The sequence below is a fragment of the Helicobacter ganmani genome, from assembly GCF_003364315.1.
Lineage (GTDB): Bacteria > Campylobacterota > Campylobacteria > Campylobacterales > Helicobacteraceae > Helicobacter_D > Helicobacter_D ganmani.
Genome location: NZ_NXLS01000005.1, coordinates 1 through 115,343 on the forward strand (window position 1 = coordinate 1; position 115,343 = coordinate 115,343).

General features: G+C 36.7%; 119 protein-coding genes, 2 tRNA genes and 3 pseudogenes (1 of these 124 running past the window's edge). 29 read left to right on the forward strand and 95 right to left on the reverse strand.

What is annotated here, in order from left to right; translation table 11 throughout:
• The 17 genes from CQA43_RS05550 to CQA43_RS05630 form a co-directional block, all read right to left on the reverse strand.
• Positions 1 to 493 (reverse strand): LbetaH domain-containing protein (locus tag CQA43_RS05550; protein ID WP_220271600.1); only part of this gene is annotated, 493 nt, incomplete at its 3' end.
• 2 nt (positions 494 to 495) lie between these two features.
• Positions 496 to 1,317, reverse strand: a complete 822-nt coding sequence (locus tag CQA43_RS05555) for a TIGR00282 family metallophosphoesterase (RefSeq protein ID WP_115551633.1) — start codon at positions 1,315 to 1,317, stop codon at positions 496 to 498.
• Between the two features lie 8 nt (positions 1,318 to 1,325).
• Positions 1,326 to 4,388: a transcription-repair coupling factor gene (gene mfd / locus CQA43_RS05560; protein ID WP_115551634.1), complete on the reverse strand. Its 3,063-nt coding sequence runs from the start codon at positions 4,386 to 4,388 to the stop codon at positions 1,326 to 1,328.
• Positions 4,369 to 4,833, reverse strand: coding sequence for a bactofilin family protein (locus CQA43_RS05565; RefSeq protein ID WP_115551635.1), 465 nt, complete (start codon positions 4,831 to 4,833; stop codon positions 4,369 to 4,371). The genes mfd and CQA43_RS05565 overlap by 20 nt, the downstream gene beginning before the upstream one ends.
• Entirely contained in the window at positions 4,752 to 5,687 is a 936-nt protein-coding gene (locus tag CQA43_RS05570) for a M23 family metallopeptidase (protein ID WP_115551636.1), read from the reverse strand. Before CQA43_RS05570 ends, CQA43_RS05565 begins: the two co-directional genes overlap by 82 nt.
• Before the next feature lie 8 nt (positions 5,688 to 5,695).
• Complete coding sequence (locus tag CQA43_RS05575) at positions 5,696 to 6,943, reverse strand: bifunctional folylpolyglutamate synthase/dihydrofolate synthase (RefSeq protein ID WP_115551637.1); 1,248 nt, start codon at positions 6,941 to 6,943, stop codon at positions 5,696 to 5,698.
• The gene (locus tag CQA43_RS05580; RefSeq protein WP_115551638.1) at positions 6,933 to 8,159 is read right to left on the reverse strand and encodes a diguanylate cyclase; all 1,227 of its coding nucleotides are present in this window, start codon (positions 8,157 to 8,159) and stop codon (positions 6,933 to 6,935) included. The genes CQA43_RS05575 and CQA43_RS05580 overlap by 11 nt, the downstream gene beginning before the upstream one ends.
• Positions 8,159 to 8,668 carry an LPS assembly lipoprotein LptE gene (gene lptE / locus CQA43_RS05585; RefSeq protein ID WP_115551639.1) on the reverse strand — a complete coding sequence of 170 codons (510 nt, stop codon included), beginning with the start codon at positions 8,666 to 8,668 and terminating at the stop codon, positions 8,159 to 8,161. The genes CQA43_RS05580 and lptE overlap by 1 nt, the downstream gene beginning before the upstream one ends.
• Positions 8,668 to 11,130, reverse strand: a complete 2,463-nt coding sequence (gene leuS / locus CQA43_RS05590) for a leucine--tRNA ligase (protein WP_115551640.1) — start codon at positions 11,128 to 11,130, stop codon at positions 8,668 to 8,670. Before leuS ends, lptE begins: the two co-directional genes overlap by 1 nt.
• An 8-nt stretch (positions 11,131 to 11,138) precedes the next feature.
• The gene (locus tag CQA43_RS05595; RefSeq protein WP_115551641.1) at positions 11,139 to 11,480 is read right to left on the reverse strand and encodes a DUF6394 family protein; all 342 of its coding nucleotides are present in this window, start codon (positions 11,478 to 11,480) and stop codon (positions 11,139 to 11,141) included.
• Positions 11,480 to 12,451 carry a protein translocase subunit SecF gene (gene secF / locus CQA43_RS05600; RefSeq protein ID WP_115551642.1) on the reverse strand — a complete coding sequence of 324 codons (972 nt, stop codon included), beginning with the start codon at positions 12,449 to 12,451 and terminating at the stop codon, positions 11,480 to 11,482. Before secF ends, CQA43_RS05595 begins: the two co-directional genes overlap by 1 nt.
• An 8-nt stretch (positions 12,452 to 12,459) precedes the next feature.
• Positions 12,460 to 14,037, reverse strand: a complete 1,578-nt coding sequence (gene secD / locus CQA43_RS05605) for a protein translocase subunit SecD (protein ID WP_115551643.1) — start codon at positions 14,035 to 14,037, stop codon at positions 12,460 to 12,462.
• Between the two features lie 7 nt (positions 14,038 to 14,044).
• Positions 14,045 to 14,317 (reverse strand): preprotein translocase subunit YajC, encoded by a 273-nt coding sequence (gene yajC / locus CQA43_RS05610; protein ID WP_115551644.1) that lies wholly within the window; start codon positions 14,315 to 14,317, stop codon positions 14,045 to 14,047.
• Positions 14,318 to 14,377: 60 nt separating this feature from the next.
• Positions 14,378 to 15,439: a glycosyltransferase family protein gene (locus tag CQA43_RS05615; protein ID WP_115551645.1), complete on the reverse strand. Its 1,062-nt coding sequence runs from the start codon at positions 15,437 to 15,439 to the stop codon at positions 14,378 to 14,380.
• Positions 15,439 to 16,449, reverse strand: a complete 1,011-nt coding sequence (locus tag CQA43_RS05620; protein ID WP_115551646.1) for a glycosyltransferase family 9 protein — start codon at positions 16,447 to 16,449, stop codon at positions 15,439 to 15,441. Before CQA43_RS05620 ends, CQA43_RS05615 begins: the two co-directional genes overlap by 1 nt.
• A 92-nt stretch (positions 16,450 to 16,541) precedes the next feature.
• Positions 16,542 to 17,873: a Na+/H+ antiporter NhaA gene (gene nhaA / locus CQA43_RS05625; protein WP_115551647.1), complete on the reverse strand. Its 1,332-nt coding sequence runs from the start codon at positions 17,871 to 17,873 to the stop codon at positions 16,542 to 16,544.
• A 9-nt stretch (positions 17,874 to 17,882) separates the two neighbouring features.
• The gene (locus CQA43_RS05630; RefSeq protein WP_115551648.1) at positions 17,883 to 20,717 is read right to left on the reverse strand and encodes a RecB-like helicase; all 2,835 of its coding nucleotides are present in this window, start codon (positions 20,715 to 20,717) and stop codon (positions 17,883 to 17,885) included.
• A gap of 131 nt (positions 20,718 to 20,848) precedes the next feature.
• On the opposite strand from CQA43_RS05630, the gene CQA43_RS05635 reads away from it, so the two are divergent.
• Both CQA43_RS05635 and CQA43_RS05640 read left to right on the forward strand, forming a co-directional pair.
• Complete coding sequence (locus CQA43_RS05635; protein ID WP_115551649.1) at positions 20,849 to 21,733, forward strand: DnaJ C-terminal domain-containing protein; 885 nt, start codon at positions 20,849 to 20,851, stop codon at positions 21,731 to 21,733.
• Between the two features lie 9 nt (positions 21,734 to 21,742).
• A complete protein-coding gene (locus tag CQA43_RS05640; protein WP_115551650.1) occupies positions 21,743 to 22,111 on the forward strand; it encodes a heat shock protein transcriptional repressor HspR in 369 nt (122 codons plus the stop codon).
• Between the two features lie 26 nt (positions 22,112 to 22,137).
• On the opposite strand, the gene thiE is transcribed toward CQA43_RS05640, so the two are convergent.
• A complete protein-coding gene (gene thiE, locus CQA43_RS05645) occupies positions 22,138 to 22,764 on the reverse strand; it encodes a thiamine phosphate synthase (RefSeq protein WP_115551651.1) in 627 nt (208 codons plus the stop codon).
• Positions 22,765 to 22,828: 64 nt separating this feature from the next.
• Here thiE and hypF point away from each other — a divergent pair, with 64 nt between their 5' ends.
• Positions 22,829 to 25,249 (forward strand): carbamoyltransferase HypF, encoded by a 2,421-nt coding sequence (hypF, locus tag CQA43_RS05650; RefSeq protein ID WP_115551652.1) that lies wholly within the window; start codon positions 22,829 to 22,831, stop codon positions 25,247 to 25,249.
• 150 nt (positions 25,250 to 25,399) lie between these two features.
• On the opposite strand, the gene CQA43_RS05655 is transcribed toward hypF, so the two are convergent.
• From CQA43_RS05655 to rpsT, 3 genes are all read right to left on the reverse strand, one after another.
• Positions 25,400 to 25,490, reverse strand: a tRNA-Ser gene (locus CQA43_RS05655).
• A 99-nt stretch (positions 25,491 to 25,589) separates the two neighbouring features.
• Positions 25,590 to 26,660, reverse strand: coding sequence for a peptide chain release factor 1 (gene prfA / locus CQA43_RS05660; RefSeq protein ID WP_115551653.1), 1,071 nt, complete (start codon positions 26,658 to 26,660; stop codon positions 25,590 to 25,592).
• A 75-nt stretch (positions 26,661 to 26,735) separates the two neighbouring features.
• On the reverse strand, positions 26,736 to 27,011 hold the full coding sequence (gene rpsT, locus CQA43_RS05665; RefSeq protein WP_115551654.1) for a 30S ribosomal protein S20: 276 nt from the start codon (positions 27,009 to 27,011) through the stop codon (positions 26,736 to 26,738).
• Between the two features lie 80 nt (positions 27,012 to 27,091).
• On the opposite strand from rpsT, the gene glmM reads away from it, so the two are divergent.
• From glmM to CQA43_RS05680, 3 genes are all read left to right on the forward strand, one after another.
• Positions 27,092 to 28,429, forward strand: coding sequence for a phosphoglucosamine mutase (glmM, locus tag CQA43_RS05670; protein ID WP_115551655.1), 1,338 nt, complete (start codon positions 27,092 to 27,094; stop codon positions 28,427 to 28,429).
• Positions 28,423 to 28,914, forward strand: coding sequence for a signal peptidase II (lspA, locus tag CQA43_RS05675; RefSeq protein WP_181881638.1), 492 nt, complete (start codon positions 28,423 to 28,425; stop codon positions 28,912 to 28,914). The genes glmM and lspA overlap by 7 nt, the downstream gene beginning before the upstream one ends.
• Before the next feature lie 24 nt (positions 28,915 to 28,938).
• A tRNA-Val gene (locus tag CQA43_RS05680) sits at positions 28,939 to 29,014 on the forward strand.
• Between the two features lie 40 nt (positions 29,015 to 29,054).
• Here the strand turns inward: CQA43_RS05680 and CQA43_RS05685 are convergent.
• Complete coding sequence (locus CQA43_RS05685) at positions 29,055 to 30,170, reverse strand: phospholipase A (RefSeq protein ID WP_115551656.1); 1,116 nt, start codon at positions 30,168 to 30,170, stop codon at positions 29,055 to 29,057.
• Positions 30,171 to 30,363: 193 nt separating this feature from the next.
• Here CQA43_RS05685 and kpsM point away from each other — a divergent pair, with 193 nt between their 5' ends.
• From kpsM to kpsS, 5 genes are read left to right on the forward strand one after another with little or no spacing between them, the layout of a single operon-like run.
• Positions 30,364 to 31,128, forward strand: a complete 765-nt coding sequence (gene kpsM / locus CQA43_RS05690; RefSeq protein WP_115551657.1) for a capsule polysaccharide transporter KpsM — start codon at positions 30,364 to 30,366, stop codon at positions 31,126 to 31,128.
• Positions 31,125 to 31,781 carry an ABC transporter ATP-binding protein gene (locus CQA43_RS05695; RefSeq protein WP_115551658.1) on the forward strand — a complete coding sequence of 219 codons (657 nt, stop codon included), beginning with the start codon at positions 31,125 to 31,127 and terminating at the stop codon, positions 31,779 to 31,781. The genes kpsM and CQA43_RS05695 overlap by 4 nt, the downstream gene beginning before the upstream one ends.
• The gene (locus CQA43_RS05700; protein WP_115551659.1) at positions 31,782 to 32,909 is read left to right on the forward strand and encodes a capsule biosynthesis protein; all 1,128 of its coding nucleotides are present in this window, start codon (positions 31,782 to 31,784) and stop codon (positions 32,907 to 32,909) included. It begins immediately after the preceding gene.
• Complete coding sequence (locus CQA43_RS05705; protein ID WP_115551660.1) at positions 32,909 to 34,636, forward strand: polysaccharide biosynthesis/export family protein; 1,728 nt, start codon at positions 32,909 to 32,911, stop codon at positions 34,634 to 34,636. Before CQA43_RS05700 ends, CQA43_RS05705 begins: the two co-directional genes overlap by 1 nt.
• A gap of 27 nt (positions 34,637 to 34,663) precedes the next feature.
• On the forward strand, positions 34,664 to 35,926 hold the full coding sequence (kpsS, locus tag CQA43_RS05710; protein ID WP_115551661.1) for a capsule polysaccharide modification protein KpsS: 1,263 nt from the start codon (positions 34,664 to 34,666) through the stop codon (positions 35,924 to 35,926).
• A gap of 82 nt (positions 35,927 to 36,008) precedes the next feature.
• Here kpsS and CQA43_RS05715 read toward each other — a convergent pair whose 3' ends face one another.
• The 5 genes from CQA43_RS05715 to CQA43_RS05735 form a co-directional block, all read right to left on the reverse strand.
• Entirely contained in the window at positions 36,009 to 36,362 is a 354-nt protein-coding gene (locus tag CQA43_RS05715) for a hypothetical protein (protein ID WP_115551662.1), read from the reverse strand.
• Positions 36,363 to 37,739: a cytochrome P450 gene (locus CQA43_RS05720; RefSeq protein ID WP_115551663.1), complete on the reverse strand. Its 1,377-nt coding sequence runs from the start codon at positions 37,737 to 37,739 to the stop codon at positions 36,363 to 36,365.
• Entirely contained in the window at positions 37,739 to 38,869 is a 1,131-nt protein-coding gene (locus CQA43_RS05725; RefSeq protein ID WP_115551664.1) for a hypothetical protein, read from the reverse strand. Before CQA43_RS05725 ends, CQA43_RS05720 begins: the two co-directional genes overlap by 1 nt.
• A 134-nt stretch (positions 38,870 to 39,003) precedes the next feature.
• Positions 39,004 to 39,681, reverse strand: a complete 678-nt coding sequence (locus CQA43_RS05730) for a response regulator (RefSeq protein WP_115551665.1) — start codon at positions 39,679 to 39,681, stop codon at positions 39,004 to 39,006.
• A 15-nt stretch (positions 39,682 to 39,696) separates the two neighbouring features.
• On the reverse strand, positions 39,697 to 41,283 hold the full coding sequence (locus CQA43_RS05735; RefSeq protein WP_115551666.1) for a sensor histidine kinase: 1,587 nt from the start codon (positions 41,281 to 41,283) through the stop codon (positions 39,697 to 39,699).
• Positions 41,284 to 41,481: 198 nt separating this feature from the next.
• Here CQA43_RS05735 and CQA43_RS05740 point away from each other — a divergent pair, with 198 nt between their 5' ends.
• Together CQA43_RS05740 and CQA43_RS05745 are read left to right on the forward strand one after the other, a co-directional pair.
• Positions 41,482 to 41,799, forward strand: a complete 318-nt coding sequence (locus CQA43_RS05740) for a c-type cytochrome (RefSeq protein ID WP_115551667.1) — start codon at positions 41,482 to 41,484, stop codon at positions 41,797 to 41,799.
• Positions 41,800 to 41,834: 35 nt separating this feature from the next.
• On the forward strand, positions 41,835 to 42,896 hold the full coding sequence (locus tag CQA43_RS05745; RefSeq protein ID WP_115551668.1) for an alanine racemase: 1,062 nt from the start codon (positions 41,835 to 41,837) through the stop codon (positions 42,894 to 42,896).
• A 30-nt stretch (positions 42,897 to 42,926) separates the two neighbouring features.
• On the opposite strand, the gene CQA43_RS05750 is transcribed toward CQA43_RS05745, so the two are convergent.
• Together CQA43_RS05750 and CQA43_RS05755 are read right to left on the reverse strand one after the other, a co-directional pair.
• Entirely contained in the window at positions 42,927 to 43,367 is a 441-nt protein-coding gene (locus CQA43_RS05750) for a thiamine-phosphate pyrophosphorylase (protein WP_245944238.1), read from the reverse strand.
• Positions 43,342 to 44,055, reverse strand: coding sequence for a Bax inhibitor-1/YccA family protein (locus tag CQA43_RS05755; protein WP_115551669.1), 714 nt, complete (start codon positions 44,053 to 44,055; stop codon positions 43,342 to 43,344). The genes CQA43_RS05750 and CQA43_RS05755 overlap by 26 nt, the downstream gene beginning before the upstream one ends.
• Before the next feature lie 109 nt (positions 44,056 to 44,164).
• Here CQA43_RS05755 and gap point away from each other — a divergent pair, with 109 nt between their 5' ends.
• Genes gap through hemH form a run of 3 tightly spaced genes read left to right on the forward strand, consistent with a single transcriptional unit; the run spans position 44,165 to position 47,504 of the window.
• Positions 44,165 to 45,169, forward strand: a complete 1,005-nt coding sequence (gene gap / locus CQA43_RS05760) for a type I glyceraldehyde-3-phosphate dehydrogenase (protein ID WP_115551670.1) — start codon at positions 44,165 to 44,167, stop codon at positions 45,167 to 45,169.
• Positions 45,166 to 46,515, forward strand: a complete 1,350-nt coding sequence (locus CQA43_RS05765; protein WP_245944239.1) for a M99 family carboxypeptidase catalytic domain-containing protein — start codon at positions 45,166 to 45,168, stop codon at positions 46,513 to 46,515. The genes gap and CQA43_RS05765 overlap by 4 nt, the downstream gene beginning before the upstream one ends.
• A gap of 2 nt (positions 46,516 to 46,517) precedes the next feature.
• Positions 46,518 to 47,504, forward strand: coding sequence for a ferrochelatase (gene hemH, locus CQA43_RS05770; protein WP_181881639.1), 987 nt, complete (start codon positions 46,518 to 46,520; stop codon positions 47,502 to 47,504).
• A gap of 221 nt (positions 47,505 to 47,725) precedes the next feature.
• Here the strand turns inward: hemH and CQA43_RS05775 are convergent, their stop codons facing one another.
• Together CQA43_RS05775 and CQA43_RS05780 are read right to left on the reverse strand one after the other, a co-directional pair.
• Complete coding sequence (locus CQA43_RS05775) at positions 47,726 to 48,232, reverse strand: WYL domain-containing protein (RefSeq protein WP_181881640.1); 507 nt, start codon at positions 48,230 to 48,232, stop codon at positions 47,726 to 47,728.
• 86 nt (positions 48,233 to 48,318) lie between these two features.
• Positions 48,319 to 48,678 (reverse strand): HTH domain-containing protein, encoded by a 360-nt coding sequence (locus CQA43_RS05780; protein WP_115551672.1) that lies wholly within the window; start codon positions 48,676 to 48,678, stop codon positions 48,319 to 48,321.
• Between the two features lie 206 nt (positions 48,679 to 48,884).
• Between CQA43_RS05780 and CQA43_RS05785 the strand changes: the two are divergent.
• From CQA43_RS05785 to CQA43_RS09400, 5 genes and pseudogenes are all read left to right on the forward strand, one after another.
• Positions 48,885 to 49,642, forward strand: a pseudogene (locus CQA43_RS05785) (DUF3944 domain-containing protein).
• 12 nt (positions 49,643 to 49,654) lie between these two features.
• Positions 49,655 to 50,542 carry a hypothetical protein gene (locus CQA43_RS05790; RefSeq protein ID WP_115551673.1) on the forward strand — a complete coding sequence of 296 codons (888 nt, stop codon included), beginning with the start codon at positions 49,655 to 49,657 and terminating at the stop codon, positions 50,540 to 50,542.
• Between the two features lie 42 nt (positions 50,543 to 50,584).
• The gene (locus CQA43_RS05795; RefSeq protein ID WP_147290087.1) at positions 50,585 to 51,568 is read left to right on the forward strand and encodes a hypothetical protein; all 984 of its coding nucleotides are present in this window, start codon (positions 50,585 to 50,587) and stop codon (positions 51,566 to 51,568) included.
• Positions 51,569 to 51,624: 56 nt separating this feature from the next.
• Entirely contained in the window at positions 51,625 to 51,810 is a 186-nt protein-coding gene (locus CQA43_RS05800) for a hypothetical protein (RefSeq protein ID WP_115551675.1), read from the forward strand.
• Positions 51,771 to 52,058 (forward strand): hypothetical protein, encoded by a 288-nt coding sequence (locus tag CQA43_RS09400; RefSeq protein WP_147290088.1) that lies wholly within the window; start codon positions 51,771 to 51,773, stop codon positions 52,056 to 52,058. Before CQA43_RS05800 ends, CQA43_RS09400 begins: the two co-directional genes overlap by 40 nt.
• Before the next feature lie 212 nt (positions 52,059 to 52,270).
• Here CQA43_RS09400 and CQA43_RS05805 read toward each other — a convergent pair whose 3' ends face one another.
• The 16 genes from CQA43_RS05805 to lysA all read right to left on the reverse strand — a co-directional run bounded on the left by CQA43_RS05805 (position 52,271) and on the right by lysA (position 64,136).
• Positions 52,271 to 52,462: a hypothetical protein gene (locus CQA43_RS05805; protein ID WP_115551676.1), complete on the reverse strand. Its 192-nt coding sequence runs from the start codon at positions 52,460 to 52,462 to the stop codon at positions 52,271 to 52,273.
• Positions 52,463 to 52,742: 280 nt separating this feature from the next.
• Complete coding sequence (locus CQA43_RS05810) at positions 52,743 to 53,687, reverse strand: thiamine pyrophosphate-dependent enzyme (RefSeq protein WP_115551677.1); 945 nt, start codon at positions 53,685 to 53,687, stop codon at positions 52,743 to 52,745.
• 10 nt (positions 53,688 to 53,697) lie between these two features.
• Positions 53,698 to 54,915 carry a 2-oxoacid:ferredoxin oxidoreductase subunit alpha gene (locus CQA43_RS05815; RefSeq protein WP_115551678.1) on the reverse strand — a complete coding sequence of 406 codons (1,218 nt, stop codon included), beginning with the start codon at positions 54,913 to 54,915 and terminating at the stop codon, positions 53,698 to 53,700.
• A 2-nt stretch (positions 54,916 to 54,917) separates the two neighbouring features.
• Positions 54,918 to 55,313 carry a 4Fe-4S dicluster-binding protein gene (locus tag CQA43_RS05820; RefSeq protein ID WP_115551679.1) on the reverse strand — a complete coding sequence of 132 codons (396 nt, stop codon included), beginning with the start codon at positions 55,311 to 55,313 and terminating at the stop codon, positions 54,918 to 54,920.
• Between the two features lie 9 nt (positions 55,314 to 55,322).
• Positions 55,323 to 55,883, reverse strand: coding sequence for a pyruvate flavodoxin oxidoreductase subunit gamma (locus tag CQA43_RS05825; protein WP_115551680.1), 561 nt, complete (start codon positions 55,881 to 55,883; stop codon positions 55,323 to 55,325).
• A gap of 243 nt (positions 55,884 to 56,126) precedes the next feature.
• Entirely contained in the window at positions 56,127 to 56,354 is a 228-nt protein-coding gene (locus CQA43_RS05830; RefSeq protein ID WP_115551681.1) for a YdcH family protein, read from the reverse strand.
• A gap of 97 nt (positions 56,355 to 56,451) precedes the next feature.
• Positions 56,452 to 57,642 (reverse strand): bifunctional glutamate N-acetyltransferase/amino-acid acetyltransferase ArgJ, encoded by a 1,191-nt coding sequence (argJ, locus tag CQA43_RS05835; protein WP_115551682.1) that lies wholly within the window; start codon positions 57,640 to 57,642, stop codon positions 56,452 to 56,454.
• Positions 57,635 to 58,765, reverse strand: coding sequence for a potassium channel family protein (locus CQA43_RS05840; protein ID WP_115551683.1), 1,131 nt, complete (start codon positions 58,763 to 58,765; stop codon positions 57,635 to 57,637). Before CQA43_RS05840 ends, argJ begins: the two co-directional genes overlap by 8 nt.
• A gap of 21 nt (positions 58,766 to 58,786) precedes the next feature.
• Positions 58,787 to 58,975, reverse strand: coding sequence for a 50S ribosomal protein L28 (gene rpmB, locus CQA43_RS05845; RefSeq protein WP_115551684.1), 189 nt, complete (start codon positions 58,973 to 58,975; stop codon positions 58,787 to 58,789).
• 91 nt (positions 58,976 to 59,066) lie between these two features.
• Entirely contained in the window at positions 59,067 to 60,026 is a 960-nt protein-coding gene (locus CQA43_RS05850) for an NAD(P)-binding domain-containing protein (protein ID WP_115551685.1), read from the reverse strand.
• Complete coding sequence (gene ccoS, locus CQA43_RS05855; RefSeq protein ID WP_115551686.1) at positions 60,026 to 60,226, reverse strand: cbb3-type cytochrome oxidase assembly protein CcoS; 201 nt, start codon at positions 60,224 to 60,226, stop codon at positions 60,026 to 60,028. The genes CQA43_RS05850 and ccoS overlap by 1 nt, the downstream gene beginning before the upstream one ends.
• Positions 60,223 to 60,777 carry a septum formation inhibitor Maf gene (gene maf / locus CQA43_RS05860; protein ID WP_115551687.1) on the reverse strand — a complete coding sequence of 185 codons (555 nt, stop codon included), beginning with the start codon at positions 60,775 to 60,777 and terminating at the stop codon, positions 60,223 to 60,225. Before maf ends, ccoS begins: the two co-directional genes overlap by 4 nt.
• Before the next feature lie 69 nt (positions 60,778 to 60,846).
• Positions 60,847 to 61,206 (reverse strand): holo-ACP synthase, encoded by a 360-nt coding sequence (gene acpS, locus CQA43_RS05865; protein WP_115551688.1) that lies wholly within the window; start codon positions 61,204 to 61,206, stop codon positions 60,847 to 60,849.
• Entirely contained in the window at positions 61,206 to 61,745 is a 540-nt protein-coding gene (fliL, locus tag CQA43_RS05870) for a flagellar basal body-associated protein FliL (RefSeq protein ID WP_115551689.1), read from the reverse strand. Before fliL ends, acpS begins: the two co-directional genes overlap by 1 nt.
• Before the next feature lie 57 nt (positions 61,746 to 61,802).
• On the reverse strand, positions 61,803 to 62,867 hold the full coding sequence (gene pheA / locus CQA43_RS05875) for a chorismate mutase (protein WP_115551690.1): 1,065 nt from the start codon (positions 62,865 to 62,867) through the stop codon (positions 61,803 to 61,805).
• 12 nt (positions 62,868 to 62,879) lie between these two features.
• A complete protein-coding gene (gene lysA / locus CQA43_RS05880; protein WP_115551748.1) occupies positions 62,880 to 64,136 on the reverse strand; it encodes a diaminopimelate decarboxylase in 1,257 nt (418 codons plus the stop codon).
• A gap of 121 nt (positions 64,137 to 64,257) precedes the next feature.
• Between lysA and CQA43_RS05885 the strand changes: the two genes are divergently transcribed.
• Positions 64,258 to 64,905, forward strand: coding sequence for an HAD family hydrolase (locus CQA43_RS05885; protein WP_115551691.1), 648 nt, complete (start codon positions 64,258 to 64,260; stop codon positions 64,903 to 64,905).
• A gap of 189 nt (positions 64,906 to 65,094) precedes the next feature.
• On the opposite strand, the gene CQA43_RS05890 is transcribed toward CQA43_RS05885, so the two are convergent.
• The 5 genes from CQA43_RS05890 to CQA43_RS05910 are packed head-to-tail and all read right to left on the reverse strand — an operon-like array spanning position 65,095 to position 68,789.
• On the reverse strand, positions 65,095 to 65,973 hold the full coding sequence (locus CQA43_RS05890) for a sulfate/molybdate ABC transporter ATP-binding protein (RefSeq protein ID WP_115551692.1): 879 nt from the start codon (positions 65,971 to 65,973) through the stop codon (positions 65,095 to 65,097).
• On the reverse strand, positions 65,970 to 66,614 hold the full coding sequence (modB, locus tag CQA43_RS05895) for a molybdate ABC transporter permease subunit (protein ID WP_115551749.1): 645 nt from the start codon (positions 66,612 to 66,614) through the stop codon (positions 65,970 to 65,972). Before modB ends, CQA43_RS05890 begins: the two co-directional genes overlap by 4 nt.
• Positions 66,615 to 66,673: 59 nt before the next feature.
• Complete coding sequence (locus CQA43_RS05900; RefSeq protein ID WP_115551693.1) at positions 66,674 to 67,153, reverse strand: hypothetical protein; 480 nt, start codon at positions 67,151 to 67,153, stop codon at positions 66,674 to 66,676.
• Positions 67,146 to 67,907 carry a molybdate ABC transporter substrate-binding protein gene (gene modA / locus CQA43_RS05905; RefSeq protein WP_115551694.1) on the reverse strand — a complete coding sequence of 254 codons (762 nt, stop codon included), beginning with the start codon at positions 67,905 to 67,907 and terminating at the stop codon, positions 67,146 to 67,148. The genes CQA43_RS05900 and modA overlap by 8 nt, the downstream gene beginning before the upstream one ends.
• A gap of 9 nt (positions 67,908 to 67,916) precedes the next feature.
• Positions 67,917 to 68,789, reverse strand: a complete 873-nt coding sequence (locus CQA43_RS05910; RefSeq protein WP_245944240.1) for a TOBE domain-containing protein — start codon at positions 68,787 to 68,789, stop codon at positions 67,917 to 67,919.
• A 93-nt stretch (positions 68,790 to 68,882) separates the two neighbouring features.
• Here CQA43_RS05910 and CQA43_RS05915 point away from each other — a divergent pair, with 93 nt between their 5' ends.
• Both CQA43_RS05915 and leuB read left to right on the forward strand, forming a co-directional pair.
• Positions 68,883 to 69,383: a 3-isopropylmalate dehydratase small subunit gene (locus CQA43_RS05915; RefSeq protein WP_115551695.1), complete on the forward strand. Its 501-nt coding sequence runs from the start codon at positions 68,883 to 68,885 to the stop codon at positions 69,381 to 69,383.
• A 19-nt stretch (positions 69,384 to 69,402) separates the two neighbouring features.
• Positions 69,403 to 70,464, forward strand: a complete 1,062-nt coding sequence (gene leuB, locus CQA43_RS05920; RefSeq protein WP_115551696.1) for a 3-isopropylmalate dehydrogenase — start codon at positions 69,403 to 69,405, stop codon at positions 70,462 to 70,464.
• A 53-nt stretch (positions 70,465 to 70,517) separates the two neighbouring features.
• Here leuB and CQA43_RS05925 read toward each other — a convergent pair whose 3' ends face one another.
• From CQA43_RS05925 to CQA43_RS09495, 24 genes are all read right to left on the reverse strand, one after another.
• Complete coding sequence (locus CQA43_RS05925; RefSeq protein ID WP_115551697.1) at positions 70,518 to 71,690, reverse strand: sugar transporter; 1,173 nt, start codon at positions 71,688 to 71,690, stop codon at positions 70,518 to 70,520.
• A gap of 63 nt (positions 71,691 to 71,753) precedes the next feature.
• The gene (locus CQA43_RS05930; RefSeq protein WP_115551698.1) at positions 71,754 to 72,248 is read right to left on the reverse strand and encodes a hypothetical protein; all 495 of its coding nucleotides are present in this window, start codon (positions 72,246 to 72,248) and stop codon (positions 71,754 to 71,756) included.
• Entirely contained in the window at positions 72,245 to 72,826 is a 582-nt protein-coding gene (locus tag CQA43_RS05935) for a TPM domain-containing protein (RefSeq protein ID WP_115551699.1), read from the reverse strand. The genes CQA43_RS05930 and CQA43_RS05935 overlap by 4 nt, the downstream gene beginning before the upstream one ends.
• 113 nt (positions 72,827 to 72,939) lie before the next feature.
• Positions 72,940 to 73,146 carry a DUF4006 family protein gene (locus tag CQA43_RS05940; RefSeq protein ID WP_115551700.1) on the reverse strand — a complete coding sequence of 69 codons (207 nt, stop codon included), beginning with the start codon at positions 73,144 to 73,146 and terminating at the stop codon, positions 72,940 to 72,942.
• Positions 73,147 to 73,158: 12 nt separating this feature from the next.
• Entirely contained in the window at positions 73,159 to 74,040 is an 882-nt protein-coding gene (locus CQA43_RS05945) for a c-type cytochrome (protein ID WP_115551701.1), read from the reverse strand.
• Positions 74,041 to 74,259 (reverse strand): cytochrome c oxidase, cbb3-type, CcoQ subunit, encoded by a 219-nt coding sequence (locus CQA43_RS05950; RefSeq protein WP_115551702.1) that lies wholly within the window; start codon positions 74,257 to 74,259, stop codon positions 74,041 to 74,043.
• Between the two features lie 2 nt (positions 74,260 to 74,261).
• Positions 74,262 to 74,945, reverse strand: coding sequence for a cytochrome-c oxidase, cbb3-type subunit II (ccoO, locus tag CQA43_RS05955; protein WP_115551703.1), 684 nt, complete (start codon positions 74,943 to 74,945; stop codon positions 74,262 to 74,264).
• A 12-nt stretch (positions 74,946 to 74,957) separates the two neighbouring features.
• The gene (gene ccoN / locus CQA43_RS05960; RefSeq protein ID WP_115551704.1) at positions 74,958 to 76,424 is read right to left on the reverse strand and encodes a cytochrome-c oxidase, cbb3-type subunit I; all 1,467 of its coding nucleotides are present in this window, start codon (positions 76,422 to 76,424) and stop codon (positions 74,958 to 74,960) included.
• Between the two features lie 228 nt (positions 76,425 to 76,652).
• Complete coding sequence (locus tag CQA43_RS05965; RefSeq protein ID WP_115551705.1) at positions 76,653 to 77,594, reverse strand: KpsF/GutQ family sugar-phosphate isomerase; 942 nt, start codon at positions 77,592 to 77,594, stop codon at positions 76,653 to 76,655.
• A gap of 9 nt (positions 77,595 to 77,603) precedes the next feature.
• Positions 77,604 to 78,905, reverse strand: a complete 1,302-nt coding sequence (locus CQA43_RS05970; protein WP_115551706.1) for a Na+/H+ antiporter family protein — start codon at positions 78,903 to 78,905, stop codon at positions 77,604 to 77,606.
• Between the two features lie 79 nt (positions 78,906 to 78,984).
• A complete protein-coding gene (locus tag CQA43_RS05975) occupies positions 78,985 to 80,142 on the reverse strand; it encodes a damage-control phosphatase ARMT1 family protein (RefSeq protein WP_115551707.1) in 1,158 nt (385 codons plus the stop codon).
• Positions 80,078 to 80,632 carry a DUF3972 domain-containing protein gene (locus CQA43_RS05980; protein WP_115551708.1) on the reverse strand — a complete coding sequence of 185 codons (555 nt, stop codon included), beginning with the start codon at positions 80,630 to 80,632 and terminating at the stop codon, positions 80,078 to 80,080. The genes CQA43_RS05975 and CQA43_RS05980 overlap by 65 nt, the downstream gene beginning before the upstream one ends.
• 8 nt (positions 80,633 to 80,640) lie before the next feature.
• Entirely contained in the window at positions 80,641 to 81,135 is a 495-nt protein-coding gene (gene purE / locus CQA43_RS05985; RefSeq protein WP_115551709.1) for a 5-(carboxyamino)imidazole ribonucleotide mutase, read from the reverse strand.
• 12 nt (positions 81,136 to 81,147) lie between these two features.
• Positions 81,148 to 81,336 (reverse strand): hypothetical protein, encoded by a 189-nt coding sequence (locus CQA43_RS05990; RefSeq protein ID WP_115551710.1) that lies wholly within the window; start codon positions 81,334 to 81,336, stop codon positions 81,148 to 81,150.
• 2 nt (positions 81,337 to 81,338) lie between these two features.
• Positions 81,339 to 82,667 (reverse strand): hemolysin family protein, encoded by a 1,329-nt coding sequence (locus tag CQA43_RS05995; protein ID WP_115551711.1) that lies wholly within the window; start codon positions 82,665 to 82,667, stop codon positions 81,339 to 81,341.
• 58 nt (positions 82,668 to 82,725) lie between these two features.
• A complete protein-coding gene (locus CQA43_RS09895) occupies positions 82,726 to 82,854 on the reverse strand; it encodes a hypothetical protein (protein ID WP_281270109.1) in 129 nt (42 codons plus the stop codon).
• A gap of 192 nt (positions 82,855 to 83,046) precedes the next feature.
• A complete protein-coding gene (locus CQA43_RS06000; protein ID WP_115551712.1) occupies positions 83,047 to 84,012 on the reverse strand; it encodes a YihY/virulence factor BrkB family protein in 966 nt (321 codons plus the stop codon).
• Positions 84,012 to 84,851, reverse strand: a complete 840-nt coding sequence (locus tag CQA43_RS06005; protein ID WP_115551713.1) for a biotin synthase — start codon at positions 84,849 to 84,851, stop codon at positions 84,012 to 84,014. The genes CQA43_RS06000 and CQA43_RS06005 overlap by 1 nt, the downstream gene beginning before the upstream one ends.
• A gap of 1 nt (position 84,852) precedes the next feature.
• Positions 84,853 to 85,254 carry a pyridoxamine 5'-phosphate oxidase family protein gene (locus tag CQA43_RS06010; protein ID WP_115551714.1) on the reverse strand — a complete coding sequence of 134 codons (402 nt, stop codon included), beginning with the start codon at positions 85,252 to 85,254 and terminating at the stop codon, positions 84,853 to 84,855.
• Positions 85,255 to 85,263: 9 nt separating this feature from the next.
• Positions 85,264 to 87,504, reverse strand: a complete 2,241-nt coding sequence (gene topA, locus CQA43_RS06015) for a type I DNA topoisomerase (RefSeq protein WP_115551715.1) — start codon at positions 87,502 to 87,504, stop codon at positions 85,264 to 85,266.
• A 246-nt stretch (positions 87,505 to 87,750) separates the two neighbouring features.
• Positions 87,751 to 88,593 carry a 3'(2'),5'-bisphosphate nucleotidase CysQ family protein gene (locus CQA43_RS06020; RefSeq protein ID WP_115551716.1) on the reverse strand — a complete coding sequence of 281 codons (843 nt, stop codon included), beginning with the start codon at positions 88,591 to 88,593 and terminating at the stop codon, positions 87,751 to 87,753.
• 213 nt (positions 88,594 to 88,806) lie between these two features.
• Positions 88,807 to 89,271: a hypothetical protein gene (locus tag CQA43_RS06025; protein ID WP_115551717.1), complete on the reverse strand. Its 465-nt coding sequence runs from the start codon at positions 89,269 to 89,271 to the stop codon at positions 88,807 to 88,809.
• Between the two features lie 8 nt (positions 89,272 to 89,279).
• Positions 89,280 to 89,678, reverse strand: coding sequence for a DUF4879 domain-containing protein (locus CQA43_RS06030; RefSeq protein WP_181881641.1), 399 nt, complete (start codon positions 89,676 to 89,678; stop codon positions 89,280 to 89,282).
• Between the two features lie 29 nt (positions 89,679 to 89,707).
• Positions 89,708 to 89,884: a hypothetical protein gene (locus tag CQA43_RS09495; RefSeq protein WP_181881642.1), complete on the reverse strand. Its 177-nt coding sequence runs from the start codon at positions 89,882 to 89,884 to the stop codon at positions 89,708 to 89,710.
• Positions 89,885 to 90,202: 318 nt separating this feature from the next.
• Here CQA43_RS09495 and CQA43_RS06035 point away from each other — a divergent pair.
• Positions 90,203 to 91,749 (forward strand): annotated as a pseudogene (locus tag CQA43_RS06035) (glycosyltransferase family 2 protein).
• The gene (locus tag CQA43_RS06040; protein WP_115551718.1) at positions 91,746 to 92,810 is read left to right on the forward strand and encodes a glycosyltransferase family 4 protein; all 1,065 of its coding nucleotides are present in this window, start codon (positions 91,746 to 91,748) and stop codon (positions 92,808 to 92,810) included. The pseudogene CQA43_RS06035 and the gene CQA43_RS06040 overlap by 4 nt, the downstream one beginning before the upstream one ends.
• Positions 92,811 to 92,889: 79 nt before the next feature.
• Here CQA43_RS06040 and CQA43_RS06045 read toward each other — a convergent pair whose 3' ends face one another.
• The 7 genes from CQA43_RS06045 to CQA43_RS06075 form a co-directional block, all read right to left on the reverse strand.
• Positions 92,890 to 94,173 (reverse strand): glycosyltransferase family 8 protein, encoded by a 1,284-nt coding sequence (locus tag CQA43_RS06045; protein WP_115551719.1) that lies wholly within the window; start codon positions 94,171 to 94,173, stop codon positions 92,890 to 92,892.
• Between the two features lie 11 nt (positions 94,174 to 94,184).
• A complete protein-coding gene (locus tag CQA43_RS06050) occupies positions 94,185 to 95,114 on the reverse strand; it encodes a glycosyltransferase family 2 protein (RefSeq protein WP_181881643.1) in 930 nt (309 codons plus the stop codon).
• Positions 95,111 to 95,869 carry a phosphocholine cytidylyltransferase family protein gene (locus tag CQA43_RS06055; protein WP_115551721.1) on the reverse strand — a complete coding sequence of 253 codons (759 nt, stop codon included), beginning with the start codon at positions 95,867 to 95,869 and terminating at the stop codon, positions 95,111 to 95,113. The genes CQA43_RS06050 and CQA43_RS06055 overlap by 4 nt, the downstream gene beginning before the upstream one ends.
• A gap of 145 nt (positions 95,870 to 96,014) precedes the next feature.
• Positions 96,015 to 96,980, reverse strand: a complete 966-nt coding sequence (locus tag CQA43_RS06060) for a CDP-glycerol glycerophosphotransferase family protein (RefSeq protein ID WP_245944241.1) — start codon at positions 96,978 to 96,980, stop codon at positions 96,015 to 96,017.
• Positions 96,977 to 97,450, reverse strand: coding sequence for a hypothetical protein (locus CQA43_RS06065; protein WP_115551722.1), 474 nt, complete (start codon positions 97,448 to 97,450; stop codon positions 96,977 to 96,979). Before CQA43_RS06065 ends, CQA43_RS06060 begins: the two co-directional genes overlap by 4 nt.
• Entirely contained in the window at positions 97,447 to 98,094 is a 648-nt protein-coding gene (locus CQA43_RS06070) for a gamma-glutamyl-CDP-amidate hydrolase (RefSeq protein WP_115551723.1), read from the reverse strand. Before CQA43_RS06070 ends, CQA43_RS06065 begins: the two co-directional genes overlap by 4 nt.
• Entirely contained in the window at positions 98,091 to 100,427 is a 2,337-nt protein-coding gene (locus tag CQA43_RS06075) for a PEP-utilizing enzyme (RefSeq protein WP_245944245.1), read from the reverse strand. The genes CQA43_RS06070 and CQA43_RS06075 overlap by 4 nt, the downstream gene beginning before the upstream one ends.
• A 206-nt stretch (positions 100,428 to 100,633) precedes the next feature.
• Between CQA43_RS06075 and CQA43_RS06080 the strand changes: the two genes are divergently transcribed.
• The 3 genes from CQA43_RS06080 to CQA43_RS06090 are packed head-to-tail and all read left to right on the forward strand — an operon-like array spanning position 100,634 to position 103,966.
• Positions 100,634 to 100,813 (forward strand): hypothetical protein, encoded by a 180-nt coding sequence (locus CQA43_RS06080; RefSeq protein WP_115551725.1) that lies wholly within the window; start codon positions 100,634 to 100,636, stop codon positions 100,811 to 100,813.
• Positions 100,806 to 102,809, forward strand: a complete 2,004-nt coding sequence (locus CQA43_RS06085) for a DNA methyltransferase (protein ID WP_115551726.1) — start codon at positions 100,806 to 100,808, stop codon at positions 102,807 to 102,809. Before CQA43_RS06080 ends, CQA43_RS06085 begins: the two co-directional genes overlap by 8 nt.
• Entirely contained in the window at positions 102,809 to 103,966 is a 1,158-nt protein-coding gene (locus CQA43_RS06090) for an HNH endonuclease (protein WP_115551727.1), read from the forward strand. The genes CQA43_RS06085 and CQA43_RS06090 overlap by 1 nt, the downstream gene beginning before the upstream one ends.
• Positions 103,967 to 104,167: 201 nt before the next feature.
• Here CQA43_RS06090 and CQA43_RS06095 read toward each other — a convergent pair whose 3' ends face one another.
• From CQA43_RS06095 to CQA43_RS06150, 12 genes and pseudogenes are all read right to left on the reverse strand, one after another.
• Complete coding sequence (locus tag CQA43_RS06095) at positions 104,168 to 105,745, reverse strand: DUF2972 domain-containing protein (RefSeq protein WP_115551728.1); 1,578 nt, start codon at positions 105,743 to 105,745, stop codon at positions 104,168 to 104,170.
• Positions 105,746 to 105,760: 15 nt separating this feature from the next.
• Positions 105,761 to 106,546: a class I SAM-dependent methyltransferase gene (locus CQA43_RS06100; protein ID WP_115551729.1), complete on the reverse strand. Its 786-nt coding sequence runs from the start codon at positions 106,544 to 106,546 to the stop codon at positions 105,761 to 105,763.
• A gap of 49 nt (positions 106,547 to 106,595) precedes the next feature.
• Positions 106,596 to 107,442 (reverse strand): annotated as a pseudogene (locus tag CQA43_RS06105) (class I SAM-dependent methyltransferase).
• The gene (locus tag CQA43_RS06110; RefSeq protein WP_115551730.1) at positions 107,439 to 107,972 is read right to left on the reverse strand and encodes an adenylyl-sulfate kinase; all 534 of its coding nucleotides are present in this window, start codon (positions 107,970 to 107,972) and stop codon (positions 107,439 to 107,441) included. The pseudogene CQA43_RS06105 and the gene CQA43_RS06110 overlap by 4 nt, the downstream one beginning before the upstream one ends.
• On the reverse strand, positions 107,963 to 109,072 hold the full coding sequence (locus tag CQA43_RS06115; protein WP_115551731.1) for a DegT/DnrJ/EryC1/StrS family aminotransferase: 1,110 nt from the start codon (positions 109,070 to 109,072) through the stop codon (positions 107,963 to 107,965). The genes CQA43_RS06110 and CQA43_RS06115 overlap by 10 nt, the downstream gene beginning before the upstream one ends.
• Entirely contained in the window at positions 109,063 to 109,731 is a 669-nt protein-coding gene (locus tag CQA43_RS06120; protein WP_115551732.1) for an O-methyltransferase, read from the reverse strand. The genes CQA43_RS06115 and CQA43_RS06120 overlap by 10 nt, the downstream gene beginning before the upstream one ends.
• Positions 109,732 to 109,743: 12 nt before the next feature.
• On the reverse strand, positions 109,744 to 110,163 hold the full coding sequence (locus CQA43_RS06125; RefSeq protein WP_115551733.1) for an acyltransferase: 420 nt from the start codon (positions 110,161 to 110,163) through the stop codon (positions 109,744 to 109,746).
• A gap of 104 nt (positions 110,164 to 110,267) precedes the next feature.
• Positions 110,268 to 110,909, reverse strand: a complete 642-nt coding sequence (locus CQA43_RS06130; RefSeq protein ID WP_245944242.1) for a formyltransferase family protein — start codon at positions 110,907 to 110,909, stop codon at positions 110,268 to 110,270.
• Positions 110,906 to 111,973, reverse strand: a complete 1,068-nt coding sequence (locus CQA43_RS06135) for a Gfo/Idh/MocA family protein (RefSeq protein WP_115551734.1) — start codon at positions 111,971 to 111,973, stop codon at positions 110,906 to 110,908. The genes CQA43_RS06130 and CQA43_RS06135 overlap by 4 nt, the downstream gene beginning before the upstream one ends.
• A complete protein-coding gene (locus CQA43_RS06140) occupies positions 111,967 to 113,058 on the reverse strand; it encodes a DUF354 domain-containing protein (protein ID WP_115551735.1) in 1,092 nt (363 codons plus the stop codon). The genes CQA43_RS06135 and CQA43_RS06140 overlap by 7 nt, the downstream gene beginning before the upstream one ends.
• A complete protein-coding gene (gene asnB / locus CQA43_RS06145; protein ID WP_115551736.1) occupies positions 113,055 to 114,764 on the reverse strand; it encodes an asparagine synthase (glutamine-hydrolyzing) in 1,710 nt (569 codons plus the stop codon). Before asnB ends, CQA43_RS06140 begins: the two co-directional genes overlap by 4 nt.
• A gap of 4 nt (positions 114,765 to 114,768) precedes the next feature.
• On the reverse strand, positions 114,769 to 115,343 hold the 3' portion of the coding sequence (locus CQA43_RS06150) for a DegT/DnrJ/EryC1/StrS family aminotransferase (protein WP_115551737.1). Its footprint extends 526 nt past the window's final position; 575 of the gene's 1,101 nt are visible here — the last part of the coding sequence; the start codon falls outside the window, past its right edge; the stop codon is at positions 114,769 to 114,771.

A 115,343-nucleotide genomic window follows, 5' to 3' on the forward strand; every position in this document is an offset into this window, starting at 1 on the left:
TGACAGAACCCGAAGCAATAAAGCAACCTTTTAAGAATCCCACTTCTTGCCCCACCCAAATATGGTCGCCTAGATAAATGCTTTTGCTAGGATTAAGGCGTAAATTAGAATCCTTATCATAAATCAAATGAGGGTCAGCCGTCCTAAACCAAATAGAATAAGAAATTAAACTATTGCTACCTACAATAATATTTTTACGCTCTGTTGCTGCAAAGCCCCTCCTTGAAGCGGGGTTAAAGTAATTATTACTCCCTATGAAGCATACACTCTCATGTTGCACATCAATAGAATCCGCAGTCATTGTAGAATCGCCAATAAATACCAAAGCATTCTTACCTCCAAAATTGATATTCGTATTTTTCAAACAACTTTTTGCACTTAAAAACAAAATATTCCCACTTCCGACAAAGTGAATTTTGGAATTTTGCAAAATGCTTTCTAGTGGCTTAAAATGATAGATTATATTATTTTTTGCGTTTATTGTTTTAAACATTTCTATTCCTTATCCGCGCTCAAGGTCTTTTGTAGTTTTCCACCATCTACCGCCTTAAGCTTAAAGGCTTGCACACATTGTCCCTGCGCAATCTCACATACAATCATCTGAAAAATACTCGGGATTCCATTCCCCTCTGGCACATTTAGACGATTGGGCAAACCACTCAAAAATCTCTCAATCGGTTCTTTTGCGTCCATTCCAATCACGCTTTCTCTTGCACCACACATTCCAACATCACTTACGCCAAATGTCCCGCTAAAAATCTCCAAATCATCTGTACCAATATGCGTATGTGTGCCGCAAATCGCGCTAATTTGCCCTTTTAACATCATAAACATTGCGCGTTTCTCACTTGTTGCTTCTGCGTGAAAATCCAAAAGAATATTAAAAATCCCCTCTTGGTGTAACGATTCCACCGCACCTCTAGCGCAAAGGAATGCATTATCACATTGTGGCATACCAAAATGTCCCATTAGATTAAGAATCGCAAAAGATTCATTTCTGATTTTCCCACGATAGATTCCGCTTCCCACCACATCTTGCGGATAGTTATGCGGGCGCAAGACATTAGAATTTTTCAATGCCAAAAGAGGAAAAATATCCTTTTTGTCCCAAATATGATTCCCTCCTGTAAAAACATTGACGCCTACTTCTTGAAGCTCCTGCACACAAGAAATGCTAAGTCCAAATCCGTGGCTTGCATTCTCCCCATTTGCCACAACAAAATCTAGTGCAAATTCCTCTTTTGCTTGAGGCAAATAATGCGCCACTTGTTTCCTGCCAATCTTACCAACAATATCTCCAATCATTCCAAATCGCATTGTGTTCCTTAAGATTCTTTACTTTTATTCTGTAATTGTTTTGACTTTAAACTTTCTAAATGAGTAAAAACTGCTGTTAATAAATCGTCTTCATCTTTGCTTGCGGCTTTAATCATCAATTTCTCACCCTTTAAATCCACAAAAGAAATGTTTTGTTGATAATTCAAAATACTTGAGATTCCACAATTCCGTGCAATAATTTTAATACGAATTAAGTCCAAAAATTGCCTTGTATAGACATCTAATCTCCCAAATCGCTCCTCAATCTCTCCTTCAATTAAAAACACAGCATTTTCGTCTTCACTCTTAGAAAGCCTCCGATAAATCTCCAAACGCAACCGCTCCGATTCTATCAATTCGGGATTTAAAAATGCCGTAACGCTAAGTTTCACATCAATGGGGTTTTGTTTTTGTTGCACATCTCCACTCAAAGTAAAAATCGCCTCCTCAAGCAAACGCAAATATAGAGAATAGCCTATATTTTTGATATGTCCGCTTTGTGCTTCGCCCACTAGATTGCCTCCCCCACGAATCTCCAAATCGTGATAGGCTAATGCCCCTCCACTGCCTAAAAATGAGTTTTTCTCTAATGCCAAAAGACGTTTTTTGGCATCTGCAGTAATGCTTTCAAAATCCTCTACCAAAAGATAACAAAATCCCCCTTTATTACTTCGCCCTACGCGTCCGCGTAATTGATGCAAATCTGCGATTCCAAAACAATCTGCACCATCTACTAAAATCGTATTCGCATTGGGCAGATGAATCCCTGATTCTACAATGCTTGTGCAAAGCAAAAGATGATACGCGCCTTTGGCAAAATCTAGCACAATGTCTTCTGCTTGCGAAGAGGGGATTTGCGAATGCAGAATCGCAAGCTTTAATTGCGGCAAAATACTTAAAAGTTCCTCTTTTTTTTGTGCCATTGTGGCAATATTGTTGTGAATATAAAAGATTTGCCCACCTCTGCGAATCTCACGCAAGATGACTTCTTTTAACAAAATCTCATCATAGGCTTTCACAAAAGTGCGTGTAGCCTGCCTCTCACTTGGGGGAGTTTTTAACTCACTCAAACCTTTAATGCGAGAAAGTGCCATATTAAGCGTTCTTGGAATCGGAGTGGCAGACATAGAAAGCAAATGAATATTTTGGCTTAGTTCTTTAATCTTTTCTTTTTGTTTCACTCCAAATTTATGCTCCTCATCTATGATAATCAAGGCTAGATTCTTAAACTCTACATTAAAAAGCGCATGTGTGCCAACGACTGCATTTAAATCGCCCTTTTTAAGACTAGCCAAAATATTCTTTTTGTCTTTTGCGCTAACATAGCGGTCTAGGCGGGCTAATTTCAACCCAAAAGGCGCAAAACGTTCTTGCAGAGTATTGAAATGTTGATATGTCAATAAAGTTGTTGGGGCAATGATGGCAGACTGATAACCACTCAAAAATGCTGCAAACATCGCATTCATTGCCACTTCTGTTTTGCCAAATCCCACATCTCCGCTTAGCAATCTATCCATTACACGTCCCGAGCTTAAATCCTTAAAAATCTCTGTAATTGCTTGCGTTTGGTCTTCTGTATAATGGAATCCGCTTTGATTTTGGAAAATTAAAATTTCCTCCTTTGCTGTATCAAAAACCACGCCATCAAGCAATTCGCGTTTTGCTGCTAGTGCGATGATTGCATTTGCGATGATAAAAAGTTTTTCTCTGACTTTTTCTTTGAGTTTTGCGAAAGAGCCTTTCCCTAAGCGGTCTAACAATGGAATCCCTCCACTATCTGCCACATAGCGGTCAATTCTTTCTAAATTTTCAACAGGCAAAAGTAGTTTGTCTTCACCTAAATAGCGCAACTCAATGAAATCACGCGTCGCTCCAAAGATATTTGCCTGCACGATTCCATTAAAAATTGCCACCCCATAATCGCAATGCACAACATAATCACCAATATTTAACTCATCTAAAAAGATTTTAGCCTTAAGGTGTTTTTTTTGTTTCTGAGGAGAATTAAGAGATAAAATAAGCTCATCTTTTCCCAAAATATTGACTGAAATATCCAAATTTAACAGAATCTTAAAATGTGTGTCCGCCAATGTAATTCCTGCTTGACGCACTTGAGATTCCGTCTTTGCAATAATAGTAATTTGTTTATTTTTGTGAAACTCCAAAAAGTTTTTTAAAGTATTGAAATGATAATCAAAATCCTGATATTCTTCACTTTTTGGGATTTCTTTGCTCTTTAAGATTCTTTGCACACTTTGTTCATTGTATTCTTGAAATTCTAAAATTTCTTTCGCAAATTCCTTAACATTTGGCAATACAATAAATGGGTAAGTTTGCAAAAAATCTTGCGCAGCGTTAATTTTATCCAAATACCAAAACCCAAAACTAGCTAAACTGCTACTTTTTTCAATATCCAAAAAAGAAGTTTGTTGTTCTAAGATGATATTTTGTAAAATTGTATGAGATTCGGCATTGAGGTTAAAAAATGCGGGTGGAATCGCGAGTGTTTCTAATTCTTCTTTGGAACAAAGTTGGCTTTGAACATCAAATGTGCGAATACTCTCTATCTCATCGCCAAAAAGTATTATGCGACAAGGTTGTGAGCTAAATACATCAATAATCTCTCCTCTAATAGAGACTTCACCACTAAGCTCTACCAAATCCACAAACTCATAGCCTAAGTAAAATAAAGTTTCTTTGAAATCCTTTAAAGAAAGAGTAGAACCGACTTTTAATTCAATGCTTTGGAGGGATTCCGTATTGGGTAACGGATACAATAAAGTAGAAAGAGGGCTAAAGAGAATCTTTGGGCTTTTGCAAGAATAAAACTCTCTTAACACAACAAAGATTTCACTTAACTCTTCTTGGAAACTGCGCAAATCTTCACCAAATTTAGCGCGAAAATCCGGTAACACAAAAGTGTTAATTCCTAAAAATCGTGCGACATCGCTAGCATTTAGCGCACTTTGCCTCTCTTCACTTATGATAATTAAACCATTTTTAAAATGGGAATCAAATTCTTTCTTAAAACCTTTCAGATACGCATAAACACTACTTTGACTCACCGCCATCCTCTGATTTTTTTAGACTAAAGGGAGCCACTTTTGATTTATCTAAACCCATTTTATTGATTTTATCAAACCCATTGGTGCATTCATTGTTTTTATACACAACGCTTTGTCCAACAAATTCACCTGTTTTTTCAATAATCAATTCTTTAGCGGTAATACTACCATCAATTCTGCCTTGTGGTAAAATCTCTACAATATTGCATTCGCAATTTCCCATTAATTTTCCACTCACCACCAAATGTTCGGAATTAATACTACCATTGACGCTACCATTTTTACCAATTGCAACATTTGTTTTAGCGATAATGTTACCTTCTAAAGTCCCATCAACATGTAAATTACACTCACTAATCACATCACCTTTTATTTTTGTTCCTTGTGCGATAATGCTGGTGTTGCCTGAATTTCCACTAATTTGTTTATCATTGTTAGCAAAGATTGCCATTTTATGTTTTTCTCCTTTTCAAAAATTTGCGTATAATCCCGCATCGTCCATTCTATAAATGGGCGCGGATTAAGGTCGCGACTTAAATAGCGAATTTCATAGTGCAAATGCGGTCCGGTGCTTCTACCACTATTCCCAGAATATGCGATGAGTTGCCCGCGTTGCACAAAATCTCCCTTATTCACAACAATTTTGCTCAAATGAGCATAAAATGTTTTGAATCCAAAAGAATGTTCTAATTTTACCATAATTCCATAACCACCATTATAACCATTATTGGTAAAATCTGCCACACCATCTGCGGGCGCATAAATCGGTGTCCCAACGGGAATTCCAAAGTCAATACCATTATGAGGTTGGGTGCGCTGTAAGACAGGATTCACGCGTGCTCCCCATTCAGAAGTGATACGATAACTTCCACGTAGAGGAACACCATTAGGGATTAATTGCATTACAAATGCCTTTTGTGCGCCTGTTATTCTTGCTAAATCCACGCGTTCAATCAAACTTAAATCTTGTGGTGCTTCAATAATCTGGTCACTTAAGCCTACGATTCCTTCTAAATCCTCAATTCTATCAGAAACTTTTACTAATTCTTCTGTTTTTTCATCTACCAAAGCGCGTAATTGCTCATTTTTTTCGTTGATTTTCAAATATTCTTGCTGCATTAAATCACGTTTTATTTCAATCTGTTCCACTTCTTTTAAAAGCAGGCGAATAGAGATAAAACTAAAGAAAAATATCACAACAACAAGCAAGATGATATACAACATAATTTGCTTCATATATTGGTGAATATTATATTGTTTAGAACCATTTACATCGGTAATAGTAACAACAAAGCGATTCTTCACATTTCCCCCTATCTTTTTGTTTTTGAAAAATGTGTCAAAAACTCTGCGACAACACTAAATGAACCGCATACTAAATAATTTTCTTCTGGATTAAGATTCATCATTTTAAAATCTTTAAATTCTATCTTTAATTCTTGTAAAATCTTTTCTAATTGAGCCTTTGCAATCATTCGCATATTGGCAATTTCTAATATCTCTACACGTTTAATTATCGGTGCTAACGCACTCAAAACTGCGCGAGGATTTTTATCAAAGTATGAATTATAAATTAAAACACATTTATTTTGGCTAAAATAATGATTTTTAAATTGCTTTACTAACGCTTGTGCCGCATTGACATTATGTGCAACATCTAAATAAAGATTGGGTGCAAGCCTTTGCAAACGCCCTTGCAAATCCAATGAAGGCAGAATCTTTAAGCACTCTAGCGAAAAATTTGCTAAAACATTTTGTGAAAATTCTTGCTTTTGTTCTAAGATTTCTTTCAAAGCCAATAAGCCATAATAAGCCAAAGTCAAATTTTGCGCTTGATAATAGGGGTAATCTTTCCTTGCAATCCATTGAGAAATCTCATCAGGAATTTCTTTAAGGATTTCTAATTTTGCATTTTTTTCTTTGGCGATTTCTTGTGCAATGCTTATAATTTCCTCTGCATTTTCGCTTTGGAATCCCAAAATTGCTCTTTTGGACATTGCTTTTAATTTGGTGGTTGCGATTTTTTCTAAAGTATCCCCCAAAAACTCTTGATGGTCTAAACCAATGCTCGTAAAAAGCGATAATTCTGCTTGCACACAAGTCGTTGTAGAATCAAATTCACCCCCAAGCCCTGCTTCAAGCACCAAAATATCGCAATTTTTGAAAACCTCCAAAGCCAAGAAAGTTAAAACTTCAAAATAGCTTGCTTTTTCTAATTGCAATTCTGCGGTGGAATCCAATGCCAAAAATGCTTCATTCAAAACCTCTCTTGAAAGATTTGCCCCATTTTTCCAAAATCTCTCCTCAAGAGACAACAAATGCGGGGAACTAAAATGCCCGACATTAAATCCAATTTTATGCAATATTAAACTCAAAAACCTTCCTGTGCTCCCCTTGCCATTTGTGCCAATTACTTGAATAATTGTTTGTGTAGGCAAAGACACAATGTTTAATTGTTGTAAAATTTTGGGAGCACGTGCGGGGTCAAAAGGAGCATATTCTAATCCCTTTTCATCTAAAAATCTTTCTAATTGCGTCTCATTGTGTGCGTTAAGATTCATAATTAATAATTCCTTTTGAGTCTTTGTGTTTGCTAAATTCCTCCAAACTTACTTTTAACATATTTTCTAAACTTTCAGATTCTACCCTATGCGAGACTTGTGCGCTTAGAGAAATATTAATGCGCGTTTGCTGAAACATAAAAATACTTTGGCTCACTATGGAATCTAAATTGCGGATAAATTCTATTGCCTCCTCTTTGGAACGTTCTAGCAAACAAGCCAAAAACTCTTCCTCACCATAATATGCTATCAAATCACTTTCATTGCTGTATCGTTTGAGTAATCTCCCCAAAGTTGCCATAACGCGTTTGGCGGCTTCTAATCCGAAATGTTCCTTAACCTTTTCATAAGCTGCAATCCCAAAAACAATCACAGAATAATTTTTTTGATTGTTTTGAAATTGCGATTCCGCAAAATCCAATACTTCTTGCATTCCCTCTTTGCTTACAAGTGTTGTCATTGAATCAATCGGCAAAGAATAAATGTCATTATATTTCAAAGGAACGGATTTGTGCTTTGGCTGATGTGTAGAAGTTGTGGTTTGATGATGTTTTGGTGATTTTTTTGCAACTTGATTTTGCTCTAACTTGGAAAATTGTTCTTTCAAAATTTTTTCTAATTTATGCAAGAGCTTTATCTTGGTTTCTTTATTTGTATTCTTTTTCAAACATTTGCGCGCTTCCTCTTGCCAATGACAAAACGAAGAATTTTGAATCTTAAACCCACTCAAAACTTCTAAACCTTTAGCCAAATCTATGAAATCCAATTCTACGATTCCTTTCATCTGTTCCGCCCAACGCTCACGCCATATTTGCATAGATTGTGCATTGAGTTTATCAATTTCCAATAATTGTCCTTTGGCAAGCATACTAATTTCCTTATGTGGATGCGTCGTGAGCAAACGCAAAAGCAACTTTAGAATCTCTAATTGAGTATAAAAATTTCTCTTATAAAAAAACAGATGATGGATAGATTGCACCAAAGAAGTAATTAATTCATTTTTATTTTTAAATTTCCGATTAAATAAACTCTCTCTTACTTCCTTATCTAACATTTCAAGGATTTTTTCTGTGCTAAAGTCTATTTCTCCTACATTGCTGCCTAATTTTTTTGCTTGAGCATAAAAGGCTTCTGCATAAAATTCTGGTGTAGGCTCTTTGCCCTCTTTCAACAATGCTTTCAATGCTTCTCTAGCAATTATTTGAGCATTTTGCATTATTGCACTTCAATTCCCACTTGAGAAACAAAACCATCAATTGCTTGCAAGAGTGCTTGATTGATTGCCTCAAGACGAATAGAATCTGTAATCACGGAAGTATCGTTCAGTGAAAAATTGTAATAACCCTTTTTTGAAAATTGACGCGTTGCTTGTGTTAAGGTATTGGTATATTTAAATTCCACCGTTACTTCGCAGCGATAAAAAGTAGAAAATCCCGTGCGATTTTCCGCAAGAGAACTAAACGCCACTCTTTGCAGCTGCACCTCAATGATAGCGGTAGAATCCTCCTTATTGGATACATTTGCGTGCAAACGTTCAAAAATTGCCTTTGAGATTTCATCTTTTAAGGCTACACTATTTTGTGGGTCGCGCGCATTGATTTTAACTTCTACATAAACTTTATCTCCCACTGCCTTTTGAGCCTTATGTGCAATGGGCTGATAACCGCACGCACTAAATAGTAGCAAAAATCCGATAGAAAAAGTAATTTTAAAGATTCCAAACATTATTGGACCACAAAATTTACTAATTTTTTAGGCACAACAATTTCTTTAAGAATTGTTTTGCCTTCTATCCACTTCGCAACTTCTGCTTTAGCAAGATTCAAAATCTCTCCATTACTACTTGTTAAATCCACTTTGATTTCTCCGCGTCTTTTCCCATTAATCGTGATTGCCATTACGATAGAATCCTCTTTTAAAGCTTCCTTATCTATTGGAATTTCTGTAAAATTTTGCAAGCAAAAGTATTCTTGACTTAATTCCCAACAAATATGAGGAATAATCGGCTCTAAAATATTTAAAAGAATAAAATATCCCTCACTCCAAATTTCTGCATTATCTTGTTCGTTTAAGGCATTTAAAGCCTCCATACACGCAGCAATTAGGGTATTAAAAGCATAACCATTGGCGTGACAGAAAGTTTCTTGATATTTTTTCAACGCTTCATAAACCTTTTTGCGCGCATATTTTTCTTTTTCATTTAAATTTTGCGATTGGATTTTGGGCAAATTTTGTATTTTTTGTATCTTTTCCACCTTAGCACAAAGTCGTTTAATGAAGCGATATGAACCTTCCAAGGCAAAATCATTCCATTCTAATTCGCGCACTGGAGGTGCTGCAAAAAGAATAAATAATCGTGCAGTATCTGCACCATATTGCGCAATAATTTCCTCTGGATCTACCACATTTCCTTTAGACTTGCTCATTTTTGCGCCTTCTTTGGTTACCATACCTTGCGTCAAAAGATGAGAAAAAGGCTCACTAGAATCCGTATAGCCCAAAGAGCGTAGGACTTTTGTAAAAAATCGTGAATAAAGTAAGTGCAAAATTGCGTGCTCAATTCCACCAATATATTCATCTACATCCATCCAATAACTCTCATCTGCGCGACTAAAGGCTTCTTCTTGACGCAATTGTGTCGGTGTCGTATAACGCAAAAAATACCAACTAGATTCTACAAAAGTGTCTAATGTGTCTGTCTCTCTCACAGCATTTTTGCCACATTGCGGACAAGCACAATGCTTCCAATAAGGGTGCTTATCTAGCGGATTTCCCTCTCCGTCAATCATAACATCTTCAGGTAATGTAACAGGCAAATTTGTCTCTGCTACGATTCCACAATCTTTACAATGCACTAATGGAATCGGAGTGCCCCAATATCTCTGTCTTGAAACACCCCAATCCCGCAATTTAAAATTCACAACAGCTTTACCTAATTGATTTTTCTCAAAATATTCAATAATTTTGATTTTTGCCTCTTCATTATCCAATCCATTAAATTCTTGCGAATGAATTAAGATTCCATTTCCGTCATAAAAGTTCTCTTTTGCTAGCTTTGCCTTAGAATCTTTTGCAATAATGACAGGGAGAATCGGTAAGTGGTATTTTTTGGCAAAATCATAATCCCTTTCATCGTGTGCAGGCACACTCATAACCGCACCGCTTCCATAGCTGATGAGGACAAAATTTGCGACCCATAGCGGAATTTTTGCGTGTGTTAGCGGGTGGATTACGGAAATACCAAGTGGCACCCCCTCTTTGTCTTGTTGTGCGCGCTCTTTTTCGCTTGTATTTTGAATCGCAAGGATTTGCTCTGTTTGTTTTTGTGTGATTCCATAAGATTCTGCATTTTCTAAAACCGCTTTTACAAGAGGGTGTTCTGGAGCCAAAGCGCAATAACTTACACCAAAAATTGTATCTGGACGCGTAGTGAAAACTTCTATATTCTCTATCGCACCTTTTGAATATTCTATTTTGTTTTCTAATTTAAAAGTGAATTTCAATCCCTCTGACCTGCCAATCCAATTTCTTTGCATTGTCAGCACTTGATTAGGCCATTTACCTTCTAATGTTTCTAAATCGTCCAATAATTCTTGTGCATAATCCGTAATTTTAATGTAATACTGATACATTTCCTTTTGCACCACAGGAGTATCACAGCGCCAACATTTCCCCTCAATCACTTGCTCGTTTGCAAGCACGGTTTGGTCTTTTGGACACCAATTCAAAAAACCTTTCTTGCGATAAATCAAGCCTTTTTCCCACATTGCAATAAATAAAGATTGTTCCCATTTAGAATAAATAGAATCACAAGTGGCAAATTCGCGTGTTTTAGAGAATGAGAATCCCAAACTATAAAGCTGACGTTTCATATTTTCAATATTAGAATAAGTCCAAACTTTTGGGTGAGTTTTATGTTTTATTGCAGCATTTTCTGCGGGCATTCCAAAGGCGTCCCAACCAATCGGGTGCAAGACATTGAATCCCTCCTTGCGAAATTTTCTAGCAATTGCATCACTAATACAATAATTGCGCACATGCCCCATATGAATATTACCGCTAGGGTAAGGAAACATACTTAAAATATATTTTTTGGGTAATGTTTTATCGGGTTTTGGTTCATATGCTTGATTCTCTTCCCAAAAATCTTGCCATTTCTTTTCAATTGCTTTTGCATTATACTCCACATTTACTCCTAATTGTAGTCATTATAGCTTTTAACGCTTTCAATTGCTACAAATACGATAGAAACGATATTTGCCACCACTGCTCCTAATGCCAAAGCCACTGCGACATTTGTATTATCAAATACCTGCATATAGATAAAAGAGGGAATTAAATGTAAATCCGCTACAAGCGAGGCTGCCATTAATTCTGCAGACATATAACTTCTTACACCAACTTTTAAAATCGTGGATAAAAGATTGACGCCACCGGCAATAAATAGCATTACAAGGCTTTGGTCATACAAAAATCCGACTGTAGAAGTTAAACTCATTAAAATAAAAAATATAAAGAGAACCTTACCCCAATCCATTATATCCTTCCTTTCTCATACATTTCGCGTAATTTCTTTTTCTCCAATGCTCTACGCTCGGCATCAGCAACTTTTTGATGATATTTTTTTAAATCAAACTTAAATAAAATCACTAATTTACTTGCAACAAAAATAGAACTATAACTTCCCACAATAGAACCTACCAACATCGGCAGACTAAAGCCTTTGATGATTTCTCCTCCAAAAAGATAAAGTGTAAAGACAGAAAAAAACATTGTCAAAGAAGTGAGTATTGTGCGTGAAAGCGTTGCAGAAAGTGCCTCATTGATAACCTTTTCTAAACCATCATTTACACGCAAGCCAATCGTTTCTCGGATTCTATCAAAAATAATAATCGTATCATTGATAGAATAACCAATCAAAGTCAAAAGTGCAGCAATCACTTCTAGGTTTAAGTCAATATCAAACAAAATCACAGCACCCGCAGAAATCACGACATCATGCACAAGTGCCAAAACCGCCGCTAGTGCAAATCTCCACTCATAACGATAAGAAACATACAGCATAATACTCACAAGTGCCAATACAAGGGCTAAAGTGCCTTTTTCTTGCAATTCGCTCCCCACTTTTGGACCGACAATATCTACACGTCTAATATTCAATGTACCAGTATCTTTCAAGACTTCTGCGACTTCCTCACCAATGTTTTGATTTACGCTTGAAGTCGCGGTAGGTAGCTTGATTAAAATCTCTTCAGGAGAACCAAACTCACTGACTTGCGCACCTTTATAGGAATCTACCAAATCCAACTTCGCCCGAATCTCTGCCAAAGGCGCAGGTGATTCGTATTGTAGTTGAATCAATGTCCCACCAGCAAAATCCACACCCAATGTGAAGCCCGGTTTCATAAACAAAACCAAGGACACAACAAACAAAATCAAAGAAAGCACGATTCCATAGCTTGACATCTTGACAAAATCATAAATTTTTTTGTGTTTGAAAAAATCCATTTTTTTCCTTAACTTGCTCTCTCTTTATAACCAAACCACAAGGCATAGTTTCCAGATTTCATAATATAATTCTGCAAAGCTCTAAAAACTCCGTGTGTGCCAACAATAGCAGTGATAATAGAAGCCAAGATTCCAATACTCATTGTGATTGCAAAGCCTTTAATTGCACCCGTTCCGCACATATAAAGTAAAATTGCAGCAATCAAAGAAGTAAGATTGGAATCAAAAATTGCCCTTGAAGCATTTGCGTAGCCATTTTCCATTGACTTGATAAAATTCTCTTTGGCGCGGAATCCCTCACGGATTCTTTCATTAATAATCACATTTGCATCTACTGCCATACCAACAGTTAGAATAATTCCCGCCATTCCGGGAAGCGTTAAAGTCGCACCAAAAAGTGCCATAACCGCAACCACTAGCAAGATATTTATCACCATTGCAAGATTTGCAATCATTCCTGCGATTCCATAATAAAATACCATAAAGCCCATAACAAGCACCGCACCTGTGATAAGTGCCACTAAAGAAGCTTGAATACTATCCGCTCCTAAAGAGGGACCCACACTACGTTTTTCTAGCAAAGTAATAGGAGCGGGTAATGCGCCACTTCTTAGCGCAATTGCTATATCACTTGCTTCTTGCACGCTAAATCCACCACTAATCTGTCCGCTTCCTCCTCCAATTCTCTCGCGAATCACAGGGGCGGAATAGACTTTGCCATCTAGCACGACTGCCATACGATTGCCAACATTTTTACCCGAGAAATCACCAAAAATCTTTCCACCTTGTGTATTTAAGGTAAAATTAATAATTGGTTGTCCATTCTGGTCATACGCCGCTCTTGCGTCTGTTAGCATTTCTCCATCTAAAACAGGAATTGCTTTGAGCAAAATCTTTTGCTCGGGATTATTAATGAAAGGCAAAATCACATCACCCAAAGATTCTGCCTCTAGTTCTGTCATACTAGAAACTCTTGCGTTGCGTGCTTCATCTACCGCCATCATTTGCAAATGCCCACCTTTTGAGATAAGTTCTAAAGCGCGTTGTTCCTCTTCTTGTGTTTTAATACCCGGCAACTGCACCAAAATCGCGTCATCGCCTTGCTTGGTTACGCTTGGCTCGGATAATCCAAATTGGTCTAAACGATTCCGAATATTGCTAATTGCCTGCTCAATCGCAAAATTCTCTATATTTACAATTTCATCTTCCGTAAGAGAAAGTGTATAGTTTAGATTTTGCTCCTCTATTTTTAAACCCGAAATTTCTTTTAAATATCCATCTATCTTGGATTTTTCGTTAGAATCCAATAACTCAAATTGGACACTATTATTTTGCGCACTTAGATTATCTAATAAAATCTGCTCCTCTAATGTATAGTAATTAATCTGTGAGGCGATAGAAGAATAACGCGTTTTTATAGCTTCTTGCGTTTTGACTCCCAAAAGTAAATTCAATCCCCCTTGTAAATCAAGCCCTAAAACGATTTTTGGTCCTTGTGTTTGAAAAAAGGAAGGAATAGAAAGTGCAATTCCAAAAAGAATTGCGAAAATAAAAAAAAATAGCTTGGAATTAAAAGGCTTTTTCATCATTCAACTATTGCTCAAACTTTTTAGCAACATAATCTTTAGCTAGTTTCACAATCGTATCATCATTTAAACGAACCATAAAGAATTCTTCTTCACGTTTCACAATCTCAACGATAAACCCACCGCTTGTTATAATCTTGTCTCCCTTATCCAATGCCGCAACCATTTCTCTATGCTTTTTTGCTTGTGTTTGCTGCGGACGAATGATTAAAAGATAAAAAATTGCAATCAAAACAATAAGTGGTAATAATTGCGCTAGTGTATTTCCAATATTTTCCATATAAAATCCTCATTAATGAAAATAAAAGCGGATTTTAGCAGAGCTTTACTAATTAAATCTTTAAGCTAAATTTTGGATTAAAAAATCCTTAGCTCTTTGCAAAAAAATTTCTGCAAATTCTTTTTCTCTCGTCTGCCAACTTGTAGGCACAATGACATCCTCATAGATTCCACCCCAACCGCCCCCTTGCCATCTATTTTGCGCACTTTCTCTAATGAGTTCTAAGGTTGGAATCTTAAGATTATCCGCAATATGCACATTGCCTGTATTTGAGCTTAAAAGACAATCTAATCTACTGATAAACTCTACTAAATTAAGTAAATCTTGGTTATTTTTAAAAATCTTGAGATTTTCTTGCTCCATTTTGGGAAATTGGACGCCACTTTTTGGATAATCCATAAAAATAAAAAGGAATTGTGGAAACTCTTTGGCTAGATTTTCTGCAATCCTAAACCAAGTGGAAAAGGAAAAATTTTTGCCAGCATTTTTTAGGGTAACACAAAAAGGATTGACTCCGATAATTTTCGCATATTTGCAAGCCTCAAGTTTTTCTAATATACTATCTACGAAAATAATGTTTTCTTCCTCTCTTTTTAATAAAGCTTTAGAATAATCAATCTTTGGAATCTCTTTATCAAAATGTTTTTTATTGATTGCACGCACGAGATTCAAACTCCCCTCCATAAATGCACGATTCTGCCTCCAATAAGGATTAATGACTTGCTCTACTTGAGGGATAAACAACATTCTTTTATGGAGCAAAAGATTCTTAGAAAAAGTAGTTAAAATTCGTTTGGTTGGAATCCTTTTAACTTCCCAAATTGCCTTTAAATTATCGTGTTGCAACAGAAGCAACACTACATCAAACTTCCTTGTTTTATCTTGCAAAACCTCATCAAAAGATACAATTTCATCAATCCATTCCATATTTCTAAACAAATTTTTACTTGTATTAAATTTTACAATTAGGCTTAAAGTCGCTTTTGGATAGAGAAACTTTGCCGCATAGAGACTTTTTAAAATTACCATTGCATCACCTATCCTAGCACAAAGTAGATAAAAAGCTATTTTAAGCGGAAAATCCCCCCCCCCCCCGCAGATAAAGTTATTCCAAAATCTCATTAAAACTCCTTGTGATTTTTGACAAAAAGAATCAAATCCCTTGCCTTTTGCAAAAAAGATTCTAAATATTTTTGCTCTTCCTCGCGCCAATGAAGCGGCATCGTAAGGGAAGAAAAATAACCTCCATAAAACCCCCCACTCCACTGCCTTGCAAGCCTTTGCACCATAACTTCCAAAGTCGGAATCTTAGCATTATCCGCTAGATGAATATGCCCACTATCCACACCCAAGATTCCATCGCAAGATTGCACAAAAGCAATCAAATCCTCCAAACCCTGTTCATTATAAAACACCTTGAGATTCTCTTGCGTAAAGGGTGCAAAATGATATTGTGTCCCACGATAATTTACAAAAACAAACAGAATTTCCGAAAATTCCTTACTTAAAGCCTGCGCTAGAATAATCCATTCTTTAATATTAAAATTAACTTTTCCTGTTAAACTTCTAGCAAAAGGAAAAATTCCAATTACTTGTTTATATCGTGTTCCCTTACCCAAAGCCCATAATAAAACTTTAATTCTCTGGGAGGAAGCCTCCAAAAGCGGTAATTTAGCTAATGAAAAATCCAAAGATTTTATTGTTTTGCCAAAAGTTTTGGGATTAATTTGCCGCACAAGGTTGAGATTTCTTTGAATCTCATTGTGTGTTTGTAGCCAATAAGGATTGACACAAACTTGAAACTTTCTTAAATACTTTAAATATAAAAAGGGCATATGAAGTAAAAGAGATTGACTTAATGTAACGATTTTGCGCTTTGCTTGAATAGACTCCGCTATTTCTAACACTTTAAGATTATGATGTTCAATCACCAAAAGAATATCAAACTTCTTTTCCGAATCATTCTTAATCTTTGCAACCTCTAAAACCTCATCAATATAAGGGAGTTTTTTTGACGACAAAAGACATTTTTGATTTTTAACAAATAAAGTTAAATAACTTTCAAAATAGAGAGATTTAAGCGCGTAGAGACAAGGAATACACACTATTTCATCGCCAATTCCTCCACGCATTATATTGCCCAAAACTGCGATTTTGAAATGACTTTGTTGATTGAACATAGAATCTTGTGCGAAAGACGAGCAAAAAGCCCATCTTGATGAGATTAGTGGTGCGAGAGTTTGCCACGAATGATAAAAAAGATACTTCCTAAAATACCTGCTGTCAAAGAAGCAACAAGAATCGTGATTTTAGCAACATCTGTTGCAACAAGACCGTGTGCGCTATTGACATCAAATGCAAGATTAGTAACAAAAATAGACATCGTAAATCCAATCCCTCCTAAAGCTCCCGCTCCAAAAATATCCATCCACGAAGCACCATTAGGACGCGCTGCGATTCCAAGCTTCTCTGCAACAAAAGTAAAGGTAAAGATTCCGATTGGTTTCCCAACCACAAGCCCTAAAAGAATTCCCAAAAAGACATGGTCAATGCTAAAATCAATATTGGAACCAATCGCAACTCCAGCATTTGCAAACGCAAAAATTGGCATAATGAGATAATTGCTATAAGGTGCAAGTGCGTGTTCTAAACGCAAGAGCGGATTTTGCACCGCATTTTTTTCTTTGCTTAAATGGTGTAAAGCTTCCACTTGTTCATTTTGAAGTAAGATTCCATCTTTTTTCGTTTCTGCCTCTTGAAAATGACTCACGATTGTTTTAAGTTTGTCCATAAAGGAAAGTGTGTCAATCTTAGGCGCAACAGGAATCGTAAAAGCAAGCATAACCGCTGCAATTGTCGCATGCACACCACAATTATGCACGGCAATCCACAAAAAGACTCCCAAAAGCATATAAGGAGTTAGAGCCTTAACGCCCATTTTGCCAAGTATCACAAGCACAACAATAATCCCCGCCGCAACTGCCAACCATTCAAGAGAAACTCCAGTAGAATAGAATAATGCAATAACGATAATTGCACCCAAATCGTCCGCAACTGCCAAGGAAACCAAAAAGACTTTAACAGAGATAGAAACGCGTTTCCCAAGTATTGCCAATACCCCCAATGCAAACGCAATGTCTGTCGCCATTGGAATTCCAAACCCTGTTACAGAATCTGTGCCTACATTTAAAGCATAATAAATAATTCCCGGTCCAATCATTCCACCAAGTGCGGCAATAATCGGTAATGCAGCACGTTTAAATCCCGCAAGTTCTCCAAAAAGCACTTCGCGTTTAATTTCTAATCCTACAACCAAAAAGAAAAATGCCATTAAAACATCGTTAATCCAATGTTCTAAGCTCATTCCAATGAAATGTCCATTTACACTAAAACCAAATTTAGTTTTCCAAAGCTGCGCATACGCTTCACCCAAAGGCGAGTTTGCGACAATCATCGCCAAAATTGCACAACATAGCAATAAAACACCCGCAAAAGATTCGCTTTGTGTGATTTTTTTAAAAATCGCTAAAAAACCTTTTTTATTTTCCGCTTCCATAACTCCTCCTTAAACTTCAACTAATCTTCCTTCACCTTGCGTGTAAAAAATATATCCATAAGCTGTTTTATGCAATATTGCACTTACAGATTCCATATATTCACGCACTTGCACCCTATGTGATTCCTTAGGTGAACCGCTCTTATAATCTACGATAAACGCTTGCTCATCTCCTATAATCAAAAGGTCTAAACGTTTTTGCTTACCATCAAACAAAAAAGGAATTTCACATTTTACCTTTCCTTTAGCCAAAATTTCAATTAATTTTTGATTTTTTAATACAAAATTACATTGTGTGATGATTTTTTGTAATTCTTCGCGCTCTAAATAAAATCCTACTTTATTATCCAAAAGCTCCAAAATCAACGAATCCCTAAGGGCATTTTTAAGCTTTTGTTCCATCACAAAATGCAGTGCAATTCCATAATAAATTGCTTTAAGACTTCCGCAAATCTCTTCATTTTCTCCTCTTTCCTCTTCCTCCTCTTTTAGATACATTTCCTTTTGTCGTCCGAGATTTTCCAAACTTAGTTGCGAGGAAGAAATACAACAAAAAGTCTTTTGGGGTTCTAGATTTACAGCGATTTTTCCTCTTTGGATTTGCATTTGTATTGCGCTTTTTAAATCCCCTCTTGCTTGTGCATTGAGTTGCAGAATCTCAAAAGCACTTTTATTGTCAAGACAAAAAATGTTCATTGTATCTTTTGCGCGCGTTAAGGCAACATAGAGCTGATTTTTCAAATCCTTGGTTTCCAATTCTTCTTCTTTACACAACGCATTTTGATACATAGAATCCAAGCTACTTCTAATTTTGCTCTTGTTTTGATTAGCATATTGAAAAATCCTTTGAATCTCTACACCATTTTCTTTAAACTCAAAAAACACATTTCCGTGCTGATTGTTGCTTGCATTGGATTTATCCACCACAAACACATTTTCAAACTCCAATCCTTTGGATTTATGAATTGTCATAATCCGAATCCCCACAAAATCACTTGAAATAATCTCTAACGCAAACCTCTCTACTTGCTCCAATAATTCCCCTATATCATAAAATTGCAAACAAGATTCTAAAAATTTCTTGGCACTTAAACTTGCGATATGATAAGACTCCATAATTTTCAACAATACCCTTGCAGGTTCTTTAACTTTTGCAAGAGATTCTACAACAACCTCTAAGCTTTTATTCTGCGATTCTGTAATCTCTATTCCCAAAAGCATAAAAAACTCTTGCCTAAATTGAATCTTTTTAGTTTGTATGTATTTTAAAACCTCTATTAGCGCACGCACTTCATTGTGATGAATTAATTTTGCACTCGTGTCAATGACAACCTTTACCCCCTTGTCTTGCAGAAATTGTGCAAGTTCCACTACGGATTTGTTATCAAAAACCAAAATCGCTATTTCTTCCTCTTTTGCCCCTAGCTTTCTTAAATCCTCTAATCTCTGAAAAACCTCAAAATAAAGATTCTCTTTTGTGCAAGCTTGCACTTTTACGCTACCTTCTACATTTATCTTCGCAATTTGGGGGATAAAATCCTGAATCGTATTGGTAAAAACATCATTAACAAAATCCACAATATGTCTAGCACTGCGGTAATTTGTATCTAAGTTTTGGGATTCCATTCCATTGCTTGCAATTTTAAATAATTCCGGATTCCCTCCACGAAAACGATAAATGGATTGCTTTGTATCCCCTACATAAAAAAAGCTCCGCTCAAAGTTTTTTTGTCCCTTGCCGCTTTTGATTTCCTCAATCAATGGCTTTAGAATCTCATATTGCAAAATGCTTGTGTCTTGAAACTCATCTATTAAAATATGGCTCAATGTGCTATCAAGTCTAAAATACAAAAAATCTTTATGAATAAATTTTGCGGCTAATAATTGATAAACTTTTGAGGCAACTGCATTGAAGCTTAAACGATTATTCTGCCGATAATAATGTTCTTTTGCTTTTAAAAAGCATTGAAAAATCCGATAAAGCTGCTCCAAATATTCTGCTTCTTCTTGCAATAAACCTTGATAAATAGATTCTTTTAAGAGTGCAAAATCTGCTTCATTAAAGGGAGTTTTAGAAAATTTATCTCTTTTGTAGTCTTGTAAATTTTGCTTTGTTAGCCAAGTTTGACCCTTTTGTAATAAGCTTTCAAAATTGCTAAACTGCAAACTATCTGCTAATTCTCCAAAAGTCTCAACATAAGTTTTTTGAATGCGCCTAGCATATTCCATTGCTTTTTCTTTGGGGTTTTCTCTTTGTGATTCTATAAATTTTTGTATAAAAAGGCTTTGTTGGAGCATTTCCTTAAAAGAATCCAAAAACACGCACAAAGTGAGAATATGGTTCAGAGTTTGTTTTTTGCGGTAACAAATCTCTAAAATCTGCTCAAAATCAGTTTTTTCCAAAAGCGATAAAAAAATTTCCGTAATTGCTTCTAAATCATCTTCTTGCAACTCAAAATCATATTCTACCCCCACATACCAACAAAAATTTTTTAAGATTCTTTGGAAAAAGGCGTCAATCGTCGTAATCTTTAAGTCTTCTCGCAAAAAATCATAATAAATTTGACTGATTTTATCTTGCCATTTTAGCCATTCTTGTTCATCTTTGATAGTAATAAACTCAAATTTATTAATATACTCTCTATTATTTTTATTGTCATAAAGTTCTTTAATCTTATGGATAATTCTTTCTTCCATTTCTTGAGCGGCTTTTTTCGTAAAAGTAAGCGTTAAAATGCTAGAAGGTTTTGCCCCTAAAAGCAGTAGATTTAGATAACGCATTGCAAGCTGATAAGTCTTTCCACTCCCAGCACTTGCACTTAAACACAAAAGCGGATATTGCATAAATTCCTCCGAAAATTTGCAATTATAACACTAAAAAGAAAAGTTGCCAAATCCTTACAAAGTTGATTGACATAAACTAAAGTTTTATTATATAATAAATTATAAAGTTTTAAATATTTTAAGGAAATAAAATGTCAAAAAGCCTTTATGAAACACTTGAAGTCTCTCAAGATGCAAGTAGTGAAGAAATCAAAAAATCTTATCGTCGCTTAGCAAGAAAATACCACCCAGACATCAATAAAGACGCGGGAGCAGAAGAAAAATTTAAAGAAATTAATGCCGCTTATGAGATTCTAAGCGATGAAAATAAACGCAAACAATACGACCAATTTGGAGATTCTATGTTTGGCGGACAAAATTTCCATGATTTTGCCCGCGGACAAGGCAATGTGAATTTAGACGATATTTTAAGTCAAATTTTTAGTGGAGGATTTGGGGGTTTTGGAGGAGCAAATTTTGGCAATGCGGGCTTTGGCGGATTTGATTTTAGTCATTCGGGTTTTAAAAACACACGAAATCAGCCCAACTTAGACCTCAATGCGCAAGTTACGATTCCTTTTACTACCGCAATTTTAGGAGGCAAACATAGTGTAAATGTGCAAGGCAAAAATTATGATATTAAGATTCCAGCAGGCATTAAAAATGGAGAGACCATTCGCCTAAAAGGCAAAGGGCAAACAATAGGGGCGCAAAGCGGGGATTTGTTGCTTAAAGTCAGTGTCTCTCCTCACCCACAATACACACAAGAAGGTGATGATTTGACAAAAAAATTTAATTTACCTCTAAAAATTGCATTATTTGGTGGCAAAATTGAAATTGAAACCTTGCAAAAAACAATTACTCTAAAAATACCAAAAAATACCAAAAATTCACAAAAATTTCGCGTTAAAGAGCTCGGCGCAATGAATCGCAAAACAAAAATTTATGGCGATTTATATTTAGAAGCAAACATTATTTTGCCCGATTGTGATTCTATGCCTAATGAGCTCAAAAACGCATTGGAAAAATACTTATAAGGAGATTTAATGTATAGTTATGATGAGCCTGTTTATTTAATCAGCGTTGTAGCCAAGATTCTAGCAATCCACCCGCAAACCTTACGACAATATGAACGGGAGGGACTAGTAGAACCGGGTAGGACAGATGGAAAAATGCGCCTTTACTCCCAACGCGACATTGACAAAATCAAAATGATTTTGCGCTTGACACGAGATTTGGGAGTCAATCTTGCAGGAGTGGATATTATTTTGCGACTTAAGGATAGGTTAGATGAACAGGACAAAGAGATTGAAGAGTTGCATCTTAGCCTAGAAAAACTCAAAGCCAATCAGCCGAGTAAATCTGTCATCAAAAAACAAAGCTCCTATGAAGTCATTATCTTTAAAGACCGCTAAATACAAATACTTAAGAATCCTGGAATTTAACAATTCCAATTCTTAATAAGATTTTGAACATTTTGCACAATGTCTCCTCGCCAAATACCGCTAATGCACGCTACCATTTGTGCTTCTTTTATTTGTGCAATATTTTGGGCATTAATCCCGCCAATCGCACAAGCTGGAATAGAGTGGGACATCATAGAAAATTGCTTAAATAAACTCAAATCCATTCTTTTAGCCTGTGGTTTGGTGAGAGAGCAAAAGCAAGATCCAAAGGCGACATAATCCGCCCCTGCTCCGACCGCTGCTTTGGCTAATTCCAAACTCCCATAACACGAAACACCCAAGATTCCACGATAATCTGCGCGAATTTGCCTTAATTCCTCTAAGGTATAGGGCGTGTCGTCTGCTTTTTTTCCGATATGCAAAGCCTCAACCTTAAGATTTATCGCCAATTCCACTCTATCATTGAGGACAAAAACCACATTAGAATCCTTGCAAATTCTCTCCAATTTGGGACAAAGTTCTGCTATTTCTTCATCACAGCTTTCTTTATCACGCAATTGGAACAATGCTATTCCACCTTGAATGGCAGCCTGCAAGGATTGTTCTAATTTATCTTTTGGCGTCAAAAGAGTATCGCTAATCGCGTAAATTCCTTTTAACATTATTCTATTCCTAATCAAAAATATTTTAAAATTCTATATTTTAAAAGGTAAAGAGAATTTAAAAATGCCCAAAAACAAAACAAATCCATCAAAAACCCCTCCCAATTCTCCGCTCTTAAGCTATGAATTTCGCTTGCAAGGCGTAGTGCAAGGTGTGGGATTCCGCCCTTTTGTGTATAAAATCGCAACCAAACACAACCTGAAAGGCTTTGTATGCAACGATACGCAAGGAGTTTTTATCCTAGTGCAAGGAAATAAGAAAGACTTAAAAGCCTTTGCAAAAGATTTACAAAATCCTCCAAAAGCAGCGAAAATCGCGCATTTCTCCAAAAATCCTTGTTCTGCACATAAACTTTATCAAGATTTTACGATTCAACAAAGCCAGCAAAACTCTCTTTTAAGTGCTACGATTCCAGCGGATATTGCGCTCTGTCAAAATTGCTTAGAGGAATTGTTTGACCCCAATAATCGCCGCTTTGGCTATTCATTTATTAGTTGCACAAATTGTGGCGCACGATATAGCCTCATCTCTGCCTTACCTTATGACAGAAAGAACACTGCAATGCAAAAATTTCAAATGTGCAAAGAATGTCAAAGTGAATATGATAATCCAAATTCACGCCGATTCCATTCAGAAATTAACTGCTGTCAAGTTTGCGGACCAAAACTATTTTACACCCATCATTTAAAAGACTTTATTACCGCAAAAGAATTCCTAAAAAACATTCCCGATTCCGAACTCTACGAGAAAGCAAAAAAACATAAGCTACATTTTGCGCACAATCCCTTAGAAGAGGCGATTAAGGATTTAAAAAAGGGCAAAATCCTAGCTATTAAAGGAATCGGAGGCTATGCGCTTGTATGCAATGCACTCAACACTGAAGCAATCACACTCTTAAGAGAGCGCAAACATCGTCCTAGAAAGCCTTTTGCGATTCTATGTAAAGACTTAAAAATGGCAGAACATTATGTGCAATTAAACGCAGATGAAAAGGGAATTTTAACCTCACCTATCGCACCGATTCTCCTTGCAGAGACAAAAAGCGTGGAATCACATACTAAATCCCACGCCCTGCCACTACACTGCATTGCCCCAAATCTTAAGACTTTAGGCATTATTCTGCCTTATGCGCCCTTGCATTATTTGCTGACCCATGCATTAGACTTTCCGCTGATTTTTACAAGTGCAAATTTAAGCGGAGAGCCTATCATCAAGAGTTTTAGCGCAATCATAGAGCATTTAGGAGAGGTATGCGATGGAATCTTATCCTATAATCGTGAGATTTTAAATGCAATAGACGATAGTTTAGTGCAATCTTATCATTTAAAAGAAAAAAATCTTTTGGGAAATTTCCAAGTTATGCGTCGTGCTAGGGGGTTTTTGTGTGATATTTCTTTGCCACTTGACACAAATCATTCTCAAGATTTCATCGCCTTAGGAGCACAACAAAAAGCAACTTTTTGTCTGCATTTTCGCAACAAAACCCTTTTAAGTCCGTATTTGGGAGATTTGGATAATCCAGCAAGTCTAAGTAATTTTATCAATACACAGCAACTTTTTTGCACGCAATACAAAGCAGATTTTAAAACCTCTGTGTTAGATTTACATCCAAACTACACACAAAGAGATTTTGTAGATAAAAACACACAAACCCACTTCGTCCAACACCATTTTGCGCATTTGCTTTCTAATATTGCAGAAAATTCCATTGAACACGAAGTTTTGGGTGTAATTTTTGATGGCACAGGCTATGGAATAGATGGCAACATTTGGGGTGGAGAGTTTTTAAAATGGAATCCTAGCAAACCTTTGGAGTTTTCTCGTGTCGCACATTTTGATAATTTCGCGCTTTTAGGGGGTGAAAAAGCCATTAGAGACATTCGGAGGCTTGGTTTAGAAGTCCTATTTAATGCTTTTAAAGAGGATTATACGCAATTAAATTTGCTCTTATTGAAATCTTTAAAGCAAGAATTTGGGGATTCTACACTAGAAACCTTCTATCATTTCCACCAATCAGACAAAAAAATACTCTGCAACTCTGTAGGGAGATTATTTGACGCAGTGAGCGCACTTTGTGGGGTTTGTTTCAAGGTAGATTATGAGGGAGAGGGTGGAATGATTTTAGAATCTCTTGCCACAAAAGATAAAACCCCAAAGGCTTATCCTTATGAAATAAGAGATAATCTTATCTTATGGCAATTTTTAATTCAAGCCATTTATCAAGATTTGCAAAATGCGATTCCTCTACCACAAATTGCATTCAATTTTCATTATACTTTAGCAAAAATCATTGCTGCCATTGCACAAGATTCTACAAACATTGCGCTTAGTGGCGGATGTTTTCAAAACAAGCTCTTAACACAATTAACACTAGAAGCCTTAGAGGGCAAGAAAGTCTATTTACATCATCAAATTCCCTGCAATGACGGCGGTATTAGCTTCGGACAAGCTTATTATCAATGTCTATCCTTGCGAGATCCTTAATTATAGATTGCTTCGGCTTAAAAACCTCACAATGACTAAAGCAGTATGGTTCTTGTAAGATTTCTGCAAAGATGACGAGGTTAAAGATTATTAAATTTTCTAGCTAATTAGAATTAAAAATATTTATCATTTTTGCTGTGGAAATTCAAGTGGCGGACAGAGAGAGATTCGAACTCTCGGTAATCTTACGACTACGCATCCTTAGCAGGGATGTGGTTTCAGCCAACTCACCCATCTGTCCTTGTAAAAAAGAAGCATAATTATATCTTTTTTAAGTAAAACAAAACTTAAATTAAACTTTTAAAACTCTTACCTGCTTTATTGCTTAAGAGAATTATGCCTAAGAGATGCCACTATTCTGCAAAGCTTCTGCTTGAAAATATGCCACAATAGGGTCAATCACCATATCCAAATTACCGCTTAACATAATTTCTTCTAAGCTATACAATGTTAAACCCACGCGATGGTCTGTCAGGCGATTCTGTGGATAATTGTAAGTTCTTATGCGCTCACTTCTGTCGCCACTTCCTACTTGTGATTTTCGCTCTTGCGCATTTTGTTCCATTTGCGCTTCTAATTGCTCTTCATAGATTCTAGCTTTTAAGATTTTCAAGGCTTTGTCTTTGTTTTTGTGTTGAGATTTCTCGTCTTGCATAGAGACACTAATACCTGTCGGGATATGCGTAATTCTTACCGCGGAATCCGTAGTATTGACGCATTGTCCCCCGTGCCCTCCTGCACGAAACACCTCAATTCGCAGGTCATTGGGATTAATCGTAACTTCCATATCATCTACTTCTGGCATAATCGCCACTGTGATTGCCGAAGTGTGAATGCGCCCTTGTGATTCTGTTTCTGGCACGCGCTGCACACGATGCGTGCCGCCCTCATACTTAAGTCTTGAATATGCTCCCTTACCTTTTATAAGGGCAATCACTTCCTTATAGCCACCAAAATTATTTTCACTAGAGCTGATAATCTCTACTTTCCACGATTTTAATTCTGCATAACGCACATAAGTGCGGAATAAATCGCCTACGAAAATTCCCGCTTCATCTCCACCTGTACCAGCGCGCAATTCCAAATAAATATTTTTGTCGTCATTTGGGTCTTTTGGGAGCAAAAGAATCTTAATTTCTGATTCTAAAGACTCATTTTGCAATTCTGCTTCTTTGATTTCTTCTTTTGCTAAATCTCCCAAATCTTTATCATCTAATAATAATTTATTCTCTTCAATACTTTGGAGATTCTTAAGGTATAGACGCGATTTTTGCACCAACTCTTCTAAATCACTTTGTTCTTTGCTAAGCTCTGCAATACGTTTAATATCTTTTAAAATCTCTGGGTCAGTTAGGAGCTTGTTAATCTCATCATAATGTTTGATGAAAGGCTGAAGCTTGGAAGCTAACATAAGGAAACTTAAAGGCTAAATTGAGGTAAATTTACTCTCATACAAATCAGAAAAACAGAATCGCAAACGCAAAAGTTAAACGTTTGCTAAAGCAAGTTTTTTTACTGAAGTGTTGAGGCGACTGATTTTTCTAGCAGCAGTATTTTTTGTCAAGATTCCTTTGCTGACATAGCTGTGGAAGTTTTTGTTGATTTGCTTAAATACTTCTTGAGCTTTGTTTAGGTCTTTTGCAGCAATTGCTTCGCTTAAATCTCTTGTCATATTTTTAATTCTTGTTTTATAATAGCGATTGCGTTCGGTGCGTGTTTTTGTTTGACGAATACGTTTTTGCGCAGATTTATGATTTGCCATAGGGTGTTAATCCTTTTATAAAAATTTTAAGCTATAATTTTAGCTGATTTTTTATTAAAAGCAAATAAAAAGGTATAGAAATGAAACTTTTTGGAACAGATGGCGTAAGAGGCGAAGCGGGCGTGAAACTTGACGCATTCTGTGCGCTCAAACTTGGAATCGCAGCAGGCATTTATTATCGCGAACATTCTAAAACAAACAGAATCCTTGTCGGCAAAGATACTAGACGCAGCGGCTATATGCTTGAAAATGCTCTTGTTAGCGGACTTACAGCAGTTGGATATGAAGTCATACAAATTGGTCCAATGCCTACACCCGCGATTGCCTATCTCACAGAAGATATGCGGTGCGATGGAGGGATTATGGTCAGTGCAAGCCATAATCCCTTTATGGATAATGGAATCAAATTTTTTGGGCGCAGCGGTTATAAGATTGATGAAAAAGATGAGGCAAGAATTGAAAAAATTTATCACGATACTCATCAACTTGAAAATGCTCAAAAAAGAGGAAAAGAAGTCGGTTCTAGTAAGCGGATTGACGATGTTGTGGGACGCTATATTGTGCATATTAAAAACTCTTTTCCAAAGGATTTATCTTTGCACGGAATCCGTGTCGTGATAGATTGCGCCAATGGTGCAGCTTATAAGGTCGCACCTACAATTTTTAGCGAACTTGGAGCAGAAGTTTTTGTCATCAATGATGAACCCAATGGCTTCAATATCAATGAAAATTGTGGCGCGACACAGCCGCTTATGCTTCAAGAAGAGGTGCGCAAAGTGCGTGCAGACATTGGATTTGCACTTGATGGCGATGCAGATAGGCTTGTTGTTGTAGATGAAAAGGGCGAAGTCGTGCATGGTGATAAACTCATCGGAACTTTGGCACTCGCCGCCAAAGAAAACAAAACATTGAAAAATAATACCGCGGTTGCAACAATTATGAGCAATTATGCTTTAGAGGAATTTTTAAAAGAACATCAAATCCAATTGATTCGCTCCAATGTGGGAGATAAATATGTTTTAGAATCTATGCTTGCACAGGACTTGAATCTTGGTGGAGAACAAAGCGGACATATTATTTTTAGTGATTTTGCAAAAACAGGAGATGGGTTAGTAAGTGCCTTGCAAACCATTGCCTATATTTTAAAATCTAAAAAACCTGCCTCCAAAGCCTTAGATTGTTTTAAACTTTATCCCCAAATCTTAAAAAATTTAAATGTGGATTCCAAACCTGCATTGGAATCGCTAGAAAATTATCAAGCCTTGCTTGAAACCATAGAATCACATAATATTCGGCATTTAATCCGATATAGTGGCACAGAAAATAAGCTAAGGATTCTACTTGAGGGAAAAGAAGTTAAAAAATTAGAAAAAATAATGCAAGAATGTGAAACCTATTTCAAGGGAAAAATTTGCTAGTCCTTTCATCGGATTTATATCAAAAATGGATAAATTTTGGTATAGCATTTGTTATTATTTTTGCATTAGACCAGTCCATCAAATGGTCCTTTTTATTGCAAGGCTATCAGTTTGGCGATATGATTTATGAAACTCGCTTTGTCTCTCTCCTTCTTGTTTATAATAAAGGTGTAGCATTTTCTATGTTCGCATTTTTGGGAGATTGGCTAAAATTTTTGCAAGTTTTACTTCTTTTTGGAATCCTTATTTACTTATGGAAAAATCAAGAATTCGTCCAATCCCATACTCTCCCTCTTGGAATCATTTTTGGAGCGGGATTTTCTAATGTCTTAGACCGCTTCATACACGGAGGAGTAGTGGATTATATTTTTTGGCATTATCAATTTGAGTTTGCAATTTTTAACTTTGCAGATGTGATGATTGATTTAGGGGTTGTTCTTATACTTTATCAAACATTTTTAAGAAAAGATAAAAGTGTGTCGTGATAGAATCTCGTCTTTATTTTATTTGGTCGCGTAGCTCAGTTGGTAGAGCACTACCTTGACATGGTAGTGGTCGCTGGTTCAAGTCCAGTCGTGGCCACCACTTTACAAAGATTAAAGCAAAATCCCAAATAAATATTCTCCTAACGATTAAACAAAATACCAATACCAAAGCGATTAATGGAGTTATTATAATCCTGCAAACTCTCCCCATATCCATTGAAAAATTGCAAATACAAATAAAGATTCTTATAAATTGGGTAGGAATAATCCAATAAAATAGCTCCCTTATTATCCTCTCTCAAATTATTCCTCAAAGTCGCTGTAAAGAGATGTTTGTTCCATAAATAGCCAAAACTCAAATCGCCATAACCTAAGTATTTAGTAATATCTGGATTATCGTCCTTTTCAGCCTTTTCTGGGATTCTATACCAAGCCCTTAAAGAAGCAACAAAATTTCCATAACTATAAATTCCCTCCGCAAAAATCCTATCCCAACTACGAGAATGGCTCAAGTCACCACCATTACTTTGATGTAAATAGCCAAAATTAATACGATTAAAAAATAAATCATAATTCTCCAAAGGATAGCTAAAATATAAACTCGGCTCATAATTGCTTTCACGAAAAGGTCTAGAGTTTTGATTATCATAAAGTTGCCAAAAACTTTGTTGCGTATAGGCAAAATACAAATCTAAATCTTGCGCAAATAAATCATCTAATAGTTTTTTCTTAATGCTAATTTGGAATTTTGTCTCCACCTGTTTATTTTGATTGGGTTCTTTTGAGCTGCTTATATTCATTGGGATAATATAATTAAATCTATCTGGCTCAAAACCTAATAACCCGCCCATAAATTCATTGCGCTTAAAACGTCCCTCATAGGGTGTTTTCTTATCAGATTCTACCTCATAAATAGCAGAATCCTCCTTTGCAAGGCTTTGATGCAAAGATTCTTGCTTTAATGAGGAGATTAGTTGATTGGAATCCATTGGGGATTCTGCTTCTTGAGGCTGCACAAAAGTAACATAAACCTTTTTATCTTTTGGCAAATTTAATGTTAATTGATTTGTTTTTTCTGTATCTACTTTTATAACTTCCAATACTTCCATATTTTCGTTCAAAATCAATACTTTTAACTTTTCATCGTTTTTAAACTCTAAGGAATCCGAAAGTTTGTCTTTGGAACTATTTGCCCATAAATTAAAAGAACATATAAAAACAAAAGCGATTATTTGTAGAATCTTATTCCAAACCATATAAAAACACCAAATTCATAGAAATCCATTTAGATTATTTATTGAGTAATTTACATTACTATAACAAATTTATTTTTTTTTGTCAATTTATACTTAATTCAAGCAAACTTCTTTTATAATTAATGATTTAATCATCAAGTAAAATTTATTGAGATAAAATATAATTTTTTAAAGAAAAGAGAGTTTTTTATAAATGACACATATTGTGCAGGCACTATTTTTGCGGGAGCTAAAAACACGTTTTGGCAAAAACAAACGATTAGGATATTTTTGGGTCATTGGAGAACCAATGTCGCATATTCTTTTTTTCTTAATTATTTTTACCGTGATTCGTGCAAGGTCTATTCCGCAAGTTCCCGTGGAAATGTTTTTAGTTACAGGATTTGTGCCATTTTTTATGTTTAGAAACATTATTCAGCAAATTATATCTGGAGTGCAAGCAAATCTTGCTTTGATAGCCTATAAACCTGTTAAGCCTATCCATGTTTTTATTGCACGCGCACTTCTTGAAATCTGCATTTATTTTTCTATTTTTATTATCTTTATGGTGGGATTTGGGTGGTTTTTGGATTTGCCTATTTTGCCTGTGAATTTTTTAGAAGTTCTCATTGCTTTTTTTGGATTAGCTCTTTTGGGATTTGCAGTAGGCATTTGTCTTGCTTTTTTAAGTAGCGAGTTAGAATATACACAAATCTTCATAAGTTATGGAATCAATGTTTTTTACTTTGCCTCTGCAGTTTTATATCCTTTGTGGATTATGCCCAACCATATTGTAGAGCTTCTGCTTTACAATCCCGTTTTGCAGCTTCTTGAAATGTTGCGAGAAAATTATTTCCCCAATTATCCTTTGACAAATGGAATTAATTTTATTTATCCTTTTTCTATTGCGGTTATTCTACTCTTCATTGGGCTTTGGTATTATTTTTTCCGTTATAAATATCTAGGACAAATCAAATGATTAGGCTTGAGCATCTCACAAAATCCTATCCTTTGAACAAAGGGCGGCATTATGTCTTTAAAGACTTAACCTTTGAATTTCCCGATGATTGCAGTATCGGACTTATGGGACGCAATGGAGCGGGCAAATCCACTTTAATGCGAATCTTAGGAGGAATGGATATGCCAGATAAAGGAAGAGTTATCACAGATAAGAAAATTTCTTTCCCTATTGGGATTGGAACGCATTTTCAATCCTCACTAAGCTCAAGAGATAATATCAAATTTCTTGCACGTGTTTATGGCTATAAAGGAGACGCATTAAAAGAAAAAATCGCTTTTGTGGAAGATTTTGCCGAAATTGGTAAATTCTTTGACGAACCTAGTGGCATCTTATCATCAGGGATGAAATCACGTGTCTTATTTGGTATGAGTATGGCGTTTGATTTTGATTATTATTTGATTGACGAAGCAGGAGCAGTAGGCGACCCAGCTTTCAAGAAAAAAAGCGAGGCACTCTATCAAGAAAAACTAAGCACCTCTAAGGTTATTTTGGTTTCTCATAGTGTTTCAGAAATCAAAAAATGGTGTCATAAAATCATACACATTCAAGATGGTGTAGCAAAAGTCTATGATGATGTAGATGAAGGCATCAAGGCGTATCAAGGACAATAAATGGCTTTTTTAAAATCCCTTTTGCAGCAACCCGGCTTCCAAAAGCTTTTACCTTTCCTTAAAAGCTTCAGAATCGTATATGCGCTAATGATATTTGTAGTTGCTTACTATTTACTCATTGCAGCTGACCGCTATGTAAGTTCTATTACTTTAAGTGTGCGTTCTATCAATAATGATATTACACCCGTTAGCGGTTTGGCTTCTCTTATTGGTGTAAATTCAAGCGCAAGAGAAGATGTGCTATTTTTAAAACAATACATTCACTCTCTTGATATGCTCAATATTCTTGATAAAGAGATTCAACTCAAAAACCTTTACGCCTCCCAAATAAAAGACCCTTTCTTTATGTTGCGCAGCCATGCAAGTCAAGAGAGTTTTTTTAAGTTTTATCAAAAGAGAGTAGAAACCGTCCTTGATGATACTTCTGGATTATTACAGGTGAATGTTGAAGGTTTCTCACCACAAGATGCACAGACCATTGCACAGGCTATCTTAAAGGAATCCGAACGCTTTATTAATGAAATCTCACAAAGTGCCGCAAGAGAACAAATGGCATTTGCAGAACAAGAACTTTTAAAAGCAAAAACACGTTTGCAAACTGCCAAAAATGAGCTTTTGGCATTCCAGAGTCGTTATGGCGTTTTTGACCCACTCAAACAAGCAGAAGCAAAAGCCAACCTGACAACAGGAATTGAAAGCAAAATTGCTGAAAAAGAAACACAATTAACCACTATGCAAACCTATCTTAACGAAAACGCACCACAAATCATTATGCTAAAATCTGAAATTAATGCTTTGAAAAAACAATTAGCCAAAGAAACTTCCAAAATCGTTTCTTCTAGCAATTCCAAACGACTTAATGATTTAGCAGCAAGATTTCAAGATTTGACCATTGAAGCACAATTTGCTCAAGACGCATACACCGTAGCACTTACTTCCATTGAAACCACGAGAATAGAATCTAGCCGTAAAATCAAGCAACTTGTTGTGATTCAAAATGCTAGTGAGCCACAAGACCCAGAATACCCCAAAAAGATTTATAACATTCTCACCATTTTTGTGCTTTTATCCGCCATTTATGGTATTGTTAAACTCATCGCAATGATTATAGAGGAGCATAAATACTAATGAAAAAATCCGTTCAGACACTATTAATCAGCTTTTTCTTTGCAGCTTTTGCACAAGCTGTTGATGTTTCATCTATTTCAGCTACCCAACCACCCTATCAAGAGCAAACAGAACAGAATTATCCGCCACAAAATACACAACAAACAACACAAAACCAAATGCAAGCCCAACAGACGATTCCTAATTCTCCTGCAACCAATACACAAAATCTCCCCGAGCAGTTGCCCGCCGTATTTGGAGCACATTTGTTTAATGGCAACTTCACACAAGCTTCTCAATCACTCTACAATCCAGATTATAAAATTGCGGTGGGGGATAAAATCAACTTTAGAATGTGGGGGGCAGTAGAATTTCAACAAGAATTAATGGTAGATTCACAAGGCAATGTGTTTATCCCAAGTGTTGGAGCAGTTAATCTACTAGGCATTAGAAATGGAGATTTGGTCAAAGTTCTAAAATCAAGCATTGCAAAAATCTACAAACAAAATGTTTTCGTTTATGCTGATATGAATGTTTATCAAAATGTTTCTATTTTTGTTACAGGAAATGTGAATCGTCCGGGTCTTTACCAAGGCTTGAGTTCTGATTCTGTTGTGCAATACTTAGACAAAGCAGGTGGAATCAACCTAGAGTATGGAAGTTTTAGAAATATTGAGATTCTACGCAACAATAAAATTGCACTAAACATTGACTTGTATGATTTTCTTTTTGAGGGCAAAATGAAGCTATTTCCTTTTAGGACAGGTGATGTGATTTTAGTCAAAAACATTGAAAACTATGCTTTTGCAGAGGGAGATGTGCAAAAGCCTTTCCGATTTGAGCTTAAAAACAATATCAAAACCCTGCAAGATTTGGCAAATGCAGCAGGAGCAAAACCTATCGTAACCAATGCAGTTGTGCGCTCCTATTTGCCCAATCACACGATAGATGTTGTATCCTATAACAAAAAAGATTTCCAATCCGTGCTTTTAAGAGTAGGCGATGAAGTGGAATTCCGCCCAGATTACAATGCCGAAAATATCCATATTACGATAGAGGGGGAACATAGTGGCTTGCACTCTATGGTTGTCAAAAAAGGAACAAGCCTAGCAGAGGTTGTCTTGAAACTTAAACCCAATCAACAATCCAATATTGATGCGATTCAGCTTTATCGTGTAAGTGTCGCACAAACGCAAAAACAACTTATTGAGGCACAATTAAAAGAACTTGAAACCATTGCACTAACTTCCTCCTCCGTTACTGCACAAGAAGCAAGTATGCGCGCAAGTCATTCTCAGATGGTGCTAGAGTTTATTGAGCGCGCAAAAAATGTTCAACCCAAAGGTCAAGTTGTTTTAGAAAACAAACAAGCCTTTACCAAAACAATCCTTGAAGAAGGTGATATTATTAACATTCCCGCAAAAAGCAATTTAGTGCTTGTGCAAGGGGAAGTTGCATTACCGGGAGCTTTCACTTATGAACCAAACAAAAGTTTGCGAGACTATATTAAATTAGCAGGTGATTTCACTGAACGCGCAAACAAAAAACGAATCTTAGTCATTCGCTCTAATGGCAAAGCGGAACGTTACAATGGAAATTGGTCATCTGGCACTAAAACAATACAACCCGGGGATTCTGTGCTTGTTTTACCAGAAATTGAAACAGGACGAGGATTGCAGATTACAAGTATCTTGACACAAATTCTTTACCAAGTGGCAGTTGCAACTAAAGTCATTTTAGACCTTTAAGATAAAAAGCCAAATAAGAATTGTCCAATGCAACTAGATAATGCAATTTCACAATTTAGAGATTCTAACATTCTCCTTTTACAAGGACCTGTGGGTCCTTTTTTCTATCATTTGGCACAAAAACTCAAAAAAAATAACAATCAAGTTTTTAAACTAAACTTCAATGGGGGAGATTTGCTTTTTTTTCCTTTTAAAGCACAAAGTTATCGCGGTCAATTAGCGGATTTTGAAGAATTTATAAGACATTTTTATCTCAATCATAAAATCCAAAAAATTTTTATGTTCAATGACTGCCGCCCATTGCACAAAATCGCCATTAAAGTAGCCAAATCCCTGAAGATTCCTTATTTCATATTTGAAGAAGGCTACATTCGCCCAAACTTTATTACATTGGAAAATAAAGGTGTCAATGCAAATTCCACACTTCCAAAAGACCCACAAGTTTTTTCAAAATTTACCCCCCAATCCAAAGAACAAGAATACAGCATTAAGCATTCTTTTAGAAATATGGCTTGGTTTTCCTTTTTGTATTGGTTTTCTGCTTTTTGGTGTGGATTGTATTTTAACAATAAGCTACATCACCGTAGTTTAAGTGGTATGGAAATGTTTCCTTGGTTTCTTTCGCTCTTTAGAAAATATCTCTATAAATTTAGCGAAAAAGAAGACATTGAATTTATTTTAGAATCCAAAAAACAATATTTTGCCCTTATTTTACAAGTGCATAATGATACACAAATCAAAAATCATTTTGAAGGAAGGAGGATTGAAAACTTCATTAGAAACTCTATTCGCTCCTTTGCGCAACACGCAAAACCTCAACATTTTTTAGTCATCAAGCATCACCCAATGGACAGAGGCTATAAAAATTACAAGATTTTTATCAAACGACAAGCAAGAAAATATAATGTAAATAGTCGCGTCATTTATTTGCACGATATACATTTGCCTGATTTTTTACGTAATGCGTTAGGCTGTATCGTCATTAATAGCACAACAGGACTTTCAAGCATTTTGCACAAATGCCCCACAAAAGTATGTGGTAGCGCATTTTACGACATCAAAGGATTGACATTCCAAGAACCCTTAAGCAAATTTTGGAGTGGTGCAAAGAAATTTAAAATTGACCAACAACTTTTTGTAAATTTCAGAAAATATCTAATAGAGCATAATCAAATCAATGGTAGTTTTTATGGCTCTCTTTCTTCTAAAATATCCCCCCCCCCCGCACAGAAATACGTGAGAAATTCCGCTGGAATGGGAGAGCGCATTAAAACAATCCAAAAAACCTAATAAACCTCTACATTTCTTGTGAGATTCCATTGTAGAATCGTGGCAATCTCCTAAGCACAACTATGCAAAAAACAAAGGCGCGCTACAACTGCTTGCCAATTGTTTGGTCATTCAAACGTTTCCTAAGCACCAAATCAATAATTGGCTGCTCTCTTGAATTCGCGCGTTTGCAATGATCTTTTTGAAAAAAATCTGTAAGCTTTATTACAATTTTTGCCCATTTTTTATCCTTCTCACGCCATGCGTGTGAAGAAACAGACTCCCAAGCATAGCCATTAAACAAAGTTGCATTCACGAAATGATCTAATGCACGCACCCCTTGTCTCACACGCGATACCTTGCCAAAAGTTCCCACAACCACAATTAACAAATAGCCAACCACCATTAAAGGAACGAGTGCGCATAGCAATAAAGTCCCTGCTAATTTTTCTTTCATTTAATTTTTTCTTTGTGTGAATTGAATCTGCATTCCATTTGCCGAACGAATTGTAAGACGCCCTACGACATCTGGAACAAAATTTTCTTGCAATTTTAATTGATAATTTCTCAAAATATTTGCCAAAATCAAAACTGCCTCTTGCATTGCGAATCCCTGTCCAATACAAATGCGCTCTCCCATTCCAAAGGGCAAATAAGTGTCTTTCTGAATTACATTTTTCTCCTCAAAACGACTAGGGTCAAACTCGTGCGGATTTTTCCAATAGCTTTCGTGCCTTTGAATCAACCAAGGAGCAACCACAACACCAGAGCCTTCTTTGACTAATTTGTTTTGAATCTTAACCTCTTGCTTTGCAGTCCTTGCAAAGAATCCAACAGGAGGATAAAGTCGCAAAGATTCTTTGAAAATATTAGAAACATATTTTAATTTGCGCAAATGTTGCAAAGTAAGAATCTCCTCTCCTGCGACTTCATAGATTTCTTGATAAGCCTTTTCTTGTTCCTGCGGTGAAATGCTTAAAATATATAAAGTCCAAGTTAAAGAACTTGCGCTCGTCTCGTGTCCTGCCAAAAACAGCATTGCCACTTGGTCTAAAATCTCTTCAAAGCTGAATCTTTCGCCACTTTGTGGGTCAATCACTTCAAGCAATGAAGCCAAAATATCCTCATATTCTCCACCCTTTCCCGCACTCACCGCATCATAACGCGGTTTAATAATATCTGCTAACACTCTACGAATCGTATCCCCTGCCCTCATTCGCTTGCGCTCCCCTAAGAGATAAGAAATCCATTGTGGAATGCAAAACATTTTACGAATCGCTGTATGCACGGTTTGCTCTTGAAACACTACAAAAGCGTCCAAGACTTCTTTGCCTTGTGATTCGTCTAGCTTTTGGGATAGAATCGTGCGAAAAATTACATCTGCTGTTACAAAGGTCATCACCTCATCTATCTCTATGATTGCGCCATTTGGATAGCGGGAAAGCTTCTTCATCATGTCTTCTACGGCTTCATTCATTAAGCCAAAAACTTTTGTAATGCGCGCCTGCTCAAAACTCGGGCGCAAAAGCTCCCTTTGTTTTTGCCATACTCCACCATTTGTTGTGAAAATACTCTCACCAAGCAAAGGCTTAAGCAGCTGATGTAACCAATTGCTTTTGGGAAATTTTTGCACCTCATCTACCATTACACGACGCACATCTTTAGGGTGATTAACGATGTAAAGGTCAAAACCGGGCATTTTAACCTGCCCAGATTTCATTTTGTAGCTTTTTTCATACAAGCCATCAAGCCAAGAACGTCTTTTGAGTAAAAATGTCGTCAGCAAGCTTGCTTTATTTTTATGTGGCTTAGGGAAGAATGGACATTGTCCCATTAGACGGCTCCTATTTTGGATTCTAAAGTGTTTTTGCCACCAATGAAATTAAAAAAATCGTATGAACCTAAAATCTCATTAGAATACAGATACAAAAAATGTGCCAAATACCAATTATATCGTATTTTCTTATAAGTCTGCGGGGTAAAAAGCTGATGGAATCTAGGCGATAAGAACTTTGGTTTAAACTTTGCTTGGATTCCAGAAGCGCGAAAATAATCAAGCAGAGGAAAGCAAGCCCCATCAATCTTAGCGGTAAAATCAAACCACACAAGAGGTGCATTTCCAAGCGTTTGCAAATCCATCTTAAACTGCCCGCAACTTTTCTGAAAACTTACAAGCGGTATGCACTGCCCAAGCGTTAGAATCTTAAAACATTTCAAATCCAACTTTTGCTCCTGTGCAATTCTAACCACCCTTGCCGCAACACTCATTGCTAAAATCGTTCCCACACTATGCGCGCACAAAATCAATTCATAATTCTTTGTTTCTTGTTTTTTTTGCAACACATTGAGAATCACATTGCTAAACTCGTTGATGAGAGCTTGAGATTCTGCAATTTTGCCCGCAGCATATTTTGCGCAAAACACATAAATGTTAGAAAGCCAAAATACTGCAAATTTCTTGCCCAAATATAAAATGACTTTCGTAACACTCCACAAGCACACTAACACACAAAGAATCGCAGCAGCAAGATTCCAAGATTCTAGCATTTGAAATAAATAAAAAATCCCAACAAAACTGACTGCATAACTTAAGCAAAAATACACAATGGGATACAACCCAGCAATTAACTGCGTTTTAGATTCTTTGGCAAAAACTCTAAAAATGCCAGAAAAGATATAGGTTTTTAAAAAATAAGCAAAATCAAACACAAAATCACACAAGCTTTTTGCCCAATATTTTTTGACGACACTATCCCATTGCAAAAAATGATAATTAACTTGCGATTCCTCTCCAACAATCACACAACAAGGAATCTCATTTTTTTGACTACAAGGAGAAATGCTAAGATTTAATCCATTAAGATAATTTTGCTTGTAAAGATTCCGCTTCAAAAGTGCATAATAATAGCGATAACTGCGTGGGTCATAACCTGCGAGATAAAACACATCTTTTTTGTTTTCCATATCCTAACTTTCTTCAAGCTACTTAAGCTTTTTCTTGCACTTTAACATTTACTCTTTTGTCTCAAATTATAACGATTTCTAGATTAAAAACGCCAAAAACTTAAAAACTTTAAAGGTCTAAGAATCTTGAATGATTAGGATTCTTCTTTGTATTGTGAAATATCGGGTTGAAACTTATAAATTTTGTTTTTCAAGCGCACGAGCAAGCCCGTATCAATAAGCTGATGAAAAGTTTTCACCACGGTAGGCTTACTTACACCCACTTCTTGCACAATATCTTCATAAGAACCATAAAAAATATTTTCATCATTGCTATGCTCAATTAGATATTTAATAATTTCAATTTTCTTGCCACCCACGAAAACAGAAATCGCATTTAAAAGCGCATTTTTAGCACGCAATTCATTTGCCTGATATTTTGGCAAAATCGCGCGCAAAATTGTTTTTAAAAGCTCCTCTACATCAATAGGTTTTAAAATATACCCATCTACTCGCAATTCAATACAATCTAGCAAATAATGGGTTTCAGTATGCGCAGTTACCACGATGACGGACAAATCCCAAAGCGGATTCTTACGAATCTCACGCAGAAGTTCTATACCATTTAATTTAGGCATTAAAATATCCGTAATAATTAAATCTATTGTTTCGTTTTTTAGAATCTCCAAAGCCTCTTTACCATTGCGAGCCACCACAAGTCTATCCACATAATCTTCAAGCACCATAGAGGCAAATTTCAAAATATCTTCCTCATCTTCAATATAGAGAACTTTTAAGTTTTTTAAAATCTTTTCATCATTTTTTGACAACATTGTCTCTCCTTGATTTTAGCTTTTTAATGGAATCCTGATTATAAATTGCGCTCCACAACTTCCATCTTTAATAGGACAATTTGGCATACATACTTTTTCTTGGCATAAAATATTATTATAATGCACATTGCGCACCTCAATACTTCCTTCCATTTGTTTTTCTATGATTTGCTTAGACATATACAATCCAATTCCTGTGCCCACAGATTTATGTTTTGTCGTAAAATAAGGCTCAAAAATCTTTTGAATATCCTCTAGCTTAATCCCGCCACCATTGTCTGTAAATAGAATCTTAACGCAACTTTTAGAGGAAAATTCCTTGCATATTTCACCATTTTCTATACCTACCACAATACGAATTCTAGCAGGTGAAATCAGACGCTCTTTTAAAACATCTTCCGAATTTTTAATAAGATTCAAAATCACTTGTGAAAAAGCACTTTTGTAACCATACAATTCAATATCTTGAGGGCAATCTACTACGACACTAATTTCATTTTGCTTTAAAAAAGCATCTACAAGCGAAATAGAATCTTGGATATTTGCTCTTAAATTAAATACTTCTTTATCACTAGAGGAATGAAAAAAATTACGAAAATCCTCAATCGTTCGGGACATTGCTTTAGCAATTTTTAAACCATCATGGACTTGCAAATCAATAAATTCTTGTGTGAGCTTACCATTTTGAGATTTCACCTTAAAAGTCTGAATCAACAGCATAAGGGCATTCAAGGGTTGCCTCCACTGGTGTGCAATATTGCCAATCATCTCCCCCATACTTGCAAGCCTTGCTTGTTGATACATAATCTGGTCTTTCTTGCGACTTTCTAGCACTTCTTGCTTAATTTTTTCTTGCAGTGAGTTATTGAGATTCTGTAATTCTTTGGTTTTTTCTTGCACTTTTTGTTCAGACATTGCATGCAGGCTTTTAATATTACGCAAAATCAAAAAACTAAGTAAAATGGTGGTGAGCATAATCAAGCACATCATCACCAAAACAACTTTATGCACTACACTATGTAAGGCATTATTGCGTGCTTTTTTAATCTCCACAAAACGCAAACTTGCATCAATCATACGTGAAATTTCAACATTCAGATGATTTGCACTTTGTTCAAAAATCTCTTCTTTGGAAACTTTGAAATTTTGCAACGAAGCAAGATAATAGCTAATTGCGCTATCAAGGTGGTTTAAATGTGTTTCAAAGCTAGATTTTTCATCTAAAATTAAATTTTCTCCACCAAAGAGATAATAAATTTTTAATAAAAAATGTGTGAAATAGCTCTCATTAACGAGATTGTTTTGTATGTTTCTATAATTTTCCCATTGTGCGATAATGGTTTCTTGTGCTTTGACAATTTCTGCTTCCTCTAATCTGTGTGCAATGAGAATGTTTTGGGCATTTGTAATGCTTTTATGCAACTCTTCTAAACTAATAAGAGATTGGCTATATTCAGTAAATAGGACATCATAATCATATTTTAAACTAAAATAATATACATAAGAAACAACCGCTAAAGAAAGCAATCCTGAAGCAATATTGAACACTAGCACGTGCGTTTTTGCTTCTAATGTTGTTCCAAAAATCCTAAATATTTTCAAATCTCAATCCCAAATCTTTAAGAAATAATTTGTGCGACATTGTAACACTAATTTGCAAGATTCCTCATAAAACCCGAAACAAAAATCCTCAAACTTTTAATAAATTTGCAAAAAATTCAAGAATCTTACAAAATTTTAGAATTCTTTTATACTAAAAGGATATGATTACAAATATACTTAATTTTAAAGGAGTTTAGTATGAAAAAGATTTTGTTAGGAATCGTATTGGCAACTGGCTGTTTAATGGCAAGTGATGGTGCAGCAATCTACAAAAAATGTATTGCGTGCCACGGAGTAAATGCTGAGAAAGTTGCTCCCGGAAGCAAAGGTGGTATAACAATTGCTGGAATGGACAAAGCAAGACTCGTAGAGCAACTCAAAGGTTATGCAGCGGGAACTGCAGATAATGGTGGCGCAAAAGCAATCATGTATGCAAACATGAAAAACTTTAAATTAACTGACGCAGATATTGACGCAGTAGCAGACTATATCTCTAAACTTCCTGCTGCCAAATAATCTTTCTCCCACTTGTTGGGAGATTCTTTTAATCCATGCCTTACTTACAAATAGACTCTCAAAAGTTTTTGCATAATTATCAAATTATTTTAAACACTATTGCCCCTAAAAATCCAGAAAAAATTGCTATTGTTCTCAAGGACAATGCTTATGGGCACGGGCTTAAGCAAATTGCTGAACTTGCTAAACGCGTTAAAATACAAAATGCCTTTGTAAAAAATACTTATGAAGCCTTAGAAATTGCACCATTTTTTTCTTACATTGCAATTCTATACCCCCATTCTCTACCTTACGATTCCCTTTTTAAAGAGGCATTGCAATCACCCAATATTTATTTTTGCGCCCATAGTTTAGAATCTCTAAAAAACTATCCCAAAGGCACAAAGATTGAATTAAAAGTAGATAGCGGAATGCACCGCAATGGAATCGCAAAAAATACATTAAACCAAGCCTTTAAACTCATTGCTCAAAATGCTTTAGAACTCAAAGGAATCTACACACACAATGGATTTGGAGATGATTTCGGTAGTGAATTTTATACGCAAAATACGGAATTTTTAGCAATCAAAGAGGAATCTTTGAAACTCTGCGCACATTACAATCTTCCACGCCCGCGATTCCATTCTCTAAGCTCCTCTGGTGCGTTTCGCGCAAAAGATACACAACATGATTTACAAGATGATTTATTTCGTATTGGAATTGCATTTTATGGTTATTTATGTCAAGATTCTGCCTTTGCTACGCTCAATCTTAAGCCTATTGCGGCACTCTTTGCGCAAAAAATCTCCACCTTAATGCTTAAATCCAATGCAAGGATTGGCTATCACGGCGTAAGCACCTTAAAAGAAAATATAGTTTCCACTTATGACATTGGCTATGGCGATGGATTATTTCGCTTGCGTGAAGGTATGCAAGTCTGTAGTGCAGAGGGATTCAGAATCCTACCTCGCGCCTCTATGGACTGCATTAGCATAGAATCCGCACAGGAAGAAGTTTGTGTTTTCAATGATGCCCGAATATTTGCACAAGCATTCGGAACAATCCCTTATGAGATTTTATCTCATTTGCACGCCTATATCCCAAAAGTTATCATTTAATCTAATGAATCTCCTCAATGCAACACAAAACTAAAATCTATCGGGAAAAATCTCTAAAATCACTCGTTTTTCTAAATCATAAAGCATATAACGAATCGCTTTAAACTTCTCACTTTCCTCAATAAAGTCTATTTTCAAAATCTCTTCAAGCACGCGAGCAGATTCTTGTGCTCGTTTAAAATTAGCAATAAAAACACTTTGAAGGTTTTCGCGATTTTGTTCTTCTTTTGTAGAAACTTTTAAGACATCTTTATTAGAATCACGTGTATCCAACAAATCCAAATAAAATTCTATGCGACATTGATGACGAAGATTTTTAAGTATAGAAGCAAAATTTTTGTGATTGAATCCATAACGCAAAATATCTTCAACTACACGAATCCCTTCGCGCAAGCGATTGAGATTTGCATCTACAATGCGCAAAGTGCGCAAGGAAGAACTTGAATTATTCTCTTGAGTTAAAGATTCCAAGAATTTGAAGCAAAGAAATAAATAAATTTAAGAAGTCTAAATACAAACTCACTGCCGCCATTACAGGGCTATCATATAAGCCACGCACAATATTTTGTGTATCATAAGCAATAAAGATGCTGAACAAAATTGCACCCACTCCCGCCAAAACAACTTGTAGAATCGGGCTTCCCAAAAATAAATTAATCAAAGAACCCACAACTACAACAATCAGTGCAATAAATAGCATTTTACCCATACTTGCTAAATCTTTTTTCGTGCGCAATGCAAAAATACTCATCACACCAAAAATCGCTGTTGTTAGCAAAAATGCTTGAGCTACAATCTCTGCTCCACCTGGCATTCCTAAGATTCTACTAAGAATAGGAGTGAGCGTTAAGCCTGTCATAAAAGTAAAAGCAAAAAGCAACAACAAATTAAGACCTGCTTTTGCTCTTGCGAACATTAAACCAAACAATAAAGCAAATTCCAAAATCACAAATCCAATATAATATTGTGAAACTAAATATCCCAATGCAGAAATTCCAATGTATGCACCCACTGTTGCCGCAAGTAAAGAGCCTGCAAAAAGTTGATAAGTTTGTTTTACAAAACTAATGAGTGCAATATCGCTTTGTGCGAAAGCCTCATTATTTGTTTCATTCTGATAACCTTTATAATTCAAGGGTTTTCTATCGTATAATGACATTTTAGCATTCCTTTATTTTAATTTTAAGGTTGCGATTATATCTAAAATTCACTAAGAATAGCATTAAATATGTTACAATTTTACTTTATTTAAAGAATTATGGAGCAAAATGGAAAAAATTAAAATTTTTATTAATGGATTTGGCAGAATTGGACGCTGTATTACACGTGTTGCGCTCTGTGAAATGCAAGATAAAATTGAAATTGTTGGCATTAATGACCTTGCAAATCCAGAGATTTTAAGCTATCTTTTAACGCACGATTCCGTGCATCAAAATACCTCAATCCAATGTGGAGAAAATTCTTTCATTTTTAATGGTGTCAAAATTCCTTTCTCCCAAAAGAAAACACCCAAAGAGATTGATATTTTAGGGGCAGATATTGTCATTGAAGCAAGCGGTTTATTTTTAACACAAAAAGAAGTGGAATCCCACTTGCAAAAAGGGGCTAGACGCGTGATTTTTTCTGCTCCCGCAAAAGACGATACAAAAACTTTTGTCTTAGGAGTGAATCACAAGGATTATCAAGGGGAAAAAATCATCTCCAATGCGAGTTGCACTACTAATGCACTCGCTCCTATTGTTATGCTGCTAGACGAAGCATTTGGCATAGAAAAAGGAATCTTAACAACCATTCATAGTTATACTAATGACCAAAATCTCATTGATGCGGCACATCACAAAAATGACTTTCGTCGCTCACGCGCAGCAGCGGTTAATATTATTCCAACAACAACAGGTGCAGCCAAGGCATTACACTTAGTTTTGCCACGAATGAAAGACAAACTGCACGGACACAGCGTGCGTGTTCCTGTGCCAAATGTCTCTATGGTCGATTTGAATGTAAATTTACTTCAAAAAACAAGTGCAAAAGAAATCAATACACTTTTCAAAGAAGCAACCAATAACAGACTTCAAGGAATCTTGGGCTTAGATACGAATTTTGGCGTTTCACAAGATTTTGTTAATTGCCCATTAAGTGGCGTCGTAGCACTTGATTTGACTTTCGTATTGGGCGAAAATATGGCAAAAATTATGACTTGGTATGATAATGAATGGGGTTATTCCCATAGAATCTTAGAAATGGCTCATTATATTTTAAAGGACGAAATTTGAAAAGTATAAAAATTTTTATTCATATTTTACTTAGCCTATGTCTATTTAATGAAATTGCGATAGCAGAAAAAGCAAAAACAAATACAAAAAAAGAGTTGCTAAAAAAGAATACACCTTTTGATATTTATGAACTAAAAGGCAAACAAAATGGAACAACCTTATTAGTCATCGGTGGAATCCACGGAGACGAGCCGGGTGGATTCTTTACCCCCGCATTGCTTGTAAATTTCTATCAAATCAAAAAAGGTAAAGTAATTGTTGTGCCAAATTTAAATCCGGATAGCATTTTAGCCTTTAGGCGCGGAGTCTATAAAGATATGAATCGTAAGTTTGCCACTATTAAACGCAATGATCCAGACTTTGATAATGTCCAAGCCATCAAAAAACTTATCACTAATGAAGAAGTTGATTTTATCATCAATCTTCACGATGGACACGGATTCTACCGAGAGAAATGGGAAAACTCCATTTTCAACCCTAAAGCTTGGGGACAAACTTATGTGATTGACCAAAAAACTTTAGACAATGTAGCCTTTGGGGATTTGGATTCCATTGCCAAACAAATAGAGTCCAAACTTAACCAACGCCTACATTATGACTTTCATACCTTTGGTGTGCGCAACACAGAAACGCGCATCAAAGATGAAGAGCAGCAAAATTCTCTTACTTTCTTTGCCATTACACACTTAAAGCCCTCGTTAGCGATTGAAACAAGCAAAAACATCACCGAATTACCCCTTAAAACACTTTATCAACTAAGCTCTATTGAAGCACTAATGGAGATTCTAGGAATTGAATTTGAACGCAAATTTGACTTAAACCTAGAAAATGTCGCTCAAAAAATCAACGATTTTGGTAGCGTCAAAATCAACCATAATGTTACCCTTAAGCTAAATGGAATCCGAAGCTTTATCAATTTTGCTCCGCTTTTAGCGCAAAATAATGTTTTTGATTTCACTCACCCTCTTGGACGCGCAAAAAAAACAAAAGAGGGATATGAAATCTATATTGGGCACAAAAGAATCAGCCTGCTAAAGCCTGATATTTTCCCTATGCAATGCAATGTGAAAGAAGTTGAAATAGAGCTAGACAAAGAAGTAGTAAAAGCAAATTTTGGTGAAACTTTAGATTTCCAACAAAATTTCTTAATTCGCGGACAAACAGGTGTGCGCGTCAATGTGATAGGCTATTCTAAAAAAGGAATTGTGAGCGAACATGGGCTTACCATTAATAAAGAAAATATTGATAAGCGATATTCTTTAGACAAAGCAAAAAGTATCTTTCGTGCAGAATTTTATCAAGGTAAAAATTTCTGCGGTATGATTAATTTGCACATAAAAGAATAACAATGCAATCTCAAAATATTCAAGACAAGCAAAACACGGCAGTTGTATTGTTAAATATGGGAGGACCTAATTCTTTATTTGAGGTGAAAACATTTTTACAAAATATGTTTGCAGACCCTTATATTTTGCCAATTAAAAACAATTTTTTGCGCTCAATAGTTGGGAGCTTTATCGTCTATAAACGTTTGGAGGAAGCACAAAGCAATTATCAAAAAATTGGCGGAAAATCACCTCTTGTTGGACATACTTTTCAATTATGTGCAATGTTGCAAACTATGGAATCGCAAATGTATTTTACCTACGCAATGCGCTATACGCCACCTTTTGCGGACATAGTTGCGCAAGATTTAAAAGAACGCAACATTCAAAAAGTTGTGCTTTTTAGTATGTATCCACATTTTAGTTACACCACCACAACGTCCTCAATGAAAGATATTTTAAGGGCATTTAAAGCAAATAAGTTTGCACCAAAAATAATGCAAGTGGAACGTTATTATAAAAACAGAGCATATAATTTAGCAATAGTAGAACGCATTAAAGAGGCATTAGGTGGAGAGGATTGCAGAGATTTTCATCTTATATTTTCTGCACACTCCCTACCACAGAGAAATATAAGCAATGGAGACCCTTACCAAAAAGAAATTTTAGAAAATGTAGAGATTTTAAAGTCACTTTTTAAAGAGTTTGGACTGGAGTTTGCAAGCATAAAAGTCGCTTATCAATCCAAAATTGGACCCATTAAATGGCTTGAACCTAATCTACAAGACATTTTACCCTATTACCAAAATAAAAAAATGTTAATTTACCCGATTTCTTTTACAATAGACAATTCAGAAACAGACTTTGAACTCTCCTACCAATATAAACTAGAAGCGCAAAAATACAAGATTCAAGACTATCGTGTCGCAAAATGTCCCAATAGCGCACAAGATTTTGCAACTTGCATTTTAGAGCTCATTCAAAATGCAAAACCACTTAAAAATGAGTGAGATTTGCACCTCAACCCAAAGCAAACCGCTGCGCTCTTAGGGAATTCTGTATTGGCGAAAAAGGGATTCCCCTCTGTCGTTGTGAGGAATGAAATGACGAAGTAATCCATAATCTAGCATAAATTAAACTTTACAATAGAATCTTTAAGGGCAAGATTCTGCATTATGGATTTGCGCTTGCGACTTCTCACAATGACAAACAATGATACAAAATAAAGATTCTATCCTTTATCCCGCAAATTCAAATAATCCCTCAACTCCCTCTCTAACTTCTCTTGCAAAGATTGCGGGGAGAGAATCCTAATAAATGGCAAAAAGCATTTGGCGAGATTTAAAACCTCACCCTCATAGCTAAAGTGGCATTCTACGATGAAATCCCTTTGCGATTCCTCTATAATTTTATATTTTATTAAGAAATTCTTGCGAAAAATATATTCCCTCGCTTCGTTAGAAATGCACAAACGCACTAAAATAGGATTCTGCGAAATCCAAGCGGTAAGGCTTTGGTTGATTGCATCAATGATTTTTTCACTAGGCTTAAAGCCTTGCAAAACATTCAAACAACTAATTTTGGATAATGTAAAATACTTCAAAATCCCCTTTTCTTCCGCAAGCAAATACCAAATGCCATTATGATGCGTGAGCGCATAGGGATTTGCCTCCCTTTTCTTTTCTTCGTAGGTAAATTTTATCGTTTGGTAATGGCAACTTGCTTGTTTTAATTGCAAAAAGATATGCTCAATACTTGCAGGGGATTCTATATGGTGGTTTTTAATAAGAATCTTTGGAGTATCCTTTGGATTCTCTCTTTCATCTAAAATATGGGGGGGGGGGGCAGAATATGCGCGTTGGAATCTTGCTTGGAGCTTAGAATCTCACCAAGTAATGGTTCATCTAGTTTTGGGTAGAGATTCTCTATCCCGCTAAAATACGCGAAACTCCTAATATCCTTTAGTCCATAAAGCCCTAAAGAATGCTTATCCAAACAATAACACTCCTCTTCGTCCCTCACGATTTCTAAAAAATTAAATCGCTCATTTAAATCCCGCTGAATCGTGCGCTTACTAACCCCAAACTCACGCGACAAATCCTCTATGGTAAATCTCTCGCCACTAATGAGCTTCTTTAGGATTAGGGCTAGACGCATTGCAAGTGTGTCGTGTCCTTGTTTCATTTTATCCCTTTTAAAGATTTATTATAACACACAAATATCGCACTCACTAACGTTGTTTGATTTAAATTTTATTTGCTTTTGTGAGATTCTACAAGCAATAGCAGTAATTATAATAAAAATGGATTGGCAAATAATTTTCTTGCGACAAATCCTGTCATAGCGGCTTTGTATAATTTACATGATATTTTTAATAAAAGGAGTCAGCTATGGCATACAGATATGACCAAGATTTAGAGTTTTTAAGAGAGAAGGAGCTAAGTAGTCAAGATTTAAATGACTTAGTAGAAGTCCTTACAGGCGAAGAAGGCGATAGACGCTTAACTGAAATGCTTACTCAGAATGATTTATATAAGCGATTTTATCCCAATCATAAAGAATATTTAGATTTAGTTCTTGAGGAATTACAATGTTTTGGTGGAAACACGATTATAAACATATTGCGTGGCGGAGGTGTCCTATATAAAGAGATTTTATGCGATGTGTGTGATAAACTTAAAGTTAACTATGATAAAAAATCTCCAACTGAATTAATAGAACAAAATATGTTTATGAAACTCGCAGTGGATGTTTTCTCCAAAATGGACAAAGATGAAGTAAAAAAGGTAGCAGAATCAATGAATGTGAAAGATTTACCATTGGTCCAGAGCTGGTTGCTTATGCGCAACTTGCATTTAGGGCTGGAGGATTCAAATCCTATCAAATGACACTTATTGTAGCTAATTATATATGGAAAGTATTGTTTGGGCATGGATTACGACTCACAACTAATGCTTCCCTTACAAGAATATTATCCATCTTAGCAGGTCCTATTGGTTTGACAATCACAGCACTATGGACTGTGTGGGATATCGCTGGTGCTGCTTATAGAGTAACGGTTCCAGCAGTGATTCAAGTGGCATTCTTGCGACAAACTTACAAGGAAATAAAATCTGGCAGCATAAAACGAGACAATACGAATAATTAAAAGGAGTAGGCAATGTCATTAATCTATTTAGGAAAAGAAATTTATGATTGGCTTAATAACTGCAAAAAAACAAAGCAATACCATAACGAAACAGAAACAAATTTAAATCAGGCATTTTTATCTTTTGAGGCAACCAATCAAAAATTACAAAATGCCTTTGGGGAGCTAGGACGACTACAAACACATATTCTTCAGAGTAACCTCAAAGAATATGAAAAACTTGCGGAAAAATTAGTAGGCATTAATGACTTGGATTTGCAAGGTATGAGTGGAACAGAGATTATGGATTTAAAAAATCTTGATAAATCTATTGTGGCTATCAATGAGATTATTGTCGGGTTAATAGCTAGCGGTGTATCTGGAGCTATGGCAGGATTTGGTGCGTTTGGTGCGGTAGGAATGTTCGCAACCGCTTCTACTGGCACAAGTATTAGCACATTAAGTGGTGCTGCAGCCACAAAAGCAACTCTAGCTTGGTTTGGCGGGGGAAGTATAGCAAGTGGTGACTTGGGTATGGCTGGGGGAATGTGGGTGCTAGGAGGTATTGCTGCGATTCCAGCTGTCGCTACCTTGATTATGATTCTAGGCAAAAATGCCGAATCTGCAAAATACAAAGCATTAGCCCAATGGTGCAGCACTAAAGCCTTAATAGAAGAGATAAAAGCAGAAATTCTAGCAAAACAACAAGTCATCAATAAAGCACAAGAAAAAACGAAAGACTTGTTTAAAAGCAGTGATTTACTGATGAAACAAATCGGCATTGTAGAATATATCTCAAAAACACAAGGAAAGAGCGTAAGCAAATGGAATCTTTCCTTAAAAAATGCGATGAAAGACTACAAAAAATTGAGCAATTACGCAATAAAAAAAGTCTTACACAAAGCGAGGAAAAAGAATTAAAAAAAACTTGAAAAATTGCAAAAAATTGATAAACAAAAGGCAATGGAAGCAGATAAACAAGCACGAGATGAAATTAATGCAAAGATTAATAAAACTTATTACACGAGTAAGAAATTTATATTAAATTCTGCAAAAACTTCCGTGAATGAAGGTTATAAAATGGGAATGCAACAAGCATTAGGGATAATTATAGTTGAATTTTTTACCGCTGTATTAGAGGAAGTTGAGGATATTTTCAAAAAAGGGTTTTATACTTGTGAAAACTTTTTTGAGAGCTTGAAAATACGCTTAAAAAAAATTGCAGACAAAGTAAAACAAGCATTAATTGGTAAATATAAAGAAATCGTCAAATCATTTGGCGATGGTTTTATGTCAGGAATTTTATCTAATCTTACTACAACAATCATTAATATTTTTGCAACAACCTCCGCTAGACTTGTAAGAATCATAAGAGAGGGTATATTTTCTTTTTTTAAAGCAATCAAGTTGGTTTTATTTCCGCCAGAAAATTTAACGCAAGAGCAAGTTTGGTATGAAGCAAAAAAACTCATTGTAAGCGCAATCATTGTTGGACTTGGCGTTTTGATAGAACAAGGTATAGAAGCATTTTTAACCTCTCTTGGACTCGGAGCTTTTGCAAATGTATTAACAAGCGTCTTTGTTGGTGTGCTCACAGGCATTTCCATAGCTATTGCAATGTATTGGCTAGATACGAACCAAAAAAGCGTAGAACAAATGCGCTATGAAGCTATTTCTAAATTATGCGCAGAAAACCTCCCCCAACTCATAGCGGAGCGGGAGGAAATAGAGAGGCTAATAGAATCCACGCACAAGGAGCGGTTAATGACACTTGATAGCTCGTTTGCAGATTGCGCAATCGCAATGGAGAATAACGATGTTGACGCCTATACTGAAGCATTACAAAAGATTAACGCACTTTGGGGCGCAGAACTAAAAATCAAAACAATGCACGATGTCAAAGCAATTCTGCAAAAGCCAAATAGAACAGGCTGCTTAGAATGGTAGAATCCAAATCTTAGATTCCGATTTAATAAGTCTTTGCGGATTTTAAAGGAGTAGCAATGCTATGGGCGATTTTGAGTGCTATTTTGGGACTTATTTTAATCCCGCTCATTCTTTTCCTTAAGGCGATAGTGCCTCTTTTGTTTATTGTGATTTTTGGATTATCCCCTTACGCCCTTGTAGCAGTGCTAGGATTCATAGGCTTATGGCTTATCTTTTCTTACCACAACGCAAAGGATTCTTAGAATCCTTAAATCGTCATTGTGAGGGCAACTCGTGGTGCGCCCCCGCTGCCATTGCGAAGCCTAGAGGCTCTGGCGTATCCCTGCTATCATTGCGAGGAGCGAACGAAGCGAGTAACGAAGTAATCCATAATTTAGAATCCCGCCTTAAATTTACTACTTACTTTTTTAAGATTCCATTGTCTTATTTACTGAAGTTTAATATTATAGATTGCCACGAGACAAAGCCCTGCAATGAAGCGGTGGTGTGATTTTGCCACTTAGTCATTGTGAGAAAATTTGAAAAATTTTCGTTGCGCACTATGTAGCAATTCGCTCACACTTACAAATCTAAATTTAAGCATATCTTAAAGGCGAACAATGGAACCATAAAAAGGCTTTGGATAGATTATAGATTGCTTCGGGCACACCCTCGCAATGACGCGGTGATAGAATCTCATCTTAGAGATTCCATTGTAGATGTTTAGGATTCCGCGCCCTTACTTTCTGACTTCAAATTCCCACTAGAAAACTTCTCTTTAATGTTTTCAAGCTTATCCTTAATTGCATCAGTATAGCCATAATCACTGCAAAAAACTTGTTTTTTGTCAATCTCCTCATCAAGCCACTTCTTAGCAATCCAACCTGCCGCAAATCCTACAACAAATCTAAGCATAATGCCTCCTTAAATTAATTTATAGATTTCTCTATGGGCAAATTATAAACCAACAAGATGACAGGATATGTCGCGAAATTTATTTTGTGGAGTTATGTAATAGGATTCTATGTATCCAATGATTTGTGCAGATTCTATGCTCTCACAATGGACAATAATTCTTAATAATAAAAAAGAAAGGTAAAAAAATAGATTCCAAACAAGGGCTATTGTGCCCCATTAACGCATTGTTAAATCTTTATAATCTTACAAAATAGCAAAGCCTAAGCTCTGCTATTTGCTACACTTTCGCCTCTTCGCGCCTTTGTAGATACTCCCAATATTCATCAACTCTCTTTTGCCATTCTGTGATTAAATGCTCATTTTCCGGCTTAAAGAGATGCTTAAATCTCGCTTGTGCGCCTAGATAATCACGCACAGGAACGACATTTTTCGGGCGATAAGTGATTTTTAGCTCTCGTCCATTGATAATTTCAAAGAGCGGAAATACAAGAGAATCTACTGCTAAATCACTCATTTCAATCGTTTGATTAGAGGGGAATCTCCATTCTGTGGTGCAAGCACTCATTGCGTTGATAAAAGTTGGTCCCTCTGTTTCAATTGCAGTTTTGATTTTTTTACTCATATCTTTCCATTTATTAGGCGCAACTTGTGCCACATAAGGTGCGCCGTGCGCTGCCATAATGAAAAGTAAATCTTTCTTTCTGTCCTTTTTGCCATAGCTTACGCGTCCTGCTGGTGTAGTAGTTGTAGAAGCACCAAGCGGTGTAGAACCACTCCTTTGCCCCCCTGTGTTCGCATACACTTCATTATCTAAGCACACATAGGTGAAATCATGCCCTCTTTCAAAGCAACCACTAATAAATTGAAATCCAATGTCATAAGTAGAACCATCACCACCAAAGGCTACGAATTTTGGTTCTTTATCACTATAAAGCCTATTTTTGCGCTTTAATGCCTTATACATTGCCTCTGCACCTGCAATAGCTGTGGAGCTATTCTCAAATCCAATATGAATCCAAGGAGTATCCCAAGAAGTATAGGGATAAACTGCGGTGCTTACTTCCAAACAACCGGTAGAAGTTGCAATCAACAAAGGGTGTTCTGTGGCATTTAATACTTCACGCACAATCATTCCATGTGCGCAACCCGGACATAAAAGATGCGCACCTTCAAATCGCTCACTTGCTCTTGAATATTGTTTCAAATTTTTAATTTCACTCATTTCGCACTCCTTAATTAAATCCAAGTTTTGGACCTCTAAGCCCAATAAATTGCTGTGTTGGGTGCGTTAGCTTCCCTGCTTTTGCATTTGCCTGTAATTCTTTTAGAATCTCTTGTAGATTGCTTTGTGTCAAGTCGCGTCCGCCCAATCCATAAATATAATTGCTTACCATAGGTTTATTTGCGCCGTGATAAAGTGCTGCTACACCTTCATTATAAAGCATTCCCATTGCACCTGCAGGCAAACTTCTGTCTAAAAATGCTACCGCTTTAACTTTGCTTAAACTTTCACAAAATGCCAAATAGGGAAATGGTCTAAGCGAACGAATACTTACAACACCCGCTTTAATACCATTTTTCCTTGCTTCTTTTGTGGCGATTCTTGCAGATTCCACCGTTGTACCAAGTGCCACGATTGCAACTTCTGCATCTTCCATATCATATTTTTCTACGATATTATATTTACGCCCTGTGAGTTTTTCAAATTCTTTAAAAGTGCGCTCAATCACACCCATAGAATTCATAATTGCATTGTGTAACTGCGCTTTATGCTCAAAATGCCAATCCTCTTCTGTTTGTGCCCCATAAGTTGCTGGACGCTCAAAGTCTAGCATTGCATTTTTAGGTTTGTAATCACCAATAAATTTATACGCCTCTGCATCTTTTAGTGGGCGCACACTCTGTGCTGTATGCGAACAAATAAATCCATCTTGATGCACCATAACCGGTAAGCGCACATCGTAATCTTCTGCGATTTTAAACGCCATAAGGTTGAAGTCATACGCCTCTTGTGGATTATAGGTGCATAGATTAATCCAACCTGCATCACGCCCCAAATACATATCCGAGTGGTCTCCATTGACATTTAGAGGACTTGCAAGGGCGCGATTTACGACATTTAGCACGATTGGCAAACGCATACCAGAGGCTTGGTATAGCACTTCCACCATCAAAGCAAATCCTTGTGAGCTCGTTGCTGTTGCTACGCGTCCGCCTGCTGCTGCTGCGCCCACACAGCCACTCATTGCGGCGTGTTCGGATTCCACCATTACGAACTCTCCATCAATGTAGCCATTTGCTAAGAAAGTCGCGTAATTTTGCACAATCGGCGTTGATGGTGTGATAGGATATGCAGAAACAACATCAATCTGTGCTTGTCTCATTGCGTGGCTTGCTGCCATATTTCCATCCCAAACTTCTACTTCTTGTAATTCATAGACTTCTGCCATTATTAATCCTTTTTCTTTTCTTCTTTTTTAGGCCATTTGCTAAGTGCATTTTCATTGCTCTCATAATCACTAAACATCAAAAGAGATTTTGGATTTGTTGGGCATACATCTACACACACGCCACAGCCTTTGCAATGCACATAATCTACGCCGCTCATTTTTTCATCTCGCACCAAAATTGAAGAATCTGGGCAATAAACCCAACAAAAATAGCAATTAATGCAATGCTCTACATTATGCACAGGTTTTTCTACACGCCAATGCGCTACACTTGCCTTATAAGAGCTATCCTCACGATAATTTCTAGAATCTGCGTGTTTTTCTACCGCTGCATTACCTTTATCAAAAGGGAACAGCACAGAACCCGCTTCAAACTCGTTCCAACCTTTATAATTCATTTTTTACTCCTATTTTACTTCGTTATACGCTTTTCTAATTACTTCCATATTTGCATCAATGATTTTTTGTGGAAGTTTTTTGCCTAATACTTTTTTGAAAGATTCCAAGAAAAAGTCCAACTCCAACGCACCCGAAATTTTCAAAAATGCTCCAAGCATTGGTGCATTAGGGATTGACTTGCCAAAAGCCTCTAAAGAAAGCCCAATACAATCTAGTATATAAACTTCCTTGCCTTTAAGCTCTGGTTTGGATTTTAAAAATTCCTCTTTACTTAAGTGTGTTGTAATAATGTATTTTGTGGAATCTTTTTCGTTTGCGCAAATATCTGTGATATACACTAAACCAGGGTCAATGACTAAGATATAATCTGGATTCATAAATTTTTCGTGGTTAAGAATTGGACTTTCATCAATTCTATTATACGCTGTCATTGCTGCACCTCTTTTTGCTGAACCATAAAATGCAAAAGCCTGCACTTCCTTGCCTGTCCCTGCAATCACATCTGCCAAACCTTTTGCTCCTGTTACTGCACCTTGTCCTGCACGGCTATGCCATCTAATTTCAAGCATAATGCCTCCTAAATTTAATTTTTAAAGTTACGACTTAATTTTAAAGAAAACGCGCTTAAAAAAATTACTTTTTTGTTTCATAAGTTATAGAAAAATCTTCCAATGTGTAAAAATAACCCATTATTATTATTTGGAATCACGGCAACAAAAATAATCTAAAAATATTAAAATAGAATCTAAAAGGTAAAGAATTTGAAAAATACTGCAGTTTTTATTTGTAGAGCCCTTCTAAAAGGGCTTGGATTATTTTTTGTTCTCTTTGATGTATTCCATCACCATAGCATACGCTTCGTCTTTAAGCTCTAATTTTTTGCGTTTTAGCTCGGCTAATTCCATACTTGAAGCGTGTTCTCTACCCTCTGAAATATCTTGGATCTTTTGGTCTAATTCGTTATGCTCATCAAAAATTTTGGCAAAATGCGCGTTCTCTTGCTTTAAAACGCTAATCTCATCTCTATATTCGTGTAACATTGGCTCTCCTTTTAAAGATAAATTAATATGTAAATTATAAACAAAATTGCCTTAATGCTTACCATTTTTGCAAAATTTTAGATAATCTTGCTTAAATTTACGAACGATAATCCGCATTAATTTTGACATATTCGTGTCCTAAGTCGCAACCATATGCCACATAGGATTCTGTGCCCTTACCAATCTCACAAATAATTCTAAAAGATTCCCGTTTTAGAACTTCTGCAGCTTTTTTTTCATTTTCACCATCAAAATAAATCATGCCTTTTTGATAAACACACACTTCATCAAAATAAATTTCTAATGTCTTAGGACTACATTCAATCCCACTTGCTCCGATCGTTGATGCGATTCTACCCCAATTAGGGTCGCAACCAAACAATGCAGTTTTAACAAGCAAAGATTGACTTAACGCCTTGGCTACTTTTTGCGCTTCTTTTGAGGTTTTTGCACCTCTTACTTCAAAGGCAACAAGCTTCGTCGCACCCTCGCCATCACGCACAATATCCGTTGCAAGTTTGTGCATAATCTTTTCTAACACAAAGCCGAATGCTTCCTTATTATATGCTCCACTCTTGCCATTACTTAAAAGCAAAATCGTATCATTTGTAGAAGTATCACCATCTACGCTAATTGCATTAAAAGTGTTTTCAGCAGCATTTTGTAAAAGATCTTTCATATCCGACTTTGGAATCTCCGCGTCTGTGGCGATAAAACATAACATTGTTGCTAAAGAGGGATTAATCATACCTGCGCCCTTGCACATCGCACCAATTTTAAAGCTAGTCTTATCCTCTAGCACAACTTCAAAAGCAATGGTTTTACTAAAGCGGTCTGTCGTCATAATTGCATTTGCTGCTTTTGCATCGTCTTTTTTTGTCAAATCAAATTTCAAAAAAGATTCTACAATTTTTGTCTTTGGAAGCTGCACACCAATCACTCCGGTAGAACTCATAATCGGATTATAAATCATAGGAAATTTACCTTTGGCTTCGTCTAATATTTCTTTGACATTTGCTACACCTTCATCACCTGTTAAGGCGTTCGCATTTTTAGAGTTAATTAACACGAAATTCGTTTTGAAATTTTTATCATATTCTTGATAATGCAAAATGGGTGCGGCGCAAAATTTGTTTTGTGTAAAAATCGCTTCTACTTCACACAAAGAATCCGAATAAATAAAAGCCACATCAGGTTCTCCATTGGGCTTTAATCCTGCACTTACTCCGTCGCAATAAAACCCCTTTGCTACCGCGATTCCACCTTGTATTGGGAAAAAACTAAACATATTTTAACTCCTCTGGCTTATCTTTTTTAAAGATAAGCTGTTTTGTTAGATGCACACCATGTGAAGTGCCAATCACAAGTAATTTGCATTCGCTTGTTACTAAAGTGTCCCCATTAGGCATAGAAATAAATTTGCCATCTTTTTGCGTAATCCCCACAATAGAAGTCTGTGTAATCTCACGCACATGGGCTTCTTTAAGCTTTTTTAGGACGAGCCAAGAATAACGAGGCACAACAATTTCTTCTAAATCAAGCGGTGTATCCTTTTGATAGGCAAATCTCTCCAAAAGATTCTCCATATCTGGGCGCGTTGCCATTGCATTAACTCTTTGAGCAAACAGCTTTGAGGGAGACACAGCGTAATTTGCACCAAGTTTTTTAAGCTTTTCCTCATCTTCATTATTATCCGCATTACCAATAATAAAATAAGGTTTGCGCCCCAATTCACGCTCATAAAGCCTCACAGAGGCAATTTGAGCAATATTATCTGCAATATTATTGGACAATGTAATCACCCCACGCGCACTAGAAAGATGGCATTTGAGCATTGCAATTTCTGTATGTGGGTCTTCGTTAATAAAAAAAGGATAATGATATTTTTGCGCAATATCTTCTAACGAATCGTTACGATCCACCACTACAAAGGGAATGTGTGCCTCACGAAATTGCTGTGATAGCTGTATCGTGTATTCATTGTGATAACAAATGATAAAATGATTTTTTAATCGCGCAATTTTGTAAATCATATTACGTTCCTTAATAATTGGAATCAGTTTTCCCCGACTAAGTATATCAATCACACTAACAACACAGAAGCTTAAAACAAGCGAACCTGCCAACATTACAAAAGCGGTATAAAAGATAGTCAAGTCATCAAACTCACCCTCATCTAATGCGCCAAAACCTGTTGTAGTAAAAGTATAAGAAGCCTGAAAAAATGCGTCAATTAAACCATAGTCTGTAAAGACTAAATAGCCAAGTGTGCTGATTATTAAACCTGCAAAAATTAATAAAAAAGACGCACGGAAAGGTTTTAATTGCTCATAGAGCAAACCAGACATATCAATATCTGGCTTTTGAGTACCTTCCCAATGGAGAAATTTTTTGAGCCTATCAAAAGCCACAGCTCAACCCTGAACTAAGGATTAAGAGTGTTTTTTCATAGTGCGCAATGTGGAAGCTGCGATTCTTACTTTCATTGTCCTGCCGTCTTCTAATTTAATTCTCACGGTTCTTAGATTCGGCAAAGATCGCTTTCTCGTCTTATTGTTTGCGTGGCTTACATTATTGCCAACCATTGGACCTTTACCTGTAAAAAAACATTTTCTTGCCATTTCCTAACCTTTTAAATCTTAAAATTAAATATTGCCAATAAATAAACTTTGGATTCTATCTCAAACTAAATAATAGAAAGTTTAAATTCTCTTAATTTAGCTGTTTTTTGATTTCCTGCACAATATCAAAGCCGTGATTAAGTGCAGCTGCAATAGAACCACCATTTTTGTATAAAATGTCTCCCGCAATATAAACGCCCTCAACTGAACTTTGATGTTTGTCATCTGTGAGAGGAACACCATCAGCATCTAATTCTACACCACATTTGCGCAAGAAATCTACAGGAGCTATTCCTCCAATTGCATAAATTACACGTTCATATATTGCACTTGTTCCGTCGGTGAAATTAACCTTTACTTTGCCCTCTTGGTCTTCTAAGCTTTCAATATCTACGCCGAGTTTGGGCTGAATTTTGCCATTTGTAAAACACAAATCCAAGTTTTCCTGATTTGTCTCATTGATTCTTGCAAATTCTTTCCTACGATAATTTAAAGTTACAGGATTCGTTTCACTAAGCACACACGCATATTCTACCGCGGAATTTCCTCCACCAACAACTAAAATATTCTCACCATCTACACAACTATTTGCATTAAAATTGACGAGATTTTTAATACTATTTGGAATCGCATAGCTTGGTTTGTTAGGTTGCCCCATTTTTCCGATAGAAATCACAACAAATTTCGCTTTAAATTGCGTATTTTTGGCAGTATAAATAAGAAAATAATCCTTTTCTTTTTTGATAGATTCCACTTCTGTCTGAAATTGTACTTCAAAACCATTTTCTTGAATGATTTTATCAAATAAATCTAAAGTGCTTTCCTTTGTGCCATCGCAAAAATAAATGTTCCCATTCAACTCAACTTTTTGTCCTTTGTAATCTTTATCTACGCGTTTTTTATCTTTGTAAAACTTGCGAATCGTGGTAGAATGCCCCTCGCCCTTTTCAAACAAAATGACATCTTTAATACCTAAAACCATTGATTCTACTGCCGATGCGATTCCACCCGGACCGCCACCTACAATTGCAATATCATAAATTTCTTTCATTAATTATCCTTTGAATTCTTTTTTGAATTATCCCTTGCTGCGTGGCGCAAATCCTCTTCACTATCAAACAAAACGCCTTGCATCATTTTTTTTTCATCATCAAATTGCCCACTTTTTAAGCCCCACAAAAAAGCAATCAGACCGATTAATCCAATCACAATACTTGTCGCAAGCATTACGGCAACCATTGTTGTATTCATAGCATTTTCCTTAAAAAAGGCAAAAGGGATTCTATATGCAATCCCATTGCATTAGAGGTTGCACCAACTTGTCGCTTAAGATAGTTTTGATGGAAACCTTCTATCATTACTGCGCCTGCCTTATTTGCCCACAAACCACTTTGCAAATAAGATTCTAAATCTTGTGGAGCAAAAGGAAAAAGCTCAAAATAAGTCTGGCTTAAATCCATATAGAAAAACTGCTCACAATGCAAAATTGCGCAAGTTAGAATCGTCAAACTTTTACCATTTTGCGATTCCAAAAACACACTTGCTTCTGCTTTATTTTTCGCCTTGCGTTGTAAAACTCCGCCACAATCAATCACGCTATCTACAATCAAAAGCGGTGATTCTAACCCATAAAGATCTAACGCGCTTTTGTGTTTGCCAAGTGCCGCTTGATAGACAAAAGACTTGGGCTTATCTAAAGGCAACTGCTCCTCATCAAACCCATTATCACATTGAACAAAAGGAATCCTATGCGCTTCTAAAATTTGCTTTCGTGATTTGGAAGCAGAACATAAGCGCAACATAAAATTCCTTACACCTCAAGATAAACTTAAAATTATAATCTTATTAAAATTATATTTTAATAAGATTCATTAATTTTTAAAACTAACCGCCACAACCGCAATAGCAAATCCGCCATCATGAGAAAGAGAAAGGCTTAGAGAATGGAGGTTAAAATATTCCATTTTTTCATTACTTAAATGCAGGAGCGGAGCACCCTTTTGGTTCTTGGAAATCCATATATCGTGGAATCCCAATTCCTTTCCGATTCCACATTTTAATGCCTTTGCACAAGCTTCTTTTGCCGCCCAAAATCCTGCAAGACTTTGAGGATTTTTAGCAATTTGTATTTCAGAATAATTTAAGAATTTTTGCAATCCTTTTTCTCCAAATTTTGCTAATAAAGATTCTATGCGCTGAATTTTGACAATATCTACTCCCACATCAAACATTATTGCACTACAAATTCAGTAAAAAAGATATTAACAACTCTACCATCTACCAAAAATTCGTTCAAGCGTTCTATAATTTCTTCTTTCAACTTTTGCTTGCCTTTAGCTGTCTGTACTTCTTCAAATGTTTTTGAACTAAGAATTGAAATAATCACATCACGCAAAACACCTCGTTTTGTTTCAAGCTCTGTCTGCATTTCAGCAATGCTAAGCTCTAATGAAATAGAAGTTTTAAGATAACGTTTGCCGCCTCCAGAAGTCATCAAATTAACAATAAATTGGTCCAAAGGATACATTGGTCCAACACTTAAGAGGTTACTATTGGGATTAGCGGCACTCCCTTTATTTGCTGCACTTTGTTGTTGAGGAGCAGCAGTCGGTCCTGCTTCTGGCTCATCTCCTCCGCTAAAAATCAAAATCGCAACGACAATCAAAATAATCAATAACAATGCAACGACACCAATGATGATGAAAAGTAGCATTTTATTCTGTTTTAAGCCTTCAAGTTTGGATTCTTTTTTGGTTTCTTCTTCTGCCATTTTCTCTCCTTTAATAAAAATTCTATTATATAAAATCTTTTTTTAAATTTTCAAGTTTTACATTTTTAAATAACTTCCAAGCCATTTTAACTCATTTGGATATCGTCTAAACAATTCACTCACATTCGCATCATCAATGTGTCCATCAATATCAATAAAAAAGCAATAGTCAAAATCATTTCCTGTGCGCTTAGGGCGAGATTGAAAAAAGGTCATATTAATATTTAAATCTTTCACATCATAAAGCAGACGATGAATTGCACCGGGCTTGTCGTCGTTTGCCAAAATTGCAAACAAAGAAGTTTTGTCTTTGCCGCAAGGTTGATTTTTGAAATTGCTAATCACAATAAAACGCGTTTTGTTGTCTGAATTGTTCTCAATATTTTCAAACAAAATTGGCGTGCTATAAAGTTTCGCTGCAATGGGTGAGCATATAGCAGCACATTTTGGATTTTCTTTTGCAAGCTGCGCCGCACGTGCAGTAGAATCTACCGGAATTCTCTGAATATGGTCTAAAGAATGCTCACTTAAGAAATTAGAACATTGTCCAAAAGCAATGTCTTTAGAGTAAATAACCTCAATTTCTTGAATTTTTTGTGTCTGACTTGCAAAACAATGATGAATCGGTATATAAATTTCAGCTACAATTTTTAACTCTGTGCTTCTTAGCAAATCCAATGTTTCCCCTACGACACCATTTTGACTATTTTCAATCGGAATCACTGCATAACTTGCACATTGATTTTCTACACTTTTGACGGCTTGTGTAATGGTATTGTGAGAAAAATATTCACACATTGCGCCAAACCTGCTTTCTGCCGCTTGATGCGTATAGCTTCCAAGAGGACCAAGATACGCCACGCGTTCTGGCGATTCCAAATTACGGCTGACTGCAAAAATCTCCGAATAAATTGCCTCAATCGCTGCTCTATTGAGTGATAAAGAGCCTTTAGAATGCAATCTATCAATGATTTCTTTTTCTCTCTCTGGACGATAAATAGGGGTATTACTCTGCAACTTTGCTTTGCCAATGCGCTTGACAATCTCCATACGCTTTTCTAATAATCCCAAAATTTCATCATCAATGCTATCAATCTCTCTTCTAAAATTTTGTAAATTCATCTTAAGATTCCTTCATAAATAATCTTTTTCTAACACAATCAAATCTTCTATGCACTCCCTTTTGCGGACTAATCGTATAGCTCCATTCTCAACTGCAACCTCTGCACAGCGCGGGCGAGAATTATAATTACTTGCCATACTGAACCCATACGCTCCAGCACTAAGCACTGCTAGCACCTCCCCATTTTGCAAAGAAGGTAAGGAAATGTTTTTGCCCAAATAATCTCCACTCTCACAAATTGGACCTACGACATCTGCACTACTTAATTCTTGCGATTCTGTGTTAAGTGGCACAATCTGATGATACGCATCATAAAAACTTGGACGAATTAAATCATTCATCGCACCATCTACGATCACGAATCGCTTATTTTGATGCATTTTTTGATAAAGCACTTTTGTCAAAAACACGCCACTATTTCCCACGATAAATCTACCCGGCTCACAAATAATTGTTAAATCCAATCCCCGCAATTCCTCTAAAATTGCTTGTGCGTAATCATAAGGATTGATAGTTGTTTCATCACTATAAGTGATTCCAATCCCACCACCTATGTCAAAAAACTTAATCTCAATTTTGAGTGCCAATAAACTATGCGCAAGTTGTGCAATTTTGCGTGCAGACTCCGCAATGGGCTTGAGCTTGGTTAATTGGCTACCAATATGAAAATGAATCCCAATAGGCTCTAAGTATTTGGAATGATGTGCCAACAAATACATACCCTTAGCCTCTTCAATGCTCACACCAAATTTATTTTCTTTTAGCCCTGTGGAAATATAAGGGTGTGTTTGCGGGTCAATATCTGGATTGACACGTATAGAAATCCTCGCTGGAACTCCTAACTCTTGCGCACAAGATTCCACAAGCAACATTTCCTCTTTGGATTCTACATTAATAAATAAGATGCCAATGCGTAAAGCCTCTTGAATCTCAAAAGCTTGCTTGCCCACGCCACTATAAATGATTTTATACTTTGGAATCCCTGCCAAAATAGCACGTTGAATCTCACCCAAAGAAACACAATCCGCCCCGCTTTCCAAACTAGCCAACTTTTTGATAACGCTTAAGTTAGAGTTTGCTTTTAATGCATAGCAAATCATTGTTTTTCTTCCGCCAAAAGCCGCTTTCATCTGCGCATATCTTTCTTGGATTCTATCCAAATCATAAACATATAAAGGTGTGCCAAAGTCTTTTGCAGCCTTTTGTAATAAATCTTTATCAAAATTTCCATCAAGTTTAGGGATATTTTGGGATTCTATATTTTTCATTTTTTCTGCTCTTATTTTTCTAGTTGAATTTACAATTATAATCAAAAATGCCTTAAATCTTTAAACTAAAATTAGTTACACTTTCAAACTTAAGTTCATAGTATTAAAGGTTCAAAATATAATGAAAGATAAAATTGTTTTATTTGACTTAGATGGCACACTGATTGACTCTACACAAGCAGTCTATGAGGGTATTTGTAAAGCTTGTGAATCTCTTAATCACCCTACTCCGAGCTACGAAAAAGTCAGCTTGCAAATTGGACACACGCTTGAAGATATGTTTAAAACTTTTAATGTAGAATCTCCCAAGATTCCAGAATTTATCGCAATTTATCGGGAACATTATGGAAAAATTTGTATCCCCAAAACACATTTGCTAAACAATGCGCAACAAGCAATTACAGAAGCGTATTCATTCGCACATTTAGGAGTTGTAACCACAAAAACAGGTAAATACTCTAAAATTATCTTGGAACATCTCAAAGTCCTAGAATACTTCACTTGTGTGATTGGTAGAGAAGATGTCAAGGAAGCAAAACCAAGTGCTGAACCTATTTTATTGGCTCTAAAATCAATGCCAAAGGATATTACGAAAAACCACATTTATATGATTGGAGATACACCTTTGGATATTCAAGCAGCAAACAATGCAAATATCCAAAGTATAGGCGTGCTAAGCGGCTATGCGAGTTTGGAGTTATTGCAATCTTATACAAGTTGTATTGTTAAAGATTCCCTAGAGGCTGTGCGCAAGATTCAAACTTTGTAAGTTTATCCTTATCATACAAATTCGCGCCGTTGCAAGATTCTGTTTTGGAATCGTGGTGCATATTGTCTTTAAAAGTGCGATTCGTAGCAATCCACAACTTAAACCAAAAGTAAATTTGCAATGGAATCTTAAAAAATTTTAAGATGAAATTTCACATTATAGATTGCTTTGATATTGACTTACAAGGAATTAAGAATCTATCTTTACAAACATCGGATTCCACGCTTTAGAAGCAACTATTACAGAATCTCCACTCTGCAAATTTTTAACTTCCTCTTCGCTCGCAGTAATTTGGACAATCTCATTACCCACAAGCACATTCACGATATAAACCAATCCATTCTTGCTTACTTCCAATATTGTCCCGCTTTGTCGGAACTTCCCACTTGGCAAGCCATTTAAAAAAACTTCATCAGGAGTTCCTTTTTTATCAATCTTACCTAACTCCAAATGCACAACAAAGTTTGAGAGAAAAAACACTTCGCTAAAATTATGACTAACCAAAAAAGTAGTCAGCTTGAAATGCTGATGGATACGCAACAATTCTTCTTGCAATTTACGCGACATTGCAGAATCCAATGCAGAAAATGGCTCATCAAGCAGCAAGATTTGCGGATTTCTCACCAATGCGCGCGCCAAAGCCACACGTTGTTGTTGCCCACCGCTTAGCATATTTGGCTTAAACTTGCGCAAAGCACCCAATTCCGTGATTTCTAACAAAGATTCCACACGCGATTTATCAGCATTTTTTGGCAAAGCAAAACTTAGATTCTCCTCCACACTCATATTTGGAAAGAGCGCATAATCCTGAAAAACAAACCCGATTCTACGTTTTTGAGGTGGCAAATTGATTTTTGCACACGCGTCATACCAAATCTCATCATTGACTTGAATCACTCCAGAATCCGGTGAATCCAATCCTGCTAAAATGCGTAGAATCGTGGTTTTACCTGCTCCACTTTTACCAAAAAATGTAATAAGATTTTGGGGTGTTAGCTCACAACAAACCTGCAAAGTAAAATTGCCCTGCACACTATGGAGCTGCTTTTCAAAATCCAAAAATATCATTTCACACTTCTTTTGTTAAGATAAAAAGCAAGGAGTAGAATAGAAAAAGTGATAGCAAACAAGCTCAAGGCATATTGGTGCGCCAATGTATAATTTAGGGATTCTACCTCGTCATAAATCGCAATACTAGCCACGCGTGTTTGCCCTTGAATATTCCCTCCAATCATCATCACAACACCAAATTCTCCAATCGTATGCGCAAAAGTTACGACTACTCCTACAAGCACGGAGCGTGAAATATTGGGCAATAATACAGAATAAAGAATCCTTAAACGACTTTTTCCAAGCGTCAAAGCCGCCTCAAAGAGTGATTGGGGCAGAGCTGAAAAACCTGCTTGAATAGGATTCACCATAAAAGGGAGCGAAAAAATTACAGAACCCACAATCAAACCTTCAAAACTAAAAACAAGTTTAAGATTAAAAACATCTAATAAGAATTTTCCCAAAGGACTTTGCGGGCTAAAGGTAATCAAAAGATAGAATCCAAGCACACTAGGGGGTAACACAAGAGGCATAGAAACAACTGCTTCCAAAATCGGCGCGATTCTACTTCGCGTAAAAGCCAAAAAATAACCCAATGGAATCGCAAGTAATAGCAAGATAAAAGTTGTAAGAAATGCAACCTTAAAAGTCAAAAGCATTGTGATTGCAAAATCATTCAAATTTTCCACTTTCCACTCCTTTGTATTCCTTTCTATTGCTACCTTAAATTATAAATTTTTGTATCAAAAAAGAGCATAATCTCATTCTCGGGAATATGCCAAAAGATAGAATCTCCCACTTTAAGCCCATTGTGCCTCACAAAATCCAAAGTACAAAGCACATTAAGCGTGCCGTTTTCTGCATAATTTGAAGCAAGCGTCAATCGTGCAAAAAGACTATCTTGAGTAATTTTTAAAATTTCAGCCCTAAAAGTATTGTGTATGCCTTTTAATTTGGTTGCCACAATGATATTGTTTTCTTTGAATCCTAATTGCAAGGGCTGATGCAACAAATGAGAAACAAATGCAGAATCTTCTAGCAGTAGCACAAAAAGATGACTTTGAGATTCCACATTTTGTGCTACATTTTGTAATGGTTGAAATCCTTGCAAACTAAAAATAGAATCTAAACGCACAAAAAGACGCAAAATGCCTTTCTGCTCGGTAAAAGATTCTAAGATTCCGTGTAACTTATTCAACGCTATAACCAAATTTTAAGAATTTTTCTTTTGCCTCTTTGCCTAAAATATAAGCTTTAAAATCTTTTGCAAGTTTAGAGTCTTTCCCATAATTTGTAATCACAAGTGCTTGATTAATCGGTTGATAAAGGCTTTCATCAATGCTTACATAACTCATTTCTTTTGTATGGATTCCACCTTCTCCAAGCATTGAAAGTGCAGTGAAGCCTACCTCTGCGTTTTTGGATTCTACATAAGTTGTCGCCGCACCAATACTTTCACCTGTTACGAATTTGGATTCTACTTTATCTAACATTTTTGTAGCAATCAATGCTTCCACAGAAGCCCTGCCATAAGGTGCAACCTTTGGATTTGGAATAGAAATATGAGTGATTTTAGGATTCAAAATATCTTTAAATTCTTTGAGTTTAAAATTCTCATTATTACTCCAAAGCACCAATGTACCTTTTGCGTAGATTTCTTCTTTTGCAGGTGCAAGCTTTTCTTCATATAGTTTTGCAGGATAACTTACATCTGCGGCGACAAATAAATGAATAGGAGCCCCATTTTTAATCTGCGCATAAGCCTTACCACTTGAAATATATGAAATCTCAATCTTATTCTCTGGCTTATTTTTTAGAAAATCATTCTTGATTTCTTCTAATACATACTTAAGCGACGCCGCACCCAAAACTTTGATTTCCTCTGCTTGCACACTTAAAGACAAGATTAACCCACAAACTCCAGCAACCAAAATTTTTTTTGTAAAATTCATTTTTTCTCCTTAAATACCCAAAATTACATTGTTGGACTTGAATCCAAACCAAACTTTTTGCCCTACTTTCAATGCAAGGTTCTTTTGGGATTCTTCGGTAATCACCGCAGAGAATCTTGTATTTTCACATTCCATTTCTATTTCACAATTTACCACACCATCTGTGATATGCTTTATCACGCCGCTAATACAATTCTGCATAGAAATGCCTTTGGGTTCTTCACTAAAGACCACAATCCAATTTGCTTTAATCAGTGCATAGGCTTTCAAGCCAACCTTTAGCCCCAAATCCTTGAGAGAATGCAAAGTAATCGTGCTAGAAATACGCATAGAATCGTTGATTTTTAACACCACTTCAGCATTGACTTTGCCCTCTGTAATTAATACAATCTCACCAAACAACTGATTTCTTGCACTCGTTTTAATCATAAATCTCCTTTTAGCACTATCACTCCACTTGGAATAATCCATTATGGAATCCCAATCATTTAAATTGCTCTCAAAAAGTGTAAAAAGCTCTTGTTGGACGCGTTCCATTTCGCGGAAGATTCGGATTGCCTCTAATCCTTTTTGTGTAATTTGTGTGCCGCCACCGCCTTTGCCTCCTGTTACACGTACAACTAAAGGCTCATTCGCGACATTATTCATCAAATCAATGCTATCCCACGCGGCTTTATAGCTCATTCGCATTTCTTTTGCCGCTTTGGAAATAGAGCCGCTTTGAGCAATTCTCTCTAGCAGTTCTACCTTGCCGTGCCCTAAAAAGTTCTTGTCCTGCTCTCTAATCCAAAACCTTCCTTGCACTCTCATTTTAGCCTCCAAACTCAAATCATTTTGCTTTTCCGCTTGAATCTTGCTTAAATCTCCAAACGAAACTAGCAAATTATATTTTAATATATAACGATTGTCAATACCTAAAATTTAGATTCTCTTTGCTATAATACGCGTTATTTTTATGAATTTTAAGGGGATTTTATGCAAAAGCAATTTAGCGGTAAGGCGTGGAAGTTTGGAGATAATATTGATACAGACTTAATCATTGCTGCAAGATACTTAAACACAAGTGATACAGCGATTCTAGCTTCACATTTAATGGAAGATGCGCGCACGGGATTCGTCAATGAAATCAATCAAGGCGACATCATCGTAGGGGGTGAAAATTTTGGTTGTGGCTCTAGCCGAGAGCACGCTCCTGTGGCAATTAAAGAGGCAGGGATTAGTGCAGTAATCGCTAAAAGTTATGCAAGAATCTTTTATCGCAATGCTTTCAATACAGGCTTGCCAATTTTAGAGATTCAGGAAGCAGATTCCATTAAGGAGGGAGATACATTAGAAATAGACTTGCCTAGCGGGGTGATTAAGAATCTCACCCAAAAATGCACCTATCAATTTGCTCCGATTCCACCTTTTATGCTTGAATTATTGACAAGTGGCGGATTAATCCCCTATGCCAAAGCGCAAAATCTAACCAAATAATCTTTTAAAAAGGCAAAAAATGAAAACTTACAAGATTGCTGTTATCAAAGGGGACGGAATCGGTCCAGAAATCGTCAATGAAGCGATTAAAATATTAAAAATTGCTGCACAAAAGTTTAATTTCACACTTCATTTTGAAGACTTTTTGATGGGAGGCATTGCGTATGATTTGACACAAAATCCTCTTCCGGACGAAACGATTGCGGGTTGTTTAGAATCTGATGCAACTCTTTTTGGTGCAATCGGTGGTGAAAAATGGGATAATCTACCGCGCGAACTTAGACCTGAAAGCGGACTTTTGCGTCTAAGAAAGAGCCTAGAAGTTTTTGCAAATTTTCGTCCAGCAAAAGTCTATAATGAACTCCTTGAAGCAAGCACCTTAAAGCCTGAAATTGTGCAAGGAGTAGATATACTTGTCGTGCGAGAACTCATTGGGGGAATCTATTTTGGTACTCCAAAGGGGCGTGATAAGAATCGTGGATATAACACAATGATATATAGCGTAGAAGAAGTCAAAAGAATCGCACACATAGCATTTAAAGCCGCACAAAAAAGAAGCAAGAAAGTTTGCTCTGTGGATAAAGCAAATGTGCTAGATGTAAGCCAACTATGGCGAGAAGTCGTTAGTGAAGTGGCAAAAGAATATCCCGATGTGGAGCTTAGTAATATGTATGTAGATAACGCAGCAATGCAACTGATTCGTAATCCTAAGCAATTTGATGTGATTTTGACAGGCAATCTTTTTGGAGATATTTTGAGTGATGAGGCGAGTATGCTTAGTGGTTCTATTGGTTTATTGCCCTCTGCATCTATCGGCGGAAAGGCTGCTATTTACGAGCCAATTCACGGAAGTGCTCCTGATATTGCTGGACTTGGAATCGCAAACCCAATCGCCACGATTGCAAGCGCTGCAATGATGTTGCGCTATTCTTTAGGAGAAATAGAAGCAGCAGATGCGATAGACAATGCGATTGAAACTGTCTTAAAAGAGGGTTATCGCACAAAAGATATTGCGAATTTCGGTGCTAAGGAAGTTTGCTCTTGTGAGCGTATGGGTAGCGTGATTGCAGAATATATTTAAACTCCAATGAGGAAACGCATTTTAAAGCTTTCCTCCCGCCACAATTTTATTATTCAAAAAAACATTTTCTTGCTATAATAAATATAAACACAAAGTGCAATTCCCGCACCTACAAATCCAAGATTTGCAATTCCTAAATATTGAATCACGATTCCACCTACAAATGCTCCACTTCCAATACCGACATTATAAATTCCAGAAAACATTGACATTGCCACAGCAGTACCAACAGGAACTAATTGTAATACTTTTGCTTGGAGAGTAAGATTAAACAATGTAATACACAAGCCCCAAAGCACACAAATCAATAATGCCCCAAAAAGGCTAAACTTCGCTCCAATTAAACTTGCAAGCGCAATAAAAATCCCAAAAATTGCGAAATTTAAGAAAAATGTTTTGTATTCATTATAATATTTAGAAAACACAAAACTTCCCACAAAACCAATGCCCCCAAAGACAATCAATACCATTGTAATAACATTTTCTCCAAAATTCGCATACTGCATCAAAAAGGGTTCAATATAACTATACACGATAAAATGCGCACTAACGAGGCAAAGTGTGATTCCATAGATTCCAAGTAATTGTGGAGTTTTGAGGAGTTTTGGCAAGCTTCTAGGAGAAATTGCGCCTCCACTAGGTATTTTGGGCAAACTCTTAACCAAAACCAAAAGAAGCAGAAATGCAACGATTCCAATGCTTAAAAAACTAATCCTCCAACCCAAATGCAATCCAATCACTCTTCCTAAAGGCAATCCAGCAATTAATGCAATACTCGTGCCCGTCGCAATGCAACTAAGTGCCACACTTTCTTTGCCTTTAGGAGCTACGCGCACTGCCATTGGAGTAGCAATAGACCAAAATAACGCGTGCGCACAAGCAACTCCAATCCTAGATAGCATTAATGTCCAATATCCACTAGACAATGCAGAGCCAATATGACTCAAAACAAAAAGCCCGACAACTAAGAGTAGAAGCCGTTTCATTTCAAAGCGAGAACAAGCCAACATCAAAGGCAATGACGCGAGTGCCACCACCCAAGCATAAAGGCTAATCAAAAACCCAGCTTCCGCCTCACTTACACCAAAATCCTTTGCAATCAAACTCAAAAGACCTATGGGAACAAATTCTGAAGTATTAAATATAAATGCCGCAAGACTAATTGCGATAACAGCTAGCCACATTTTCCAATGATGGGTTAAATGATTTGCTTGAGAATCCTGCATAATTCCTCCAAACAAAGTATATAATGGAACTTTAGCCTACAAAACCAGAATAATCAATGGATTTTAATCAATGGATTTTTGAATAAAATATTCTTGTGTAACGCAAATAGAGTCCTCCCCAATCTCTATCAATGCTTCACTTTGATAACGTCCTTCCTTTTGCACTTCAAAGCTTTGGCTTTGCCACAAACCCTCAACCAATTCACCCTCTCCTAGATTCTTATCCTCTTTAACAGTATTTGGTCGTGTAAGAAAAAAACTTACCTTGGCATCTGTTTCTATCTTGCCATTTATTTTATTGCTTAAGCGCAAAAAGATTTGGCGAAAACTCTTTGTGTCTTGTTGTAATGCGCCTTCAAAAGAAACATTATATTTATTTAAAAACGATTCGCGACTTTTGACAATCTCGTTAATATTTGCGTCAATCTCTTGCGAACTGCGCTGGCATATACTTTGTAATTCAACAGGATTCATAACTGCCACTTTAATAGTTAGCACGATAAGCCCTACCACTACCATTGCAAGCAAAAAGATTCCAAAAGGCCAATAATTTTTCATTTATTTCTCCTCAAATACACAAAAACAAAAAGCAAAAGCAAAACAAATAACATTACATAAAGCACTATACGCACAACACTTTGTCCTTTGTTTTGTTTCGGAAAACTATGTTCAAGCTCCACATTTTGTGATTGAGCAATCCTATCGGCAATATCTACAAAACCATTGAGTAAAAAGGCAGATATACTTTGTTGTGTAAGGTCTTTATCAGATTTTGGAATCAGAGGCACAATATAATCCCAATAAACTACCCGCTTATCAAATAATTTTTCAGCCTCCGCACTCGCAATGATGTTTATTTTTTTTTCTTTACGCACAAAAAAAAGAAGAACAAAAGGCTCTTTTAAGTTTTGCAGATATATTTGTTCTTTCTCTTCAAGATTTGTTCCCTCTAAACCTTCAAGAGCAACAACATACATTGAAACGCCTGTTTTTTCAAACACTTCATCAGATAACACTTCTATAAAATCTGTTGTTTTTTTGATGAGCTGATTTTGATTTTCCAACACATAAGATTTGCCCAAAGCCAATGTGCAAAAAAATAGGGAAAGAATCCCTATTTTAAGTGCTTTCAACATTCATTAACCAACATAAAGAAGCATATTAGGAATAAAAGCAACTGCAATAGATGCAACAATCACTACAATATGAGCTACAAAAAGAATTTTTTCCAATCCGCTATATTTAACCATTATTTCGCTCCTACTTCTTTATAATGCTGAGCATTGTCAGCACTTCTCATTTGCAAAGTGTTTGCATTTTCAATCGTATAAGGATTGTTTGCTTGAGCACTTTGTGTTACTACTGCTGTATAGCCAAGGCAGAAAACAACAGAAAGCAACAAAACAACTGCTACGATAAAGCCCAAAAGTCCATTAACTCCAAATAAACCATTCATACTCAAACCTCCTTAGTTTTTCTCTGAATAGATAAAATGTGCCAAAGCTTCTTTTTGCTTATCAGTTAGCATTTGAGTTTTAAAAGTTGGCATAATACCAATATGTCCTTTTTTGCCTTTTTCAAGCACTTCAGCCACAAATGCTGGTGTTCCATATTTAGTAAGATCTGGTGCCATACCACCCATTCCTGCGCCATCTTCACCATGACAAGCATTACATGTTGCAGCACTATAAAGTTCTTTACCTTTTGCAACCAAGTCTGGATATTTTGTATTTTTAACTTCAGAAATTTCCGCCATTACATAAGCAGCAACTGCTTTTTGCGCTTCTTCAGAATCTACTACGCCGGGAGCAACTTCGCTAAGAGGCAACATATCTCCCAACATATAGCCTAAACCTTTACTACCATTTTTAATTGTTGCAATGATTCCTTCTTCTCTACCCCACTCTGCCAAATTTGCTGCTGTGCCATTCATCCCTTCCGTAGTGATTCCATGACATTGTGAGCATTGAACCAAAAATAAATTTTGTCCCATTTTTGTTAAAGTTTGAGCATCAATATTCTGCCATTGTGCTTCAAATTTTGCATTATAAGCTCTCACTTCATCATTATATTCTCCGATTTGTGAATAAGTATTGAGAGGATAACCTACAAACCAATACCACAAACCCCAAATCAACAATACAAGATAAGTAGCACCCCATCCAATTGGAATATCATTTTTAAATTCTTTAATACCATCCCAATCTTCACTTGTTAATTCACCTTCTGCCTTGCTATCTTTCATCTTTTTGATGTAACCACCGACAATGAAAATAGTCAAAGCTAAAATTGCTACGGCGCCAAGTAATCCAAGTTGATTTACACTGTCGCCCAAGTTAAACCATTCCATTTAGCTCTCCTTCTTTTCGTCTTTATTATTTCGTTTTTCCACTAAAGCATCATTTAGGTCATCATCTAACGCAAGTCTTGCGTATTTCTCATAATCAATTTTTCCACTTCTTTGGCTTTTGTAAAGATGAAATACATATCCATACAACAAAAACACTAATAGAATTGTAATAAACCAATAAGCATAACCTTGAATGATTCTTATCGTTTCATATTCCACGATTAGTTAGCCCTTCTTTTTTGTCCCAAGCTGTTTAAATAAGCAATCAATGCTACAATTTGCTTAATTTCACCTCTTTCAAGTGCAGCTTTTATTTCTGGATCTTTCATATCCTCCGCTAGAATTTTTGCTTCTGCTAAAATCTCTGCTCTTGCCGCTTCTAAATCACCTAACTTAGGATTATTTTCTGTGTCATAAGGCATTGAGAAAACAACTTTTTGCGTATAAGCTTCCGCATAAGCAGTATCTACATCTACATTTTTATTGTATAGATGTTTATATGCTGGCATAATAGAACCCGGAACTACCGCAGTTGGGTCTAACATATGTTCTTCATGCCAATCTGTGGTTCGGACATCACCTACACGATGTAAATCTGGTCCCGTTCTTTTAGAGCCCCACAAGAATGGTCTATCATAAGCATATTCACCACTTAGACTATAAGCACCATAACGATCTGTTTCTGCCTTAAATGGGCGAATTAATTGAGAATGACATGCATTACAACTTTCGCTAATATAAACTTGACGCCCTGCTGTTTCCAAAAGCGTATAAGGTTTGAGATTCTCTGTCGGACGTGAAGCCTTAGCAAAATCTGGCAAAATCTCAACTAGTCCCGCAATTGAAAACACTAACAAAAAGACTACCGTAAAGAAAAACGGATTTTTTTCCAACCAATGAAACATCACAAGCCTCCTTTACGCTGCCATTGGAGTTGCATATTTAGGTTCACTCTCAAGCTCCCTACTAGCAACAATGGTCATAATAATGTTATAAACAAAGATGATAAAGCCTAAGAAATACAATACTCCACCAATTGCCCTAATTGTATAATAAGGCATTAGCACAGTTACAGTATCAATAAATGAGTAAGCCAAACTTCCAAATTCATCCGTTGCTCTCCACATCATACCTTGTGTAATTCCTGCAATCCACATACTTGAGAAATAAAGAATAATCGCAACAGTTTGTACCCAAAATTGAATATCCATTAGTTTTTTAGAATAAATTTCACGTTTGAATAATCTTGGAGTCATATGATAACAAGCCGCAATGATTGTAAAAGCAACCCAACCCAACGCTGCATCATGCACGTGTCCAATAATCCAATCTGTAAAGTGTGCTAAAGCATTAACGGATTTAATAGATTGAATTGGTCCTTCCAAAGTAGTTAGCATATACCAAGTAGAAGCTAAAAGCAAAAATTTAATGAGCGGAGATTCTTTAAGTTGATGCCATTGCCCTTTCATAGTTAATAGCATATTTACTGCTGTTCCCCAAGATGGCAAAATCAAAACAACTGAAAAAATTGAACCCATTGTTTGCATCCAATCTGGAACGGTAGAATAAATAAGGTGGTGGCTACCAGCCCAAATATAAACAAACATTAATCCCCAAAATGAAAATAAAGTTAATTTATAAGAGAAAATTGGTTGTCCTGATTCTTTAGGTAAGAAATAATAAATCACACCAATAATTCCTGAAGTGAAAACAAATGCAACCGCATTGTGCCCAAACCACCATTGCACCATTGCGTCATTTGTTCCTGCATATAAAGAAATAGAATGCCAAACAGACCCTACGCCAGCAACTAAATAAGTTGGAATAGAAAGGTTATTAAAAATATAAAGTGCAGAAATTGCTACAAATGTCGCAATAAAATACCACAAAGTGATATAGATGGTTTGTTCGCGTCTAACACCCATTGAACCGAAGAGACTAACTCCCCATAACACCCATACGACAACAACTAACAAATCTAATGGCCACACAAGTTCAGAATATTCTTTTGACTGACTCATACCAGCAAACAAACTAACAACCGCTAGTGCCATTAGCACAATATAAACCCAAAAATGCAAATGACCGACCACTTTTAAAAATGGATGCTCATTATAAGAAATTTTTAGGACTCTTTGCCCCAAATAATACCATGCTGTCCAAATACCACTCAATGTAAATCCATAGATGATTCCATTTGTGTGTAAAGGGCGCAAGCGTCCGAATGTTCCGAACTCACCGGCTAAATAATTAAGGTCTGGAAACGCCATTTGACAAGCTATCACAACACCCAACAACAATCCAACAATACCAAATGCGATCGTTGCAAAAAGAAATAATTTTGCAATGGAGTAATCATACTCTAACGCAGGATTTGATTGCATATTTGCTCCTTCCTCTAAGATTTCCCTTACATATTTTATAGAGAATCCCAATATTTTATAAAATAAAGCATAATTACTAGCTTAAAATTTACAACAAATAGCTAACGAAATAAAAGAAAGTGTTTAGATTCTTAAAATCTTAATATTTTTTAAATAAAACAAAATAGAATCACACCCTAAGGCATTTATTAATTCGGTAATTTACCCACCCCTAATAGAGAATCGCCGCTAAACTCTACCGATTTCATAAAGTTGCACAATTCCCGCTAGACATTCGCCATCTTGGACAATCAATTCTTTGATTTTATACTCTAGCATAAGAGATTCTGCCTCTGTTGCCATCGCATTACTTGAAATTGTTTTAGGATTTTTAGTCATAATCTCACAAGCAAACGCATTGAATTTTTCTGCACTCAAAGCCCTGCGCAAATCACCATCTGTGATGATACCCAATAATTTACTTTGTTCTACTACTAAACACATACCAAGCTTTTTAGAAGTCATCTCAGCAATTAATTCTTTAAAGGGCGTATTAGGCATAACAAGCGGTAAATTTTCACTCACCATAATATCTCTTACACGAGTGAGGAGTTTGCGCCCTAAGCTACCTCCTGGGTGAAACAATGCAAAATCTTCTGACTTAAAATTGCGCGCACGCATTAGAGCCACTGCAATCGCATCTCCCATTGCGAGTGTCGCCGTTGTTGAACTCGTAGGAGCAAGCTGCAAAGGACAAGCTTCCTGCTCAACACTAACATTCAAAAAATAATCACTTTCTTTTGCGAGCGTAGAATGCACTTTACCACTCATTGCAATTAATGGAATCTGACGCACTTTGATGGAGGGAATCAAGCGTAAAATTTCTTCACTTTCTCCAGAATTTGAAATCGCAAGCAAGGCGTCCTCACAAGTAAGCATACCTAAATCCCCGTGTAAAGCTTCAGCAGGGTGCATAAAAAAGCTAGGTGTTCCTGTGCTTGCAAGAGTTGCGGCAATCTTTGCCCCTATATGCCCAGACTTTCCCATACCACTGATTACTAAACGCCCCTTAAGATTCAAAATCTTAAGTATCACTGCATTAAAATCCTCACCGACGAATGATTTTAATCCCAAAATCGCATTAGATTCCAAATCAAAAACCTCTTTCGCTATCTTTGTAAAATCTTGCATTGCTATTCCTTACAACAAAATTGCACCTATCGTTCCACCAATAATTAACGAAGTATTATAGGTTAAAAAAGTCGGCACACAAGTATCCCAAATATGATTGTGTTGCTTATCCGCGTTTAATCCAGCTGTCGGTCCCAATGTGCTATCACTTGCAGGGCTTCCTGCATCGCCTAATGCTCCTGCGATTCCAACTAACAAAATAATTGCAGAAGAAGAAAAACCAAGCTCCAATCCAAGAGGGCAGTAAATTGCCGCAATAATTGGAATCGTCCCAAAAGAAGTTCCAATTCCCATCGTGATTAACAATCCTACAAGCAACATCATCAATGCCCCGCCAAATTTTCCTCCGGCAAGCGTAGCAACATAATTCACGAGTGATTGGATTGCTCCTGTCTCCTTTAAGATTGCACCAAATCCTGCAGCAACTAGCATTACAAATGCAATAAATGCCATCATTTTAAAGCCCTCTTCCATTACTTCGTCAATTTCTCCCCATTGGATTCCGCCAAGTAACACCATTAAGATGATTCCACACAACGCGCCTAGAGGCAATGAACCAGCCCAAAGTTGCACAACAAAAGCCACAATCGCCCCAAGCAACACCGCAAAATCCCTACGTTGCATTTTTGGACGCTCCAAAATCTCAAGGGATTCTTCACTCAAATAGGTATTTTGATATTCACGAGGCTTACGATAAAACACAAAAATAGCAAGCAACAAGCCAATCAGCATACTTAGCCCACCAATCCACATCACACTTGAAACATCACTTAAATCTATATTGACACCATTTTGATTCAATTGGTCGCGCAGAATTGTGTGAAAAATCAATCCAAATCCTACACTAAAGCTTACATAAGGAGCTTTCAAACCAAAAGTCAATGCGCAAGCGACTGCGCGTCTATCAATCTTTAAGCGATTCATTAATGGCAACAAAGGTGGAATTAAAATCGGTATAAAGGCAATATGCACTGGAATAAGATTTTGTGAAAAACACGCAAAAAAAGCGATAAAAAGACAAAACATTAACCGACGATTTTGCACAAAATTAGCGATATAATGAATCAGAATCAAAGTCAAATTCGTGCGCGCAATCGCACTTGCAAGTGCTCCAAGCAAGACATAACTCAAGGCAGTTTCAAGATTTCCTGCCATACCAGAAATTAATAGATTGATACTTTTTTCTACACCGATTCCACCCAAAATTCCCGCTGTTAGCGCAGAAATCAAAATTGCCAAAAGCACATTCAGTCGCGCTAAACACAGCACACCCATAACCAAAATAGACACTACAACCGGATTTGTCAGCATTTATCGCCTTTGAATTAGAGAATTAAGATGTATTTTACTTAATAAAAACTTAAAATTAATAGGAGTTTTCAAGATTAACTTATGGAATCGCATATAAATTTGGATTAAAAAACACAAAATCCCCCAAATTTTTTTGCAAGTAATTTTTTACCACATCGCATTTAATCTTAAAAAGTAAAAAGATTCTTTCATCTTGTTTTGCTGAATTTTCCATAGATTCAAAGTTTCCCATTCCTTTTGCCAAAATTACATCGGCATTATGATAGATTTCCTTTGCTTCTGCGCTTGCTAAAGATTCTATGAAACCCGGACTCATCACGCCACTATCCACAACTTTTGCAAGAGTAAAAATCGCAGAGTCTGTGTGCTTTAAATCTGACAAAGTAATATCATTAATAATCTCTGCCCCACGCACAAAGTAAAAAATCTCTAAATGCGGATATAGCAAATTTAACGCAATAATCAAAATCTCATCAAACTCATTTTCACCCGCATTATCTCCTATCATCACTAGATTTTTCGCAGACTTCAAGCGACACAAAAAACTTTCCAAATCAAAAGAAGCAAAAGGGACTTCAAGAATCCTTTGTGCTTGCTCTTCCAAATCAAAAGACATTTGCGCACCATAATCTAAAACATTTCCAAGCACACTAATGCGAATTGCAAACTCTAAAATTTTTGCAACGCTTGCTTGAGATTCTATTTTCTTGTGGAGAGATTCCAAAAAATATTGCTTATACAATCTTGCCTTTTGGATACTTGCCTCTTTTATCTTTCCATAAGGAGAAAAGCAATTTAAGCTTTTATGAATTCTATCATACACAAGCACCGCCAACATTGTAGGTGGAATCTCAATATGATTTTGGGATTCTATATCAAAAGAGAAGGTATATTTTTGCTTGAAAAACTCCCGCATCAAGTCTTGTAATTTTGCCTTATCTTTGCACGTTAGATTTCTGTTTTCATTCTTTAAATTTTCCAAACTTAAATCTTGAAAATCCTCTAAAGTCTTGAATAAGTCTTTGACAACACTGCAAGTCATTTGCTCTATTTGCGCAGATTCTTTGGAATCCTTATGGAATTGCGCACAATAAATCTTCGCAGTAGATTGCGCTTGTTTGAGCAAACATTCTAGGCATTCGTAGGTTAAATTAATGAGAAAATCCTTGATTTTACGATTCTTTGGCTTTGGCTGAATCTTTTGTGGTTTGCTCTTCGCTCTCTTGTTCTTGGACATTTCCTTTTGCTTTTATATCAATTGCTTTACCCCACATCAAGCGATATTTGCGCTTAAGAAAGTCAATTTCTTCTTGTGCGGCGCGTAATTGCTCTCTAAGAATCGCAATCGTTTTCTTATCGTCTTCATAGACTTCTTGGGTGTTAAAAAGCGCGTCTTTAAGAAATTGATTTTCGTTTTTAACGCTTGAAATAGTTTCCTCTTTAGAACTTACAACCTTTTCGTGCAGACTTAGAATCGTGCCAATCGTTTTTTCCACAAACTCACTATCTACGGCACTACTTACAGCATTTTCTCCTTGCACTATCACCGCACCACCACTTGTAATGCCGCTTTTAACTAATGCGTGTGTGCCACTTCCTGCATCAATGTAGAATTGCTCATTTTCTTGTTTGCTTTTTAATTCTCCCTTTGCCACCATTTCCAAAACTTTTTCTTTTTCTAATTGCGCAAGCTTTACAAACTCATCAATTACAACCCAAGTTTCCATTCTCTACCTTACAAAATCACTTCAATATCGCTAGAATCCAATTCCACATTTTTCGCTTTCATCACGCGGTCTTCTTTGAGTTTTCCGCCCAATTCCGCATCACTTAATGCCAAGATTTGCATCGCAAGATACGCACTATTGACTGCGCCAATTTTCCCTAAAGCCACAGTAGCAACAGGCATACCAGAGGGCATTTGCACGGTAGAAAGCAAAGCGTCCAAACCTTCTAAAGCTCCACCTTTTAGAGGCACACCAATCACAGGTTTTGTCGTCTGTGATGCCACCGCTCCTGCTAAATGTGCCGCCATACCCGCTGCAGCAATAAAAACTTTTGCGCCCTTTTGCTCTGCATTTTTGACATACTCTTTTGTGCGATTCGGGCTACGATGTGCCGAACTAATAATGACTTCATACGCAACATCAAACTTTTCTAACACCTTGATACACGCGCTCATCACTTCGTAATCACTTTTACTTCCCATCAAAATTGCCACAAATTCCATTTTTTCTCCTTTTTACAATACCGATAAGGACAAACCAAGCCCAATAAACAATCCACTCATTATCAAAGTAAATAAAAATAAATACAAAAACAAATAAATAAAAGTTGGCAACAACACAAGCCACCACGACCATTGAATCTTATCTGCAAGCTTTAACCCAATGAATAAAAGTTGCAAAAGCATTAAAAACCAACCAAGCACATTTATTCCTCATTACTCAATTTAAAAGATTTTTTAGTGGCTTTTAAGCGCACGATTCTAGCTCCTTGTGTCGCTAAAACTTCATAATCACAAAATTCATCGCTAATCACATCACCTACAACAGGCATTCGCTCCAAAAGATTAAAAACATAACCTCCAATCGTTACCTGCTCGGTGTCTTTTTCAAACTCAATCCCCAAAACATCTGCAACGCGCTCCAAATCCAACATACCATCAAAAGAGTAGGAATCTTCATCAATCTTGTGGTAATCATCATTTTTCTTGTCGTGTTCGTCGCTAATATCTCCGATGACTTCCTCTAAAATATCCTCCATTGTTAGCAAACCAGCCGTGCCTCCGTATTCATCTACAACAAGAGCGGTGTGGATTTGGCGACGATTCATCTGAATTAGAATATTTGAAATTGAAGCACTTTCTGGAACGATGATGATTTCTCTAATTAAACTTTCCAATTCTTTGGAGGGATTCTCACTCAACATCGTCTCAAGCAAGTCTCGTAAATGCACCATTCCGATGATATTATCCTTGCCCTCTTTGCAATAAGGATAACGCGTGTGCTTTGTAGAAGTTACGATTCTCATATTTTCCTCATAGGAATTATCATCATACAAACAAATCATATCTTTTCTAGGTGTCATAATCTCTTTTGCCATCGTATCCGAAAAACTCACTGCATTTTGGATAATCTCATTTTCAATCGTATCTAAATAGCCACCTTTTAAGCTTTCTCCTACGATAATTTTAAGCTCCTCTTCGGAGTGCGCACTCTCCTCTCCCTCACTTGCGGGTTTAATGCCCATTTTGTGCAAAGAAAAAACCGCCAAATAGTCAAAAATACGAATCAGAGGAAAAAAGAGAATCCAAAACATATGTAGAGGCTTCGCCACAAACAACACTGCCTTTTCAGATTTCGCAATTGCAACAGACTTTGGAATCAACTCTCCTGCTACAACATGCAAAAGCGTAATAAAGCTAAACGCAACAACAAAACTAACAGAATGTAGTAGAACAGGATTTTCACCTATGAAGTATTTAAAAGGCTTTTCAAGCAGACGCGCAATCGCAGGTTCGCCAACCCAACCTAGCCCCAAAGAGGAAAGCGTAATGCCAAGCTGTGTAGCAGAAAGATAAGAATCTAGCTTGCCTGTAATCTTAAGTGCTAATTTCGCACTCGGAACTTCTCTCCTACTTAATTCCTCTAAACGAGAACGGCGAATCTTGACGATTGCAAATTCAGAAAGCACAAAGAAACCATTCAACATTACCAAAAAGAGTGCGAAAATAGCCAAAAGAAGCGACTCTGTTTCCAAAAAATATCCTTTAAAAATAAAAAATTTTGTAATTTTAGCATATTTTCCTAATGGGTATTTAAAATTTTAGATTTTTGCTTTTAAATATGGAATCGCACAAAGACATAAAGCCAACCACCGCGTCATTACAAGGAATGAGCGGAGCAAGAGACAAAGCGCACATTGCGTAGTAGTTTGGTTTTGTCATTGCGAGATTCCATTTCCTCCGTCATTGCAAACACTAGTGTTGCAATCCATAATCAAGCATACTTGCGCGATTCCATTGAAAAAATTATTATATGCAAAACTATAGATTGCCTCGACTTCTTACGAAGCCTCATAATGACAAGAGGGGCAGAATCCCATAAGAAGGCGGTAGTGAGTTGCTTACAAACTCCCCCTACTCACTTTGCGATTCTAACTCTTGAATAAAAACTTCATCAATCCCGCGACTAAGACTCATTCCAAAAAGTAGAATCGCCCACGAGAGATAAACCCAAATAAACAAAAAAAGTAGAATACTAAAAGAACCATAAAGCGTTAAATAAGCTTTGTTATAAAACACATAATAAACAAATCCCCATTTACAAATAGACCATAAAAGTGCGGTAATAAGGGAGCTTATCAAGGTATTTTTATTGCTAATCTTAGTATTTGCAGAAATTTTAAAAAGCATAAAAAACACCGCCCACACTACCAAATAAGGTATCAGCTGAAAAAGCCAAGCAATATAAGTGCTATAACCCAACTCTTGCAAATATGCATACGCTTTGGTGCTTAAATAAATAGAAAATAGAATCCCTAATGGAAAAAGCGTCATACAAGTCCAATATACAGAAATAGAATCCCAAAAACCGCGTGTGTGGGAGTGAAAAATTTTTCCTGCAATATCTTGATAGTTTTTAAAAAACAAAATAGAAGTAACAAAAGCGTAGATAAATCCCATTCCACCAAGCTTTGTGGAGTTTTGTAAAAAACTATCCATATAACTTAAAAAAACATCGGAATGCGTGGGGATAAAGTTTGTAATGATGAGATTTTTAAAACTTTCTAAATTTTCTCTAAACTCTGGCATTGCGGCAACAAGCGAAAACACAATCAAAAGCATAGGCAAAAGCGCAAAAATCGTGTAAAAACTAAGGCTTGAGGCATAATACAGCAAATCGCCTTTTAAAAACACATACAAATAGCGCACAAGCAACCAAATTTTCGCACAAATACTTTTGAATAAGCCAAAACTGCATAGCTTTCGTAATTCCAACAGCTTTATAAAGAAATCCTTTGCATTGGATTTCACTTCTGATTTTGTTTCTTGGGATTCCAAGTCTTGCAAGGATTCTGACTTTTGAATGTTATTTGCTTTCATTACTCACAGCTTTTTGCAATTCCATATCCATAAGCTTTAATCCGCTCCACTTCCTCTTTTGGTGTGTTGCCTTTAGTCGTCAGATAATCCCCTAGCACCACCGCATTAATCCCACATTCAAAGAGTGTCTTTTGCTCCTCTCCAAACACGCGCTCTCGCCCTCCTGCAATCATCAGCCTAGCATTTGGCAAATATTCACGCGCTAACTTCACACACTCTAACGCTTCCTCTTGAGTTAGAATCTCTTGAGTTAAGGGCAATGCTGGGTTTGGGATAAAGAAATTAATAGGCGTAGTATGCGGATTTAGCGTTTGCAAAGCATAGAGAAAGTCCATTCTATCCTGCCAACTCTCCCCCATTCCAAAGATTCCACCACAGCATAGTCCAAGCCCTGCAATTCTGGCATTTTCATTTGTTTGGAATCGCTCCTCAAAGCTATGCGTGGTGCAAATATTAGGAAAAAAGTTTTGACTTGTTTCCAAATTATGATTATAACTCGCAATTCCCGCATTCTTCAGTTCTACTAAGGATTCCACATCTGCGATTCCATTGCAACCAATTAAATGCAAATGCAATCCCTCTTTGACAATCGCACGGGCAGCTTCTGCAATATATTCTGTTCGCTTAGAATCCAAAGTGCGCCCACTTGTAACAAGACAGAATCCCAATGCACCATTTTTGCTTGCCCTCTTTGCTTCCTCCAAAATCTGTGGAATCGGCTTGTATTTATACTTGTCAATCTCCGCATTATATTTTGCACTTTGAGTACAATACGCGCAATCCTCTGCACAGCTTCCGCTAGAGACATTGCAAATGCTACATAAAAAAATCTCTTGCATTTTAATCCTTTATGACTTCTTCGCGTCCGCTAAAGTTTTGGATTTTAATGCTTGGATTCTTGAAATAAAAAACAGCGAAATCTGGATTTGTCGGACTTGTATAAATTTCTTTTACCAAAGGATATTTTACAAACATTGCTTCTTTGACTGCCGCATTATCCTCAAAGATAATTTCCGCGCGGATTCTTATCCAAGTTTCTTTAGAATCAAAAGCGCAAAGTTCTACATTGGAAAAATTCTGTATGTGCTTCACCATTCCTTTGGTTTTAGAAGTGCAATAATACAATTTGCCTTGATAAAATAATGGCGATTGAATCGGGCGCACGCGAGGATTCCCGCAAGTGCCTTTGGTTGCCAAAAATCCTACATTTTTATCTAAAAAATCTAAAATTTCTTGTGTCATTTTCTCTCCTTAAGTAGATTGTATATCGTCCATTCTTTCTTTACACTCGGGATTGGAGCATTCTAAAATGGGCTTATTTCTAAATGTCCTGCGCATAAGCAAGGAATTACACTTGGGACATTTTTGGTTTATTGGTGGAAATTTAGCGACAAAGTCGCATTTAGGGTGATTTCTGCAACTATAAAATTTCCCATATCTCCCATTTCTCTCCAAAATATTTCCACCACATTTTGGACATTTCACACCCTCCAAAGCTTGTGGTGCGCTCCTTTGACTTGGATTCAAAGGCTTTGTATTTTTACATTCTGGATAACCGCTACAAGCGAGAAACTCTCCATTTCTACCGCGTTTTTTCACCATTTCCTTACCACATTTTTCACAAATCCCAAAGCTTTGCGATTCCTCATTAGAAAGATTAGATTCTTTTTGAATATATTTACACTTAGGATACCCACTACACCCCACAAACTCACCATATCGGCTGTTTCTACGCACCAACTCCTTACCACAAAGCGGACAGGATTTTCCGATGGGAATTGCTAATTTTTGGCTTTGAATCTTTGTTTTACCCTCGCTAATCTTTTGAATAAAAGGCTCATAGAAATGCCACAAGAGTTGCTGCCAATCTTGCTTGGATTCCGCCACTTCATCAAGTTTTTCCTCTAAATTTGCAGTAAATTTGGAATCCACAATTTCATTAAAATGCTGTTCTAATAACTCCACTACTTTAAAAGCCACTTCTTGAGGTTTGATTTGCTTTTTTTCAATCGTGATATAATCCCTTGAGGTAAGCAAAGAAATCGTTGGGGCATAGGTGCTTGGGCGCCCTATTCCTAAGGATTCCAAAGTTTTAATCAAGCTTGCTTCAGAGAATCTTGACGGGGGCTCTGTCTCGCGCTTTTCGTCCTTGCATTTTTCTAATCGCAATGCACTTCCAACTTCTAAAGTCGGCAATAATTTGTCTTTGTCCTCATTACCTAACATACGATAAAAACCATCAAAAAGCAGCTTACGCCCGCTTGCTTTTAGAAGTGCTATGTCATTGCCAATCCAAAGATTCTGCAACTCAAACTCCGCATCACTCATTTGAGAAGCAAAGAATCTCTTGTAAATAAGCGTATAAAGCTTTAACTCATCTCCTTTAAGATATTGTGCAGCAATTTGCGGTGTGAAATCCATTAAAGTTGGGCGAATCGCCTCGTGAGCCTCTTGCGCACCTTTTGCTTTAGTTGCATAAATCTTGGGTTTGGTTGGCACATATTCCTTACCATAAGTTTTAACAATCAACTTGCGCGCCTCCTCTTGCGCAATTTTGGCGATATTTAAACTATCTGTTCTCATATAAGTAATCACGCCCATAGAGCCTTGATGCGTCATCACCCCCTCATAGAGTTTTTGCGCAGTTTGCATCGTGCGTGAGGGAGAGAATCCAAGCAGTGAGCTTGCACTTTGTTGCAAGGTAGAAGTCATAAAAGGTGGTGGGGTAGCGGTTTTGCGTCGCTTGGTTTCTATATTTTGTATGCTAAAGCTTGATTTTTTAAGAGATTCTACAATTCCTTTTGCCTCTTTTTCCGTTTTAATGCTTAATTTGTCTAGCTTTTTTCCCTTAAACTCTACCAATTCCGCTTCTATACCATTGACTTTTTTATCCAATGTAACAAAACTACTTTCAATTGTATAATAGGTAATGGGTTTGAAATTTAGAATCTCTTTTTCTTTATCTACGACAATCTTTAGCGCACTACTTTGCACCCTACCTGCACTTAACCCGCGCTGAATCTTAGAAGCAATCAATGGACTTAAACGATAGCCTACGATTCTATCTAGCAGTCGCCTTGCTTGTTGCGCATTGACTTTGTCCATATCAATAAGGCGCGGGTGTTTCAAAGAATCCTCAATCGCCTTTTGCGTGATTTCGTGGAATACGATTCTAGGTAGCTTATGCGGGTCTTTATCAATTGCTGTGGCGATATGATAGCCAATCGCTTCTCCCTCTCTGTCTTCATCGGTTGCGATATAGATTTCTTTCGCACTTTTTGCTAGTTTCTTTAGCTCACTCACCACTGCTTTATGCGATTCATCAATTTTATATTCTGGAATAAAATTTTGGTCTTCAATCTTAATCCCAAAAGTGTGTTTAGGCAAATCACGAATATGCCCCTTAGAAGCAATCACTTCATATTTACTACCCAAGAAATTCTTAATCGTCCGCGCTTTTGTCGGCGATTCTACAATAATTAAACTTTTCAAAAGCTCCGCCTTAAAGTTTGTAATTTAAATTTTGCTAATCATACAAAAATTTATACCAAAATTTCAAGATTCTTTTTTAATCTTTGATTGGATAATTTTCTGCCACATTCTTGCGATTCTACGCAGCATTCGCGACAATCCATAGTCCCGCAAAAAGCAACTTTAACAATAAAATTCCTAAATCAGGGGAGGTTTTAGATTATGGATTACTTCAGCTAACACCCCGCAAGGACGCAATGGTTAGCCCTATCCCCTCATAAAATCCTGATAAATTTTCCCTCCGACTTGCGACTTTGCAAATGCAATAAAATAATGATTCCGCACACTTGGTTTGTTATATTCTAAAGGCTTTTTTGTCTCACAATCCAACATCTCCCCGCCCGCTTCCTCTAGCACAATATCGCACGCTGCGGTATCCCATTCGCTCGTGCCATTGAAGCGCGGATAAATATCCGCCTTGCCCTCTGCAAGCACGCAAACCTTGAGCGAAGAGCCATATTTTTGCACTTTTAAATTGTATTTTTGGAAAAACTCTTGCGTCTGCTGCGTGCTATGAAACATAGAATCACAAGCAAGAATTTGCGCTTCTTGCAGGATTCTATCACCCTTTAGTTTTTGTTTATTTTGTTCTAGCCACAGAGCATTTAAGGTTTGCGATTCTAGTGCGCTTTTAAGAGAGGCAATTTCAAAGGTAAAACTTCCAAAGCCTTTTAAAGCAATAAAAAGTTGATGAAATGCAGGTGCATACACAACGCCTAAAATTGGGCGTTGCTTGTGAATAAGGGCAATATTAATCGTCCAACCACCATTTTTTGCCAAAAAATCCTTTGTCCCATCAAGCGGGTCAATCAGCCAATAATATTCTAAGCCTTTGCGCTCCTCATAATCCAAGATTGCCTCTTCAGAGCAAACTTTATAAGGAGAATTTGCCAACAATTCTTGCGTAATGAGCGCATTAGATTCCAAATCCGCCTTTGTAAGCGGCGAGGAATCCGACTTTAACGCAAACTCCTCCAAACCATAATATTTTAATACCAACTCCCCCGCCCTAAGCGCGCTCAAAGCACTTTGATAGAGTAATTCTTGCATTGTCATTCCTTTGATTGTAAGTTTAACTTGTATCAAAATTTGCATTAAATTAAGGATAAAATTTTACGATTCCATTGCGTCATTGCGAACGCAGTGAAGCAATCTATAATCTTGAATTACTTTAAATTTTCCATCACAAAAGCGTGCTAGGGGTTGGGGGTTAAGGGGTACGCTTCGCAAGTAGAGCCCCCTGCCCCATTAGGAGAGAGAATCTTACGCTTTAATTCCTTGCAGAATCTCACTTAAAATATCCACAGCTTTGCTTTTCTCCGCTTCAAAAATGTGTTGTGGCAATGAGCTTAGATTTCCAAATTCATCTAATCTACTTTCGTGATTGTCTTGTTCTTGTAAAAAAGCAATATTATCAGACAAAAGATTTTGAATTTTGTCGGAATCTATTTCTAAATTACGCATTGCAAGAACCTTTTTCATATTGCTAAAGCTAAGAGAACCATAAAGACTTTCACCCTCAAGTAAAGCAGTATTGAGATTAGCAAGATAGATTTTGGATACATTTTTCGCGATGGAATCTTCCCTGCTTTCTTTTTCTTGTTGTATGGCTTCATTGAGGATTTCCCCATAAGTTTTTGGAGATTCCTGCTCTTTTGGATTCTCCGCGCGAGAAGAATCCCCGCGCGGATAATAAATATTATAAGGATAATTGTTGCTTATTTGCATAGGAATCCTTACTTAATATAAATACTTGTGCTCATTGTGGGACCAACATTAATGGAACGAGCAGTATAAACAAATTCACCACTAGAATTGCTAGGCTTGGAAATATCCCACCATTCCCACCAACCAAATACTACATTATCGCTTCCAGCAATACCAACGCAATCTATCATTGTTGCTTGATTTCCTGCAAAAGTTGCGCTATCAGTATTCCTTCCACCATAGCCTACAACGCCTGTTACAACTTGAAATGGATTACCGCCGTGATTAAAATTTGTGCTTGTTTGATTGTCCTGAATATTCTCACAACCATCTTGAAGTTGCCCCACTTGCTGTTGAGAGCAAACCGCCCACTTCTGATACAGGAGGAGCTGCAGCTTTGACTGCTTTATTGTTTTTATTTGCCTCATACGCCTTTTTCATTTTTTCCAAAGTTTTATCAAAATCGCCATTCAGAATTTTTTTGCTTATGTGGTGAGTTTGCCTCTACATAAAGCGTTAATCCATTGCGTGTAATTTTCTCTTTGCCCTCTGTGGTATAGTTGCCATCTGCACCAAATGCGATTCCACAACTTAAAATACTTGCCAACGCAAGACTTAAAAATTTTCTTGTCATTTTAACTGCTTAAAATTAAGATATGTAGAATCTTAGGCAAAAAGTATGCCAATATTAAGATTCTATTGTTTATTTTTTAATACAAAATTATAGATTGCCACGACTTCGGACGAAGTCTCGCAATGACAAAAGACTAATCACTGCGTCATTACGAGAGAGATAACGAACGAAGCAATCCATAATCTTGCAAAAATCAATTTCTACAATAGAATCTTTTAAATAGTTCCATTATAGAATCCCGCCCTTACGATTCCATATTTTAAGAGATTCTACTATGAAATTTGCTACAATGACACAACAAAAACAAGGATAAAAACAATGGATTTTTCAAAAATCTCTGCTGTGATACTTGTCAAAAATGCACAAGCGACTTTGCAAGAATGCCTCCGCTCTATTCAATGCTTTGATGAAATCATATTACTAGACAATCAAAGCAATGATGATACCTTAAAAATTGCTCTCTCTTTCAAAGAATCTTTCCCCAATCTTCACATTCACACAAGTGAATTTATCGGCTTTGGGGCGTTAAAAAATCTCGCGATTTCTTATGCGAAAAACGATTGGATTTTACTCATTGACGCGGACGAAGTTTTGGAGCAAGATTTTTTAAACGAACTTAGAGAAATGCAGCTTGCAAAAGAAAATATCCTTGCCTTGCCACGAAAGAATCTTTATAAAGGCGAATGGATTAAGGCTTGTGGTTGGTATCCTGATTATGTTTTGCGCGTCTTTGACAAAACTTTTACACATTTTAACGACAATGCCGTGCATGAAAGCCTGATTTTAAGCCCAAACACAAAAGTCATTAAAGTGCAAAAAGGCTTGAAACATTACGCTTATGATAGCATTTATGGCTTACTAGAAAAAATGCAAAAATACTCCAATCTGTGGGCACAACAGAATCTGCACAGAAAAAGCTCTATGGGCAGTGCTTGTGTGCGGAGTGTGTGGAAATTTTTTAGGGATTATTTTTTAAAAAAAGGATTTTTGTATGGTTACAAAGGCTTTGTAATTAGCCTCTGTAATGCCTCAGGCGTGTTTTTCAAATATGCCAAACTCTATGAGCTAACACACAAGATTCCCACTTGTTCTTTGATTATCACGACTTATAATAGCAAGGATTCTTTACGCTGCGTGCTAGAGAGCGTCAAGAATCTTGATTACCTGCCGATTGAAGTTCTCATCGCCGATGATGGTAGCACAGAGGATACCGCACAACTCATCGGAGAATATCAAAAAGCTTTTCCCTGCCCGCTTTTACACATTTGGCAAGAGGACGCAGGATTCCGCTTAAATACCATACGCAATAAGGCAATCAATGCCGCAAGCGGAGAATACATTATTCTCATTGATGGGGATATGGTTTTAGAATCCCATTTTATTAAAGACCATTTGGATTTTGCAAAGCATAAAGTCTTTTTGCAAGGCTCTAGGGTTATTTTAGATAAGCAAACAAGCGAAAAAGCAATAAGGGGGGGGGCAGAATGAGAAACTCTCTCATCATTTTAAATCCAAACGATGCGCCTTGCTCTCTAGCCTTATTTACAAAACTTCTAAAGTTCAAGCAAATATTTTTGATAAAAGCGAGCTTATCAAGGGCGTTGGAGGTTGCAATATGAGCTTTTTTAAACAAGATTGGCAAGCCTTAAATGGCTTTAATGAAAACTTTAAAAGTTGGGGGCGGGAGGATAGCGAGTTTGTCGCAAGATTCCTTTTTAATAGTGGAGAATTAAGAAGACTAGAGTTTAAAGGAATCGCTTATCATCTCTACCACAAAGAAAACAACAAGGTAAATCTATCCCAAAAACCACCAAATGTATTTACAGACTTTAAAAAATAAAACAATCCAATGGAATCCTCAATGAAAATTCTCATCACAGCAAATGATATTACAATCGGTGGTGGCGTGGAAAGAGTGGTTTGCAACCTTGCAAATGCCTTTGATGAAAGTGGGTTTGAAGTAGAGATTCTAAGTTTTTATAAAAACAACGAAAAATGCCCTTACATTTTAAATCCGAATGTCCAATTAACATTCTTTCCTAATACCCTTGACATTCACACCAAACAACCCTTAAAAAGGCTGTTTAATAAAACGATTTATCGGCTTTTTGTCGCTTGGAAAATGAAACAAATGTTTAAAGATAAGGACATTATGATTTATAATTGCTATTTTTTCCCTTACTTTAAGAACAAAAATACGCAGTATTTTAAGATTCATCATCAAGTCTTTAAAAGAAGTTGGACATACAAAAACAAGCTTTTTGATTCTAACATTATTTTAACAAGCAAACAACTCGCCCTATGGCAAAGCAAAATAAAAAATGTCCAAATCATACCAAACTTCCTAACGCAAATCCCTGATACAAACACTAATTTATCTCAAAAAGTCATTTTATCCATAGGCAGAATGAGCAAAGGCGATGAAAAACGATTCACAAGTTTAATTGAAATTTGGCGACTAATTCAACAAGATAAAAGCCTTCAAGAATGGAAACTTCATATTGTAGGCGAGGGGGAAGGTAAGCAAGAGCTAGAGCAACTCATCTGTAAGCAAAACCTTCAAGATTCCATAATCCTAAAACCTTTCACAAAAGAAATAGAAAAGGAATATCTAAATGCAAGTATTTACACAATGACAAGCAAATATGAGGGATTTGGTATGGTGCTTTTGGAGGCGAGTTCCTATGGAGTCCCTTGCATTTCCTTTGATATTCTCGCAGGTCCAAGCGACATCATAGAAGATGGCAAAAGTGGCTTTTTGGTTGCGGATAACAATTTGTCAGCCTATGCGCTCAAGTTGAAACTTTTAATGTACGATGAAACCTTGCGTCAAACCTTTGGTAAAAGAGCAAAAGAAATCACAAAAGAAAAATTTTCTAAAGAAAAAATAATGCAGCAATGGAATACCCTCTTTAACTCCAAATAATACTTTGCACCCCTAAACGAAATATCATATTATGGATTGCAAAACTTGCATTTGCAATGACGCGCAAGGGTGCGAAAGCCTACTCCATTCTTGAGAGATGATGATATTTCAAAAAGGCTTTTTGCACCTTGTGGATTTTCAAAAGCACACTTAATGCTCCCCGTTTTCTCCTCCTTGCATAGAAAATCATCTCCCCCACAATCAGACAAAGCCCAAAAGCCTCATCAGGGATTCCATTTGCACTTTGCAACACCTTCAAATCCTCTTGCGGATTGGCTATCAATGAGCGGATTTTAAAAATACCAAATAGGCTTTTATAGTGTTCCAAAGCCTCCGCTCCAAGCCCTGCTTGAATCAAATAATCCTGCGCTTTCTCTTTGCTTGCTAGCAATTCTTGCCCAAATGCAGGGGTTTTAGCCGCATAATCCCACCAAAGCGCACTGATATTTCTGCCCTCACTATCCACATAAGACTTGAGATATTTCCAAGGCTTTTCGCCGAAGTGTAGAATCTTGGGGCTTTTGAAACTCTCTGTAAATTCCGCCCTTGTGTAGTTTAAGCGATTGGGATTCTCATCTTTGCAAATTGCATAACAAAAGCAAATCGTCTGAAAGTTATAGGCAAAAGGGAGTTTCAGCACTTTATCCTGCGGAATCGTAGCATTGAGTAAATCTTGGTCTGCTGCTGTAATATAAGTGCAGCAAGAGGCTAACTCCTCGCATTTTTTTTCTATTTTCTCTTTTCTGTATTCTTTGGCATTGAGGAGCAAAAATCCGGAATTAAAGTAATTTTCGTCAAAAAAATGAAGTTTTTTTTGCCCTTTTTGCACAAATTTAATCTTGCGGTTTTTCGTGCCACAATCCCCCACAGCAGCGACAATCTTATCACTTAAATCTAGCGCAAACAACTCCCTAATATCAAACAAGCATAGCATATCCGAATCCAGATAAAGGCATTTTTCAACTTCCCTATTCAAAAAAGCGTCCATTTTTAAACGACAATAAGGCAAATAATTGCTATGTGCCGCACCACACTTGGGAAATTGCTTAAAATCAAACTCTTGCATAATATGCACTTGGATTGTGCAAGGATAAATTTCAGTCAAGGACTTTTCAAGCCCCTTTAGCTTCTCCCTTGCTTGCTCACTCACAGAATCGCTTAAAATATGAAAAATATAACCCTCTTGCCTCTTGCTCAAGGATTCCACTTTAAGATTCCTAATTGCGCTATTATCCCCCATATTAGAGGATTGGCAAAGTCTTTCAAAACCCTTTGAAGTGTCGGTGTTTTGGACAATACTTGCAATCAAAACCGCAGTGTATGGAATATAATTTTCATCAGCACTAAAAACAATATGAAACATTCAAAAAACCTTTAAAATGGAGATTTAAGCAATCTGCTTTTAAGAATCTTTACTCTTTTTCTTTTGATTTTAAGCCCTAAACGACAGAAAAAGCCTTTGTTTATGCTCTTTTGCAAATCTAAATAATGAATTTTAAGGTTGCAAACTGCTATTCCAATGAATACATTATGACTTTTCAAAGGAATCTGTGGCAAATGCTTTAAAAAATTTATTGCAAAAAGCAAATTTTGCAAATATAAAGCAATTTTAGATAAATTCGTCTTTTCTTGAGTTGCTGAATTTTCATTGACATAATAAATATAAAGGGACTGGTTTAAAAGCCTGACTTTTTTGACATAGGATAAATAAGATACACTCACGATTGCGTCCTCTGCCATTAAAAGCCTCTCTTGAATATTTTTTAGATTTTCTTCAAAGTTTTGGATAAAAATTTCTGTTCTAAATGCCTTATTACACAGAGAGTTAATGAGATTGCTACCTCCATTATCAATCCACAATTTCTCAAATTCATCAAGATTTAAAGATAAATCCCGATTAAACCAAGAGTTTTCTTGATATTGTCTTTCTCCCTCTTGACGCTTAAATTGAAAAATACATAAATCTATCTCCTCTTGAAAGCTCAAAGCAACTTCTTCGCAAGCATTTTTCTCCAAAGTGTCATCAGAATCTAAAAACATTAGAATCTGCCCCCCCCCTCTATTAGCATATATTGCCCCTTTATTCCTACACACAAAGGGACCTAGATTGCTATCATTTTCTATCAAATGTATTCTCTCATCTGTTTGACAAAATTGCTTAACGATTTCTATGCTTTTATCCTCTGACTTATCATCTACAACAATGATTTCTATGTTAGAATAAGTTTGCTTTATACAGCTCTCCAATGCCCTTGCAATGAATTTTTCAGTATTGAATAGAGGAATAATAATAGAAATTTTCAATATCCTACCTCCAAATCACTCTTAAAATCAATCTCGCACCAACCGCCATTAATCTCCACCACTTGTGCGCCACCATACGCATTAATCAAGCCTTGCAAAAAGCTTGTCATATACATATTATCAAAATCTTTGCCATCATACATCGCATTTCTATCCAAACTATCATAGAATCCTAAAACTTGTGGCAAAAAGTGGTAAGAAAATTTAAAAAGCCCAATATATTGCCCCTCTATCTCCTCATAACTCTTAGGCTTTTTGCCAAGCTCTATGACTTTGCCCTCTCTTATTTTTAATGTCTCTGCGTCCAAAAGCGGATTTTCAAATCGCTTCTCCCACAATGTGCGCCAATTTTTATCCACCACGATACTTAAAGGCTCTTGCGATTCTATCAATGAGCGCACAATCTCTGCGCTATACACAATATCCGCATACGAAATAATCAAATCTTGCTTGTGTGTGATACAAGATTCTATAAACTCCCTCGCACAAAAGAGCGTTTGCACCATATTTGTTTTATTAAATTCAAGATTTTGATAAATATTTTTTATGTTAAATTGTGATTCCACATAGTTTTTTAAAACTGCAAATAAATATCCGCCCACCACTGCAATTTCCTTAATCCCAGCGTCTTTTAAAGCCCCGATTTCATAATCAATGAGCTTTTTGCCGCAATATTCCACCATACACTTTGGATTCTCTTGCGTAAGAGGCATTAGCCTTGAACCAAATCCCGCCGCTAAAATCATTGCTTTCATAACTTTCCTTGTAAAATTTTATCAATTTGCTCTACAATAGCCTCTTCTGAATGCCCTACATTATAAATTGCTTCGTTTCTAAATTTCTCTATCCTTTCAAAATCTTGTGCAAAGTCTAATGCCTTAAGCCACTCTTTTATTTCTGTTAAACTGCGACATATCCCCCCCCCCCCGCACTTATTTGATTAGCATATTCCGTGATCGGATTTTGCATTTTTAATGGGGAGAAAAATAGACTAGGACGCAAAGTGCTGAAAGAATAAGTAAAAGCCGCCGTGGAAATATCGGTGATAAAAAGCTCACTGAAATTATGAAACGCATTGCCCAATGCCTCATCAAACTTCACGCGCGCCTCTCCCGCCCATTTAGCTTTGATAAGTTGGTAAAAGGGGTGTTTGTTTTGAAAATTCATCGGGTGAGCGCGAAAAGAAATATTATAATCTGTATTTTCTAGCAAAGATTCTACCATCATATTTTCAAATCCGCTCAAAAGATTGTTATTTGCATTACTTCCTGTGCCATAGCGCAGGCTAGGAGCATAGGTAATCGTATTGCTCGGCTTATAATCATAGGCAAAAATTGCATTATCTAGCTTAGGATAGCCGCTCTCTAGTAGCTTAACCTTGCTTTTAGGCAATGCCTTCTTAAATTCTTTCATTGCGACTTTTGATGGCACTAAAATATAATCCACTACCTCACAAGCTCCTGTTTGCTCTATCAAACTATGTGGAAAATAAATGCGCTTGGCTGTGGTGCTTAAAAATGTCCTATCAATCTTGCCATTCTCATAACCCACTTGATCGGCAGTCAATATCAAATCAATCCCGCTAATATCGGTATTTAAATAATAAGTTTGTCCATTTTCTGTGATACGCCAAGGAAAGAAGACATTATGATGCCCACTTCTTTCAAACTCATCTTTTAATTCTCGTTCTACTATCGTGATGACATTATATTTTTCCTTTAAGCGAGTGATTAAGTTGCCATAGTGCTTGCGATAAGTAGGATAATAAGAAATGACTAGGATATTAGGACGCTCTTTGCTCAAATGCGATTCTATGTTGGATTTTGCCATTTGGATAAACTGATTTATTTGTGCTTCTACGCTCATATCATCTCTCCATTTACCACTTCTTGGATTCTTTTTGTTTTTTCTTGTTTCAACTTTGGATATTGCAAAATGGATTCTTTAAGCTCTTTTAACGAATAAACACAATGTGTTGAGGATTGGATTAAAGAAAAATATTTATCCTCCGCCGGAAAAGAAACGCTAGTGAAACCAAAAAAGCATAAAATGCTAGGATTCTGTGTCCATAGGGCGTATTTTAAAGCAATGTTTGAAATATCACTCACGCATAAATCTATACTTTTGGGGGCGACTTTCGCCCAAGTAATAGAATCCTTAAAAATCTCCAAAATAGAATCTTTCACCGCCTTATCTGTCTTAATATTTGGCAGATAAAATACCTTTTGCTTCATACTGACTAAAGCTTCTAAGATCAAAACATCAAACCCGCAAGCGACATTCCTATGTAAATCATCACTCGCCTCCCTGCTGCTTGGTGCATATAAAATTTTCATTCCTTCTCCTTTCTTATTGTTACAATTTTTAGCCACTCATCAAAGCTTTGATTCTGCCCCTCTTGCGCTTGCATTCCTCCCTCTCGTTCAATATGCCACATCATCGCAAAAATAGGCTTTTGTTTATGCTTAAATGCTTCTATGCTATGATCCTGTGCCATAACTAAAGCTTCCAAAGAATTTGGCAAATCCTTGATTCCATAGTTATGAAAAGAATTGACTTCAAACTTCTCACCACTGCTTGTATCTACAACTTGATGATTGCCAATATGCCCCTCTAAAAGCTCCAATTTCGCACCAAAATATTCTGCTATCCTCTGCGCACCACGACAGATTCCAAGCAAAGGCACATTATACTGCAAACAATGCGTGAGTATTTGCGCCTCATATTCATCACGCATAGAGGAAAGCGGATTAGGATTTAAAGAGTTTAAATCATTCCCACCACTTAGAATCACGCCACCTAAACTCCCCCCTAGAGATTGCGCATAAGTGCTAAAAGGCATCGCATAGCTTAAAGGCAGAGGCAAAAAGCCCTGCAAATGCTCCTTAAAAAAATCGCCCCACTCTACGCTTAAAGCCTCACGCACCTCGTAATAACTCGTATTTTCTAGCAATCTTTGCGTAATACCAATAAACTTCATAAGACTACGATTTGCCCACTTTCACAATCTAGCTTAATGCGCTTTGCGCTTAGAAATTTGCTAAAGTTTTCCTCGCCTACGCCAATCGCTGCGGGCAGTCCTAGTTCACTTGCGCGAATTGCCATATGCGAGTTTGCCCCACCATAGCAAGTAATCAATCCCGCGATATTTTTCGTAAATAAATAATCAAATCCGGGGTCAGCGGATTTAATCAGCACAATTTTGCCCTCTAAATTCGTATCGCTTAAATCGCTAATGAGCGCACTTACCGACTTTTGCGTGATGAAGTTTGGCACAATCTCCGCGCTTAAAAAGCTCACAACCTGCTCTGCATTGGTAAGTAGCACAGGAAGCTTCACGCTCAAAGTCAAGGCGTATTCCTCCTTGTGCCTTTTAATTTCCTCTAAAAATCTTTCCTTTGGATTTTTAGAATACAGCGAGGCATAAAGGTTTAAAATATTTTGAATATCCAAATGCGCCATTTCCTCTTTTGGGATTCCATAATAAACGCCTAGCTCACCAATGAGGCTTAAAGCACGAGAGAGTAGTTTGGTAAATTCAAACTTCGCATATTCTCTCCCCTCAATCGCTCTTTTCAAAAACTCTAAAAACTCTTTTGCGCTAATCTTTAGCCCGTGTTCGCTTAAAAGCGTATCAAGAGATTGCAGCTTTTTAGTATTAAGCACAAAATTACTTTCATTTGATGTCAAGCCCTCTCTTGCACCCAAATCAAAGTAAGCTCTAAAATCCTCATCATAGCGCGGACTTAAGATATTATAAGTGCTAGGGCGCAAATGCCCAAATTTGCTTAAAAACTCCTCTTTTGTTTCCTCTGTAAGCGTGGCAACACTTGAGGCTAACTCTTTGCTCACCGTGTTGAGAGAATTTAAAAATGCCTGTTTTTCCGCCAAGCTAAAAAATCCAATTTCTACAAGAGAATTAAGCATAGAAACCGCCACAAACCCAGCCCTTGCAATCCCTGCAAAAGGCAAAGTCCCATATCTCTTGCAAGATTCCAAAAGCCAATAAATCTTATCCAAAGTCGGCAAGTGCGAATCCTCTAAATCTTTGTAAATTTGCTCTAACTTTGCAATCTTTTTTAAATCCTTGATATACAAGCCTTTTTTGGGATTGATGATAGAATTTGTAAGCTCCAAAAGTGCAAATTCTAGCCTTTTAATCTCATTTTCATTAAAGCCTTTTGAAAGCAGACTTTTTAATTTATGAGGGATATTTAAATCATAGCAAGAAAAGACAATGTTAAACTCTATCTTATCGTGGAAATGCGGGTTTGCCTCCAAAGTATCCAAATAATAATCCACTAATTTACTTGCGATTTTTTTATCCAAAGCTTTGGGGATAAAGGAGTTAAAAGAAAGCCGCACATCAATATAAGGAATGCCCAAAAAGCAGTGCATTAGCGGGTGAGAGCGCAAATTAAGATAACCATAATTATCCCGTTGATACGCCCAAATATTATCCGTGATGATTTCTTTATAAAGGCTTAGGGCTAATCGCTTAGGCTTCAACCCCAAAATCTCGGCAGGATTCCAATCAGGCATTACACCAAAAATTGCGCGTTTGCCATAAATATCTGGCGTTTGCTTTTGCAAAGACACAATGCGCTTTTGTAATCTCTCTAGTGCACTAAATGGCAGGGATTCATAGAGATTGAGTTTATCTTTGACTACAAGCGGACGCACTTGCAGACAATACAAATCCCCGCTAGCATCTATCGCAAATTCCACATCTAAGAATTTATAATCAAAAAGTGATTCTAACTCCCTTAGCATTACAATAATAGCTTTTAAAGTGCTATCTTTTGGCAATTCCGCTTCTTTATGAGCAAAAAAGCTTAAGCCTTTGGCGCTTCCATCGGTAATAGCACTATTTGAACCGCTTTTATCCCACTCAATGCAATAATAAGGCGCAAGCGTATCTTTATCCGCACTCATCGCCACACCGCACATCGCGATATGCTCTAGCATTGGCTGAATGAGAATCTCATCATCAAGCTTTGGCATAGACGCCCCAACTTTGCGCAACGCCTCTAAAATCGCTTGGGATTCCACATTTACATTAGAGAGGCTTAAAAAAGCTCCTGCATTAGAAGTTTGCGCACTATCCTCACTTTTGGAACTGCTACGAACGATAAGCTTTTCACACGCATTTTCACCGCTGAAGCATTTTTGAATCTCCTCTAACACCCCCGCTTCATTCGCTTCCAACTCTTTAAGAGAAGTGAGCATTAAGGGCAAGACTTTTGCACTCTTTAATATGCCTTGCAAAGCTAGCAAATTACGCGCTTTGGTTTGAAAAGATAATTGCATAATAAACCTTAGATTCTACAAAATAAAGGCGACATTATAGTTTAAACTTACTTCAAGATTCTTTATTTTGCGCTTTTTGCTTATTTAGGTTTATCAACTTAGCCCTTTATGCAATGCCTAAAAGCACACATTTTAAGAAGTATTGCTCCATTATCATTTTCTTAGATAGGGTTTGCTAAAATGCAAAGATTTTGTTTTAAGGGGTAATTTTGAGCGAAGAAGATGTCAAAACGCGTTTCATTACACCAAGTTTGCAAAAAGCTGGCTGGGCTTTGGAACAACTTAGTATGGAGTTTGGCTACAAGATGGATTATGAGTTTAGTAATGGACGCGTGGAGTTTATTGGCTCTAGTATTAGAATAGGCAAAAATAAGGTAGATAATGTTTAAAGAAATACTAAATGGCAATAGTTTGCAGATATTAAAAAGCTATATTGCTGATGAATGGATAGATATTATTATTACTTCTCCACCTTATAATGTCGCACACAAATATGAAAATTATAATGATGATTTAGAATTTGAATCTTACCTTAACTCAATGCGTGCAATATTTAAAGAATGTTATCGCGTCTTAAAAATAGGCGGTAGAATATGTGTGAATATTCCTTTTGCTGTAAAAAATAAAGAATCCAAACAAGTGCGATTTCTTTCTGTGTATATAACACAAATTCTTAATGAAATTGGTTTTAATGAGTTTGAGTTGATTTCTTGGCATAAAGGCAAAGACATTAAACATTTTCAAGGCAATAATACCGCGTGGGGAAGTTGGAAAAGTCCTTCTTGTCCTTCATTTAGACCTCTTGGAGAATCTGTTTTGGTATTTTATAAGGGAGAGCGGACGCATAGAGGAGACTCTCAAAACATAGATATTTCTAGTGAAGAGTTTAAAGAATGGACGAAAAATGTATGGTATTTTGATAAAGAGAAAGAGCAGGGGTTTGAAAATATTTTGTGTGCAAGTAATAATGCCAAAAAAGATTTGCACCCAGCTCCCTATCCTGAAGAGTTGATTGAACGACTATTAAAAATTTACTCTTACAAAGATGATATTGTGCTAGACCCTTTTAACGGAACAGGCACAACAACTTATATGGCAAGTCTTTTAAATAGGCAATTTATCGGCATTGAATTATCTAGCAAATATTGTGAAATCGCAATCAATAGGTTACAAAATAAATCTTTACCTACTCTAAAAAGCTTCCCCGATAAAATGGCAAATTTAGTCAATAGCGACAATACTTTAGATTCTCTAAATGAAGTTTTCCCTTATAAAGAAGCCTTTAGTCCTTATTTGATAGAACAATTACAAAAGAGATTCCATTGCTCTATACAATCGCTTTATGACCCATTTTGCGGGGTTGGTTCTAGTTTTTTAAATCCACAGATAAAGCAATGCTTTGGATTTGACACTTCACCTTTTGCCATAAATGTAGCTAAGGCAAAATTAGAAAAACTAGATTCTAAAAATCTACAAAAAGCAAAAAAGATTGCAGAAAATTTTCAATTTAGCAACAAAAGCTATCCTTATCCCAAATGGGAATCTTTTAGCAAATATGCCAATAAGAAGCAATTTAATATCATAATGGATTTTATAGAGTCTTTTAAAGGTTTAGATTCTAAAGTTTATCATTTTGTGAGGTTTTTAGTATTTTGCAATTTAGAAAAAATATTAAATTACAAAAAAGACGGTAATGGTATAAAATTTAGAGAATCTAAAATTAAAGATACGCAATCTTATCTTAAAGAGCTTACTTTAAGGGCTTTTGAATTAAAAAAAGAATTTGATAGTAAAAATACTAAAATTTTAATGTTAGAAAATCTTTCGTCTATTACTAATAAACCTAAAGAGAAAATAGATTGCATTCTTACTTCCCCTCCCTATGCAAATTTATTTGATTATTTTGAAATTTATAAAATGGAATTATGGAGCAGTGGCATTATCCAAAGTTATGAGGATTGGAAAAAGCTTAAAAAATCTGCCTTGAGAAATAATAAAAACGCCAACTTGCAAAAGACGGATAGCATAAATAATATTCTATTAGATGAAACACTTGCGATTCTTGAAAGTAGAAATTTAGAATCTAGCATACTTACAATGCTTACAAATTATTTTTTTGATATGCAAAAGGTTTTAAAAAATAGCTTTGATATTCTTAAAAAGAATGGATTTTGTTTTATTGTGGTAGGAAATTCCTGCTATAAAGGAGTGCCGATAAAAACAGATGAAATCTTAGCGCAAGAAGCGCAAAAAATAGGCTTTAAATGCGTAGAAATCATTGTGGCTAGAAAACTTAAAACTTCAAGCCAACAAATGAAAATCCTAGATTCTAAATCTAAATTTTATTTGAGAGAAAGTATTATTGTATTGCAAAAGGAGGAGTAATGAAACAAGTTAGTATGCGACATAAAAGAAAAGATACAGAATTATTTTTTGATTCTTTTAAGCATTTTAAGCATAATTTATCTAATCTCATAGGAGTAGAATTGCCCACGCTTTACCAACTTGGTGTTGAGCAATATTTAAATCTCATTTCTACTAATTATAAATCAAAATACCCCGATATGCGAAAGATTGGCTTGATAGAATATGATAAACCTAGCGACTACTCTTTTTCTCTCACGTCAGAAGCACAATCTTTTATGGCAAATTCATACTTAATACAAAATATTTATAGTGAGAATGATTTAAAAGCGGGAAGAAAAAATATTGATTCTTTACCGCCTAATCTTTTAATTCAATCTTTTGTGGATTCTTGCTTATTAGATTCTTATCAATATGAGATACTGAAACTTATTCTCTCATATTACGATACTGCGGATTTGATTCGTCCTTATTTGGCACTTTTAAATTTTGTAAGACATTACGAGATACAAAATTTATCCTACATAATATTGCAAGATATTCTAGCCCAAACAAAAGAGAATATCTTATTAATGCGATACGATGAAAATGCCTTTAATAATCTTGATTTAACTATTCAAAATGAACTAAAAAGACCCATTTCTTATATTTATAATTTTCTCCAAACCGCTTTAGTTGTGGATTCTAATTATAATATAATTGTTAATTTTAATTTTGTAGATAGACTGCAAATTGAAATGAATAATATTGTTTTTGCTCAACCTACTCCTACTCAAAACAATTCTCGTCCTGCGAGGGAACAAAGACTCTTTAGAGAAAATGTTTTAAAGGCTTACGACTATCAATGTGCTATCACAGGACAAAGTATTTTTATAGATAATAGAGTATTGCTTGAAGCGGCACATATTATTCCTTATAGAGACGGTGGCTCATTTGCCGTATCTAACGGAATAGCTTTAAGCTATGAAATGCACAAAATATTTGATAACGGGTTGTTTGGATTTGTTTATGATAAAAATCAAAACTTGAGAATTAAAGTTTCTAGCTCTCATAGAATTGTTGATAAATATGGAATCTTAAATAGCTTGGATAACCGTATTATTTCCATTCCACATAAAGAATCAGAAAAGCCCGATTCTTTAGCGGTGGAATATAATCTAGAAAAGTATTTATTATAGATTTAAATTGTAAAAAGCGACTTTTAGAGGAGTTTAATTTACACCTTATCGTGCGACTTCCTAAAGAATCCACAATTAAGGGGTATTGCTTTTATCTGCCTATTTTGAGCGGGGATAAATGGCAAATAGAATGCTTTGAAAATGGGGAGGGCTAATACAAAGGATTTGCAAAAGAAGCTAGAAATGCACCTAGAATAGCATTTAGCTCATCTCCTCGCACATTGCTAAAAACTCCTGATAATACTTCCAAGATTCTATTATGTCGGGACGCACAGAAGCTAGAAATGTGAGATGTTTTTCAAAGACTGCTTTAGCCTGTAAAGCAAGTTCTTTATGAGTGTGTAAATACTGCAAAATCTGCTCTTCACTTAGCTTTTTAGATTCTTCAATTTTTCTTTGTTCCTCTAGGCGTGGAATAAATGCGAGGAGATATTCTTTGATTTGCTCACAAGTTTTTGTGTCTTGTTTTAGAATCTCAAAGTCTTTTTTCTCAATACACACAATAATACGCTCATAAAAATTATCTTGATTAAAAAGAAATTGTGTGATGTCTTGATAATGCTCAAAAGTATTTTTATGCTGCCAAATATCCACCTCATCTACGGGCACTTTGACATAAATCCTCTCATCAAGCGCAAAAATCTTATCTATCAAATGCAATGCTATGCTCTTTTGCTCCATTTGAACCCTAAAAACAAGAGGCAATAACCCCTCATAATAGGATACATTGACTTCAAATTTCTCCTTATCACTAGGTTTTGGGGCAGGAAAAGAAAATGCTTTTGCTAAAGTATTCATTGTTTCAAAGGCTCTCTTACCTACAATTTCAGACATATCAATACATATAATATCTTCGTCTGCAATGTTAATAAGAGCTTTTCTTAAGTCTGTGTCGTGGAAATCTGTGAAATTATATTTCAAAGAACCTCTAATCGTCCCAAAACAAGGCGCATCTTCTTTGCCAAAGGTAGATTCATCATTATGTGCATCATATCCATTATAGCCTATAAGGTTTTCACAGATGAAATCCGGGCTTAATGCAAAGCTTAGATTCTCCTCTTGTGCCATTTGCAGTCGCTTTCTCCTAAAGTTTATTCCGCTTTTTAAAATGCTTATAGGGTCTCTAATGAGATTGAGGGCTTTGGTTTGGGGGATTAAAGCATAAAGTTTATTGCTATCTTTATCTTTCATATATTCTCGGATAGACAAATAGCCAAAGTGGGGGGGGGGCATAGTATAATGGTAAGAGAGAATCTGCTCCCAATACTTTTCATAGATTATTTTTGAAGAAGAAGGATAACGAATGTAATCCATTCCCCCACAATTTAAAACGAAATGATTTAATCCCCTATTCCCGCTAGCGTGGCTACCAAAATATATAAATTTATAATAAGGCGGCAAAGGAATATTTAATTCCCAAGCGATTTGAGGCGAGATTTGCTCATAATCTAAAGTGTTAGGATTAAGCAAAGGGGGATAGGGGTGATTAGCATATTTTTCTAGAAATGATTGAGAGGCAAGCCATAGTTTGATATTATCATACTCTTTGGCAAAATACTTTAAAAAAGTCGGGTTTGTGGTATAAATATGATGTTTTTTACAAAACAAAATCATCTCATTAGAATGAGCAGAATCTAACTTGCGCAAAATTTGAGCCATCATAAGCCGTTGGAGTAAAGCATAGATTCCACCTTTATGCGCTTTTTTATCTATGATATGTTCCAAAGCACCCCAAACGCCACCTTGCTTTAATATCTCAAATGTTTTGCTTTTACCCATTTTACTTCCTTAATTTTACCCTACTTTTCTTGCACTCCAGCAACGTGTAGTGTATTTGATGTCAAATTCTTGAGGGAGAACTTCTCGCATTTTTGCAGTGATTTTATCAAAAATCTCTTGCCCTTCTTTGGTCTCTAAATCCCAATAAGGATTTTTCACACTCTGCCACGCTAAAATATAGTTTTCCAAACTTTGGTGAAAGTAAAAATCCTCTTCAATGTAAATAATATTATCAAAAAGCTCTTTGTGTGCTTCAATAATTGGGCGTTGGTCTTCGCGTCTCACACCTCTTGTGTAGTTTGGCACGATGGAGAGAATCGCATTTTCTGCCTTTTGCTGAATGGGGTCGTTTAAGTCTCTATGATTCCACATACACGAAAAGTATCCATTGCCTTTAAGCAGTCTATGGGCTTCTTTTAACGCCTCTGTCCTATCCATTACATTAAAGCTACTGCCAAAGGTTACCCAATCAAAACTCCCGCTTTGTAACGTAGAATCCACGCCCGTAGCCCTTACCCATTCAATTTTTGCGCCTTTTGTGCGCTCAATGCCGATTTCACGCATTGCGTCATTTGGCTCTACACTCACCACTTCACAACCTCTCTCTAAAAGCATAATGCTTAAATTTCCTGTCCCTGCACCAATATCTGCGACTTTCAAATTGCCCGCTTTTTCTCCGCTAGCCAAAGTGATAAGCATATCAATCGTTTTGGGTGCGTAATTCGGGCGGTAGCTGTAATATTTCGCGTGTTTGGTGTAATCCCAAACTTGTTCTACTATTCTTGTCTTATTCTTTTGCATTGTTGTTTCCTTATTATGTTGCCCAATGCAAAAGAAAAAGAATAGAGAATTACGCCCTAGAGCCTCCTTTGCTGGACTTTCTAGCCGTCCAAGCACGAATTTTATAAGGAATCTCTAAAGTTTGTAAATGCGAGATTTTGGATTCTATCATTTCCAAAATCTTTTTCCATCTTTGCTCCCCTGCTTGGGCTTGTATATCATTTACAGAATGCCACGCTCCAAGATAACGCGCTTTGTCCATTATCTCTATGTAGTCGCACTCCATAAAAAAGCAGTCTGTGAAATCCCCTGTGGAGATGAGGATTTCCTCCCATTTTTTGACATTTTGTGTCCCGCTGCTCACTCTAGCAAGCTCTGGAACAATATTCTTAATCTCTTGTTCAATTTCATAGAATACTGAACCCTCTAGGATATTTCTAGGATTCCATATAGCAGTGAAATACCCCCCCCCCCCCCGCAGAAGTATTGTGGGTAGAAGTATGGGCAGAGCTATTTTGAGCCGCAGAATTTTTTAAGATTCTCGCAAACTCGGGCAAAGATTTCTTAGGGTCAGTCCAATGGAAGCTACTCGCCATAATCACCCAATCGGCAATTCCACTTTGCACGCCTGTTTCCTCGCCACTTCCTTTTTGCCATTTGATATTTGTGTCTTTGGTATAGGCGATGCCCTCTTCTCTCATCTCATCATTTGGCTCTACGGCTAAGACTTGCATTCCAAACTCACTTAGCATTTTGGTAAGCTTGCCTGTCCCTGCGCCCACTTCTACGATTTGCAAATCTTTGAGATTTTTTTGCTCATCATTGATACAAGCAATCAGCTTTTCTAACAACATCGGGCTATATGCCGGACGATTATGATAATGCTTCGCCACTTGTGTAAAATCACCTTGTTTCATTTGCTTCCCTTTCCTTTGATTTGAGTTAAGATACTCTGCACCTTTTGTTCTAAGTTATTCGTCGTATCATTGGGTAGGATTATATCCGCATTTGGCTTAACAAATGGAATATCCACCCCCACGACATCTTGAATCTCTCCTTTAAGCGCACCGCTATAAAGTTCCTTTTGGTCGCGCCTTTGCAGCTCCTCCATAGAACATTCTATATAAATTTCTAAATAATTTTGCAAAGTCTTGCGGTTATAAGCATACACTTCATCAAAAAGCGAAATCGTAGTTACCACTACCACTAAACCTTGCGAGCTTAGAAAATGCGCAAAAGCTGAACGCTTGAGTGCAACTTCAATCCGACCTTGTTTATCGTAAGCGTAATGCCCAAGTAAATCACGCAACTCATCGCCATCTAAATACACAATATTGGGAATCTCTTGCTTAATCCTCTCATACAATGCCTTGCCAATCGTGCTTTTCCCACTCCCTGCCAAGCCGCACAGCCACAACACAAGCCCTTTGCCATTTTTTACCCACATACTGCGTCCTTGACTGCTTCAATCACTTCTTTCACTTCCTCATCAATCAAATGTTCCCCCATTGGCAAAGATAGAATCTCCTCTTGCCACGCAGAAGCATTGGGTGTGGAGGATTCCACAACATAGGATTGATGGCTAAAGGCAGGGCAATTTGGCAAAGCAATCGGGTAATGCAATCCATATTCAATCCCCTTTTGCTTCAAATATGTCATCACTGCGTCGCGATTCTTAATCCGAATCACAAACAAATGCCACACACAAAAACAAGAATCCTTAACCTCTGGTAAGATTATGGAATCGCAATCCTTAAACCCCTCAAAATAGAGCTTCGCTACCTTCCTGCGTCTAGTATTCCAAGCTGCTAAGTGTCGCAATTTCACGCGCAAAATCGCTGCTTGTAGATTATCAAGTCGCGAATTTCTCCCTACGATTCTATGTTCGTATTTTTTCAATCCTCCGTGATGAGCAATCTCCTCACATTTTCGCAAAAGCACAGAATCACGACTTACAATCGCTCCACCATCTCCATAAGCCCCTAGATTCTTGCCCGGATAAAAACTAAAAGTAGCAATATCGCCAAAAGTCCCCACACACTGCCCTTTAAACTTTGCTTCGTGTGCTTGAGCGCAATCCTCAATTACGCGGAGATTCTTTTCTTTTGCAATCTCCAAAATCTCCTCAATCCTTGCACTCTGCCCATACAAATGCACTGCTAGAATCGCACTTGTCTGCTCTGTGATTTTGGATTCCAAATCCGCTAAATCCATTGTATAATCCGCTCCACAATCCACAAATTGCACTCTTAAGCCATTGCGCACAACCGCTTCTGCACTCGCCGCAAAAGTATTTGCAGGCACTAAAACCACCGAATCTTTGGGCAAGGCAAGAGATTCTATCGCAATTTCAAGTGCGTCCGTGCCATTTGCCACGCCTAGAGTGCGCACACTTCCGCCTAAAAACTCCGAAAACTCCTCCCCAAATGCACTCACCTCACTGCCACCCACAAATGCGCTACTCTCCACTACATTTGAAATTGCAGTTTCTATTTCGCCTTTTATGTCCAAATATTGTTTTTTTAAGTCTAAAAATTTTATAGCCATAATGCCCCCATCTTCCAAGTCTCTCCAAACTCTTGCGCTTTTGTGTAGCAATGGGATTCCAAAATCTCCCTCCAAGCCTCTTGCATTCCGCTACTCCAAGCAATATCATCAAATAACATAATACCCCCCCCCACCACAAAAGGCAAAATTTGCTTGTAATAGGCTATTGTGGCTTCTTTATTATGGTGTCCATCAATGAAAGCAAAGTCAATGGGCTTGATTTTTTCTAAGAGATTTGGCAGCATCAAATCAAAGCGTCCAACCAACACTTCAATATTTTTTAAAGCAAAATGCTGATGATTTTCTTTAGCAATTTGTGCGACATTTGGGCTTCCCTCAATGCTCCAAATTTGAGCATTTGGCGCGAATGAAGCCATATAAGAGCTAGAGAATCCCAAACAAGTGCCAAGCTCTAAGATTTTTTGCGGCAATAAACTCTTAAAAATCTCAAAAATTACTTCCGCTTTTTCGCGTTTGACACCAATCTTTGCCAATTCACAAAGTGGAACTTCAACGCAAACGCCTGCTTCCATTTGTTCCTTTGTGCGCTTTTCCTCTGGCTTCCCTGCGCCATAATCTATGACTTCTATCAAAGTTGTCTTTTGCTTTAGATGCTCACGATACGATTCTATTTTGCTTGTAATCTCTTCAAATCCCATCTTTTTTTCCTTTTATAATTCCCGAATTAATTGCGCGGGATTCCCTGCATAGATTCCGCTTTTAACAATATTTTTTGTAACCACGCTTCCTGCGCCAATCACGACATCATCGCAAATCTCCACAGGTAGAATCGTAGCATTTGAGCCTATGCTTACACAATTCCCAATTTTTGTTTCTTTATATTTTGTAGAATCCCCACCTGCTGGCTTGCCCTCTTTAAATAAATCATTGACAAACATTACTCCGTGTCCTATGAAGCAATTCTCTCCTATATCCACAAGTGAGCAAATAAAACTATGGCTTTGGATTCTACTCTTTGCACCCACTTTCACCCCTCTTTGAATCTCTACAAAAGGACCCACAAACACCTCATCTCCAAGCTCACATTCATAGAGATTACAAGGCTCTACAATCTTGACATCAGCCCCCATTTTCACCTCCCTTATTTTGCTCTCGTATAAAGTAAAATTTCCTGCCCCCGATGAAACAATAGGGCGGTTCAAATCCGGGCATTGCAGTGGCACGAATGATTTTTTCAATTAAAGCCCCCCCCCCCACAAGATTCTAGCCTGATGTGCTTTAATCTTTCTATTTCTATTCTTTTATGAAACTCTCTACGAGGCGAGAAAATGGAATCTTGAGGGATTAGCCGATAATCTCCTTTAATCATTTTTTCTAAATTTTCAGAAAATAGCTCTACTCCATAAGTATTTGCCAACTCTACTAGCTCCTCTACGAAGCAGTTTTTAGGGATTTTAAACCTCTTTTGAAAAGCAATCGCACCATTATCAATCCCTTCGTCCATTTGATGTATTGTTACACCAAACTCTTTATCTTCATTTAAAATAGCAAAAGAAAATTGATTGCACCCTCTATATTCTGGCAAAGGTGCTAGGTGGAGATTTAAAGCAATCTCTTTAGCGCAAAAAATATGCTGTGGTTTTAAGATTTGGTGATACTGCACAGAAAAAAGTATATCAAAATCTAGCTCAAAAAGCCCGTTTAAATCTGTAAGGAGTGGGATTTTATGTTGTATGCAAAACTCCTTTACCGCTTGTCCTCTAGGAGATGTCCCCACTGCGACAAGCGCAAAATCTAACGTGTCTTGCCTAGCAAACAATTCTTGCAAACATTGTTTGCCAATTTCTTTTGCGCCTAAAAACACGATTTTTTTCATTCCTTATGTCCTAATCTACATTTCTCTGGGTGGAATCTCAAAAACACTTCCTTGCCTGTCTCTACGGATTCATACATTGCGATAATGAGTTCTAAGCTTTTACGTCCCTCTAGTCCATCAACCAAAGCCTTTGTGCCATTTAAGATAGAATCTACTACATGCAAATAATACTCCTTATGCCCAAATCCATAGACATTTGGGGGATTGACGGAATATTTTTCCATTACTTCCTTGTCTGATTCCATTGCGTTTGTAAAATTCCAATGCTTGATTTCATTGACAGCAAATCCACCAATCTCTACGCTTCCAAGCTCTCCGAGTATAGAAAGACTACCCTCCAAATCTTTTGGACGCGTAGCAGTCGTCGCCTCAATCACACCCAAAGCCCCATTCTTAAACTTCAACACCGCAACCCCTGTATCCTCTGTCTCTATGTCGCTTAATGCGATGCGACTTTTTGCAAACACACTTTCCACATCACCTAGCATCCATTCCAGCAAATCAATATGATGACTCGCCTGATTGGTAAATACTCCTCCATCTTGCGCCCAAGTGCCACGCCACGAATCTTGCTTATAATACGCATTATCCCGACACCAACGCACCCGCACACTGCCCATTACGATTTTACCAAACCGCCCAGATTCCAATGCCTCACGTAATTTTTGCACGGGTAAATTGTAGCGATTCTGCTTCACAACAAAAAGACGAATCCCAAATTTATCGCAAGATTCTATCATTTTATCAGCGTCCTCCAAAGTCAAAGCCATAGGCTTTTCTACGATAATATGTTTTTGATAAGGTGCGACCTCTAGGGTATTTTGCGCGTGTTTGCCACTTGGTGTGAGAATAGAGACTACATCAATTTTATCGCCACACTCTTTCATCATAGAATCTAAATCTGTAAAATAAGGCACATTGTATTTTATCCCAAAAGCTTCCGCGCGGACTTTATCAATATCACACACGGCTACAAGCTTAGCTCCTGCAATTTCGCTGCTGCTTAAAAGTTGCGCGTGGCGCACTGCGATTCTCCCACAACCAAGTAAAGCTACACCTAACATTTTTTCTCCTTTAAGATTCTACATTCTATTGTATCAAGGATTGCGTTAAAATTGCATTCTCCTTGCACAAAGTAACTTTGCGATTCTATTTTTTTACCTAACATTTCTTGAGCAATTTTTAAAATTTCCTCACAATCTTGACTCCAAAACATTAGTTTGTGTTTAATCAAATATTGGTCGTGAATCAGCCAAAGAGAACGTGTAGAGATAGTTGGAATCCCATAGCAAACCGCCTCAAGATTCATCGTTCCTCCTCCACCGATAAATAAATCAATGAAAGGATAAAATTCCTCTGGCTTTAGCTTTTCCTCCAAAATGGTCGCGATTCCTCCAAAATCCCTTTTTAACCTGTCTTTTTCATATCTTGGCATAATCACAATATTCGCATTGATTGCTTTTTTAAGCAAAGGAATCACTTGATAAATCACAGGGATTTGCTCTTTAACATAATGGGCTTTGTATTCCTCTTCACGCACAAGAATCGTGGGTTTTGTCGTGTCTAGCCCATAGCGGATTCTAAAGTCATTTTTAGATTCCTTTTGAATCGCATTTATCCACAAAGCTACATCAATAAAAGGATAAGGCACGATTTGGGATTCATCTAGTGCGAAACGTAACATAAGCTCTTTTGGAAAAATAAATGGATAGAAAAAAAGCTTAGAAAAAGGCAAAGTAAGCCTTGCAACTGCAGTTAATTCACGCGGGCATTCTTCATCGCCGGGTTTTGTAAATGCAGGTGTATCATAAATATTCACCACCGGAATCCCGATTCCATACGCTACTTGCACGCTATCTACCACTGCACCACAGATTAGTAATCTAGGAACGCCCTGCACTTTAAATAAATCCAAAATCTCTTTTTGTCGGAATATTCTTGCTTGAAACTTTTCTAGCAAAGTTGCCCCGCCATATTCTCCAAGCACGGTATGTGGAATCTTGTGTAGTTCTAAAATCTCCTTAGCCTCTGTATAATGAGGCGCGTAGCGCGTAGTTACAAACACTTTATGCCCTCTTTTTTGTAATTCTTTAATCATCACGCTAAAAAACATTGCATATTTGGGGGTTGCGACATCAATCCAAATCATAATCTACCCTTTAAAGTCTCAAAAATTACCAAACGAATATCAAAAAGAGAGCTTGCATTATATCCTAAAGTTTGCATTAAGCAAAATTCGGGCGCACTAAACCCTATTTTGTCTCTCCGCCAAGCCAACTCCTTACTTCCCAATTTCTCTAAAAGCAAACGCAAAATAAATTTGCTATATCCCTTGGATATTTTAAAAGATTCCGAAATCCTAAAGGCAAATTCCACCACACGAAAATCTGTAAAAGGCGTGCGATTTTCAATCCCAAATGCCATCGCATTTCTATCTTCATAGCGCAGGAGATTGGGGAGATTAAAGCTAATCGTATCTAGCCAAAGCCCTTGAGAAAAATCGGGCAAAAATCTCTCCAAAAGGTTTTCCAAAGTCGGAATCGGAAGCCCAAAATCTCGCATTTTCTCTATGTCCTTTGCATTATCCTCTGCAAATAATTTTAACTTTAAATTTGTATTCAACGCACATTTAAGCCCGAAGTTGTATTCCCTAAATGCAGCATTTCCATAGAGTTGAATGCGATTCTCAAACTCGCTAAAATCGCTAAAAATATAGCGTCCCACATAATGATAATACCCACCAAAAAGTTCATCAGCCCCCTGCCCATCTAAGACGACCTTACAATAAGGAGCAATAGATTTAAAAAGCAAATATTGCGAATAGATTGAAAAACTGCGAAAAATCTCATCTTGCGTATAGCACAAACTTTGCAATTCCTCTGCAATAGAATCCAAACTCGGAGAAACAAAATGGATTGGAATCTTTAAATCCTCTGCAAGTCGCTTGATATGCGCACTCTCATCACCTTGCGTATTGTCCTTAAAGTTCAGCCCAAAATAGCGACAATCTATCTTTTCTCGTGCAATAAAATGCGCCAAGATGGAGCTATCCACCCCGCCTGAAACGCAAAGAGCAAGCGGAACATCAGAGCGCAAACGAATCTTTGTCGCATCAAAAAGCAAAGATTCCAACTCCTCTAGCGCGTTTTGTAGAGTCTTTTCATCACTTGGAACGCTTTTAATCGCCTCAAAATTCGGCTCAAAATCCCAATATTTTTGGAATCTTAAACTGCTATCACCTAGCTTCAAGTGTGCAAAATGCGCTGGAGGAAAATTTAAGATTCCTTGATAAATACTCTTTTTGGAATCCCCATTACTAAAGAGCAGCCACTTTGCGACCTCATCTAAATCAAAACTAAAAGATTCCACAGCCAAAAACGCCTTAATCTCGGAGGCAAAAAAGAATTTATCCCCCCTAAAAGAGTAGAACAAGGGCTTATTACCCAATCTATCTCGCGCCAAAAAAAGCGAGGAATCCCGCTTATCATAAATGCAAAAGGCAAAATCTCCATTGAATTTTTGCAAACATTTCTCCCCCCAAACTGCGTAAGAATGTAGTAAAACCTCTGTATCACTTGTCGTAAAAAAGGGGATTCCTAGACTTTCTAGCTCTGCTCTTAGTTCCAAATAATTATAAATCTCTCCATTAAACACAAGCAAAAAATGCGGACAATAGGGCGAAGTAAAGGGCTGATTCGCCTCACATTGCAAGTCAATAATGCTTAGGCGATTATGTGCAAAGGAAAAATTCTCATCACTAAAGCTCCCTTTCGCGTCTAATCCCCTATGGAGCATAGTTTCAGATGCCTTTTGCACCACCTCTAGCGCATAATTCCCTCCGCAAATACTACACATTAGTTTAGGATTCCATTACTTTTTGCACCACTTGCGCAATCTCTTTGATTTCAGATTCCTGCAAATAAGGATTCATTGGCAGGCTTAAAACTTCCTCACTTGCTAATTCCGTATTAGGAAAATCGCCTTTTTTGTAGCCTAAAGGCGCAAAACATTCTTGCAAATGTAAGCCCAAAGGATAATGAATCGCACTTGGGATTCCGCTATCTTTTAGCTTCTCTTGTATTTTTTCGCGATTTTTCACGCGCAAAGTGTATTGCGCAAACACACTACTTCGCCCCTCCAAAACTCTAGGAATCACGACATTTGCGCTACTTAAGTAATGATTGTAAAGTTTAGCTACCTTGTTTCTTGCTGCAATATCCTGCGCAAAATACTTTAGTTTAATCCTTAAAACTGCAGCTTGTAATGCGTCTAATCTCCCGCCAATTCCAACAAATTGATGCACATATCTTGACTTCTCCCCGTGCAATCTCAAGCTTGCAATTTTCTTTGCTAAACTCTCCTCTTGAGTAAAAACCGCTCCTCCATCTCCATAGCAGCCCAAAGGTTTCGCAGGGAAAAAGCTTGTTGTAGCAA

Excerpts from the sequence above, each read along its gene's own strand:
- CQA43_RS05555 (WP_115551633.1), bottom strand. The coding sequence starts at position 1,317 with ATGCGATTTGGAATGATTGGAGATATTGTTGGTAAGATTGGCAGGAAA.
- mfd (WP_115551634.1), bottom strand. The coding sequence starts at position 4,388 with ATGGCGGTGAGTCAAAGTAGTGTTTATGCGTATCTGAAAGGTTTTAAG.
- CQA43_RS05565 (WP_115551635.1), bottom strand. The coding sequence starts at position 4,833 with ATGGCAATCTTTGCTAACAATGATAAACAAATTAGTGGAAATTCAGGC.
- CQA43_RS05575 (WP_115551637.1), bottom strand. The coding sequence starts at position 6,943 with ATGAATCTTAACGCACACAATGAGACGCAATTAGAAAGATTTTTAGAT.
- CQA43_RS05580 (WP_115551638.1), bottom strand. The coding sequence starts at position 8,159 with ATGCAAAATGCTCAAATAATTGCTAGAGAAGCATTGAAAGCATTGTTG.
- lptE (WP_115551639.1), bottom strand. The coding sequence starts at position 8,668 with ATGTTTGGAATCTTTAAAATTACTTTTTCTATCGGATTTTTGCTACTA.
- CQA43_RS05595 (WP_115551641.1), bottom strand. The coding sequence starts at position 11,480 with ATGGATTGGGGTAAGGTTCTCTTTATATTTTTTATTTTAATGAGTTTA.
- secF (WP_115551642.1), bottom strand. The coding sequence starts at position 12,451 with ATGGATTTTTTCAAACACAAAAAAATTTATGATTTTGTCAAGATGTCA.
- secD (WP_115551643.1), bottom strand. The coding sequence starts at position 14,037 with ATGAAAAAGCCTTTTAATTCCAAGCTATTTTTTTTTATTTTCGCAATT.
- yajC (WP_115551644.1), bottom strand. The coding sequence starts at position 14,317 with ATGGAAAATATTGGAAATACACTAGCGCAATTATTACCACTTATTGTT.
- CQA43_RS05615 (WP_115551645.1), bottom strand. The coding sequence starts at position 15,439 with ATGAGATTTTGGAATAACTTTATCTGCGGGGGGGGGGGGGATTTTCCG.
- CQA43_RS05620 (WP_115551646.1), bottom strand. The coding sequence starts at position 16,449 with ATGCGTGGAGGAATTGGCGATGAAATAGTGTGTATTCCTTGTCTCTAC.
- nhaA (WP_115551647.1), bottom strand. The coding sequence starts at position 17,873 with ATGGAAGCGGAAAATAAAAAAGGTTTTTTAGCGATTTTTAAAAAAATC.
- CQA43_RS05630 (WP_115551648.1), bottom strand. The coding sequence starts at position 20,717 with ATGCAATATCCGCTTTTGTGTTTAAGTGCAAGTGCTGGGAGTGGAAAG.
- CQA43_RS05635 (WP_115551649.1), top strand. The coding sequence starts at position 20,849 with ATGTCAAAAAGCCTTTATGAAACACTTGAAGTCTCTCAAGATGCAAGT.
- CQA43_RS05640 (WP_115551650.1), top strand. The coding sequence starts at position 21,743 with ATGTATAGTTATGATGAGCCTGTTTATTTAATCAGCGTTGTAGCCAAG.
- thiE (WP_115551651.1), bottom strand. The coding sequence starts at position 22,764 with ATGTTAAAAGGAATTTACGCGATTAGCGATACTCTTTTGACGCCAAAA.
- hypF (WP_115551652.1), top strand. The coding sequence starts at position 22,829 with ATGCCCAAAAACAAAACAAATCCATCAAAAACCCCTCCCAATTCTCCG.
- prfA (WP_115551653.1), bottom strand. The coding sequence starts at position 26,660 with ATGTTAGCTTCCAAGCTTCAGCCTTTCATCAAACATTATGATGAGATT.
- rpsT (WP_115551654.1), bottom strand. The coding sequence starts at position 27,011 with ATGGCAAATCATAAATCTGCGCAAAAACGTATTCGTCAAACAAAAACA.
- glmM (WP_115551655.1), top strand. The coding sequence starts at position 27,092 with ATGAAACTTTTTGGAACAGATGGCGTAAGAGGCGAAGCGGGCGTGAAA.
- CQA43_RS05685 (WP_115551656.1), bottom strand. The coding sequence starts at position 30,170 with ATGGTTTGGAATAAGATTCTACAAATAATCGCTTTTGTTTTTATATGT.
- kpsM (WP_115551657.1), top strand. The coding sequence starts at position 30,364 with ATGACACATATTGTGCAGGCACTATTTTTGCGGGAGCTAAAAACACGT.
- CQA43_RS05695 (WP_115551658.1), top strand. The coding sequence starts at position 31,125 with ATGATTAGGCTTGAGCATCTCACAAAATCCTATCCTTTGAACAAAGGG.
- CQA43_RS05700 (WP_115551659.1), top strand. The coding sequence starts at position 31,782 with ATGGCTTTTTTAAAATCCCTTTTGCAGCAACCCGGCTTCCAAAAGCTT.
- CQA43_RS05705 (WP_115551660.1), top strand. The coding sequence starts at position 32,909 with ATGAAAAAATCCGTTCAGACACTATTAATCAGCTTTTTCTTTGCAGCT.
- kpsS (WP_115551661.1), top strand. The coding sequence starts at position 34,664 with ATGCAACTAGATAATGCAATTTCACAATTTAGAGATTCTAACATTCTC.
- CQA43_RS05715 (WP_115551662.1), bottom strand. The coding sequence starts at position 36,362 with ATGAAAGAAAAATTAGCAGGGACTTTATTGCTATGCGCACTCGTTCCT.
- CQA43_RS05720 (WP_115551663.1), bottom strand. The coding sequence starts at position 37,739 with ATGGGACAATGTCCATTCTTCCCTAAGCCACATAAAAATAAAGCAAGC.
- CQA43_RS05725 (WP_115551664.1), bottom strand. The coding sequence starts at position 38,869 with ATGGAAAACAAAAAAGATGTGTTTTATCTCGCAGGTTATGACCCACGC.
- CQA43_RS05730 (WP_115551665.1), bottom strand. The coding sequence starts at position 39,681 with ATGTTGTCAAAAAATGATGAAAAGATTTTAAAAAACTTAAAAGTTCTC.
- CQA43_RS05740 (WP_115551667.1), top strand. The coding sequence starts at position 41,482 with ATGAAAAAGATTTTGTTAGGAATCGTATTGGCAACTGGCTGTTTAATG.
- CQA43_RS05745 (WP_115551668.1), top strand. The coding sequence starts at position 41,835 with ATGCCTTACTTACAAATAGACTCTCAAAAGTTTTTGCATAATTATCAA.
- CQA43_RS05755 (WP_115551669.1), bottom strand. The coding sequence starts at position 44,055 with ATGTCATTATACGATAGAAAACCCTTGAATTATAAAGGTTATCAGAAT.
- gap (WP_115551670.1), top strand. The coding sequence starts at position 44,165 with ATGGAAAAAATTAAAATTTTTATTAATGGATTTGGCAGAATTGGACGC.
- hemH (WP_181881639.1), top strand. The coding sequence starts at position 46,518 with ATGCAATCTCAAAATATTCAAGACAAGCAAAACACGGCAGTTGTATTG.
- CQA43_RS05780 (WP_115551672.1), bottom strand. The coding sequence starts at position 48,678 with ATGAAACAAGGACACGACACACTTGCAATGCGTCTAGCCCTAATCCTA.
- CQA43_RS05790 (WP_115551673.1), top strand. The coding sequence starts at position 49,655 with ATGTCATTAATCTATTTAGGAAAAGAAATTTATGATTGGCTTAATAAC.
- CQA43_RS05795 (WP_147290087.1), top strand. The coding sequence starts at position 50,585 with ATGGAAGCAGATAAACAAGCACGAGATGAAATTAATGCAAAGATTAAT.
- CQA43_RS05800 (WP_115551675.1), top strand. The coding sequence starts at position 51,625 with ATGCTATGGGCGATTTTGAGTGCTATTTTGGGACTTATTTTAATCCCG.
- CQA43_RS09400 (WP_147290088.1), top strand. The coding sequence starts at position 51,771 with ATGGCTTATCTTTTCTTACCACAACGCAAAGGATTCTTAGAATCCTTA.
- CQA43_RS05805 (WP_115551676.1), bottom strand. The coding sequence starts at position 52,462 with ATGCTTAGATTTGTTGTAGGATTTGCGGCAGGTTGGATTGCTAAGAAG.
- CQA43_RS05810 (WP_115551677.1), bottom strand. The coding sequence starts at position 53,687 with ATGAGTGAAATTAAAAATTTGAAACAATATTCAAGAGCAAGTGAGCGA.
- CQA43_RS05815 (WP_115551678.1), bottom strand. The coding sequence starts at position 54,915 with ATGGCAGAAGTCTATGAATTACAAGAAGTAGAAGTTTGGGATGGAAAT.
- CQA43_RS05820 (WP_115551679.1), bottom strand. The coding sequence starts at position 55,313 with ATGAATTATAAAGGTTGGAACGAGTTTGAAGCGGGTTCTGTGCTGTTC.
- CQA43_RS05825 (WP_115551680.1), bottom strand. The coding sequence starts at position 55,883 with ATGCTTGAAATTAGATGGCATAGCCGTGCAGGACAAGGTGCAGTAACA.
- CQA43_RS05830 (WP_115551681.1), bottom strand. The coding sequence starts at position 56,354 with ATGTTACACGAATATAGAGATGAGATTAGCGTTTTAAAGCAAGAGAAC.
- argJ (WP_115551682.1), bottom strand. The coding sequence starts at position 57,642 with ATGTTTAGTTTTTTCCCAATACAAGGTGGAATCGCGGTAGCAAAGGGG.
- rpmB (WP_115551684.1), bottom strand. The coding sequence starts at position 58,975 with ATGGCAAGAAAATGTTTTTTTACAGGTAAAGGTCCAATGGTTGGCAAT.
- CQA43_RS05850 (WP_115551685.1), bottom strand. The coding sequence starts at position 60,026 with ATGAAAGAAATTTATGATATTGCAATTGTAGGTGGCGGTCCGGGTGGA.
- ccoS (WP_115551686.1), bottom strand. The coding sequence starts at position 60,226 with ATGAATACAACAATGGTTGCCGTAATGCTTGCGACAAGTATTGTGATT.
- maf (WP_115551687.1), bottom strand. The coding sequence starts at position 60,777 with ATGTTGCGCTTATGTTCTGCTTCCAAATCACGAAAGCAAATTTTAGAA.
- acpS (WP_115551688.1), bottom strand. The coding sequence starts at position 61,206 with ATGTTTGATGTGGGAGTAGATATTGTCAAAATTCAGCGCATAGAATCT.
- fliL (WP_115551689.1), bottom strand. The coding sequence starts at position 61,745 with ATGGCAGAAGAAGAAACCAAAAAAGAATCCAAACTTGAAGGCTTAAAA.
- pheA (WP_115551690.1), bottom strand. The coding sequence starts at position 62,867 with ATGAATTTACAAAATTTTAGAAGAGAGATTGATAGCATTGATGATGAA.
- lysA (WP_115551748.1), bottom strand. The coding sequence starts at position 64,136 with ATGAAAAATATAGAATCCCAAAATATCCCTAAACTTGATGGAAATTTT.
- CQA43_RS05885 (WP_115551691.1), top strand. The coding sequence starts at position 64,258 with ATGAAAGATAAAATTGTTTTATTTGACTTAGATGGCACACTGATTGAC.
- CQA43_RS05890 (WP_115551692.1), bottom strand. The coding sequence starts at position 65,973 with ATGATATTTTTGGATTTTGAAAAGCAGCTCCATAGTGTGCAGGGCAAT.
- modB (WP_115551749.1), bottom strand. The coding sequence starts at position 66,614 with ATGCTTTTGACTTTTAAGGTTGCATTTCTTACAACTTTTATCTTGCTA.
- modA (WP_115551694.1), bottom strand. The coding sequence starts at position 67,907 with ATGAATTTTACAAAAAAAATTTTGGTTGCTGGAGTTTGTGGGTTAATC.
- CQA43_RS05915 (WP_115551695.1), top strand. The coding sequence starts at position 68,883 with ATGCAAAAGCAATTTAGCGGTAAGGCGTGGAAGTTTGGAGATAATATT.
- leuB (WP_115551696.1), top strand. The coding sequence starts at position 69,403 with ATGAAAACTTACAAGATTGCTGTTATCAAAGGGGACGGAATCGGTCCA.
- CQA43_RS05925 (WP_115551697.1), bottom strand. The coding sequence starts at position 71,690 with ATGCAGGATTCTCAAGCAAATCATTTAACCCATCATTGGAAAATGTGG.
- CQA43_RS05930 (WP_115551698.1), bottom strand. The coding sequence starts at position 72,248 with ATGAAAAATTATTGGCCTTTTGGAATCTTTTTGCTTGCAATGGTAGTG.
- CQA43_RS05935 (WP_115551699.1), bottom strand. The coding sequence starts at position 72,826 with ATGTTGAAAGCACTTAAAATAGGGATTCTTTCCCTATTTTTTTGCACA.
- CQA43_RS05940 (WP_115551700.1), bottom strand. The coding sequence starts at position 73,146 with ATGAATGGTTTATTTGGAGTTAATGGACTTTTGGGCTTTATCGTAGCA.
- CQA43_RS05945 (WP_115551701.1), bottom strand. The coding sequence starts at position 74,040 with ATGGAATGGTTTAACTTGGGCGACAGTGTAAATCAACTTGGATTACTT.
- ccoO (WP_115551703.1), bottom strand. The coding sequence starts at position 74,945 with ATGTTTCATTGGTTGGAAAAAAATCCGTTTTTCTTTACGGTAGTCTTT.
- ccoN (WP_115551704.1), bottom strand. The coding sequence starts at position 76,424 with ATGCAATCAAATCCTGCGTTAGAGTATGATTACTCCATTGCAAAATTA.
- CQA43_RS05965 (WP_115551705.1), bottom strand. The coding sequence starts at position 77,594 with ATGCAAGATTTTACAAAGATAGCGAAAGAGGTTTTTGATTTGGAATCT.
- CQA43_RS05970 (WP_115551706.1), bottom strand. The coding sequence starts at position 78,905 with ATGCTGACAAATCCGGTTGTAGTGTCTATTTTGGTTATGGGTGTGCTG.
- CQA43_RS05975 (WP_115551707.1), bottom strand. The coding sequence starts at position 80,142 with ATGTCCAAGAACAAGAGAGCGAAGAGCAAACCACAAAAGATTCAGCCA.
- CQA43_RS05980 (WP_115551708.1), bottom strand. The coding sequence starts at position 80,632 with ATGGAAACTTGGGTTGTAATTGATGAGTTTGTAAAGCTTGCGCAATTA.
- purE (WP_115551709.1), bottom strand. The coding sequence starts at position 81,135 with ATGGAATTTGTGGCAATTTTGATGGGAAGTAAAAGTGATTACGAAGTG.
- CQA43_RS09895 (WP_281270109.1), bottom strand. The coding sequence starts at position 82,854 with ATGACAAAACCAAACTACTACGCAATGTGCGCTTTGTCTCTTGCTCCG.
- CQA43_RS06000 (WP_115551712.1), bottom strand. The coding sequence starts at position 84,012 with ATGAAAGCAAATAACATTCAAAAGTCAGAATCCTTGCAAGACTTGGAA.
- CQA43_RS06005 (WP_115551713.1), bottom strand. The coding sequence starts at position 84,851 with ATGCAAGAGATTTTTTTATGTAGCATTTGCAATGTCTCTAGCGGAAGC.
- CQA43_RS06010 (WP_115551714.1), bottom strand. The coding sequence starts at position 85,254 with ATGACACAAGAAATTTTAGATTTTTTAGATAAAAATGTAGGATTTTTG.
- CQA43_RS06020 (WP_115551716.1), bottom strand. The coding sequence starts at position 88,593 with ATGCAAGAATTACTCTATCAAAGTGCTTTGAGCGCGCTTAGGGCGGGG.
- CQA43_RS06025 (WP_115551717.1), bottom strand. The coding sequence starts at position 89,271 with ATGCAAATAAGCAACAATTATCCTTATAATATTTATTATCCGCGCGGG.
- CQA43_RS06030 (WP_181881641.1), bottom strand. The coding sequence starts at position 89,678 with ATGAGGCAAATAAAAACAATAAAGCAGTCAAAGCTGCAGCTCCTCCTG.
- CQA43_RS09495 (WP_181881642.1), bottom strand. The coding sequence starts at position 89,884 with ATGACAAGAAAATTTTTAAGTCTTGCGTTGGCAAGTATTTTAAGTTGT.
- CQA43_RS06040 (WP_115551718.1), top strand. The coding sequence starts at position 91,746 with ATGAAAATTCTCATCACAGCAAATGATATTACAATCGGTGGTGGCGTG.
- CQA43_RS06045 (WP_115551719.1), bottom strand. The coding sequence starts at position 94,173 with ATGTTTCATATTGTTTTTAGTGCTGATGAAAATTATATTCCATACACT.
- CQA43_RS06055 (WP_115551721.1), bottom strand. The coding sequence starts at position 95,869 with ATGAAAGCAATGATTTTAGCGGCGGGATTTGGTTCAAGGCTAATGCCT.
- CQA43_RS06060 (WP_245944241.1), bottom strand. The coding sequence starts at position 96,980 with ATGAGCGTAGAAGCACAAATAAATCAGTTTATCCAAATGGCAAAATCC.
- CQA43_RS06065 (WP_115551722.1), bottom strand. The coding sequence starts at position 97,450 with ATGAAAATTTTATATGCACCAAGCAGCAGGGAGGCGAGTGATGATTTA.
- CQA43_RS06070 (WP_115551723.1), bottom strand. The coding sequence starts at position 98,094 with ATGAAGTTTATTGGTATTACGCAAAGATTGCTAGAAAATACGAGTTAT.
- CQA43_RS06085 (WP_115551726.1), top strand. The coding sequence starts at position 100,806 with ATGTTTAAAGAAATACTAAATGGCAATAGTTTGCAGATATTAAAAAGC.
- CQA43_RS06090 (WP_115551727.1), top strand. The coding sequence starts at position 102,809 with ATGAAACAAGTTAGTATGCGACATAAAAGAAAAGATACAGAATTATTT.
- CQA43_RS06095 (WP_115551728.1), bottom strand. The coding sequence starts at position 105,745 with ATGGGTAAAAGCAAAACATTTGAGATATTAAAGCAAGGTGGCGTTTGG.
- CQA43_RS06100 (WP_115551729.1), bottom strand. The coding sequence starts at position 106,546 with ATGCAAAAGAATAAGACAAGAATAGTAGAACAAGTTTGGGATTACACC.
- CQA43_RS06110 (WP_115551730.1), bottom strand. The coding sequence starts at position 107,972 with ATGTGGGTAAAAAATGGCAAAGGGCTTGTGTTGTGGCTGTGCGGCTTG.
- CQA43_RS06115 (WP_115551731.1), bottom strand. The coding sequence starts at position 109,072 with ATGGCTATAAAATTTTTAGACTTAAAAAAACAATATTTGGACATAAAA.
- CQA43_RS06120 (WP_115551732.1), bottom strand. The coding sequence starts at position 109,731 with ATGGGATTTGAAGAGATTACAAGCAAAATAGAATCGTATCGTGAGCAT.
- CQA43_RS06125 (WP_115551733.1), bottom strand. The coding sequence starts at position 110,163 with ATGGGGGCTGATGTCAAGATTGTAGAGCCTTGTAATCTCTATGAATGT.
- CQA43_RS06130 (WP_245944242.1), bottom strand. The coding sequence starts at position 110,909 with ATGAAAAAAATCGTGTTTTTAGGCGCAAAAGAAATTGGCAAACAATGT.
- CQA43_RS06135 (WP_115551734.1), bottom strand. The coding sequence starts at position 111,973 with ATGTTAGGTGTAGCTTTACTTGGTTGTGGGAGAATCGCAGTGCGCCAC.
- CQA43_RS06140 (WP_115551735.1), bottom strand. The coding sequence starts at position 113,058 with ATGATTTGGATTGATGTCGCAACCCCCAAATATGCAATGTTTTTTAGC.
- asnB (WP_115551736.1), bottom strand. The coding sequence starts at position 114,764 with ATGTGTAGTATTTGCGGAGGGAATTATGCGCTAGAGGTGGTGCAAAAG.